The following is a 113,241-nucleotide window of genomic DNA, read 5'->3' on the forward strand; positions in this document are numbered from 1 at the left end:
GCTTCGATCACGGCGCCCAGACGCTTGGCGGTGGCGATCGCCTGCAAGCCCGCCACACCGGCGCCGAGCACGACCAGGCGCGCCGCCTTCACGGTGCCCGCGGCCGTCATGAGCATCGGCATGAAGCGTTGATAAAGGTTGGCCGCGAGCATCACGGCCTTGTAGCCGGCGATGTTGGCCTGCGAGGACAAGACATCCATGCTTTGCGCACGCGTGGTGCGCGGGGCGGCTTCCAGGGCGAAGGCGGTCACGCCGGCCGCCGCCATGCGCGCGTTGTTCTCGGCATCGAACGGATTGAGCATGCCGACCACGACGCTGCCGCGCGGAATCTGAGCGAGTTCTTCCGGCGACGGCGCACGTACCTTGAGTACGAGCTCGGCGCCAAGGGCGTCGGCTGCGCTGCCCAGTGTGGCGCCGGCAGCCTCGAAGGCGGCATCGGGTACGCTGGCGGCGTTGCCGGCGCCATGCCCGATCACGACCTGGTGTCCCGACGCGACCAGTTTCTTCACCGTCTCGGGCGTGGCCGCGACACGGGATTCTCCGGCAAGCGTCTCGGCGGGAATGCCGATTTTCATTGTGTCTCTCCTTGGGTTTGTGAACTGATCTCATCAACGGCCAAGGAGCCGCAGCGCGTGCGCTGCCGGGGCAGGCGCGTTACCTGTTTCGCCGCTGATGACATTAGTCCTGCACAAACCACTGCAAACGAACTACTGCAAAAACCGGTGATGCGGTACTGCCACTGCACACTGCTGGTGCTCGAAGCTTACCCGAAGATTACAGATGCGCCTATTGCACCAAACGGCATATCAATATGCCGCGAACGCGGGATAATCGCGGCTAACGCCAACCGACCGGTCGGTCGTTCGACTGGCGCGTCGCCTGCGGCAAACCCCGCCAGACGGTAAAATGACGTTTTTATCGGGGATCACGTCCGCGAGGTAACTTCCGGGCGGTGTCCCGGGTGAGCCGGGCGACCCGTCTCTCGCGAGGAAGTCCCATGGATGCACGCTGGAAGCCCAACGTGACGGTGGCGGCGGTCGTCGAACGCGACGGCCGTTTTCTGTTTGTCGAAGAGCAAAAGCGTGCCGGGCTGCTGCTCAATCAACCCGCCGGCCATCTGGAGCCGGGCGAGTCGATCGTCGACGCCGTGCGCCGCGAGGTGCTGGAAGAGACGGCATACCGGTTCGAGCCGAGGCATCTGGTGGGGATTTATCTTGCGCCCGGGCCGGACGACATCGCGTACCTGCGCTTCACCTTCACCGGCACGCTCGGCGAGTTCGACGCCTCGCGCACGCTCGACGACGGCATCGTCGGCACGCTGTGGCTCACACCGGACGAAGTGCGCGCCCAGCGCGCACGCCACCGGTCACCGATTCTGGAGCGCTGCATGGACGATTACCTGCGTGGGGTACGTTACGACCTCGCCATACTTCAGTCCCATCCGGTCACGACCGGTGGGCAAGGCAATACATGAGTCAAAAACGCGTAGTGGTGGGCATGTCGGGCGGCGTCGATTCGTCGGTCACGGCATGGCTGCTCAAGCAGCAAGGTTACGACGTCGTCGGCCTGTTCATGAAGAACTGGGAAGACGATGACGACAGCGAGTACTGTTCGACCCGGCAGGACTGGATCGACGTGGTGTCGGTCGCCGATCTGATCGGCATCGACGTCGAGGCCGTGAATTTCGCCGCCGAATACAAGGACCGCGTGTTCGCGGAGTTCCTGCGGGAGTATTCGGCGGGACGCACGCCCAATCCGGACGTGCTATGCAATGCCGAGATCAAGTTCAAGGCATTTCTCGACCATGCGGTGGCGCTCGGCGGCGAGACCATCGCGACGGGGCACTACGCGCGCGTGCGTGAGCACGACGGACGCTTCGAGTTGCTCAAGGCCTTCGACCACACGAAGGACCAGAGCTATTTCCTGCATCGGCTCAATCAGGCGCAGCTCTCGCGCACGATGTTCCCGCTCGGCGAAATGCCCAAGACGAAGGTTCGCGAGATCGCCGCGCAGATCGGCTTGCCCAACGCGAAGAAGAAGGATTCGACCGGCATTTGCTTCATCGGCGAGCGTCCGTTTCGCGACTTCCTCAATCGCTACCTCCCCACGACGCCGGGGCCGATGAAGACGCCCGACGGCGCTGTCGTGGGCGAGCACGTGGGCCTGGCGTTCTACACGCTCGGTCAGCGCAAGGGCATCGGCCTGGGCGGTAGCCGCGACGGTTCCGGCGAGCCGTGGTTCGTCGCCCGCAAGGACATGGCGAGCAACACGCTGTACGTGGTGCAGGGGCACGACCATCCGTGGCTGCTCTCGGCCACGCTCGACGCCGAGGACCTGTCCTGGGTCGCGGGCGAGCCGCCCGCCGAGGGCACCCGCTGCGGCGCCAAGACTCGCTACCGCCAGGCGGATGCCGCCTGCGAGGTCGTGCGCGCCGATGGCTCGCAGGCGCTTACGCTGTCGTTCCCGGAGGCCCAATGGGCCGTCACGCCCGGACAGTCGGCCGTGCTGTACGACGGCGAGATCTGCCTCGGCGGCGGCATCATCGCCGCGACCACCCCCGCCACGCCGGACACCTCGGCGTCCGTGTCGCAGGCGTCGCCTGCGTCGGTCCGCACCGAACCGCCGACGCGCGACGCGAAGCGCAAGCACACCATCCTCAACTCGCACTGACGCCGTCGGCGCTCGCCGGGGGAACACCCGGCCGTGCGCCGGTGCCGGTCCCCCCAAAAGCAAGGAGGTTTCATGTTTTCGCGCCGATTCCTGGCTCTCTGGCTGGCGGTCGCGTTGCTGGTGGCAACGCTCGCCCTGGTGCTCGTCGACGGCTGGCATCCGCTGTGGCCGCTTCCGTTTGCCGCACTCGTCGCGCTCGGCGTGTGGGATGTCGTGCAGCAGCGTCACGCCGTGCTGCGCAACTACCCGCTCTGGGGACATTTCCGATTTCTGTTCGAATTCATCCGGCCGGAGATCCGTCAGTATTTCGTTGAGGACGACACCTCCGAGACGCCGTTCTCGCGCGCGCAGCGCAGCATCGTCTATCAACGCGCGAAGGGGGACGTCGACAGTCGACCCTTCGGCACCGAACTCGACGTCAAGGCAACGGGGTACGAGTGGATCGCCCATTCGCTCGCGCCCACGGTCCTTGACGGTCACGACTTTCGCATCACCATCGGCCCGGATCGCGCGCAACCTTATTCCGCTTCGATCTTCAACATTTCCGCGATGAGTTTCGGCGCGCTGTCGGCCAACGCGATTCGCGCGCTCAACCGGGGCGCAAAGCTCGGCAACTTCGTGCACGATACCGGCGAGGGGTCCATCTCGCCGCACCATCGCGAGCAGGGCGGCGACCTGATCTGGGAAGTGGCGTCGGGGTACTTCGGCTGTCGCAACGACGACGGCACGTTCAATGCCGAGAAGTTCGCGGCGCAGGCCACCACGCCTCAGGTGAAGATGATCGAGGTGAAGCTCTCGCAAGGCGCCAAGCCGGGGCACGGCGGTGTGTTGCCGGCCGCGAAGATCACCCCCGAGATTTCGGCCACGCGCGGCGTGCCGATGGGCCAGGACTGCATCTCGCCGTCGCGTCACAGCGAATTCTCGACACCGCTCGGCCTGCTTCAGTTCATTGACCGCTTGCGCACGCTCTCGGGCGGCAAGCCGACCGGCTTCAAGCTCTGCATCGGCCATCCGTGGGAATTCTTCGGCATCGTCAAGGCGATGCTCGAGAGCGGCATCCTGCCCGACTTCATCGTCGTGGACGGCTCGGAAGGCGGCACGGGCGCCGCGCCGCTGGAGTTCACCGATCACGTGGGCGCGCCGCTGCAGGAAGGTCTGCTGCTTGTGCACAACACGCTCGTGGGCGCCGGGCTGCGCGACAGGATCCGTATCGGCGCGTCCGGCAAGATCGTGACGGCGTTCGACATCGCCCGCACGCTGGCCATTGGCGCCGACTGGTGCAATTCCGCGCGTGGCTTCATGTTCGCGATCGGTTGCATTCAGTCGCAGAAGTGCCATACCGACCGGTGTCCGACCGGTGTCGCGACGCAAGACCCGTTGCGTCAGCGCGCGCTCGTGGTGCCCGACAAGGCGCAGCGCGTGCACCAGTTCCACTCGCAGACGCTGCATGCGCTTCAGGAATTGATTCAGGCCGCGGGACTCTCGCATCCGTCGGAGTTGCGCGCGCATCACATCGTGCGGCGGGTGTCGTCCAACGAGATTCGCCTGATGTCGGAGTCGCTGAAGTATCTCGCGCCCGGCGATCTGCTGCGCGGCCAGTTCCGCTATCAGCTCTACGAGACGTACTGGCCCATGGCGCGCGCCGACAGCTTTTCGCCGGCGGCGATCGCCTGACGCGTTGGCCGCACGTCACGCACGACGGCGTGGCGTCCGCTTCCGGAACCCGATGCGATGGGGCATCGGGTTTTTTGTTTTTCCGACAGTTTTCTTCCCAAAAACCAAAACGGCAGGGCGCCGCGCGCGACATTAAGGTGTCCACCGGATGATGCCCGTGCGCGGACTCGCCTATCGTTGGGCCTTCGATTTTGTCATCCCGCAGACGGAATGCCGTCAGAGGAGGAGCCAATGAGTACGGTGCGATTTCTGATCAGCCGCCACGACGTGAAACTGATCGTGAACGGTCTCGTGCATACCCTTCCCGCCGGCAGCATGACGGCGACCAGTTCGGACGCCACGATGGACGCCCAGGGGCCCGTGGTGTCGCATGACTTTCATGCCTGCGATCTGCAGGCGCTTTACCCGGATGTCGTCGACCTGCTCGACCGTCGACCGCTTGGCGTCTTCCATCGGCAGGCGGCGCGCACGCTGATCCTCGAACCGAGCATGGTCGACGTGGCGATGGCGTTGCAGGACGTCGACCGCATGGCGATGCTGCGCTTCTTCTACGTCTATTGCCTGTGCCGCGATCAACGCTACTTTTCCGCGATGTTGCGCCAGACCATCGCCGGCAGCCACTCGTTGTTCGATTTTGTCGAGGCCAACTTTCACCGACCGTGGCCGGTGGGGCGTTTGGCGGAAGAGTTTGGCATGCCGCTGCGCAAGTTCCGCTACCTCTTTCAGCAGACGTACGGCATGCCTGCCAAGCAGTGGTTGCTGGAGCGGCGGCTGAGACTCGCCCGCGACCTGCTGCTTTCCACGCGTCACAAGGTGCTCGACATCGCGCTCGAGTGCGGCTTCACCAATCACGCGCATTTCACCGACACCTTCCGCAAGCGGTTCGACTGCGCACCCACCGAGATCCGGCTCGGTGCCCCGCCGATGCGCGGCGCCCGCCGGGTGGCGACGCCGCGCGCCGAGGCCTACGCCGCGCTGCGTGCCGATCTGGTGGCCGGGCAGGGGGCGGTCGCCGAGGGAGGTGTGCAATGAACGTCGAGGAAGTGCACCGCGGCATGTCGGAAGGCGTGCGCCGAATGTCGAACGAAGCCACGCAGGCCGTGCGCACGCAGGAGGTCAACGATCCGCGACATATGCTCGACGTGCAGTTCCGCCTGCAGCAGTACTCGACGATGGTCGGGTTGCACAGTGCGGCCATCAAGCTCATCAAGGACACGCTGATGGGCATCATTGCCAAGATCGCATGACAGACATGACGCACGCCACGCCGGCCGACGGCGATGCGGGTCGTCAGTGGCTCGACGCTTCCGTACGGCAATGCCTCGTGGAGCTCGCGCTGGCGGGCGCGCATCACGGCATGGCGCACGAGGCTCGCACGATTCTGACCGCATTGCCGTCGCTGGTGCCGGATCCCGATACGTGTCGCTGGTTGCAGGCGGCGCTGTCGATCGCGCTTGGCGACACCGTGGCGGCCAGCGGCTTGCTGGCCGAAGCGCGCAACGGCGCGCCGGCCGCGGACGCGACGGCCGATGCCCTCGCGTGCTGGGCGGCTTCACGTCCTTCGGCGGGCGGGCGGGTCGCACCGGATGCACCGATCGCACCGATCGCCCCGACGCCGGTTGCCGCATCCCGAACTTCCGACATCTTCCACACTTCCCGATCATGACGCTTTCCCGACTCTTCGAAGTCGCTGCCCAGGCGGTGGACACGGCGTCGCCCACCAACGCGGCGCTCGCAACGACCCATGCCGGCGAAGCCGACGCCGTCGGCTTCGCGCAAGCCATGGCAAACGCGCCCGGATTGCCGGAACACCATCTGCTGAATGCGGCAGGCAGGCTCGCGGGCGATACGGAACGCCTGGCGGAGCGAATCACGGCGCAGGCGGGCACGCGCAACGACCCGGTGCGTCTGCTCGCCGCGCAGCGCGATCTGACGGAACGCGTACTCTCGCTGGAGTTCGTGGCCAAGGTGGCGGGCGCGGCCACGCAAGGGGTCAACAAGCTGGTGCACATGCAATGACGCACGGTGTTGGCATCGCCCGTCCCGTTCGCCCGGGTGCGATGTCGGTGGCCGGGTGCGAACGTATACGTCGGCGCGTGTGCCGCTGTGCGCATTGGTGCGTTGGCGGCGCGCTGGTCCTTGCGCTCGCAGGCTGCAAGGTCGAACTGCATCGTGCATTGAGCGAGACCGAGGCGAATCAGATGCTCGCATTGCTGCTCGTATCGGGGCTCCAGGCGGACAAGCGCGCCGATACGTCGGGCATGACCGTTCGCATCGAGCGCAGCGACTTCGTCCGCGGGGTGGAGGTGCTGCGCCAGCATGGGCTGCCGCGCCAGAAGCGTGCATCGGTGGAGGACGTCTTCCCGCCAGGACAACTCGTCAGCTCGCCGGTGCAGGAGCAGGCGAAGCTCAATTTTCTCAAGGAGCAACGGCTCGAACGCATGCTCGCGGCGCTCGATGGTGTCATGGTGGCCGAGGTCTCCATCGCGCAGGTGCCCGTGGATTCGGCCGGGCGCGCGACCTTGCCGCCGGGCGTTGCCGTCTTCGTGAAATACAGCCCGGAGATCAACATGACGCAACGCATAACCGACATCCGCAGCCTCGTGCATGACAGTGTGCCCGGCGTGACGCCGGAGCGCATCAGCGTCGTGCTCCAGCCGGCCGACTATCGCCTGCCGCGTGCGGCAATCGAGACACGTTCGGGAGCGGTCCCACCGTCGGTCGGCGGCGCTGCGCGCTGGCGTCCGGTGCTGCAATGGACCAGCCTGGCGCTCGCGGGCACCGTGCTGTCCGTGGGCGGCGCGATGGCATGGCGCAGGCGTGCGGTGTGGGGACGATGGCTGCGTCGGCGCGCGGGCAAGCCCGCATGACGGCGCGCGGCGACACGGCTGCGGTCCGACTCGCAAGGCTGATCTGGCAGCCGGGAGGACAGATGGACGAAGGGTGGTGGCATGCCTTCGAGATGACGCCATGGCGAGACGCCTACCGTCGACATCCTGCATGTCGCGCATCCATCGACGCGCAACTGATCGTGCGCCGCGGTTGGCCTGCCGTTCGTGAGGCACGGGGGCCGCACGCGGTACCCCCATGCAGCGAAGCCGCAAAAGCGCGATTGCGGCGTCTGCCGACGCTGCGCCGCGTGGCGGTGGCGTATGGATTGCGAACGATGGGGTGCCCCGACTATCTGTTGCTCGGCGCGTATCGTCGCGCGCTGTCGCCATGGCTCGACGCCTGGCAATGCGACCGCCTGCTGCTCGCATGTGCCGAATGGCCCGCGCGGGCGACCTGTCCGCCCGATCGGATCGTGGCGGCGGCAATGCGCCGCACCGGGCGATGCCTCGATGCCGTCGCGATGCCGGATGCGGCCGACCTGGCAACGATCGTCACCGCGGCCCGCATTTTGCTGCCACCGGCGCACGATGCCGCCGAGGCGGGTGGGGGCATCGCCGATGGCGTGGCCGACGACGACATGTGGGCGCGCCTCGCGGCGCTCGAGAGGATGCTATGTATGTCATCGAAATCGCATTGACGGCGATCACGACGATCGAGGGCCCCGCGCCGGCGGGGCCCGTGGTTTGCGCTGACGCACTCGCACGTCTGCGCGGCCAGTCGGACCAGCGGGTGCAGTGGATGGCGCAGGCGCGGGCCGAGCGCGACGCCGCGCTGGCGGAGCGCGAGCAGGCGCGGCGCGATGCGCAGGCCTTGCGCGAGACGTGGCTGGCGCAGGCGCGCGAGCAGGCCGGGCAGGAGGCGGCGGCGATGGCGGAGGCGGCGCGTCACGACGCCGTGACGCAAGCCGTCGAATGGCTGGCCGGAGAAGCCGCGCTGGAGCGCGACATCGTTCGTTCGCTGGAGCGGCGCGTGGCCGATGCGATGGGTGTCGCGCTGTCGAGTTTCGTCGATGCGATGGAAGTGGGCGAGCGCTACGCACTGCGTGTTGCGCGTGCATTGCCCGATCTCGTAAGGGAGGGCGCGCTCACGCTGCGGGTTCCACCCGCGCATCGCGATGTCGTGGCGCACGCGCTGCGAGCGGCGGACATCGTGCTGGCGTGCGTGCCAGACCCGGCGCTGAGCGGGCGCCAGGCGCGCATCGAAAGCGAGTGGGTCACTGTTTGCCTGGACCTCGACGCCGATCTGGCGGCGATCCTGGCGCGCCTGCATCCCGGCCCCGGACTGGAGGTCGCCTATGGTTGAGCGCGTGCGTTCGTCGATGCCTACGGAGGCCGGGTCCGCGCAGGCGGGCAGTACCGCCGAGCCCCCCGATGCGCAGGCGTGGCTGGCGTTGGAGGGGCATGCGCGTCTGTCGCACGACCCGACGACCGACGTGCCCGGGCATGTCGCGTTGATCGAAGCGGCGATCGCGCAGAACGACAAAGCCGCTGTCGCCGAGTCTCAGGAGAACCTCAGTTTCGCGCTTGGTGTGCGCTTTCGACGCACAGGCCTGCGCGACATTCGCGACGACAAGCAGCGTGCGCGGGCGCTCTTCGAGCAACAGATGATTCGCTACGCGCGCGTGCACGGTGCGCAGTTCGAAACGATTCGCGAGCAACTGCGCGATCTGCCGTTCGTTCCCGATCCGCTCCAACGGATTCGACAGGCGCAGTTGTCGGGCGGCCACGCGGCGTTGGTCGTTGCGGCCTGGCTGGCCGAGAGCGGCCTTGACCACCCGACGCGCTCCCGATTGCGAAAGACGCTGGAAGTGCTGACGGATACGCAGACCTGGGCGATCGAGGCGTTTGCCGCGCTGGAGTGCGGCGGCGGCCGCCGTCCGGGCGCCGCGTTGCTGCAACAACTCAAGTCGCTCTATCGTCAGTCGCAGGGACCGCAGCAGTCGCTGACGCAATGGTTCGATACATGTCGACGATTTCCGCAGCGACGCGCACGCTTGCGCGCGCTGATGCAAGCCCTCGGCATGGAGCTCGGCGCGACGCACGCGGATGCCGACGTGCGGCGCCTGGCGGCGGTCGTCGACGATTTGCGCCGCGTTGTGCTGTTCCTCTCATTGGAGGCTTCGTGCGAGGCGTCGGCAACGACGATGCGCGCGGCGGGCTGCCGTACGTTCGAGACCGACACCATGATCTCCGAGACGCTCACGTTGCTCGATCAGTCGTGGGCGGGCGTCGAATGGCTGTCGCAGCGGGCGCACTATCTGGGCATGGCGACGCCGCGAATGCGATATGCGTTCGCGCGCGAACTCACCGGCCTGGTGAAGTCGGCACATGACGGGTGCTTCCGCGACGAAACGCAACGCGAGGCACTCGACGAGGCGCTCGATGCATGGAGGACGGAGCTCGCCCGCGAGGGCGACGAGACGCGATAGCGGTGGTGTGGGTGGCTGGGCGGCAGCGAGGGGCGGGGGCGCCCATTGGGTGCGCTACGGCGCGCGGGGGGCGAGCGCAGGATGTACAGGGGGGCGAGGCGGGGGGCCGGAAAGCGGAATGGAGAAGATCGCGAGGATCACGCGCGCAGATGTTCGCGGCAGAGCTTGATCCGGTCATAGAAGTCGGTTAGCGCTTGCGCGAAGGGTTCCGGTTCTGCCGCGGCGTCTTCCCTGACCTGTGCGTGAAGAATCAAGCGGTTGTCGCGCTCGCGCAATTGCACGTGTCCGGTGACGGCCCATTCGGCGGGCTCGATCAGGAATTGCAGCAGCCGCTCGCTGTTGGCCCGGTGCAATCGCGCCGCTTCGTCGGTGGCCACGACCGCGTGAATGCTGCACACCTGATTCTCGAGGGTTTCGACGATGATGCTGGGCGAAGCGTTGAACGTCAGCTCGATGGGCGAATGATTGTCGACGGCGTCGATCTTGCTGGGATCGCAGCCGATCAACTTCAGGGCTTCGACGAGCGTTTGCGCGAGGTCGTAACTGGGCATGATGTGCGTGAAGTGATGAGGAAATCGAAGGCGCATCGGCGTGGCGTGAGACCGGTCGCCGCGCGCGCCGCGCGATGCCGAAGGTTCCCATGCGCCGTCGATCTCGACTTTGGTCGTCGGTGCAGGGTTGTCGCTTCTGCGCACGCCTGGCGCGCCGCCGTCTTCATCGCGGTCGCCGTGATCGCCTCAGTCGCGGCTGTCGCAACTATCCGGACCGTCACGCCGAAGCTCCGTACGATGTGCCGTAGCGGCGTGCCAGGCTTTCGAGAATCGCTCCGGCGGCGTCGACGGCACGTTGCTGAAGTCGCACCTGTGCGTGCTCGGCGGGCGTGAGCGGTGTTCGTGCCGCTCGTGCCAGCGTCGCGCGTGCGGCGTCGAGCGTCGACGAAACCTCGCGGGCAACCGCAGCGGGCGCGACGGCCAGACGATCCTCAAGCTGCGTCAGGTGCGTCGCCAAGATGGGTCTCCGGAGTCAGGGGAAGGTAGTAGAGCCGGTCCGGTGCACCGATTGACACGCCGTCGGCGTAAATGGCGACGATGCGCGTGCCGCCGGGCAGGCGTACCCCCTGGGCGAGACGTGTGCCGTCGGCGAGCGTGAGCGAGGGCGCTTCGGGCGAGCCGCCGATGCTCACGAGCGGCGCGGAGAATCCCGTCTCGGCCAGTGTCGGGATCGTGGGCGGCAACGGTTCGATGCGCGCGGGCGATGCGTCTGCAGAGCGGTTCCATGTGTCGACGATGCCCTTGAGCGCCGCTTGCCGGCCGGGCGGCAGGGCGCCGGTGAGGCGCCAACCGCGGCGATCGCGCGAAATGTCGAGGCCCCGCAGTTGACCGGCGTTGCGCAGCGTTCTCACCAGCCTGTCCAACGCGTCGGCCGACCCCTCGGCCACGCGCCAGCCGTATGGCAACGCGAGCGCGTCGAGGGCGTCGGAGGCGGCTCGCCAGCGGGCATCCGCCACGAACGGGCCGCTGACGACGATCTCGCCGTCCGGTGCGGCTTCCACGTGCGCCGTCGCAAAGCCATGCAATCGCAACACCGTCCTCGTGGTCTCGATGGCGTTCGCCGGGCACCAGGTCTCGTCGCTCACCGTCTTGCCCAGCCACCGGGCTTCGGCGCGCAGCCGGGCGCGCGCATCGTCGTCGATGCAGCCGCCTGTGAGACGGACGGCGCCATCGCGGTTGGCGAGCACGACGTTGGGTGCGATGCGCGCCGCGAGCGCCGATAACGCGTCCGGTTCCGGCGCGCCCGGGGCCTGACCGGTAAAGCCGGTGCGCCACATCGCGGCGCCTGCGGCGACGATCAGCGAAGATATGCCCGCGACGGCGATCCACGGAAGTGACCCGCGGTGACGGCGATGGCGACGAGCGGCGCGGGCGTCGGGCGAGGCGAGGGACCGCCGCGCGACCTGGGGCTTTGGGGACGACGCAAGCGAGCGCGGCGCCGCCGGTCGACGTGCCGGACGCGGCGGCATCGGGCAGGGTGTTGGATCGCTGCCATCGTCGAGCCGAAAGGCCATGCCGGCCAGGTCGATGACGGCATGCAGCGGCAGGCAGGACGTGTCGGGTGCCGAGGGTGGCCGGGCTGCGGCGCCGTCGTCGCCGCAGTTGTCGTCGGGGGACGCGACAGGTACACCGTCCACCCAGAGCGGCGCGGCCGTCAGCAAGCGCACGCCGTCGTCGTCCACGCTCAGCGTGACACGCGCGCCGTGCTCGAGCGTCACGGCGATATCCGAATCGGCGTCGCCGATGGTGAGCATGCCTGCGGGCAGCGGCATCGGACGTCCGGCGAGTGGACCATCGAGCAAGGTCATCGTCAGCATGGTCACGGACTGGGCATGCCTTGGGCCGGCTCGGCCTTGATCAGGAACAGGCGCATGACGCTGTCGCTCCGGTTGCTCGTGGAACTGAAGAGGCGGCCGATGAGCGGCAGGTCGCCCAGCAGCGGGATCTTGCGCTCGTGCTCGCGCTGCGCGTCCTGGACGAACCCCCCGAGAAGCAGGCTTTGCCCCGCCTGCAACGTGGCATGGGTGGAGATCGACGAGTTGCGGATCGTCGGCACTTCGTCGCGCGTATTGCGTTCGCTGCGCACCTCGCCGCCATCTTCGATGTTGAGCGTGAGCATCACCTGCTCGGGCGCGGGGGCGTCTCGTGCGCTCCCCTGGTTCCCGGTACCTCCAACGCCCGGAACGAGGCGCGGTGTCACGCGCAGCAGCGAGCCTGACGTCACGCTCTCGAGCCTGGCCACCTTCTCGCCGGAGACCTTCGTGTAGAACGTCACGCTGCGATCGAGCACTGCCTGCATGTTGTCCAGGGTGACGATCGACGGCCGGGACAACACGCGCGCCTTGGAGTTTCTTTCGAGCGCACTCAGGTTGATCATGAACTTGTTGGTATCCCCGACGACGGTCGTGAACGTGCCGCCGTCGCCCTCGTGCATCTGACCGTTCAGCGCAACCGCACCGAACCCGCCAATTCGCGCGCTTCCCGAGAAATCGACGCCGAGCTCGGCAATGTCGCTGGCGTTGACGTCGATGATGGCGACGGAAATATCGACCAGGCGCGGCGGGATATCGAGTTGCGAGATGAGATCGCCGTAGATCGGCAGGTTGCGTCTTCGCTCCCGCACGATCACCGCATTGCGGCGTGGGTCGGCCGAGAAGCGTGGCGTGCTGCTGCGCGCGGCGGCCGACAGCGACGCGCCCGCGCCGGCCGTCATCGCATTGCCGATGCCCTCGGTGGACGCGTCGCCGGTCGCCGTCGCGGTCAGCGGGCCGGCGCCGAGAATAAGCTCCTTGAGTACGCTGACGACGCCCGGGATGACGACTTCCTGCCCGCGATAAGAGTACCTGGTGTCGTCCGCCGTCGCGAATTTCAGGGGAAATATCTTGATGGTCTCTTCGCTTTCCTGCTGGTCGCGGGCGTCGCGCTCGACGTAATCGGCGAGCATGGACACCGTCTCCAGACAGGCCGGCACGCCCGTGATCTCGAGCGCGTGCGTTGCCGGAATCGCCCGCGCCACGCAGTGCCGCGGGTGCAGCACGCCCGCCTCCCGAAGGTGCCCGAGCAAGTCGCCGGTCGACGCGAAACGCAGCGGCACCACGCGTCGCGCCGCCTCGCTGGACTTATAGATGTTCAGCGTCTGGCCGTTGAAGTACCACGAAAGCCGATAACGTTCCGAAAGTGCATCGAGCGTCGCCTGTGCAGACCCCGCAGGTAACGTTCCGATGAAACGATCGTCGACTTGCTCGCTCACGACAGTGGGCATGCCGTGATGCGCCCCGAAGTCGCGCAGCAGTTCGACCAGTGGGGTTCCGGTGCTCTGGAAGACGAACGGCCCGCCGCGCCAGACGGGCGTGATCGTCGCTCCAACGGCGGGGGCGAGCGCCAACACGATGGCAAGCAGCGCATGCCACGGGAGGGAGGGCGCCAGACGGCGCGAGAACTCGACACGCATGGTCAGCGGTGTCGCGGCGGCCGGCGCCGGAAGTCGGCCGCGGCGATGCCGTCTCGTGGCGTGCTCGTCGACGGACGCCCGGGGCGTGGCGTGGTGTCCGCGTCCCATGCGACAGCCATCGCGCAGGCGAGCAACTGTCTGCGCAGATGGGCCTCGACCTGTGCGGCCGGGGCCGAGTTATCGAAGCGGTGAACCCACCAGAGTGCGTCGGTCGCGAGGCACAGACTGTCATCGCGCAACGCCGGCTCGGCGGCGAGCGCGAGCGTGAGGCGAGCGAGCCAGTGGGCGAGCGCGGCGTCGTCGCGGAACGCGCTCGCCAGCGGCGGCCGGCCCGGGGTCTCGACGGCAGCCGCCGGCGTGACGTTCGTGGCCACGCAGTAGCCGTCGCCGGCCGCGCAGGTCCAGCCGCGCTGGCCGTCGAGTTCGAGGACGATGCGCGAGCCCTGAATGTCGCAGGGAGCGATCCAGTCGAGCGAGGCAAGGGCGAACGGCAGGCGCATGGACGGAAGTGGAGTCGGGAATGCGGTGGAACGGGAGAGCCGAAGTCGGGGAGGCGCCGCAACACCGATCTCCGGCGAGGATACGGTCCACGTTCGTGAATGGGCGTCGGCCGTCGATCGGCGAGCGAGGACGGTCATTATCGGGCGCCGCGTGCGCGACGCCATACGGCGCAGACCTGAAGTTGTCGCGAGGGCGTCGGGTTTGCGGCGTTTTCCCATGTCAAGGATCAGGCGAAGGCGCAAGATTCGCGCCGCGGGACCGAAGTCGAAAGAGAGTGAACAAAAATCCGCATGAATGCTAATGATCAACTGTCGAGGAGCCGCGAATGACGGGGGGTATCGGTGTCATCGTTGTCGAGGATCATGAATTGCTGGCCGACGGGCTTTGCCGTCTGCTCGAAGAGCGTCTTGGATGGTGCGTGCTGGCCAGAGTCGCCAACGGGCTGGACGTATACCGTGCCTGCGTGATTCACGCACCGACGCTGATGATGCTGGACCTCGGGCTGCCGGGCATGGACGGTGTCGACGTGATCCGGCAATGCGCGCAACGCTGGCCCGAGTTGCGCATCGTGGTCAATTCGGCCAGCGACGACAGCGAACGCGCGCGTCTGTCGCTCGAAGCCGGCGCCTCGGCGTTCGTCCTCAAAAGCAGTCCGCGCGAGACACTGGTTCAGGCGGCAATTCAGGCAATGCGGGGGGATCGCTACGTCGATCCGGCGGTTTGCGGCGGCGCGCTCGATCCGGCGAACGCACCGCGTCCGCCGGCGCTGGGCACTGTCGAGAAGCCCGAGCGGCTGCTCACGCTACGCGAACGCCAGGTGCTCAAGCTCGTGGCGGAGGGGCAGCGCAATCGCGACATCGCGCAGTTGTTGTCGATCAGCGTGAAGACCGTGGAGACGCATCGGCTGAACATGATGCGAAAGCTTGGCGCGCACAACGTGGCCGACATCGTGAATTGGGCCTATCGCCTGAGAATGATGCTGTGAGCGAAAGCCGGCGCCGGGGGCCAAGTTCAGGTCTGCACCGGATAGCCGCGTGCGCGCGGAGTGCGCGACCATGCCCGCTTCCCGAACCCTGCACATATCAACGTATCGGCATGCCGGCATGCCGCCGTGACGGTCCATCGGCACTTCGGTGGGTCGACACGCCGACATGCCGGCACGGTGGCGACGCGTCGCCATCGAACCTCGCCCAACCACGCCGAACGTCAACGTCTGCCGACGATGGACACCCAGACCCAACGCAAGCTCGAACAGCTCTTCGAATTGTTGTCGCTGCCGCCGCGGCGGATCGCATGGCGCATGCGGGTGCCGCTTGCGCCATGTTGGCTGATGACCGACGTCGATGCTTACGGCATTACGTTGACGCTCGCGCTGCCGCAGCCGGACGGGCACGCGGTGCGGTGCCTGCCGTTGCTGTTGCAAGCGTGTGCGCCGGAGTGGACGCCCGGCATTCCGGTGCGTGCCTGCGTGGCGCAGGGGGGCGCAATGCTCGTTGCGACACCGCCGGCCCGATTGCAGGCCCTTGCATGGTTCGGATGCCTTTCTCGTATGCGCCGGCTGCTCGAGCGCATCGATGCCCGTCGGCACCGTGCGGGGCACGCATGAGCCGCATGGGCCGAATGAACCGCACGCGTCGGGTGAGCGACTGGCTTCGCGCCGCCGCGGGCCGACAGGATATCGTCCTGGCCGCGCTGCTGCTCGTGACCGTACTGATGATCATCATCCCGATGCCGCCGTCGGTGATGGATCTGCTCATCGCGCTCAATCTCGGCGTATCGCTGTTGCTGCTGATGGTGGCGCTCTACATCAACGAGCCCCTGGACTTCTCCGCATTCCCGTCCGTGCTGCTGATGACCACGTTGTTCCGCCTCGGCCTCACGATCAGCACGAGTCGCCTGATCCTGCTGCACGCCGACGCGGGCGATATCGTCTACACCTTCGGCGACTTCGCGGCGGGCGGTAACATCGTCGTGGGCATGATCGTGTTTCTCATCATCACCATCGTGAACTTCATCGTGATCACGAAAGGCTCGGAGCGGGTGGCCGAAGTCGGTGCCCGTTTCTCGCTCGACGGCATGCCCGGCAAGCAGATGAGCATCGACGGCGATCTGCGCGCGGGCACCATCGACGCCGGCGAAGCCAAGCGCCTGCGACGCGTCGTGCAAAAGGAGAGCCAGTTCTACGGTGCGATGGACGGGGCGATGAAGTTCGTCAAGGGCGACGCCATCGCGGGGCTCGTCATCATCGTGGTCAATCTCCTCGGCGGCATCGGCGTGGGCGTTTTCATGCGCGGCATGAGCGCCGGAGACGCGGCCGCGATCTACGCCATTCTTTCCATCGGCGACGGGCTTGTCTCGCAGATTCCGGCGCTGCTGATCTCGGTGACGGCCGGCATCATCGTGACGCGCGTGCCGGGCGAGCACCGCCGCAACCTCGCGCGCGAGTTGACCGATCAACTGGCGGCCCAGCCGCGTTCGCTGACACTCGCCGCGGTGGTCATGCTGCTCTTCGGCCTGATCCCGGGCTTTCCGATGCATTACTTCCTGCTGCTCGCCGCGCTCGCCGGTAGCGGCGCCTGGTGGGTCGGGCGCGGTCAGCGCGCGGCCGCGGCGGCGCATGCCGACCCGGGAAGCACGCCGAACGCCAACGGCGGACGTCCTGGAGCGCAACCGCTGCTGGCGCGTGTCGGCGCGGGACTGGCGGACCCGGAGGGCGGTGTCGCGACACTGGCCGCGCGCATCGACGCCTTGCGTCACGAGAAGTTCGAGCAGTTCGGCGTGCCGATGCCGGAGGTGGCGGTCGTCGTCGATGCCGCGCTCGCCGACGGCACGTTGGACATCCAGCTGTATCACGAGAGTGTGATGACGCTCGAGGTGATGCCCGGCGAGGCGCTGGCGCGCCACGATGTTTCGCATCCGATCCCGGCACTGCGCAATCTTGCCGCGGGCGCGCCGCGCGAGACGCCGCTGCCGTTCGGCGGCCAGGTGTTGTTCTGGCTCGACGACGCGCAGCGCGACGCGTGGCGGGGACAGGGGGGCGCGGTGCTCGAGGGCGCCGATCGCGTGGCGCACTGCGTCTCGCTGGTGATCGACGCGCACGCGGCGGACTTTCTGGGCGTGCAGGAGGCGCGCTATCTGATGGACGGCATGGAAGATCGCTACGGCGAGCTGGTCAAGGAGCTGCAACGGCAACTGCCGATCAGCCGGACGGCGGAAGTGCTGCAGCGCCTGGTGGCCGAAGGCGTCTCGATCCGCGATCTTCGGCGGGTGTTCGAAGCGCTGATCGAATGGGCGCCGCGCGAGCGCGATCAGATCATGCTGACGGAGTATGTGCGGCTGAGTCTGCGCCGCCACATCACGCGGCGTTTTCGCCGGGGCGCCGAACACATTACCGGATGGAACGTGGGCCGCGGCATCGAGGACACGGTGCGGGCGGCGGTGAGGCAAACGTCGTCGGGTTCGTACGCCGACCTGAGCCACGAGCAGACCGACGCGATTCTGGAAGCGCTCGACGGTGCGATGCAGGCGCATGACGGCACGCCCGCGGTGCTCCTCACCGCGATGGATGTGCGGCGCTTCGTGCGCAAGCTGATCGAGCGCGAGCGCGCCGACCTGCCGGTGCTGTCGTTCCAGGAAGTGGCGGACGAGCCGCATGTGCGCGTGCTCGGCACGATCGACCTGCAGGGGGCGCACTAACATGCGCCGCCCCGATGCGTCCCGCATTGCCAACGGATTGCGCCGAGTGCTCGACGGACAGCGCAAGGCGTGTGACGACTGGCGCCGCACGTCGTCGGCCGAAGTCCGCTATGGGCGCATCGACAAGGTCACCTCGAACGCGATGCGCGCGCGGCTGCCCGGTGCGGCGCTGGGCGAGCAATGCCGCGTCATGTCGCCGTTGCTCGATGCGGAAGTCATCGCGGTCGAAGGGCGACATGTCTGGCTCGCGCCGTACGCGCAGCCGAACGGCGTTGCCAACGGCGCGCTCGTACGGGCGTTGGGCACGGATTCACGCGTGGCGGTCGGAGACCGGTTGATCGGACAGGTGCTGGACGGACTCGGTCGTTCGCTGTCGGCGGGGGCACCGATTCCGCACGACGTGCCGACCGATGTGATCTGGCGCTCGCTCGACGCCGAACCACCCGGCGCGCTCACGCGGTGCCTCGTCTCGACGCCGTTGCCCATCGGCATTCGCGCCATCGATGGCCTGCTCACGTGTGGTCGTGGGCAACGGCTGGGCATTTTCGCCGCGGCCGGCGGCGGAAAAAGCACGTTGCTTGCCATGATGTGCGCCGGCGCGCAGGCCGACGTGATCGTGCTCGCGCTCATCGGCGAGCGCGGTCGCGAAGTGCGTGAGTTCCTCGAGCAGGCCCTTACCGCCGAGGCGCGTGCGCGCACGGTGTGCGTGGTCGCAACGTCGGATCGTCCCGCACTCGAACGCATGAAGGCGGCCTATACCGCCACCGCGATTGCCGAAGTGTTTCGCGACGAAGGCAAGCACGTGCTGCTGCTCATGGATTCGCTGACCCGCTTCGGCAGGGCGGTTCGCGATATCGGCGTGGCGGCCGGGGAACCACTCGGCGCCGCGAGCGGCTTGCCGCCCAGCTTCTATGCCCGTTTGCCCCGTTTGCTCGAACGCGCCGGCAATGGCGAGCGAGGGAGTATCACGGCGTTCTATACGGTACTCGTCGAGGGCGACAACCTCGATGAACCGCTGGCCGACGAGGTCCGGTCCATCGTCGACGGCCACATCGTGCTTTCGCGCCGTCTGGCGCAGGAAAACCACTACCCCGCCATTGATATACCGGCAAGCCTCTCGCGCGTGATGACGCAGGTCGCCCAGGCGCGGCATGTGGACAACGCGACACGCGTGAGGCGCGCGATGGCGCTCGCGGCGGAGGTCGAGCTGCTGGTGCGCGTTGGCGAGTACCAGGCGGGCAACGATCCGGACACGGACGACGCGTTGGCGCGCGCGCCTGACATCCGCCAGTTCCTGTGTCAGGCGCAACACGACGTGGCGCCTTTCGACGATACCTGCGCATGGCTCGAACATCTCGCGAACTGAAGACCACGGGCGGCCGGGTGCAGGTCGAATCGACGGCGCTCGCCGAACTGGTCGCGCTGGCGAGGCACCGCGACGTTGGCCTGCGTGCCGCGATGCGCCGCGCGCAGGCCGATGCCCACGATGCCGAGGCAGCGGTGAGGACGTGCGAGCAGGCCTGCGAGACGCAGCGTCGCCGTTGGCGTGAGTGCCTGTCGCGAGGCGGCGTCTATGCGCGCCGCGAGGCGGTCGAAGCCTTGCGCCGCGTGGAGGCGGCGCGCGTCGCGCTCGGCGATGCCGCGTCGCGGCACGCGGCGGCCCTCGCGCATGCGCAGCAGGCGCAGACGGATGTGATTCGACTGCGCGAGCAACTGCAAGCGAACGCCCGCAAGCAGGAAAAATTCCGCGAGCTGTCGAAGTTATACCGCCGTTGACCGAGAGACACGGCGATTGCACGAATGGTTTTCTTCACCACGCCATGATGAGGACTTCACGATGAACATCACCCACCGCAGCGGCCTGTGTGCCGATCCCGTCGTCAGTCCGCAGGACAGATCGTCACCGCGGCGGCGCGAAGGCGCGACGAGTCGCTTTGAACGCCGCTGTGACGGCAGCCACGGCAGCAACGACAACACTGGCAGCGAAGGCAGCGAGCGCACGTTCTCGCTGACCGGCGAGCATGTCGCGCGCGTGAGCGGCCCGGCCGACGTGCTGCGCTGGCTGCGCGTGTGGCATGCACGGCAGGAGGTCAATTGGGACGGCGCCAGCGCATTGCGCGTGGTCGTGCATGGCGGAGTGCTCGACACGCTGGTCGTCGAAGCCCGTCGGGGGCGGCTGGGGATCACCGTCAGTCTGCTCTGCGTGCGGCTCACGATGTTCCGGCGCTTGCTGGCGCGTCGCGGGCAATTCTCCCGGGCGCTGACCGCGCGCATTAAGCTGCCTGTCACGGTCGAAGTCGAGGCGCGTTATGTCCCGTGACCTTTGCGCGGCGTATTCGGGCGACGACCGTCAAACGTTGGACGACCTGCTCGCCGGCGGCGGCAGTCTGATGTTTCAGGAAGGCGACACGCAGGTTCGGGTCGGTTGGCTTCTCATCGGCGGCGAAGGACTGATCGTCACCGCGCGCGTCAACGAGGCGGGGCCGGGCCGGACGCGCTTCTGGTGCGACGCGCGTCAGTGGGCCGACTGGCTCGCGGCGGAGCTGCCGGTGCCCTCGTGGGAAGCGCTACCGCAAGCGTGGCGTGCGAGTGCGGCGGCGCTTACGCTTTCGCCTGGCGGCGACGCAGTCGATGCGACCTGGCCGCAGGCCGTCGATCTGACACCCGGGAGCGTGACGACGGACTGGCGTATCGGCATCGTCCTGCAGCGCGGTGCGCACCGATTGGCGCTGACGTATCTCGACGGCGCGACATCGTGGCTACGCGAGCGTTGTCGGCAGGCCACGCCGTGCGACGAACCGCTCGATCCCGCAGGGCTGCCGGCGCGCCCGTGCGCGTTGGCGGTGGGGTGGGCCACGCTCGGCGTTGCGCAATGCGACGCGCTGTGCAAGGGCGACACCGTCCTGCTCGACGTGACGGCGGACATCGCGAGCGGTGAGTACTGGCTGATCGACGGCGACTACGCCATCCCGATGCGCGACGGTCAACCGTCCGGCCGGGGCGCGGTGGAGCGCATGCGAACCGATGCCGTGACCTGCCTCGACGTGGTGATCGCGAAAAGGCCGATTCCCATTCCGGCGCTCATGGCGTGGCTTGCCGGCGAGCCGGCCGTGTCGCCGCCCGCCGGCGCATCGAATGTGCACGCCGCTGCCTGCCTGACGATGTGGCGCGACGGCGCACCCTGGTCCAGCGGGCAACTCCTGCGTTTCGGCGACGGGCGCCTCGGCGTGCAGATCGACGCGATCGGACCGGCTGCCGGTCCGATACCGGATTCGGACGACGAGGGCGGCACCGACGCCTCAGGCGACGAGGCCATCCCGATTTCGGGTGGTGACCCGATGGGCGTATATCCGACGTCCACCTAACATCGCCTCGGCCTTTGCCGCGCCTTGCTTTCGCGCCACGTCATTCCTGGAGTTCGCATGTCCCTGCTCGATCATCCGGTGCAGCTCGTCGTACTGCTTTCGCTGCTCTCGATCTTGCCGTTGCTGGTGGTGCTGGGGACTGCGTTCCTGAAACTGGCCGTCGTCTTCGCACTGCTTCGCAATGCCCTGGGCACGCAGCAGATTCCGCCGAATATCGCCATCTATGGACTGTCGCTCGTTCTCACCTGTTTCATCATGGCGCCCGTCGCGTTCGATATTGAAGCGAATCTGGCGGCGCGCCCGGTGTCGCTGTCATCGAAGCATTTCGTTGCCGACGTCGATGCCGGCGTACTGGCGCCATATCGCGCTTTCCTCACCCGACACACCGATCCGCGCCAGCGCGACTTCTTCGCAGGGATCGGCGGCCGGACGTGGCCCGAGGCGTATCGCGACCGGCTGGGCGCCGATTCGCTGCTCGTGCTGATGCCGGCGTTCGCGTTGAGCCAGCTTGCCGAGGCGTTCAAGATCGGGCTGCTGCTTTACCTGCCGTTCGTCGTGATCGATCTGGTGATCTCGAACATCCTGCTCGCCATGGGCATGATGATGGTCTCGCCGATGACCATCGCATTGCCCTTCAAGCTGCTGATCTTCGTGATGATGAACGGCTGGGAACAACTGGTGCGCCAGTTGATGCTCTCCTACGCATGACGGCCGGGGGGGCAACATCATGAGCGAAGCGATCGTCGTCAATCTCACGAGCGAAATGCTCTGGCTCACGCTGCTGATGTCGTTGCCGACCGTGGTGGTCGCGTCGGTCGTCGGGGTGCTGGTCTCGCTGATTCAGGCGCTCACGCAGGTGCAGGACCAGACGGTGCAGTTCCTCATCAAGCTGGTCGCGGTGTCGGTCACGCTCGCGGCCACGTACGCGTGGATGGGCCATGTGCTGCTCAACTACGCGGGCAGCACGTTCGAACAGATCAGCCGGATGGCATGAGCGCATGGACACTTCCTTCCTTGGCGGCGCCGACGCCACACTCGGCGGCCTGCTCTCTTCGGCCGGGTCAGCCTTGTTCGAATGGTGCCTGGCGTGGGGCGTGGCCATGTTGCGCCCGCTGGGCCTTGCCATGCTGTTGCCGGTGCTCTCGGTGGGGATGCTCGGTGCCGGCCTGTTGCGCAACGCTCTCGTGCTCGCCCTTGCGTTGCCGGTGGTGCCGCTCGTTCACGCGGCTCCTGAGATCCCGGCACATTGGGGGGCCTGGAGCATGGTGATCGTGCGTGAACTCTGCGTTGGCGGCCTGCTGGGTTTCGCCGCCGCGCTGCCGTTCTGGGCGGTCGATATGACGGGCTACGTGATCGACACGATGCGCGGGGCGTCCATGGCGAGCGTGCTCAATCCGTTGATGGGCGCACAGTCGTCAATCTTCGGCACGGCCTTCACGCAGATGCTCTGCGTCCTGTTCTTCATCACGCCCGCGGCACACATGCTGCTCGCCACGCTCTACGACTCTTACCTCGCCCTGCCGGTAGGTCTGCCCTGGCAGTGGCACGGCGGCGGCCAGGCGTGGGTGTTGTCGTTGTGGCAGGCGATGCAGGTCATGTGCCTGGCCGTGGCGCTGCCCGCGATGGTCGTGATGGTACTGGTCGACATGTCGATGGGCTTCGTCAATCGCGCGGCGCAGCAGCTCAATGTGTTCTTCCTGGCCATGCCCGTCAAGAGTGCCATGGCGCTGCTCGTGACCGTGGCGAGCCTGCCGTTCGCCGTTGCCGTGCCGCTCGCCGGCTGGTATCGCCTGCCCGACGTGTTTCACGCATGGGTGGCGCTGGCGCAGCCGGCTTCGTGAGGCCGGGATGAGCGAAAAGACCCTGCCGCCCACGCCCAAGAAGGTCGCGGATGAGCGAAGGAAGGGGCGTGTGGCCAAGAGCGCCGATCTGGCCGTATGCATGCAACTCGGCACGACGCTGGCGTGGCTGACCTTCGAAGGCCCCGCGCTGCACGACGCGCTCGTCGCGCTGGTCTCGCGCATGTTGCAAGTGCTGCGCGATCCGGTCGATGTGGCCGTGCAGGGCATGCTGGGCCCGTCGATGCTGCTGCTCGCGCGTTTCGCGGGCGGGCTCGCCGCGTTGCTGGTGGTCACGACCTGGCTCGCGATGGTGTTGCAGGTCGGCGTACTCGTGGCGCCGGAGGCGATACGACCGAAATACGAACGTATCGATCCCGTGGCGAAGGCCAGACAGCTGTTTTCGATGCAGTCGCTGTTCGAGTTCGGCAAGTCGCTCGTCAAGGTGGGTGTGCTTGGCGTGGTGTTCTTTTATCTGATCCGGCAATACACACCCTCGCTCGCGTCGTTGCCCATGTGCGGGCCGTCATGCGGACTCGCGCTCACGGCGCGATTGCTGTTTTGGCTGATGGCTGTGCTGGTCGTGGCGTACGTGGTGTTCGGCGCGCTGGACTTCGCGTACCAGAAGTACCAGTTGCGCAAGCAGTTGATGATGTCGTTCGACGAGGTCAGGCGCGAGTCGAAGGAGGTGGAGGGCAATCGGGAAATCAAGACCCGGCGGCGCGACATTCACCGCGAGACGATCGAGAGCGGGAGCCTTTCCGACAACGTGAACCGTTCCACCGCGGTGGTGCGCAATCCTACGCGCCTCGCCGTGTGCCTGCGTTACGTGCCGGGCGAGACGGCCGTGCCGCTGGTCATCGAGAAGGGGCGCAACGCACGCGCGCGCACCATCGTGCGGCTGGCCGAGCGGGCGGGCGTGCCCGTTGTCGAACACGTGCCTGTCGCGCGGCGCCTGATGGACGAAGTGGAGATCGACGCCCCGATTCCGCCGGACCTGTTCGACGCCGTGGCCGCGATTCTGCGCCTGGCGCTCGATCTGCCATACGAGGTGAGGGCGCAGGAGACTGGCGAGAAGGTCGATGAGGACGGCGAGGGCAACGAAGGCGGACAGGTCGGAAGCGACGGAGAGGGCATGGGGGCCGTAGAGGGCGGCAGCGGGCGCGATGACGACGGTGACGCCGGCGAGTCGATTGAAGACGCTGGACGCGACGAACCGGGAGGTGGCGCATGAAGCGGGGTGTCGCGCTCGTGCTCGCGGCACTTGCCGCACCGGTCGCGCTGGCGGCCTTGTTGCCCCACCATCCTCGCGTGGAGGACGCTCAACTGGCGGTGCCCACCCCACCGACCGCCGTGGCGGAACCGTGGCGTGCGGCGACACCGTTGGCGCAGGCGCAGGCGCGCGCTGAACGCTCGCCAGGTCCGGCGTCGGCCGCGCCGCCGTTCGATGCGCTGGTGCGCCGCACGGCGCTTGTCACCGACGTCGACGCGGCGCTGCTGCATGCGATCATCGACACGGAGTCGGGATACGATCCGACCGCCGTGTCCGAGCGAGGTGCGATCGGGCTGATGCAGATTCTGCCGCGCACGGGGCAGCGCTTCGGCGTCCGACGTCTGGAGGACCCTGCGGAAAATCTTCGGGCGGGCGCGGCGTACGTGCGCTGGCTGCTCTCCCGATTCGATGGCGACCTGCGTCTCGTGCTCGCCGCCTACAATGCCGGCGAAGGCGCGGTGCTGCGCCATGGGCGACAGGTGCCGCCGTTCGCCGAGACGCGGCGCTTCGTCCAGCGCGTGATGGACGCCTATTCGCGCCTGCAAGACGCCGGAGCGTCGGGCGAGGCGGTGGCTCCTTCCTCGCAGAAGCGGGTCGATGCCGTCGGCTCGGCCGCCCCCTTCGTCGCGGTCGTGCCCAGGGATTCCATGGAGTCCTCCGATCCCTACGATTCGGTTGCCACTGTCGGTGCCGCAGGCAAGGACGTGGCAGGTAAATCGTCTGGCGCCGCGCGTCCTTTGCCCGCAGGCGTACAGACGGCCTCGCCGGTGCCCGCCGCGCGCACGGACGGCGCCGACGCGTCTGGCGCGTGGCGCTTGCTGCGGGATCTGGGCGTGCTGGTGACGCGCAGTCCGTCGGCCGAGGCCGAGCGAAAGCGGCGGCGCGACCGTCCCGCGGTCATGTACGAGCGCCCGGTCGGCGCCACGGCACAGTCCGCCGGGCGGGGCGGGTGAGGCGAGCCTAGAGCGTGGGAACGGTGTCGGTCACCGAGGCGCGCGTGCTCATGCGCTCGAAGTGGCGGGCAAGATTGGGATGGGCGTCACGCCACTGGATATCGGGAAAGCGGAAATCGAGATAGCCAAGCGAGCATACGAGCGCCACGTCGGCCAGCGTCAGGCGATTGCCCGCGCACCACTGGCGATCGCCGAGACCGCTTGCCATGGCCTGAAGTCCGGCATCGATCTTGCCGAGCTGACGGTCGACGAGCCGCTGCGAGCGCGATGCCTCGTCGTGAAACATCATTTCGACGCGGATCTGCACGGCGGCGTCGGTCAGGCCGTCGGCCAGGGCCTCCCAGCAACGCACTTCGGCGCGCTCGCGCCCCGACGGCGGAATCAGCTTGCCCACGGGCGACAGGGTGTCGAGGTATTCGCAGATCACCCGCGAGTCGAACACCGCCTCGCCGTCTTCCATGACGAGGCAGGGTACCTTGCCCAGCGGGTTGGACTGCTGGATGCGGGTGTCGTCGCCCCACACGTTCTCGAGCTCGAGCTTGTAGTCGAGCTTTTTCTCGGCCAGCACGATGCGGACTTTGCGAACATACGGACTGGCGAGGGCACCGATCAACTTCATGTGAATCCTTGATATATCGCGATAGCGCGGGGGAGAGTATAACGTGCGGGATGGCCGTCCCCGGGGAATGGTAAAATACTGGCCTTTTCCGAGTTGGCACATCGCCGGCTCCCCGGTTTTCTTTTTCGGTGCCCAGTGCCATGTCCGACGAATTCTCCCCCCTGACCGCGCTTTCCCCGCTCGACGGCCGTTATGCCGGCAAGACCGACGCCCTGCGTCCGTGGTTGTCCGAGGCGGCTTTCATGCGCCACCGCGTGACGGTCGAAATCCATTGGCTGATCGCCCTGTCCAAGGCCGGCTTTGCCGAGATCGCGCCATTTTCGGCCGATGCCGAGGCGTTCCTGCTCAACCTCGCCGCCAATTTCTCGAACGCCGATGCCCAGCGCATCAAGGACATCGAGAAGGTCACGAACCACGACGTGAAGGCGGTCGAGTACTGGCTCAAGGAGAAGGTGCAGGGCCAGGCGGAGCTCGAGAAGGCCAGCGAGTTCATTCACTTCGCCTGCACATCGGAAGACATCAACAACACGTCGCACGGCATGATGATCAAGGGCGCGCGCGACGAAGTGATCGTGCCCGCGCTCGAATCGCTCGTGACCAAGCTCAGCGAGCTCGCCCGCGAGCACGCCGCGCAGCCGATGCTCTCGCGCACGCACGGTCAACCGGCCTCGCCGACCACGCTGGGCAAGGAGCTGGCCAACGTGGCCGTGCGCCTGGCTCGCGCGCTCGAGCGCGTGCGTCGCGTCGAGCTGCTTGCCAAGATGAACGGCGCGGTCGGCAATTACAACGCCCACCTGTCGGCCTACCCGGAATACGACTGGGAGTCGTTCTCCAGGGCGGTGATCGAAAAGCGCCTGGGCCTCACGTTCAACCCGTACACGATCCAGATCGAACCGCACGACTACATGGCCGAGCTGTTCGACGCCGTGGCTCGCGCCAACACGATCCTGCTCGATCTGAACCGCGACATCTGGGGTTACATCTCCGTCGGCTACTTCAAGCAGAAGACGAAGGCCGGTGAAATCGGCTCGTCGACCATGCCGCACAAGGTCAACCCGATCGATTTCGAGAACTCGGAAGGCAATCTGGGCCTGGCCAACGCGGTGCTGCGTCACCTGGCCGACAAGCTGCCGGTTTCGCGCTGGCAGCGCGATCTCACGGACTCGACCGTGCTGCGCAACATTGGCGTGGCGTTCGGCTACAGCCTGCTGGCCTACGACTCGTGCCTGCGCGGTCTGGGCAAGCTCGAAGTCAACCCGCAGCGTCTGGACGAAGACCTCGACAACACGTGGGAAGTGCTGGCCGAGCCGGTGCAGACCGTGATGCGCCGCTTCGGTGTGCCGAACCCGTACGAGCAACTCAAGGAGCTCACGCGCGGCAAGGGCATCACCCGCGAAGCACTGCAGGCGTTCATCAAGCAACTGGCGATTCCCGAAGACGCCAAGGCGCGTCTGCTGGAGATGACCCCGGCAAACTATGTCGGTATCGCCGAGGCGCTCGCCAAGCGCGTGTAAGCCTCCGAACCACCGAAGACCCCTCGACTCGCGGCATCTGGCGCCCGCGTCGACCCGACGGGCCGCTTTTGCGGCCCGTTTCGTTTTTTACGGTGCCGGGTTGCTGTGTATCATAGCCGCACAACCCATAAGGAGAACCCCACCGATGAAGCTTACCCTCGCAGTTGCAGCGCTTGCCGCCGCCGTCGTGCCGGCATTCGCACAGGCTCAGTTCGCCAAGGCCGACGACGCCGTGGAATACCGTCAATCGGCCCTCTTCCTGCTCGGCAACCATTTCGGTCGTATCGGTGCCGTGGTCAAGGGTGACGCACCGTTCAACAAGGACGACGTGATCAAGAACGCCGAACTCGTCGCCACGCTTTCCAAGCTGCCGTGGCCCGCGTTCGAGGGCGGTCAGACCACGGCAAGGAGCAAGGCGAAGCCGGAGGTGTTCTCCGACAAGGCGAAGTTCCAGCAAGCTGCCGAGAAGATGGAAACCGCGGTGGCCAAGCTCAACACCGTGGCCAAGGGCGGGGACCTCGCCTCGATCAAGACGGCCTTCGGCGAGGCGGCGCAAACCTGCAAGAGCTGCCACGACAGCTTCCGCGCCAAGTAAGCGCGTCTCGCACGCTGGCCACGCCTGCGAAAAAGCCGGTCATCCGACCGGCTTTTTTCATGGACGTCGAGATCGCGCCGTCAATACGACGGCAAGGCTGCCACGGCCGGGGTCAGGTTGACGACCCGATACACGAGCGCCGAGGCCAGCACGATCAGCACCAGTGCGCCCACGCGCACCCGCCAATCGTCGCGCGCCGGATGCACGGGCGCGGCGGTGCGCTTGTCGCCCACGATCATCGGCTTGATCAGATCCTTCCTGCGGATCACGCGGTAATAGAGAATCGCCAGCACGTGCAGCGCGACGAGTGCGACCAGTACCCATTGGTTGCGCAGATGCCAGCCAGTGAGCATGTCGCTGGTGTCCTTGTCGATGAACTTGACGAGCGGGCCGTCGTTGAAGATGTCGTCGTTCGAGAACAGGCCCAGACCGGCCTGGATCGCGAAGAACAACAGCATCGCCATCACCGACAGACCGCCGAGGGGCGTGTGACCGGCGAAGCGGGCGTCGGTGTCCGATGTATCGCGCAGCGAGCGCAGGAACGTTGCCGGGCGGGCGATGAACGCCCCGAAGCGGGCATAGCGCGGCCCGGCGATGCCCCACACCAGCCGGAACAGCAGCAGCGCGAGCACGGCGTAGCCGCACCAGAAGTGGTAGATCATCGCGTTGCCGCCTGTTTTGGCCGTGACGTAGGCCGCCACCGCCAGCACGACGAACGACCAGTGAAACAGACGAGTGGGCAGATCCCAGATGCGGACGGACTTCATTGGCGTGAAATGTCGAAATTGGCGAACTTCGCGAGATTACCGCAAGCCCGCCGCGCCTGCACGCGTCACACCGTACCGCACCGCGTGACGGCGACACACGAAAAAAAACCGCCGGGCGAGCCGGCGGTTTCTTCACATCATGTCGCGCGTGTCAGACACGGGCGCCGAAGTTCGGGTCGTTGCGATCGACCCCTGGTTCGTCGTCCTTGCCACCATGCTTGATGAGGTCCTCGCGCTTCACACCGAACCACATCGCGAGCGCGGCCGCCACGAACACCGACGAGTAGATACCGAACAGAATACCCACGGTCAGCGCCAGTGCGAAGTAGTGCAGCGTCTGACCGCCGAAGAAGAACATCGACAGCACCATCATTTCCGTACTCGCGTGCGTGATGATCGTACGCGACATGGTCGTCGTGATGGCGTGGTCGATCACTTCCTGCACCGTTGCCTTGCGCATCTTTCGGAAGGTCTCGCGAATCCGGTCGAAGATCACGACCGATTCGTTCACCGAGTAGCCGAGCACGGCCAGCACCCCCGCGAGCACCGCCAGCGAGAACTCCCACTGGAAGAATGCGAAGAAGCCGAGAATGATCACCACGTCGTGCAGGTTGGCGATCACGCCGGCCACGGCGAATTTCCATTCGAAGCGGAACGACAGATAGATGATGATGCCCACGACCACGAAGGTCAGCGCCAGCAGGCCGTCGGTGAACAGCTCGTGACCGATCTGCGGGCCGACGAATTCCACGCGACGCAGCTGCACGTCGGGGGCGTCGGCCTTGAGCGCGGTCATCACGGCGTCGCTCTGTTGCGCGCTGGTCACCTGCTTGCCGTCGGCGCCGCTCTGGATCGGCAGGCGGATCATCACGTCGCGCGAGGTGCCGAAGCTCTGCACCTGCACGTCGCGATAGCCGAGCTTGCCCACTTCGCCCCGGATCTTCTCGAGATCGGCCGCCTGCGAGTAGGCCACTTCCATGACCGTGCCGCCGGTGAACTCGATCGACAGGTGCAGGCCCCGCGTGAGCAGGAAGAACACCGCCGCCACGAACGTGAGCGCCGAGATGATGTTGAAGATCAGGGCGTGCCGCATGAACGGCACGTCTTTCTTGATGCGGAAAAATTCCATGACTGTTTCCTCTCGCGCCTGCGGTTATTGCTCGCCTGCGTCGGGTGCGTTCTTCGCACCGTCCGGGCGCCAGACCTGGCCGATCGCCAGCGTCTTGAGCTTGCGGCGGCCGCCGTACCACAGGTTGACCAGACCGCGCGAGAAGAACACGGCCGAGAACATCGAGGTCAGGATACCCAGGCAGTGCACCACGGCAAACGCGCGCACCGGGCCCGACCCGAAGGCCAGCAGTGCCAGGCCGGCGATCAGCGTGGTCACGTTCGAGTCGAGAATCGTGGCCCACGCATGCTCGAAGCCCAGCGAAATCGCCTTCTGTGCCGACGCACCCGCACGCAGTTCCTCGCGGATACGTTCGTTGATCAGCACGTTGGCATCGATGGCCATGCCGAGCGTGAGCGCGATGGCGGCGATACCCGGCAGCGTGAGCGTGGCCTGCATCATCGAGAGCACGGCCACGAGCAGCAGCAGGTTGAACAGCAGGGCGATGACCGAGAACACGCCGAAGAGCATGTAATACAGCATCATGAATACGGCGATGGCGATCAGGCCGTACATCACCGAGTCGACACCCTTTTGCACGTTATCCGCGCCGAGGCTCGGGCCGATCGTGCGCTCTTCGATGATTTCCATCGGCGCGGCGAGCGAACCGGCGCGCAGCAGCAGCGCCAGATCGTTGGCGGCCTGCGCCGAGCCCATGCCGGTGATCTGGAAGCTCTGACCGAGTTCGCTGCGGATGTTCGCCACCGTCAGCACTTCGCCCTTGCCCTTTTCGAACAGTACGATCGCCATCGGCTTGCCGATGTTGTCGCGTGACACGTCGCGCAGGACGCGACCGCCGGCGGCATCGAGCTTGATGTTGACCGAGGGCTGCTGGTGGTCGTCGAAGCCGGCCGAGGCGCTCGTGATGCGATCGCCGCTGAAGATCACCTGACGCTTGAGCATGACCGGTGCGCCGTTGCCGTGCAGGAACAGCTCGTCCTGCGGCGGGACCGGCGTATCGGCCGTGACGAAGCGGGGCGCGTCCGGATCGGCCAGGCGCGCTTCGAGCGTCGCGGTGCGGCCGATGATGTCCTTCGCCTTGGCGGTGTCCTGCACGCCGGGCAACTGCACGACGATGCGGTCCGGGCCTTCCTGCTGGATCACGGGCTCGGACACGCCAAGCTCGTTCACCCGGTTATGCAGCGTCACGATGTTCTGCTTGACGGCGTTGTCCTGCACGGAGCGCCGGGCGGCCTCCGTGAACGTGCCCACCACCTTGAACGTCCCGTTCGGGCCGGGCTGCGTCGTGTAGGACAGATCGGGCAGGCCGTCGGTGAGCGCGCCACGGGCGCGATCGGCGTCTTCCTGCGTGCTGAAGGCCGCTTCGATGCCATTGTCCGTGCGCGTCACGCCGTTGTGACGGATGTTCTTGTCGCGCAGCAGCGTACGGGCGTCGGCGGCCGATGCATCCAGACGCTTGGTGATGGCACCGGCCATGTCGACTTGCAGCAGGAAGTGGACACCGCCGCGCAGGTCGAGGCCGAGGTACATCGGCAGCGCATGAATCCTGGTGAGCCAGTCCGGCGAGGCCGAGAGCAGGTTGAGCGCCACGACGTAGGTCGGGTCGGTCGGATCGGTGTTCAGCGCGGTCTGGAGCAGATCCTTGGCGCGCAGCTGCGTGTCGGTGTCGGAGAAGCGAATGCGCACGCTCGGGTTGTTGCCCGTGCTGTCGAACACGGCACCGTTGTAGGCAATGTTCTGTGCCTTGAGCGCGTCTTCGGCGCGCGCGAGCGTCGAGGGGTCGACCTTGACGGTCGCCTTGACGCTGGAAATCTGTACCGCCGGCGTTTCACCGAACAGGTTTGGCAGCGTGTAAAGCACCCCGATGGCGAGCGCCACCAGAATGATGATGTATTTCCAGAGAGGATAGCGATTCATAGCGGCGGGCTAGGGTGATGCCTCGTGGCAAACCGTGCTTCAGACCGGCTGGCAAGGCAACGCAGGTCGCCAGACCCGCGCCGCCATGCATTGCGGCCGCCTGGGAGGGCGGCCGCATGCGGTTGCGCGAAGGATCAGAGCGCCTTGATGGTGCCCTTCGGCAGCAGGGTCGTGATCGCACCCTTTTGCACGTTGATTTCGACGTTCTCCGCGATCTCGATGGTCACGAAGGTCTCACCGACCTTCGAGATGCGACCGGCCAGACCACCCGAGGTCACGACTTCGTCGCCCTTGGCGAGGGCCGCGAGCATGTTGCGGGTTTCCTTCTGACGCTTCATCTGCGGACGGATCATGATGAAGTACAGCACCACGAACATCAGAACGAGCGGCAGGAAGCTCATCAGGTTGCTGGTCGGGCTGGCGGCGCCAGCCGTCTGAGCGAAAGCATCGGAAATCAGCACGTTCGGTTCTCCTTATGTAAGACGTGTAAAAGCCGCGTGTGGCCGGTGACCCGGACACGCGCGGCGTGTGTTTCGGTGCGAGGATTCAGGATCCAAGCCCGGCATTTTACCACTGCCCGAGCGCCTTCCACGGGGATTCGGTGCCCGTTGCGGAGCCCCGGGCCGTCACTGCACGCCGCGCGCGCGATCGGCCCGAAACTGGGTGACGAACGCGTCGAATCGGTGGGCTTCGATGGCATCCCGCATTTCCTGCATCAGCGTGAGATAGTAATGCAGGTTATGGATGGTGTTGAGCCGCGCGCCCAGAATCTCCCCGGCTCGCTGCAAATGGTGCAGATAGGCGCGCGAGAAGTTTCGACAGGTGTAACACCCGCAAGTTTCGTCCAGCGGGCGTGTGTCGCTCTTGTGCGAGGCGTTGCGGATCTTCAAGTCGCCGAAACGCGTGAACAGCCAGCCGTTGCGCGCGTTTCGCGTGGGCATCACGCAATCGAACATGTCGACGCCCGCGGACACACCCGCCACGAGGTCTTCCGGCGTGCCCACACCCATCAGGTAGTGCGGCTTGTTCGCGGGCAGGCGCGGCGCCACGTGCTCGAGCACGCGCATCATGTCCTCCTTGGGCTCGCCGACCGACAACCCGCCGATGGCATAACCGTGGAAGTCGAGCTCGGAGAGCCCGGCGAGCGACTCGTCTCGCAGATGTTCGTACATGCCGCCCTGCACGATGCCGAACAGGGCGTTGGGGTTTTCGAGGCGGTTGAATTCGTCGATCGAACGCTTGGCCCAGCGCAGCGACATGCGCATCGACTGGCCGGCTTCCGATTCCGTGGCGGGGCGGCCGTCGATCTCGTAAGGCGTGCATTCGTCGAACTGCATCACGATGTCCGAATTGAGCACGCGCTGAATCTGCATCGAGATTTCCGGCGAGAGGAACAACCGGTCGCCATTGACTGGCGAAGCGAATTTCACGCCTTCTTCGCTGATTTTGCGCAATTCGCCGAGGCTGAAGACCTGGAAGCCGCCGGAGTCGGTCAGGATCGGACGATCCCAGCCCATGAAACGGTGCAGGCCACCGTGCGCGGCAATCGTCTCGAGGCCCGGGCGCAGCCAGAGGTGGAACGTGTTGCCGAGAATGATCTGGGCGTTGTTTTCGACGAGTTCGGCGGGCGACATCGCCTTGACCGAGCCGTAGGTGCCCACGGGCATGAAGATGGGCGTCTCGACCACGCCGTGGTTGAGCGTGACGCGTCCCCGGCGGGCCTGCCCGTCGGTGGTGATGAGTTCGAACTTGAGCATGTGTCGTGCGCCCCGGCACCACCGGCAAAACAAGCCGGCGCACGCGCGGGGGCGTCAAAAAACGGCCAGCGCCCCATGCGCGGCCAAGGCGCCATTGTACCGGGTCGAATGACGCTCGATGAGAACGCCCCGCCGGCCGGCGGGGCCGGGTGCGACGGCCCACGCATGCGATGGGCCCCGATCGGCGGCCGGCGCGCCCGCCCGCGCGCGGCGGCCCGCCGCGTATATCGCGTCGCTCAGGCCGCGGCCAGGGGGGCGTCGTGCATTTCCACGCGCGAGAGGATCATCGCGTCGCCATAGCTGAAGAAGCGGTAGCGCTGCTCGATTGCGTGCCGATAGGCCGCGCGGATCGTCTCCATGCCCGAGAAAGCCGACACCAGCATGAGCAGTGTCGACTTGGGCAGGTGGAAGTTGGTGATCAGGCGATCGACCACCTGGAACCGGTAGCCGGGCGTGATGAAGATGTCCGTCTCGGCGCTGCCCGGGCGAAGCGTTCCCGGTGCGTCTCCGGCGACGAGCGCGGCCTGCGCGGCCGATTCGAGCGCCCGCATCGACGTCGTGCCCACGGCGATCACTCGCCCGCCGCGGGCGCGGGTGGCGGCGATGGCCTGCACGAGCTCCGGCGTGATTTCGTACCACTCCGCGTGCATCTTGTGCTCGTCGATGTTCTCCACGCGCACCGGCTGGAAGGTGCCGGCGCCCACGTGCAGGGTGAGCGTGGCGCGTTGCACGCCGAGTGCGTCGAGACGGGCGAACAAGCTGTCGTCGAAGTGCAGGCCGGCCGTGGGGGCCGCCACGGCGCCCGGATTGCGGGCGTAGACCGTTTGGTAGCGTGTCTCGTCGGCGGCGTCGGCGTCGTGCTCGATATAAGGTGGCAGCGGCAGGCGGCCATACGTCTCGAGCAGCGTGTAGCAGTCGTCCGGGAAATGAAGTGTGTAGAACGGCTCGACGCGCTCGCCGACCGTCACGTCGAAGGCATCCGCCAGGCGAAGCACGGTGCCCGGGCCGGGACGCTTGCTGGCGCGGATCTGGGCCAGCGCGGTGCGGCTGTCGATCACGCGCTCGACGAGCACCTCGATCTTGCCGCCGCTTGCCTTCTGGCCGAACAGGCGCGCCTTGATGACGCGCGTGTCGTTGAAGACGAGCAGGTCGCCGGGGGCGAGCAGACCGGGCAGGTCGGCGAAGCGGCGGTCGTACAGATGCGGTGGCGTGACACTGCCGTCGACCTCCAGCAAGCGGCTGGCGGTGCGCTCGGCGAGAGCGGTCTGCGCGATGAGCTCGGGCGGCAGGTCGAAATCGAAATCGGAGAGGGTATACATCAGCGTTTACAATGCGTAGCAACCGCCATTTTACTTGGAACGCCAGATTCGCGACTGCATGACCGAACGCAGAATGTCCGCCACCGCGCCCGACGACGCCCCTGCCGACCTCGTGGACCTTGCCGATGCCGCAGGCGCGCAGGCCGACGCCTCGCCGCGCGTGGCCGCCAGGCGCGGCGCGCGTCGCTCCGGGGCCGCCGCTGCCGATAGCGCCGCGCCGGCATCGGCGAAGTCCGCCAACACCCCGACGGACGCGGGGACAAGCCATTCCGACAAGTCCGGCCAATCCTCCGTCGCATCAGGGCCCGCCAAGGCCACCAAGGCCACCAAGGCCACCAAGGCCACCAGGCCCGCAGCCAGCAAGGCCGGGGCCGGCAGCGCCGACAAGCTCGCCAAACTCGGCCTGAAGCGCGACATCGACCTCATCCTGCACTTGCCCATGCGCTACGAGGACGAAACCACGCTGCGCAAGATCGGCGAGGTGCTTCCGAGCGAGCTGGCGCAGGTCGAAGGCGTGGTGACGTCCAGCGAAGTCGCCTATCGGCCGCGCCGCCAGTGGGTCGTACGCATTGCGGACGATGGGCACGAACTCGTGCTGCGTTTTCTGAATTTCTACGGCAGCCAGCAGAAGCAGCTCGCCATTGGCACGCGTGTGCGTGTGCGCGGCGAAGTGCGGGGCGGATTCTTCGGGCTGGAGATGGTGCACCCCGCATATCGCGTGGTGCAGGACGCCGCCGCGCCGTTGCCCGAGTCGCTCACGCCGGTGTATCCGAGTGCGGCGGGCCTGTCGCAGGCGTATCTTCGCAAGGCCATCCACAACGCGATGGCGCGCACGCCGCTCCCGGAACTGCTGCCGCCGGGTCTGCTCCAGGACGCCATCGGCCCCGATCATCCGCTGCCTGCGTTGTCCGACGCCGTGCACCTGCTGCACGCACCGCCGCCGAACGTGTCGGAGACGGCGCTCATCGAGCGTTCGCATCCCGCGTGGTTGCGCATCAAGTGCGAGGAGCTTCTGGCGCAGCAGTTGTCGCTCAAGCGTGCGCAGGCCGCGCGCCGGCGACTCGCCGCACCGGCCTTGGGCGCGCGCGTGCCCGGTGGCCTGCTGGAACGCTTCGAGGCGGCGCTGCCGTTTCGTCTGACAGGCGCGCAGCAACGCGTCTGGGCGGAGATTCGCGCCGACCTGGCCGAGCCGCATCCGATGCAGCGGCTGCTGCAGGGCGACGTGGGCAGCGGCAAGACGATCATCGCGGCGCTTGCCGCCGCGCAGGCCATCGACGCCGGCTACCAGGCCGCAATCATGGCGCCGACCGAAATTCTGGCCGAACAGCATCTGCGCAAGCTCTCCGCATGGCTCGCGCCGTTGGGCGTGACGCTCGCGTGGCTTGCCGGCAGCATGAAGGCGAAGGAAAAGCGCGAGGCGCTGGCCCGCGTGGCCAGCGGCGAGGCGCAACTCGTCATTGGCACGCACGCCATCATTCAGGACACGGTCGTGTTCGCGCGGCTGGGGATGGCCGTCGTCGACGAACAGCATCGATTCGGCGTCGCCCAGCGTCTGGCGCTGCGCAGCAAGATGCAGACCGCCGGCATGGGCGACGACGCCATGCCGCACCAACTGATGATGAGCGCCACGCCGATTCCGCGCACGCTTGCCATGACCTACTACGCCGATCTCGACGTCTCCGTCATCGACGAGCTGCCGCCCGGGCGCAGTCCGGTCGTGACGAAGCTCGTCAGCGACACGCGGCGTCCCGAGGTCATCGACCGGGTTCGCGCGGCCGCGCTGGCCGGCCGTCAGGTGTACTGGGTGTGCCCGCTGATCGAGGAGAGCGAGGCCCTGCAATTGCAGACGGCCGTCGACACGCATGCGCAACTGGTGGCGGCGCTGCCCGAATTGCGCGTGGGCCTCGTTCACGGTCGGCTCTCGCCGGCGGAGAAGGCCGCCGTGATGGACGACTTCTCGCGCGGCGACACGCATCTGCTCGTGGCGACCACGGTCATCGAAGTGGGCGTGGACGTGCCCAATGCGTCGCTGATGGTCATCGAGCATGCCGAGCGCTTCGGTCTCGCGCAGCTCCATCAATTGCGAGGACGCGTCGGGCGCGGCTCGGCCGAATCGGTGTGCCTGCTGATGTATGCCTCACCGCTGTCGATGGGCGCCAAGGCGCGATTGCAGACGATGCGCGAGACCACCGACGGCTTCGTCATCGCGCGGCGAGATCTGGAGATTCGCGGCCCGGGAGAATTCCTCGGTGCACGGCAGTCGGGCGCCGCCATGCTGCGCTTCGTCGACCTCAACGAGGACGCTTGGATGATTCCGGGCGCGCAGGAGGCGGCCGACCGGTTGCTCAAATCGCATCCAGGCGCGGTGGCGGCGCATCTGGAGCGATGGCTCGGCGCGCGCGAAGACTATCTGAAGGCATGACCCCGGGTGCCGGGCCGGCGGGACGGTACTCGACGCCGGTGCGGCGGTCGGTGGCAGGGGGAGCGCGGTGCCGATGGGAGCGTCGCCTGAAAACGGGCAATTGCCGCCCGATTGTGCTATAAAAAAGAAAATCTATCGACTGCCGTTGTTCGATTAATTTACACAGGTTAGGACGACATGACCCTCACGGAACTCAAGTACATCGTGGCGGTGGCGCGAGAACGCCATTTCGGTCGCGCGGCGGAAGCCTGTTTCGTCAGCCAGCCGACGCTCTCGGTGGCCATCAAGAAGCTCGAAGACGAGCTGAACGTACAGATTTTCGAGCGTGGCGCCGCGGAAGTGAGCGTGACGCCGCTCGGCGAGCAGATCGTCGCGCAGGCGCAGCGCGTGCTCGAGCAGACCATCGCCATCAAGGAAATTGCCAAGCAGGGCCGCGATCCGCTCGCGGGACCGTTGCGCCTGGGCGTGATTTACACCATCGGCCCGTATCTGTTGCCGGCACTCGTCAAGCAGATGATCGAGACGACGCCGCAGATGCCGCTCATGCTGCAGGAGAATTACACCCTCAAGCTCATTGAACTGCTCAAGCAGGGCGAGATCGATGCGGCCATCATGGCGCTGCCGTTCCCGGAGAGCGGCCTGATGGTGCGTCCGCTCTACGATGAGCCGTTCGTGGTGGCACTGCCGCGCTCGCACCCGTGGGCCACGCGCGAGCAGATCGACGCGGGCGATCTCAAGCAGGAAACCATGCTGCTGCTCGGCAGCGGTCACTGCTTCCGCGATCACGTGCTGGGCGTATGCCCCGAACTGATGCGCTTCTCGCAGAACGCCGACGGCATCCAGAAGACGTTCGAAGGCTCGTCGCTGGAGACGATTCGCCACATGGTCGCGAGTGGCGTGGGCATCACCGTGCTGCCGAAGACGTCCGTGCCCGACACGCAGGCACCCGACAGCCTGTTGCGCTACGTGCCGTTCTCGGCCCCCGTGCCCGACCGCCGCGTGGTGCTCGCCTGGCGCAAGAGCTTCACGCGCCTGCCGGCCATCGACGCCGTGGCGCAAGCCATTGCCAAATGCCACCTGCCGGGTGTGATTCCGCTGGATCTTCCGGCCACGTCGAACTGAGCGGCCGGGGCGGGCGCGGCCAACAGGTCACCGCATTCCGCCCCCGCCGCTTGTCGACGCTTCCCCGTCTTCCCCCCGCGCTTTTCCCTTCCGCTTTTTCCTCCAGGTCCTTCCGACTGTCATGCCGCCGCCGCTGCGCCGAGCCGCGGCGTATTGCTTTTGTCTATTGAATATATAAAAACGATCAATTTCACGATTTCGATAAAAATATTTAATCTGACGGCACGCGTTGGCAACGGGCACTGCCAGCAGGCCACCGCCCACCGACGCGACGATTGCCCGAGCCACCCCATGCCCGGAGAGGCGCCGACGATGACCCCATTCAAAGCCTATTGGCACGACATCGAAACCACGCTGGAACACGTGCTCGCCGACTTTGCGCAGATGGGCGCATGAGTCCGGCGAGATTGCCCGATCAGGAAACAGGAGAGCGTCACATGTCAGATACGAAAAAACTCACGACCGCCGCCGGAGCCCCGGTGCCCGACAACCAGAACACGCTCACCGCCGGCCCGCGCGGCCCGGCCTTGCTTCAGGACGTGTGGTTCCTCGAAAAGCTCGCGCACTTCGACCGGGAAGTGATTCCGGAGCGTCGCGTGCACGCGAAGGGCTCCGGTGCGTTCGGCAAGCTCACCGTCACGCACGACATCACGAAGTACAGCCGGGCGCGCGTGTTCGAGGCCATCGGCAAGGAAACGCCGGTGTTCCTGCGCTTCTCGACGGTGGCCGGCGAGCGCGGTGCGGCCGATGCGGAGCGCGACGTGCGCGGCTTCGCGCTGAAGTTCTACACCGACGAAGGCAACTGGGATCTCGTGGGCAACAACACGCCGGTATTCTTCGTGCGCGATCCGCTCAAGTTCCCCGACTTCATCCACACGCAAAAGCGTGACCCGAAGACAAACCTGCGCAATCCGACGGCTGCGTGGGACTTCTGGTCGCATCACCCCGAATCGCTGCATCAGGTCACGATTCTCATGAGCGATCGCGGCCTGCCGGCGAACTACCGCCAGCAACACGGCTTCGGCTCGCACACGTTCAGCTTCATCAACGCGGCCAACGAACGTTTCTGGGTGAAGTTCCACTTCAAGTCGATGCAGGGCATCGAGAACCTGACGAACGCGCAGGCGGCACAGGTGGTCGCCGGCGATCGGGAAAGCGCGCAACGCGACCTGTTCGAGGCGATCGAGGCCGGCAACTTCCCGCGCTGGCGCATGCAGGTGCAGGTGATGCCGGAGGCCGACGCGGCAACCTATCGCATCAACCCGTTCGATCTGACGAAGGTGTGGCCGCACGCGGACTACCCGCTCATCGACGTGGGCGTGCTCGAACTCAATCGCAATCCGGAGAATTACTTCGCCGACGTCGAGCAGGCGGCGTTCAATCCGGCCAACGTGGTGCCGGGCATCGGCTTCTCGCCCGACCGCATGTTGCAAGGGCGCCTGTTCTCGTACGGCGACACGCAGCGTTACCGTCTTGGCGTGAATCACAGTGCCATTCCGGTCAATGCGCCGAAGTGCCCGTTCCATCACAGCTTCCACCGCGATGGCGCGATGCGCGTGGACGGCAATCTGGGTGGCACGACGAATTACGAGCCGAATCGCTACGGCATATTCGCGGAGCAGCCGGAATTCCGCGAGCCGCCGCAAGCGGTGGGCGCCCTGGCCGATCGCTATGACCATCGCGAAGACGACGATCATTACTCGCAGCCACGCGCGCTGTTCCAGTTGTTCGACGACGGGCAGAAGGGCCGACTGTTCGGCAACATCGCCGCCTCGATGCAGGGCGTGCCGGACGACGTATCGGCGCGTCAGATCGCGCACTTCGAGAAGATCGACCCGACTTACGCGCAGGGCGTGATCGCGGCTCGCAAGGCGCTCGCCGGGTAAGCGACGCCGGCGATCAGGGAGTCAGCGGTACTGCGACGCCATCGGCGGCGCGCACCCGGGGGGCGGATTGAATCCGCCCCTTTGTCGTTTTGAGGGGGCCTCAGGCCGTAGGCCAGAACGCGCGGATCGCGGCGATGCCGTAGGCGCCGGCGTGGCGCGCGTTCGAGAGCATGTCGGCACGCATGCCGCCGAGCGCGAACACCGGCAGCGTGGCCTGTGCCGCAAGGGCCGTGAATGCGGGCCAGCCGAGCGGCGTGGCCTCCGGATGCGTGGCGGTGGCGAGTACGGGGGACAGCGTCACGAAGTCGAGTTCGAGTCGGCCGGCCTGCGCGAGCTGGGCTGCGTCATGACACGCGGCACTCACCCGTCGCCAGCCCGCTGGACGCGTCTGGCTCGCCATGAGCCGCTCGCTCGTCAGGTGCCAGCCGTCGGCTTGCGGGACCGTGCCGGCATGCTTGCCGCTGGCAATGTCGAGCCAAAGGTCCGCCACGTCGCGCGGTGGATTGAGGATGAGTTGCGCCCCGGCCGCATGCGTCAGGGCCAGCGCGCTCTCCGCAAGGGCGCGATAACCGTCGGCGTCGAGCGACCGGTTGCGAAGTTGTACTAGCCGAATGCCGCGAGCCAGCGCTTGCGCGAGCTGCGACGCGAAGGTGGCGATCTGGGTGCGTGAGGTGACGTCGGGCGTCACCAGCAATTGACGGGGAAGCGTGGCCAAGTCGGCGGTGAGGTCGTCGGGCATGCGCGAAGTGTAACCGGAATGCCGGCGCGAACGTCCTGAGGAAAGTACGGAGAGGCGTCGCTTCGCGTTGCGGCGTGGAGTCGTGCCGTGACGCCGGCCCCGGCAAGCTTGCGCGCAACGGTGCGCGGCGCGCCGGTGGGCGCCCTGGCGTAGAGAATGGATGCACTCGCGTGTGCAGTCCAGTAGACTGGCGGGATGCCCTTCGATTGGCTCGCCCGGAACCTCCTCGTCAGCTTGTTTCTGCCGCCAGCCAATGTGCTTGTGCTCGCGGTGCTCTCGCTCGTGAGCTGGCGGCGCTGGCCGCGCACCGGGAGGACGCTGGCCGTGCTCGCGGCCGGGGTGCTCTGGCTGCAGGCCATGCCGTGGTTCGCCCGGCAGATCGCGTATGGGCTCGAGGTGGGAAAGCCGGTCGATCTCAAGGCGTACGACGCTGCGCGACAGCATCCGGCCACGGCGGCGGCGCTGCCACAGGCCGTGGTGATCCTCGGCGGCGGCACCAGCGTCAACGCTACCGAATACGCCAGCAAGGGCTGGCGCAAGGATGCCGACCTGAGCACGGAGACGCTTGCACGGGTGCGGTACGGCGCGTTTCTCGCCCGCGAGACGCACCTCCCGGTGCTCATGTCCGGCGGCAGCCCGAGCGGACAGGCGGTCGAGGGGCGTCTGATGGCGCAGGTCGCCACCGAGGAATTTGGCGTGCCGGTGCGCTGGACCGAAGGACAATCACTGAACACGGCGCAAAACGCCATCTTCAGCGCGCGCATGCTGACCAACGCCGGCGTGTCGCGCGTCTATCTGGTCACGAGTGCCTGGCATATGCGCCGCGCCCGCGATCAGTTCGAGCGCGCTGGACTCACGGTGGTACCCGCGCCGTGCTGCAATGCGAGCAACCTCGACCCGGATGCCGTGCCCGGCATGTGGCCGACACTCGACGGTTTGCGCAGGACGCGACAGGCGCTGCGCGAGTGGATGGCGCTGGCCGTAGGGCACTGAGCGGTCCGTTGCCTGCGCGATGTCACGTGCCGGAGGCATCGTCGCAGGCGGATTTCCGCGGAAGCCGCGCCCGGCGCGGCTTCCTGAATTGCCAACCCTGAATGAGAGAGACGTATGAAGACGAAAGCAGTCCTGACTGTTGAAGACGTGCAGAAGATCAACGCCGCCGCCGTGGCCGAAGCCAGCGCGAACGGCTGGAACGTATGCATCACGATCGTCGACGACGGCGGTCACGCGCTGTCGCTGCACCGCATGGACGGCGCGGCGCCCAGCACCGCCATGATGTCGCTTGGCAAGGCGCAGACCTCGGCCGTCGGCCGTCGCGAGAGCGGTGCGTTCGAAGAGATGATCAATGGCGGCCGCTTCGCGTTCCTGAGCGCGCCGAACACCGCCATGCTCGAAGGCGGCGTGCCCATCGTTGTCAACGGCGATGTGATCGGCGCGGTCGGCGTCTCGGGTGTGAAGTCGGCGCAAGACGCGCAGATCGCCCGGGCGGGCATTGCCGCCGTCACCGCGAAGTGATGTAAAGAAAAACCCATCCTCGCGGATGGGTCAAGGGCTTGTCAGGCCGGACGGCGTGCCTGAGGCTTGCAGGCGGCGCCGCGAGGAGAACATCAATGAAACCCGTGTGGGTGGACAAAAAAAGCGGCTTGGCTGGCGCGCAACGCAGGTAGAGAGGGGCTTGCCGTAACTACATGGGATCGCGTTGCGTTCGCTGGCTACTGCCAAACACCTCTTAGGCGAGGTGGTCCCCACAAAACTCGGTGAAGGTGGCGGCGAGGTCGTGGTCTCGCCACCGCCAAAATGCTTGCAGATTCAATCGCTTACTTCGTCAGGATCAACTTGCCGTAGCGCGTGGCGCGCAACTGGTACGTCTGTCCGTTGTGCAGGATGTTCACGCACTGTGTGCCCTGCAACAGGTGATCGCTCGTGAGCACGCGTCCCGTGGCGTGGCTGGCCGGCTTTTCCGCCGCCGGACTGGCCGCCTGCGTGCGCGTCGTCGACACCGACAGGGTGCGGCGCGGCGCCGTTGCGGGCGTGGTCTGGCGGGCAGTGGTGTGGCTTGCGGTCATCTCGCTCATCCGTGTGGCTGACTGTGAGATGAATATTAAATGAGAATCATTCCCATTTGTATTTGAATTTGGCTATTGTCGTATTTTCTGGAATAGATTTTTGCTAATTGGTCCGATGCCGAGGGATGGCCGGCATCGGACCGGTGCCGTACGGTGGTGTCCGGCAATGCCCTGTGGGGCGGGCGTTCAGCCCAGTGCGCCCTGCTCCGCGAGGGCGCGAATCTGGGCCACCGTGTCGATGTCCGCTTCGCGATAGGCGGATTTCACAAATTCGCTGTAGCGGGTATCGGCCGTCGCGGCGTCTTCCGGCAGCGTGGTGCTGTAGGTGAAGCGCACGAAATAATGCGTGGGCGTGGGCTCTTCGATTCGCATCGTGAGCGAGCCGCCGGCGTGCTGGTCGGTGGCGGCCGTCTCGTAGCGGACCGATTGCTGGGCTTCGAAGATCACGCGATCGCGCACTACCGCCTCGCCGAAGCGCAGCTCGCGGGTGAGCGTGTCGTCGGTGCGTTCGTGCACGATGCACTTGTCCAGCCCCAGCACAAAGGATTCCGGCTGCTCGGCGCGCAGTACCAGGCCTCGCCACAATTGGTCGCGGGACAGCGCGAAGGCCAGCGGATTCAGAAGGTCGTTGACCTCGATGAGATGTTCGTACTGCAAGACTATTTCCCCTTCAATCGATGACGGCCGGCCTCGCGTCGCCATGGAGCGAGAGGCCGTGCGCGCGCCGGATCTTACTCGACCAGCGAACTGTCGATGGCGATGGTGCCCGACAACACCTTGTGAATTGGGCACGCATTGGCGATTTCCAAGAGACGCTGACGCTGCTCCTCGGACAGATCCCCGCCCAGCTCGATCTTGCGCGTGATCTGCGTGGTCCCCATCGGCGGTTTGCCATCCGGATTCATCGCGAGCGTCACCTTCACATCCTTGAGCGGCCACTCCTTGCGGCGCGCATACATCTGCAACGTGATCGATGTGCATGCGCCCAGGCTCGAGAGCAGCAGCGCCGTCGGGGCCGGACCGAGGTCCGCACCGCCGAGCGTTTCGGGCTCGTCGGCGATCCATTCGTGTTTGCCGTCCGAGAGACGCGTGGTGTAACCGGCGGCGCCCAGATGGGCGGTGACAATCGCTTCTGCAGCCATGGCGGCTCCTGTGGGGGCTGGATGAAAACGGCCCGGCGAACGTATGGGCCACGATGCACTCAATGAGTGTCATTGTGACCCAAATTCGCCGGGCCGGTGCGAACGATGGGGCGGCTTGCGCCGCGCCGGATGCTGCTGTCGTGCGGCCGGGGACGCTGCCCTTAGGCAGTCGCGCCCGCGCCCGAGGCCGGGATGCGGCCCATGCGACCCGCCTGGAAGTCGAGGATCGCCTGGCGGATCTCGCTCTCGGTGTTCATCACGAACGGGCCGTAGCGTGCCACCGGCTCACCCAGCGGCTTGCCGCCGATCAGCAGGAACGACACTGGCCGATCGCCATCGTTGCGCACGGTAATGCTCTCGCCGTCGTTGCCGAACACGACCATCTGATGCGCCTTGGCGGCAACGGGCTCGGCACCGAAATTGCCTTCGCCGTCGATCACGTAGGCGAACACGTTGAAGTCGGCGGGCACGGGATGATCGAGCAGCGCCTGCGGTTGCAGCGTGAAGTGCTGGTACAGGATCGGCGTGCGCGTCTCGATGGCGGCGCGTGTGCCCAACGCCTCGCCGGCGATCACGCGCACCGACACCTTGCCGTCTTCGCTCGTTGCGCTCGGGATGCCGGCAGCCGGCAGCTCCTGATAGCGTGGCGTCATCATCTTGTCCGTGCGCGGCAGGTTCACCCAGAGCTGAAAGCCGTGCATTTCGCCGCCGCGTTGCTGGAAGGCCTGCGACGGCATTTCGGAGTGAATCACGCCCGCACCGGCCGTCATCCATTGCACGTCGCCGGGCGTGAGCTTGCCGGCGTGCCCTTGCGAGTCGCGGTGCTCCATTTCTCCGGCGAGCAGGTACGTGACGGTCTCGAAACCGCGGTGCGGATGGTCAGGCGCGCCCTTGGCGTCGCCGGGGGCCACCTGCATCGGACCCATCTCGTCGAGCAGCAGGAACGGATCGAAGTCCATCATCATGCGCGTGGGGAAGGGGCGGTTGACGTGAAAACCGGCGCCTTCCTGCGTTTGCGCTGCCGTGAAGACACGGGCGACCGGACGGGCGAAGGTGGTGCTCATGGGGCAATCTCCTGTGGGGACGCGGGCCGGGGCGGCGTGACGCGTCCAATGTCATGTCCCCACTATATCGGGGTGGCCGGTACCGGGAGTAGCCCGTAACGCTGGAAGCATTGTTACCCGATTGGAACAATGCGTGAACTTCATCGGGAAATGGCGGAAAAGTGATGGGAGAGAGGCGGGAAAGTCGAGCGAGTCTGCGCGGGCGGTGACGGCGCCGGGGCAAGGGCGGGGATGGAAAAAGCGCGGTGACCGGCACCGCGCTTTGTGTACTGCGACGGCTTCGACTTGCGCGAAGCGTCGGATCGGTGGAACGCGTGCGGACTACTTCGTCGCGGGCTCGGTCACGAAACCGAGCTTGGTCACGCCTGCCGTCTGGGCGTCGGAGAGCACCTTCGCAACGCTCTCGTAACGCACATTCTTGTCGGCGAACAGGTGCAGCTCCGGCTGCGGCTGCGCCTCGGCCGCCTGGGCCAGGCGTGCCTTGAGCGTGGCCTCGTCGATGGCCTGCTTGTCCCAGTAGACTGTGCCGTCCGCCTGGATCGAGACGTCGATCTTGGCGGGCTTGGTGTCTTCCGGCTGGTTGCTTGCCTGCGGCAGATCGAGCTTGACCGCGTGATTGAGCACCGGCAGCGTCACGATGAAGATGATCAGCAGCACCAACATGACGTCGACGAGCGGCGTCATGTTGATCTCGCTCATCATTGCGTCGTCGGCGCCGTCGTCGCTGCTGTATGAACCCATGGCCATGGCGAACTCCTTGTTTCGTGCGCCGGCTTAGCTGGCGCTGGCCGGCGTGGACGGCTTGCGCACCGGCGTGACGTTGCTGGCGAACTGCGTCGAGTGCAGGCTCGCGCCGGTCAGGAAATAGGCGTGCAGGCTGTGGGCGAAGCGGTTGAGCTTCGAGACGATGCCCTTGTTGGCGCGCGTGAGCGCGTTGAACCCGAGCACGGCCGGGATGGCGACGAACAGACCGAACGCGGTCATGATGAGGGCTTCGCCCACCGGGCCTGCCACCTTGTCGATGGTCGTCTGACCCGAGGCGCCGATCGCCAGCAGCGCGTGGTAGATGCCCCACACCGTACCGAACAATCCCACGAACGGCGACGTCGAGCCGATCGAGGCGAGCATGGCCAGGCCGCTTTGCAGGCGCGAGACCGTGTCGTCCACCGAATTCTTGAGCGCGCGCGTGATCCAGTCGCTCACGTCCATCTTGTCGTGCAGATGCGGCTGGCTCTGGCGATGATGCTCGGCGGCGTCCTGACCGGCGAGGGCCAGCGCGAGGAACGGATTGTTCTGGCCCGATTCGCCGAGCTTCTGCAAACCGGCGGAGAAGTTCTCCGAATGCCAGAAATCGGGTTCGGCGGAGCGCGTGAGGCGGCTCAGGCGGAAGACTTGCGTGCCCTTGATGATGATGACCGTCCAGGACAGCACCGACATCACCAGCAGCACGATCGCGATGGCTCGGGTGACGAAATCGCCCTGTGCCCAGACGTGGCTCAAACCATACTCTTGCATTTTGCGTTCCTCGGGAGATCCAGTTCGTTAATCGTTCAGATTGAAGTTAAACGGCTTGGTCGCGGCGGCTTCCACCGCGCGACCGTTTTGCATCGGGGGCGCGCAGCGCATTGCCAGCGCGGCGGTGCGGGCGGCCTGATCCAGCCGCGAGAAGCCGCTCGACTTGATGACGTTCGCGCTCGCGACCACACCGCGCGTGTCGATCACCAGCCGCAGCGTGACCGTGCCTTCCTCGCCCACGCGTCGCGACTGTGTGGGATAGACCACGCGCGGCTCTTCGCATTTCACGGCCAGACCTTCGATCGGACCGGACGGTGCGGGTGCCGGTGTCGGCGCGGGCGGCGCCGGCGGGGTGGGTGCGGCGTTCTGCACCGGGGCGGCCGGCGTGGGCTGGGGCGCGGGCGCGACCGGCTCGGCCTTCTGCGTGATGGCATTCCTGGGCTGCACGCGTGGCTTGGGCGGCGGCGGGGTCACGCGCGGCTTCGGCGGCTCCGGCTGCGGCTTGGGCGGCGCGGGTTGCGGCGGCGTGGGCGCGGGCGTGAGCGGAATGATCGTGGCAGTGAAGGTGGTCGGTTCGATGGTCGCTTTTTCCGGGGCGTTGCGCAGCTGCGACAAACCGACCAGGGCGGCGATATGGAGAACGACGATCGCGCCCGCGATCACAATGGCGCGCGGCGACGTCAGCGGGTCACGAATCGAGGTGGGCGCACGACCGGAAGTCGTCACGGCAGGGGGCACGGCGGTCGACATGTTAACGGCTAGGGTACGCTAGTTTGCGGCAGATGAACGTCGAGTGGTGCGCGATGCGCGAAGCCTCGGGGTTCGGGATGGCCGGACGTGCGATCAAAGGAAAACCGCGCCAGGGGGCGCGGTCGGCGAATGCAGCGAGTCAGGCACCGTGCACCGACTCACCTTCGAAACAGGAAGAACGATAAACATAACGTCGAAACGAAGCCGATCAGGAGTTCCATCTGACACCTCCGAGGGTGACGGGTCGCTGGCTGGCGCATGACGCCGCGAGACGCCTGGCTGGCTTCGTAGCGTCGCGCTGCGGTGAAGACCGCATCGGGACGGGGAAATCGAAACGGATGACGTCAGGGCTTGCCGGATGCCTCAGGCCGCCAGCGCGAGGTCGCGCTGCGTGAACACGACCTCGGTCGTGGCGTCGGCCTGCGCCGATTGACAGCAGCCACCGCACGACCGACCGCAGCACGGCGTGACACCCGACACCATCTCCTGAACGTACGGGCCGCACTTGCCGCAGCACAGCGCAACGCCCAGGTCGATCTGAAGATCTTCCAGGGTGGTGGCTCCGGCATCGAGGCATGCCTTGATCTGGCGCTCGGAAACGGACTTGCAGACGCAGACGATCATGATGAAAACGTCAAAATGTAACACTAATGAGAATAATTATTATTTAAGTTGCCGAGATTTGCAAGCGCCATCCACCTATCCCATGTTGCATTCAGGGATACAGGGAAACGGTGTCAGGCTGACGCGATGGGAAGGTTGGGCGGCAAGTCCAGGCGGGCCGCGTCGTTTGGGACGCATTCGGTGACTTCGTTGGCTTCGCCGGTCCCGGGGATCCGGACCGCCTGAACGCCCGGGGCGTGCGGCAGCAGGCGGTCGGCCATCTTCTGCAAGGCGTGCGGGCTTGCGGTGGTGAACAGTTGGAGCGTGCCGGCGAGGCCAGGCGGCGACTCGCACTGCGTCGGCGCGCTCAGTTCGGCCGTCTCGAGGCGGCGTTGCAACTGACGCGCGATGGCGGCGCCGGTATCGATGAGCGTGAGAGCATTGCCGAAGCGCCGCTCGATGGCCGGAATGAGGAACGGGTAATGGGTGCAACCGAGCACCAGCGTGTCGACGCCTTGCGCGAGCATCGGCTCGATAAAACGTTCGAGCAGTGCCACGACATCGGCCGAGCCCACATCCCCGGCTTCGATGCGCTCGACCAGTCCATGCCCGGGTTGGCAGAGGAAGCGCTGGCCTTGCGCCGTATGCCGCGCAAGCAGGTCCGCGAATCGCGCGCTGCGCAGCGTTGCTGCCGTGGCCAGCACGCCGATCACGCCCGTCTTCGATGCTGCGGCCGCCGGCTTGATGCCGGGCTCGACCCCGACGACCGGCCAGGCGGCGTCGGCGCGCAGGGCCGCCACGCCGTGCGCGGTGGCGGTATTGCACGCCACGACGAGCGCCTTCGCGCCATGTGCGCGCAGCCATCGACCAATGGCGAGGCTGCGCTGTTCGATGAACGTGTCGGGGCGCTCCCCATAGGGTGCGTAGCGGGAGTCGGCGACGTAGAGCAGCGACTCTTGGGGCAGCAGGGCGCGAACGGCCTGAAGGACTGACAGGCCGCCGAGGCCGGAATCGAAGACGCCAATCGGCGCGTTGGAGGACATGGTGAATAAAAAAGGGCCGGCAAGTGGCCGGCCCCGAAATTCTAGCGCAAAGCCGGCAAACCGATATCGGCGCGGCGATGCGTCTTGTTGTCCAGGTTTTGTGGGTGACGGGCTTATTCTTCGAACGACGCCATGCCCGACTGCTGGTAATTCTGGAGACCGACTTTGTCGATCAGTTCGATCTGCGTCTCGAGCCAATCGATGTGCTCTTCGGTGTCGTGCAGAATTTCGTTGAAGAGTTCGCGCGATACGAAGTCCTTCACCTTTTCGCAATGCTCGATACCGTCCTTGCAGGTCTTCTGCGAGATGTATTCAAGCTTCAGATCGCACTTCAGGATTTCGTCGGTCGTCTCGCCGATGAGCAGCTTGTGCAGGTCCTGAAGGTTCGGCAGGCCGTCGAGCATGAAGATGCGTTCGATCAGCTTGTCGGCGTGCTTCATCTCGCCGATGGACTCATCGTACTCGTGCTTGCCGAGTTTCTCGAGGCCCCAGTGGTTATACATGCGGGCGTGCAGAAAGTACTGGTTGATCGCCGTCAGCTCGTTGGTGAGCTGTGCGTTGAGGAGTTCGAGGACTTTCTTGTCGCCTTTCATTTCGGATCCCTTGTTATGCAGTTTGCGAGCCGTTGAAGAGTAGCCGGAAACGGCTGGAAAGCCAAGCTCTGCAAGGCTTTTCGTGAACCGAGGTGCGAATGGTAATGCGAGCCATTCTCGCACGGTGGTGAACAAAAAAACCCGGCCGGAGCCGGGTTTTTCGTGGTGGGAAGCGACGCGATTACTCGGCAGCGACCGGAATCTTGCCGATCTTCGCCTGCCATTCCTTCGGGCCGGTGTTGTGCACCGACACGCCGGTCGCGTCCACGGCCACCGTTACGGGCATGTCCTTGACGTCGAACTCATAGATAGCTTCCATGCCGAGGTCTTCGAAGGCCAGCACGCGCGCGGCGCGAATCGCCTTGGACACGAGGTAGGCGGCGCCGCCCACAGCCATCAGGTAGGCCGCCTTGTGCTTCTTGATGGCTTCGATGGCGGCCGGACCGCGCTCGGACTTGCCGATCATGACCGCCAGACCCGTCTTCGACAGCATCATGTCGGTGAACTTGTCCATGCGGGTCGAGGTGGTCGGGCCTGCCGGGCCGACGACTTCGTCGCGCACCGGATCGACGGGGCCCACGTAATAGATCGCGCGGCCCTTGAAGTCGACCGGCAGCGGCTCGCCCTTGGCGATCATGTCGGCGATGCGCTTGTGCGCGGCGTCGCGGCCGGTGAGCATCTTGCCCGAGAGCAGCAGCGTCTGGCCCGGCGTCCAGCTGGCGACTTCTTCCGGCGTGAGCATGTCGAGATCGACGCGCTTGCTCGTTTCGGTGTTCGGCGCCCAGTGCACATTCGGCCAGGCGTCGAGCGACGGGGCGGCGAGGAACGACGGGCCCGAGCCGTCCAGCGTGAAGTGCGCGTGACGCGTGGCCGCGCAGTTCGGGATCATGGCGACCGGCTTCGACGCGGCGTGCGTCGGGTAGTCGAGAATCTTCACGTCGAGCACGGTGGCCAGACCGCCCAGACCCTGTGCGCCGATACCGAGCGCGTTCACCTTCTCGAACAGCTCGATACGCAGTTCTTCGTTCCAGTTCTGCGGACCGCGCTTGATCACGTCATGGATGTCGATCGGGTCCATGAGCGATTCCTTGGCGAGCACCATCGCCTTTTCCGCCGTGCCGCCGATACCGATGCCGAGCATGCCGGGCGGGCACCAGCCGGCGCCCATCGTCGGCACGGTCTTCACGACCCAGTCGACGATCGAGTCCGACGGGTTGAGCATCACGAACTTCGACTTGTTCTCCGAGCCGCCGCCCTTGGCCGCGACTGTGATGTCGACCTTGTCGCCTTCCACGATTTCGTAGTGAATGACGGCCGGCGTGTTGTCCTTCGTGTTCTTGCGTCCGGCTTCGGGCGGCGCCACGATCGAGGCGCGCAGCACGTTGTCCGGGTGCATGTAGGCCTGGCGCACGCCTTCGTTGATCATGTCGGTGAGGCTGCGCTTGGCGTCCCAGCGCACGTTCATGCCGACCTTCACGAAGACGGTCACGATGCCGGTGTCCTGGCACAGCGGACGGCGGCCTTCGGCGCACATGCGGCTGTTGGTCAGGATCTGCGCGATGGCGTCCTTGGCGGCGGGGCTTTGCTCGGCCTCGTAGGCACGGCCCAGCGCCTGGATGTAATCGTCCGGATGGTAGTAGCTGATGTACTGCAGGGCACCGGCGACGCTCTGGATGACGTCGTCTTCTTTAATGACGGTAGACATGAAACGACTCTCGACTTAGTGGGAACTGGTAGAGGTAAGGACTTGGGGGGAGGCGTAGGCCGGGGCGTGGCTCTCGTTCGTCATCTTGTTGACGACGGCCATGACCACGGCGGAAAGCAGGAATGCGCAGTGAATGATCACCTGCCACATGATCGTGTGCGGCGTTTGCTGCGAGGCGTCGATGAACGTCTTGAGCAGGTGAATCGACGAGATGCTGATGAGCGCCATCGACAACTTCACCTTGAGCACGCCGGCGTTCACGTGATCGAGCCATTCCGGCTCGTCCGGATGGCCCTCGACGCCCAGACGCGAGACAAACGTCTCGTAGCCGCCGATGATCACCATGATCAGCAGGTTCGAGATCATCACCACGTCGATCAGGCCGAGCACGACAAGCATGATCTGCGTTTCGTCGAAGGTCGCTGCGTGCGAGATGAGATGCCAGAGTTCGGCAAGGAATTTGTAGACGTAGACGCCTTGCGCGGCGATCAGCCCCAGGTACAGCGGCAGTTGCAGCCAGCGGCTGAAGAAGATGATGCGGGGCAGGGGGCGCATCGGCGCGTCGGACGGGCGGCCGGGAGTCGACATGGCTGTTTTGAGTGGGGGCGTTCGCCTGCGCGGACGGCCGCAGACGAGGGTTATCAAATACGCGAATCAAATAGACGCGGCGCGCGGGACGGTGCCTGATGGCAGGTCACGGATTTCGCGTCGCGAAATTCGGCATGGCGGGCATTTTACAACGTCTTGCCCGCCGCGCCGCGGCCGATTCAATCGCGGGCCGGCAATAGCGTCTTGCGTGAGCCGGGCGAAGGGAGCGCGGCCAGGACGATCCCCGCGACGGTGAGCGCCAGCGCGGCGCCCTGAGCGACGGACAGGCGCTCGCCGAGGAAAATCACGCCGTACGCAGTGGCCGAGACGGGCACCATCGCTGTGAAAACGCCGGCAAGCTGCGCGCTGACGTGCCGAATGCCGCGCATCCACAGGAAAAACGAGAAAACGCTCGCCGCCAGGCCATACCAGACGATGAGGGCCCAGTGGCCGGGCGTGAGTGCCGCGTAGTCCACGGCCATCAGGCCTGCCGCGCCCAGGGGCAGCATCAGCGCGCCGCCAATCAGGTGCGTATAGGCGCAGATGTCGATGGCGGGCAGCTCGGCGGCCAGGCGTTTCGAGACGATCACGTAGATGCTCTCGCAGAGCACCGCGCCGAGCACGAGCGCGTTGCCCAGCCAGGCGCTCGGGGCACCGCCCGTGCCGCTGGCGCCGTGGGCGTCGCCGCGCGAGACATTGAGCAGCGCCACGCCGGCAATCGCCAGTCCGATGCTTACGAGCGTGCGGCGCGACGGGTGCTCGCGCAGCACCGCCCAGGAGAGCAGTGCGACGCAGGCGGGCAGCGTGGCGGTGATCACGCCCGCGGCGGTGGCCGTGGTCAGGCGCACGCCGTGGAGCATGAGCAGTGTAAACAGGAACGTGCCGAAGAACGTCTGCACGAAGAGGTGCTTCCACTGGTTTCGCGTCACGCGTCGCATGACGGAAGGCCGGTAACGGGGCGACAGGGCGGCAATGGCGATGAGAAAGCGCCACAGCGCGAAGGCCGCGACGGGCATCACGGCCACCATCGTCTTGCCGATGCCCACGTTGGTGCCCACGAACGTCATGGCCAGCGCAAGCGCGAAGCTCGGAAACCGGGCGAACAGCCGGTCGGCGGTCGGCGTCCCGGGCTGGGTATGAGGGGGCGTCGGAGGCTGAGATGTCGAATTCACGGGCGCTCCGGGCGAGTCCGGGGTGGCGGGATAGGGTTGATACGGGTAGGATTGTAGCGAATACGCCACAGTCTGCGGCACAGCGTCGACGCGTTCGCGCGAGTCCCGCGCGCAGGAGGCGCGAAGCGTGTGCACCAGTGTAAGGCGTTAGTAAGTCGCTCGTCTTAATGTGACGTTAGCGATTGGTTTTGGCTTGATTGCAATCGTATTTGCATATCCATAAGAGGGGACAACTCATGGCAGCAATCGAATCGGTTTTGCAGGAGCAGCGCGTTTTCGCGCCGCCGCAGGCGCTGGTCGCCAAAGCGAACATCTCCGGCATGCCCGCCTATGAGGCGCTGTGCGCCGAGGCCGAGAAGGATTACGAGGGTTTCTGGGCGCGTCAGGCGCGCGAGAACCTGGCCTGGCACAAGCCGTTCACCAAAGTCCTCGACGAGACCAACGCCCCGTTCTACACGTGGTTCGAAGACGGTCAGATCAACGCTTCCTACAATTGCCTGGACCGTCAGATCGAGGCGGGCCTGGGCGACAAGAACGCCATCCTGTTCGAGTCCGATGACGGCACCGTGACGCCGGTGACTTACCGGGACTTGCTCGCACGCGTGAGTCGTTTCGCCAATGCGCTCAAGGCCAAGGGCGTGAAAAAGGGCGACCGCGTGGTCATTTACATGCCGATGTCGATCGAAGGTGTGGTGGCCATGCAGGCATGCGCCCGTATTGGCGCGACGCACTCGGTGGTGTTCGGCGGTTTCTCGGCGAAGTCGCTCAACGAGCGCGTGATCGATGCCGGCGCGGTGGCCATCGTCACGGCCGATGAGCAGATGCGTGGCGGCAAGGCGCTGCCCCTGAAGGCCATCGTCGACGAGGCGCTTGCCATGGGGGGGTGCGACCATGTGAAGTCGGTGATCGTCTACCGTCGCACGGGCGGGAATGTGGCGATGCAGGCCGGTCGCGACGAAGTCATGCAGGATCTCGTTGCGGGTCAATCGGATCAGTGCGCGCCGGAGTGGGTCGGTGCGGAGCATCCGCTGTTCATCCTTTACACGTCGGGATCGACGGGCAAGCCCAAGGGCGTGCAGCACAGCACCGGTGGTTACCTGCTGTGGGCGTCGCTCACCATGCAGTGGACCTTCGACATCAAGCCTGACGATGTCTTCTGGTGCACGGCCGACATAGGCTGGATTACCGGGCATACGTACATTGCCTACGGTCCGCTCGCTGTGGGCGCGACCCAGGTCGTGTTCGAGGGGGTGCCGACGTATCCGAACGCCGGTCGTTTCTGGGAGATGATCGGCCGTCACAAGGTCAGCGTCTTTTACACGGCGCCGACTGCGATCCGATCGCTGATCAAGGCGGCCGAGCAGACGCCGGACGTGCATCCGAAGCAGTACGACCTGTCGTCGTTGCGCATTCTCGGATCGGTCGGCGAGCCGATCAATCCGGAAGCGTGGATGTGGTACTACGAGAACGTTGGCGGCGGGCGTTGTCCGATCGTCGACACGTGGTGGCAGACGGAGACGGGCGGACATGTGATCACGCCGCTGCCGGGCGCGACGCCGCTGGTGCCGGGGTCGTGCACGTTGGGGTTGCCGGGCGTCGCCGTGGCCATCGTCGACGAGACGGGGCAGGACGTGCCGAACGGTCAGGGCGGCATGCTGGTGATCAAGCGTCCGTGGCCGTCGATGATCCGCACCATCTGGGGCGACCCGGAGCGTTACAAGTCGAGCTATTTTCCGTCGGAGCTGGGTGGCCGAATCTATCTGGCCGGCGACGGATCGATTCGCGACGCCAAGACCGGTTACTTCACGATCATGGGGCGAATCGACGACGTGCTGAACGTTTCCGGTCACCGCATGGGCACGATGGAGATCGAGTCGGCGCTGGTGGCGAATCCAATTGTGGCGGAAGCGGCGGTGGTGGGGCGTCCGGACGACACCACGGGCGAGGCGATCGTGGCGTTCGTGGTGCTCAAGCGTTCGCGTCCGACGGGGGACGAAGCCAAGCAGATCGCGCTCGAGCTGCGCAACTGGGTCGGCAAGGAAATCGGGCCGATCGCCAAGCCGAAGGACATCCGCTTCGGGGACAATCTGCCGAAGACCCGCTCCGGCAAGATCATGCGTCGCTTGTTGCGAGTGATTGCCAAGGGCGAGGAGATCACGCAGGACACGTCCACGCTCGAGAATCCGGCCATTCTGGAGCAGCTCAAGCAGGCGCAGTAAGCGCGGGGTTCCCGGCCGGTCATGGCTAAGCGTTCGCAGACGGGGGCGGCGGGCACACCTGCCGCATCCGCGACCTTCGGCGTTGGTGGCGTGCGTTCGGACATGCGTTCCGGCGGCACGCCGCCCGACGTCGACTGGCATGGCGAGGCGGCGAGCATCGCGACACGTCACTGGCGCCGGACGCTACGGCTCGTGGCGGTGCTGATGGCCATCGGATTCGTGGTGACTTTCGTGCCACAGTTCTGGGCGCGGGAATGGGCCGCGATGCGATTCGCGGGCTGGCCGCTGCCGTTCTACATGGGTGCGCAGGGGGCGATCCTGATCGACATTGTGCTGATCATGATCTACGTCGCGATGCAACGTCGCAACGATACCCAGTATCGCCGGGCGCTCTCGGCGTTGCGCGATGCGCATCGGGACAGCCTCGGAATGCGCGATGCCGGCGCTGAATTCGGCGCAATGCCTGCCCCCCTCTCTCGCGCCACGTCGGCGCGCGCTCCCCGATGAGTTTCACGCGCAGGCTGCTGCGTTACTACCTGTATTACACAGCGGGGTTTCTCGCGTTCGTGCTGATGATCGGATTGCTTGAGCGTGTGAACGGTCCGGGCGTCTGGATCGGGTATGCGTTCCTGTTCGTGACGATTGCCGTGTATGCGGTGATCGGGCTGATATCCCGCACGTCCGACGCGGCCGAGTACTACGTGGCGGGGCGTCGTGTGCCGCCGATGTTCAATGGCATGGCGTGCGCGGCGGACTGGATGAGCGCGGCGTCGTTCATGGGGTTGGCGGGGTCGCTGTACGTTTCCGGTTACGACGGCCTGGCTTACGTCATGGGATGGACGGGCGGATATTGTCTGGTGGCGTTTCTGTTGGCGCCGTACTTGCGCAAGATGGGACGGTACACGGTGCCGGACTTTCTGGGCACGCGTTACGACAGCAATCTGGTGCGTGCGCTGGGGGTGTTTTCGACGATTCTGTGTTCGTTCGTGTATCTGGTGGCGCAGATTCAGGGCGTGGGGATGATCGCGTCGCGTTTCATCGGCGTCGAGTTCACGATCGGGATCTTCTTCGGGCTGGCGGGCATTCTGGTGTGTTCGTTCCTGGGCGGCATGCGTGCGGTGACGTGGACCCAGGTGGCGCAGTACATCATCATGATCACGGCGTTTCTGGTGCCGACGGCCATGATTGGGCATCAGACGGGCAATGGCTGGTTTCCGCAGTTCACCTACGGCAAGGCGCTGGCGAAGGTCGAGGCGCTGGAGCGAGACATTCAGCAGTCGGTGCCTGAGCGAGAGGTGCGGGACTATTACCGCGAGCAGGCCGAGCAGATGCAGCGACGGCTGGACGGGTTGCCGGACAGTTTTTACAGCGAGCGGGCCGAGCTGGAGCGGCAGTTGCTGGACACGAAGCGTCGCAATGGCCCGTTGCGTGACGTGAAGGTGCTGGAGACGAAGTTGGAGGCGTTTCCGCGCGACGTGGGCGAGGCGCAGAATCGGTGGCTGGAGATGCGCAATCAGTATGCGGAGCGCAGCGAACCGCCGCATGCGATGACGGAGCCGTTCCCGGCGAGGGACGACACCACGCGCAGTTCGCAGCGGTTGAATTTCCTGTTGCTGATGGTGTGCCTGATGATCGGGACGGCGAGTCTGCCACACATTCTGACGCGATATGGCACGACGGCGACGGTGCAGGGTGCGCGGAGTTCTGTGGGGTGGACGTTGTTCTTCGTGGCGCTGCTGTATGTGAGTGCGCCGGCGCTCGCGGTGATGTTGAAGTATGACGTGTTGCTGCATCTGGTCGGTGCCCGATACGAGAACTTGCCGGGGTGGGTGACGCAATGGCGGCACGCGACGCCGGTGCAGTTGGACATCTCCGACGTGTACCGGGACGGGGTGGTGCAGTGGGGCGAGATCTGGATGCAGCCGGACATGCTGGTGCTGGCGGGCCCGGAGATTGCGGGATTGCCGTATGTGATATCCGGACTGGTTGCGGCGGGGGCGTTGGCGGCGGTGCTGTCGACGGCGGACGGATTGTTGCTGACGATTGCGAATGCGTTGTCGCACGACGTGTACTTTCACATGGTGGATCGGAATGCGTCGAGTCAGAAGCGGGTGACGACGTCGAAGATACTGTTGTTATGCGTGGCGATGTTTGCGTCGTACGTGACGTCGCTGAAGTTGGGGAACATTTTGTTTCTGGTGGGGGCGGCGTTTTCGCTGGCGGCATCCTGCCTGTTTCCGGCGCTGGTGCTGGGGGTGTTTTGGAAGCGCACGACGCGTCTGGGGGCGACGGCGGGCATGGTGAGCGGGTTGTTGGTGTGCGTGTACTACATCATGACGACGTACCCGTTCTTCACGCGGTTGACGGGATTTGCGGGAGCACGGTGGTGGGGCGTGGACCCGATTTCGGCGGGGGCGTTCGGGGTGCCGGTGGGGTTTGCGGTGGCGATCGCGTTCAGCCTGCTGGGCGGGCGCCCGAGCGAGCGCGACAGACACCTGGTGGACCATCTGCGACGCCCGTGACCGCAGGGGAGGTGCCATATTTGATCCCCCGCCCTACAAAAGGGGGTGAGATGTTGCCGCCAACCTGCTATAATGCGCGACCATTCAGGAGAGATGGATGAGTGGTTTAAGTCGCACGCCTGGAAAGCGTGTATAGGTTAATAGCCTATCGGGGGTTCGAATCCCCCTCTCTCCGCCAAAGATGTGAAAAAGCCCTTGATTTCAAGGGATTTTTTTATTGGTGCTTCGATCGACTATCAATTCGACTATCAAGTCAGATGAGCCCTCTGGGAATTGATCAGCCGAAAATAGCCCGCACGTCCAGGTCAAGGGCGCCGACGAATTTTTCCAGAGTATCAAGCGTAGGAAGTTCTTCGGAGCGCTCTATCGTGCTCACGTAGTTCCGATCCATCCCGATCATATCTCCCACCGCCTTTTGCGACAGGCCGCGAATCACGCGTGCATCTCTAACCGCGTGACCGAATACTTCAGGCGGCACCGATTTCATCGACTGCTCGGCGTATTCGCCGACGAGCAACGCGCTCGGTTTCGTTTGAAGTGCTTGGGCGATCCGAAAGACCGTTCTGATTGAAACGTTTGGAGCGGTGCGCTCGATGCGGCTAATCGACGTTCTGTCCATGTCCACTTTGTCCGCGAATGCCTCTTGCGACAACTTCAAGTGTTTGCGGCGGGCTCTGACCGTTTCGGCAAAGCACTCCCTCAAGCTTCTCATCAAGACCTTCCCGAAGAACGAAGTCCCCAGGATTCTTGGTTGAAACATGACGCGTAACCACGGCACTTATCTTGTAGACATTTTTATTTACAAGACAAATGCTACAATTTGTCCTGAGTGAAGCAATGGGAAAACGTCCGACGAACTTTCGGGAAACTGAAGAATGAAAAAGATGTTGTATTCGGGGCTCATCGTCCTGCTGGCTGGTGCCGCAGAAAGTGTCACGGCACAGTCGATTCCTCCGGCCTGCCAGCAATACGTCACGGCAATCAATGTGTGTGGCGCGGATTTGGTCAAGCTCATCGAGTTGCGCAAACCTGCCGACCTTGAAAACACCAAGCGGTACGTCGACACGCGCGGATTGGTGGCGGATATTCGGGCGCACATCAAGAGCGATGGTTATGACCAAGTGGCTCAGGCCTGTGCAACGACCGCACGCGATGAACTGCAAAAGGGAATTATCAATGTCACGACGCTGCTCACGTTCGGCGGCGGCATGACTTCACGATGCCAGCAAGCTGCGGGAGCAATCCGATGAGTTTGGGGATTAACAGTTCGAGGCGTGCACGAAGCGTGCTGGTGGTCACGTTCATCGTGATCGGATCTGCTTTCGCCGGGTGGGCGCGGGCCGAGACGTCGCAGCCCTCGTTCGACTGCCGCAAAGCGACGAGTTCGGTTGAGCGTTCGATCTGCATTAGCCCTGAGCTTTCAGCGCTGGATAGTCAACTCGCACAGGCGTTTGCTTCGGCGTCGGCCCGGGCAACTGACAAGGTAGGGCTTCGAAGAGACCAGAACAAGTGGCGGACGACTATTCGCGACAAGTGTCGTAGCAGCGAGTGCATTGCTGACGCCTACGGCGCTAGAACGCGCGCACTTAGCGTGACGGCAGAAAGCGGTCGAGTGCTTGTTCTTCCCGGCACTGGACCAGCCCCGCTGCCACCGAAGACGTCCGTAATCGCAGGGGTGACCCTTTATGGAACGCTCGTATTTGACCACGACGCCGCCGGCGGCTTCACCGCACTTCAGGTTGGTGACCGTCAGTACAAGCTTCGTTACGTCGGGAGTGTGCCTGAAAGTGCCGCCGAGCAAATTAACCGGCTCGAAGACGCCTCTCAAACGGTCAGCGTTATCGGGGATCTCCTCGTTTGGCCCGACGGCACGAAGGAATTCGATGATCGTTCTAGGGCAATCGTACTCATTCCGAAGAAGTAAGCCGCTGCGGCATTCCTTGCCGATCGAAGTCGCACGTACAACGGGGAAGAATCATGAATGTTCTGATGAAAAAAGATGAAACCGTCGTCTCAGTGAAGGTCGGCGTGGCCTGGTCGTTTTGGTTCGGGCTCGCGTTTCCAATCGTAGCGATTGTTGCGTATGCAAGGCGCCGTCTGTACCTCCCGGCGTTGATCGTCATCGGCTACATCGTCGCGCAAACGTTGCTTCGCACAGGCAGTTCGGTATGGATTGGGCTCATCGACGTGATACCGGAGGAGCTCGCATATGCGAACAGGGACTTCTACATGGTGTCGCTGTTGCTGTGGTGCGCGTACGGGCTCTACGTGGGACGTTACGCGCTATGGGGCAACGAGATCACTGCACGAACGCTCGCTCGACGCGGCTACGTTTGCCCGATGGCCGATCACGCTGAGCTTGCCCGGGCTGCTTGGTCGATAACTGGTAGCCCGAGCACCGATGTGGGTACTCAGAAAACATGATTCTGGTGCGGGCGCAATTTCGATAAACGCGCACCGGGTTTGAGTCCGCGCGCATTCAATGGACAGGGCTAATGAGTAATCCGGGAGATTTGCTCGGCGCGATCCAGTTCGCGGCCGAGCGACACAGGAATCAGCGTCGGAAGGACGCCGATGCGTCACCCTATATCAATCATCCGATCGCGGTCGCTCATTTGCTTGCGACGGTGGGTGAGGTTAGCGATATTTCAGTACTGATGGCTGCAATTCTCCACGACACCATCGAGGACACGGGGACAACAGTTGACGAACTGAGATCGCTGTTTGGTGCAGAGGTCGCGCAGATCGTTTCGGAAGTGACGGACGACAAGACGCTGCCAAAGCAGAAGCGAAAGGATTTGCAAGTGCAATTCGCGCCAGAAAAGTCACACAACGCTGCCCTCATAAAAATCGCTGACGCCACTTGCAACTTGCGTGACTTGGTGGATGCGCCGCCTTCGGGGTGGTCTCTTGATCAGAGGCGGGAATACTTCAACTGGGCGGCTCAAGTGGTCGAGAGGCTTTGCTGTGACAATGCGTCACTTTTGCTCGCGTTCGGAATTGCGCATGGTCGGGGCGATCGAGAATTTTCCCCAATGAGAGCATGAAGTGCGCCGCAAGTAGAACGGCAGAGAATCATGTCCGCTCATTCCTACCGACCTAGGTGATTTAGCGTGCTCTTCCCGACATGGGGGCGTTAACTCGCCAATGGAGTTGAAGACGGAATGGGCGCGGAACACAGGTAATAGTGGTCATCAGGCACCTATTCATGGCGAACATAGGCCACTACAGTTTGAGATTCAAATCGGTCGGAATCTGGATCGCTACCGCCGGTGGCATATGAATCAGTCATCGTCCTTCGATATAGGTAGATTTACTGCTTTGCCCGCCAACTTTTTCCGCAGGTCGTTGAGTGTCTTTAGACTTGCGACCGTCTCTGTGGGCCGCTGAGTTGCGATGCCCACCAGCAAGGCTTCGATGAGGCCGAGCGTTGCAGTGTGCATGCTCAGCATGTCCGCACGTCCCCGTGCCACGGGAAGAATTTGATCGACCTGCTGCCGAAGCTTGGCGGCAAGCGTGTCCGTCAGAAGCAGTGACCCCAGCTTCTGCCGTTTGATTTCACGCAGCAGCAAGGCCAGTTCTTCATACACTCGTCCATAAGCAAGAATGACAACGAGATCCCCCTTGCGCAACGACCGCAGATCATCAGCGAAAAGAAGGCCGCTGTTAGTCAGACCCGCGGCATCCAACCCGAAGCGTTTGAGTTGCAGGACGAGATAGGTTGCTATGGCGCTTGATGGCCCCAAGCCGAAAACGAGGATTCGTTGAGCCTGGATCAGGCTGCGAACGGCATTTTCAAAGTCCTCGGGCTTGATCGAACGACAGACGCCTTCAAGCGACTGCCGGTGTATTTCCATCGTCACGTCGAAAGCTACTGCTAGGCTGGAGCCAACTTCGCCTAGTGTTCGAGTGAGCCGGTCGGCCGGCGAGATTGAATCACGCAATTCGCGGGCAAGTGCGCGCCGAAGATCGTCAAGACCGGCAAAGCCCAAGGCCTTAGCTGTACGCACGATCGTGGCATCACTGGTGCTTGCTTTCGCCGCCAGTGCGGCGGCAGAGGCGATGAGAACCTGCTCGCGGTTCTCCTGAAAGAACGCTGCGACGCGTTGCTCTGCCGGACTCATGCGCTCGATGCTGTTCGCGATTCGCTCATCAAAAGTTGACGGTGTTGGCGGCACGTGTAGATGCTCCTTGACTTATGTTGTAAATGCTACGAGAATTTTAGCAAGTATGTAGCAAACACTACAATCCAATTGGTGCCCAATGAACTCTATTGCCTGGAATATCGCTGCGCCCGCTATTGGAGCTGCCTTCCTTGCGTCGCTTGTCGAGGTTGTGGAAGCGTTCACGATCGTTCTAGCGGTCGGCATTTTGCGCGGATGGAAACCTGCGGCACTTGGCACCGCTGCGGCGCTCATTGTGCTCGCCCTGATGATTGTGGTGCTAGGCCCATTGCTCAACCAGGTACCCCTTCACTTACTCCAGTTCGTCATTGGGGTGTTGCTTCTTCTGTTTGGAATGGGATGGCTTCGCAAAGCCATTCTCCGAGCGGCAGGTGTTATCCCGTTACATGACGAGGTGGCCATTTTCGCATCTGAGTCCGCGCAACTCGTTGACGCGGGCATTCGTGAACGCGCCTCGCTTAACTGGATAGCCGGCATGACTGCGTTCAAAGCGGTATTGCTGGAAGGATTGGAGGTTGTATTCATCGTCATTGCCGTAGGTGCCGGTCGAGGACTGCTTTGGCCGGCTGCCTTGGGAGCACTGGCAGCCTGCATCGTCGTCCTCACCATCGGAATCATTGTCCATAGGCCTCTGGCGCGGGTGCCGGAGAACACTTTGAAGTTCGGTGTCGGTGTCATGCTGTCTGCCTTTGGCGTCTTCTGGACGGGCGAAGGTCTCGGCGTCGATTGGCCAGGCCAGGATCTAGCATTGGTGGTATTTGCAGGTGTGTTCCTTGCCGTCGGTCTTGCAACCGCATACCGGCTTCGACGAGTGCGTATGGAGATGGTGCAATGAGTATTCTTCGTGAAGTTGCCCAGGAACTTCTCGGAATGTTCCTCGCGGATGCGCGGCTCACTACGGCAACGCTAGTGCTTGTCGCACTCGTGACTGCCCTTGTCCTCGCCGTGAAAGTCGAGCCGCTGTGGGGCGGAAGCCTGCTTTTTTTGGGCTGTCTTGCAATCCTTGTTCGTGCAGCCCTTCGTGAAGTGAAACAACGGGACGTCCGGTGATGCGTGTGCAATGTGTGAACTAGCAGGATTGGATAGCCGTAGCCATCGCCCAAAGGTTCACGCCTTCCGCGTTCAATGGCATAAAGAAGCAGACGCGCCGGCCAATCTCAATCTATCCACTTTTCTCCCCGTATAGCATGGCAGGGGCATCGCAATGGGACTACGCCACCTTCGATGCTTCTTGGCTGTCGCCGAAGAACTCCGCTTCGCCCGCGCCGCCGAACGGCTGCACATAGCCAATCGCCGCTATCCCGCTCCATCAAGGAACCGGAGGAAGAGCTCGGTACCCGTTTTTTCGTTCGCATCGCCCGCCGCACCCAACTGACCCGCATGGGGCGCCTGTTCCTGGAGCACGTCCGGCGTGTCTTCGCCACATTGGATCAAGTCCGCGATAGCGTAAAGTTCGCTCCGACGGTACCAGCCGAGGTTCTTCCGGCGGGGGGGGGGGCAATGCAATGAGCACGACCAAGAAGCTGCGGGGCGGACCGCTGCTCAAAACCGAGAACGTCAAGCTGGCCTCGACCACTACCCCGCGCTGCACGCGCACGGTTGACGCGCAACCAGAATATTGACCGGTGGTGTTGCCACCACTACATCTCTTTTCCGTGCCTCAACGGCAAGTTCGCTGGCCTATACGACTGGATTGTGAGGATTTCGGGCCGATATGCGGGCCTTCTTCTCGGCCGTTTGCCGACTTCTCCCCGGTCTGGTAGACTCCACAGTCGAACTACGGAGATGGCATTCCTCCCGTAACCGCCCTCGCAGGGCTGATGATGCCTGCTCAATCCTGGTACAGGAGGATGCAGGCTGCCCTCGCGCCTCTTTGCCCAGGTTTTTCGCGTCTGACTAACCTGGAAATCTCATGAAAATACATAAATTATCAGCTGCGCGAGAGCAGTTGATGATGCTGCCATACATCGGGCGCTGGGTTGCTTTGGCAACCGTAGTCGGTGGCCTATCTGGCAGCGCTTCCGCACTCTTTTTGTGGTCGCTCGAATTGGCGACCGACACACGTCTGGCGCACCCATGGCTGCTGTGGCTCCTTCCCGTCGGCGGGTTCATAGTTGGCTGGCTTTACCTGATTTTCGGGCAAAGTGTGGAAGGTGGAAACAACCTGCTTATCGATGAAATTCATGACCCGAAGAAGGTTGTCCCTCTTCGCATGGCGCCGCTCGTATTCTTAGGCACAGTCGCTACCCATTTATTTGGCGGGTCGGCGGGGCGCGAAGGGACATCGGTTCAAATGGGTGGCGCGCTTGCCGACCAACTAACCCATTTCGTCAGACTCGATAGTGAGGAACGGCGCGTTATCCTGATGACGGGGATCAGCGCGGGTTTCGCCGCGGTGTTCGGTACCCCGCTGGCGGGCGCAATTTTCGGACTTGAGGTGCTGGCCGTCGGGCGTCTGAGATATGACGCCCTTTTACCGTGCTTCATCGGTGCGATTGTCGGGGACCTGACAACTCGTGCTTGGGGGATTCACCACACAGAGTACGTGATTGCTTCCATACCATCAGTTAATGCTGTGCACACTCTGCTCGTGATCGCGGCAGGTGCAATTTTTGGTGTTGCTGGAATGCTCTTCGCTGAGGGCGTACATGCGACGTCGGCGCTGTTCAAAAAAGTCTTCAAGTTCGCGCCATTGCGGCCCCTCGTTGGGGGGGGCGTAGTCGCGATAGCCGCCACGTTGATTGGTACGCCTCAGTACCTTGGGCTTGGTATTCCGACCATTGTCGACGCGTTCCACCACCAGTTGCCTTGGTACGACTTTCTGGGCAAAGCGGGTTTCACGATTCTCACTCTGGGCTCAGGATTCAAGGGGGGCGAGGTCACGCCGCTCTTCTACATTGGTGCGACATTGGGTAACGCCCTATCGCATATTTTGCCGCTTGCAGCACCAGTACTCGCAGGGCTCGGCTTTGTAGCGGTGTTTGCCGGTGCCGCCAACACGCCTATCGCTTCAACCGTAATGGCAATCGAGATTTTTGGCCCACAAATCGGCGCCTACGCTGCCGTCGCTTGTGTAGTGAGCTATCTGTTTTCGGGGCACACAGGTATATATCGTGCACAACGTATCGGGCATGCCAAACGAATCTCCATTCCAGAAGGTCTCAGGCTCTCGGAGATTCATGCCTTTCGGCGGGGTAACGTTCCACGCACTGATAGCACAGTCGAACGCCCGTAGTCGTGTCAAAACTCCCCATTGCATTCAGGATTACATCATCATGAGCAAACACTTTGCGCTCAGACTTTATTTTCATCACTCGGCTCGTGTGCGCCCCTCGCGCTTTTGGCATAAGGTGGCACGTCCGTCGCTCGCATCCCATTTGCTTAAGAAGGCCAGTGAAGCAGGCATTCACCAAGTCGTTATGCATCACGTCAAGGCAGGGTATCTGCCTGGAGACAAGTTAAGCAGAGACCACTCGGACATTCGTCCGCACAAGTTGCCTCATTGCATCGAACTGATTGACCTCGAGCATCGACTTCGGGAGTTTCTCGCTCACCACGGTGAACACCTGGAAAACGTGCGAGCAGTGTTTTTTCCTTGTGAGATTAACCCACAGGGAACTTGAGTAGTTTCGGCACGCGCGTATTAGTCAACCGTAAATACGCGCGTGTCGACGTTGTCACTCGTAGGATTGACGCTCTGGGATTACGCCTCGGACGCCTCCTTGGGGCCAGGGTGTATCTCCCACATAACGCGGAATCACGTGGATGTGTACATGCGGAATCGTCTGGCCGGAGGCATTTCCGACGTTCACGCCGACGTTATAGCCGTCTGGCTCGAACTGTCTATCGAGAAACGCCTTTACCTCGTCGACCAGAACCCACATCGCTAGTTTCTCTTCCTGCGACAGATCGAAGTAGGACGATACATGCCTGTTGCTCACGACAAGCATGTGTCCAGTGGTTACCGGATTGATGTCGTATATGACTCGCGCGTGTGCCCGACGAAATACCGCTTTCCCATCGTCGAAGCAGAAGGGGCACTTGGTGCCGTCCGCTTGCATTTCATCGGCTATGTGTCGCGAAGCGCGAACCCGTTCGTCCCTACGGAAGCTGTCGAGCACCATATTAACGATGTACATCACGCATAGCGCCAGGCCAACCATCGAAACTGTTTGTACGGTGGTCATGGAGTTCCTTGACGAGACAAAATTACCGAACGACCAGAACGGGGCAATGAGCGTATGCGACTGCAAGGCGCGACACCGAGCCCAATAGCCATCTCTCGAATAGTCCTCGACCTCTGTGTCCGGTCACAATCAGATCCGCGTCCAGTTCTTCAGCCAGGATGACGATCTGTTCTGCAGGATGGCCGACCCGAACAGTGCATTCGATGAGCAACCCTGCCTCTTCCGCTCGTTGCCGCAAATGTTTGAATGCTTCGTCAAAATAAGTCTCTGCTTGCTCGAGAAGTGCTTCCGTTTCAACGTCCTCGGCGATCTCTGGAGGTCTCGAGACCGCGAGGACATGTAAAACTGCTCGGTACTTTGATGCGATATCCAGTGCGTAATCAAACGCTTTTAGTGCTGCAGGAGAGCCGTCAAACGCAAGGATGATGATCTTGAACATAATCGCTACCTCCCCAATTACTCGCCCGTCCGTGTCGATTCTGGAGACGGGAGATCTATCGACGATTCGGTTGGTTCGTCACCTACAGTGGATGACTTTCTGAGAAGATGCTTCGGGAGAAATGCGGCATTTGCGATAAGCGTTGGGACAATTGCGCTGCCGATCACCGTCGCAATCATGAACGAGTATTGCGCCTGGCTAATGATGCCGTGAGAGAGACCAAATAATGCCGAAATGCTCCCGAAAGTCAGGCCCGTAGACATTAGTAGAGTTGTGTACATTGACTCGCGTTTTGGGGACCCGTAGCTGCGTGCAACGGGATATACGCCGACGCATTTCGTGAGGATCTTTGCCCCGAGTAGGACAAGAACGGGAAAAGGCGCTGCGATAATGTCCGGTACGGAAACGAACGATCCGGCGCGGATAAAGTAAAACGGTGTTAGCAGGCCGAACGTTAGTGTGCGAAGTCGCCTGATTAGGACGTGGTCCTTCCCTACTGTGCCTGCTAAGACCATTCCGACGATATACGCCGGCAGAACAGCCTCACTACCAGCCCAGGTTGCTAGTGCAGCCAAAGCAAAAAGCACCAGGAGGAGAAACTTCGCCTCGAGTTCGGACGGACGGTTGCCGTAGTGTTTAAAGAACCTTGGAGTGATCCACGGAAGAACACAAAACGCTATCGCGAGTCCGCCAAAGAAGATGAGCGTGCGAAGGGAAAATGGAGAAAAAATGAAACCTAGTGCGAGTACCGTTCCCAAGTCGTTCACAAAACACGCGGCAAGCACAGTCTTCCCATAGTTTGTCGCGTTGAGGCCAAATTCGAGCATGACGGCGTAAACGACAGCGACCGATGTTGTCGACAACGCGATGCCAACTAACCAACTCGCTCGCCAGTCCCAGTGGAGAAAAAAATATGCGACTGCGAAGCATCCTAAAAATGGAGCGAAGAAGCCGATTAGGCCCACGGCCGATGCTTCTCTCCACTTGAGCCGAAAAACTTTGGGGTCTAGCTCCGCGCCAGCGAGGAATGTGAGCACAATCGCACCGGTACCAGAGAGGAACTGAATCCACCCTGAGTCGGTTTGCAGCACACTGGCACCAATAACTGCGCCGATGAGCAATTGCGCGACCGTGCCGACGACGATCTCGGAGAGTGCCGTCGCAATACGGAGCCAAATGGAAAGTAGCGTCGCGATGAGCGCCATCGCGAGCCAGATGGAGGCGAGGAGCCAAACATCTTTCATTTGGCACCTCCACAGCCCAAACATACGCGATTGGCGCGCGGGACAGACCGAGCGGCATGCCAACCGAAACAGGAAGGGGATTTGCGGAAACTCACGTGTGCCTCCGACCGAAAATCTTTGCATCTTCGAACGGAGTTGCGCAATAAAGTCCGCGCAATCCCGTACCCGGGTGAGCGCAGACATCATCAGCCATTGCGGCGGTTGAGGAGGATGTCATCTCCTTATTGTTATTTGCGAGTATAGAAGGTGAGAATTCCTTATTCAAGCGCTCACGGAGGAACGCGCGCGGGTGTACTCAACCAGACGATATAAACACTCGGCCAGGGTTCGGCCCGTGGCTCGTTTGCCGTTCTGATCAATCACCAGAAACGCTTCGTCCGACGGGCGCTCGTTAAACCCGAACACGGAGACATGCCCGAGTTCTCGCATCGCCCAATGTATGAACGCTGTTTGTTCGTGCTCAAGCGAACAAACACCTAAATAGTCTGGCCATCGAACCTCCTTGATGGCGCGAAATTCGTTCTCCGGTCGACCGGTTTTTTCGCAAATTGCGGAAATCATCGCGAGTGCAGATCGCTCATCTTCTGCATCATTGGTGAACGCGACGTCGGCGGTATCCTGGACAACCCAACGCGATATAGGGGCAACGCCCATCATCCGCCCGATCCGGGCGTTAATATCGGCAACCTGCACATCCATTCTTTATCTCCCGTGCACATCCCACTTCGTTCTTGTTGAGGCGTTTTGCGACGTCTATTCGTGCGGTTCGAATGCAGCTTTCGCATCAATAAGTTCTTTACGTGCAGCGTCGATGTCACCCCATCCCTCGAATCGAACCCACTTGCCAGGCTCAAGGGACTTGTAATTGGTGAAGAAGTGTTCAATCCTGCGCAGAAGGGCGTCACCCAAATCCGTAAGCGAGTCGATGCCAACGCTGGTTGCACAAATTTTGTCGATGGGCACCGCAACAACTTTTGCGTCTTCGCCGGCCTCGTCAGTCATTTTCATTAGCCCAATGGGACGACATCGGACCAATGCTCCTGTCGTAATTGGATATGGTGCGACGACCAGAACATCAACAGGATCCCCATCCTTGGATAACGTGCTTGGCACGAAGCCGTAGTTCGCTGGATAGCGCATGCTGGTCGACAGAAAGCGGTCCACACGAAATAGGTTTAACGCTTTGTCGGCCTCGTACTTAACCGGCAAACCATCTGCGGGGATTTCGATGATTGCGTTGAAATCGTCCGGAACGTTTGCGCCAGCAGAGATGTTATTAAAGTCCATGGGTATTGAGCCTTATGACAGCGAAAATCGTCTACCGCACAGTGAGATTTGCCGCATAGGCTAATTGTCACCGAGCATCTCGAAATCAATGGGGAAACGGGTATAGAAAACATGAACGCGTTCGGCGCGGACGACATCAAGTAGCCGCTCGGCTTCTTCGTCCGTTATGGCCAGTACGACTTCTATCGGCTGCTCGGCAAGCTCAAAAAATCTGGCTGCGTGGAGCTTGCCGACATGATCGATTCCTTCTGTACCGGCAATCATCGTCGCGCCGCGAATGCCCAACCGGCGCACTTCGAACATGAGCCATTCGGCCACCGTTTGATGGCCATGCCGGTGATTTTGCTGGGTATAGAAAGTGAGCTGACATCCTTGCATGATGACCTCCACAGGATCCACGCGAGCGAAGTCCGGGCGCAGATCCAGCTAGCCCAAATACAGATTTTCAGGATGGTTATCGCGCACAGGTCCCTCCGTCAGCTTATATTTTTCGTGATCGACGGGGACAAAAGCCTACGCCCCGCGTCAGCGGTCCGTAGGCATCATCAGCCAAAGGTGGCGGTTACAGGAGGAATGCCATCTCCTATTGGTATCTAATTTAGCACATCACAGTCCTTCGGTGACAACGAAACAGCTGTTCCCAAGGTCGCGACGGTCCGATCTGGGTACAAAAACAGCTTTAGGGCCGAATGGATTAGACACGTGACTATGTCAGCGGCGGCGATCGCTTCCGAAGCCGCCCCCTCGTGTCCTATCACCGCAATGGAAAGTCGTGAGGCATTGAACATGCCAACATCATTTCGCCCGTTTCCAATGGCAGCGACCCGAGACGCGCCCAGATGTCGGACGTAGTCGGCCTTCATGTCGGATTGTTCCTCACCATGCAAGGACACGAGTTGCACAGGCAAGTCCTTCGCCCGTACTGCTAGGTCACCATATACGTCGCCGGCGATCACATGAAGCAAGACGTCACGTGCAATGACCTGTAGCAATGGCGTTACTCCCGGGAGGACCACACCATTGCGTGCTAGTGTGCCATTGAAGTCGAGAACAATATGCTCGAAGGACAGTTCGCCAAATCCCGGAATATCGATGAATAGCATGGTCGGCCTCCTCTATTAGCGCGCATCGATCTCTGTGGTGGGTCGGAACGCGCTCGAGCCCGCATATTTCGCAGTTTCCCCGAGCTCGTGTTCAATTTCCAATAGTCTGTTGTACTTGGCGACGCGTTCACCGCGAATCGGAGATCCGGCCTTGATTTGTCCGCAATTCAGTGCGACTGCCAGATCCGCGATACCCGTGTCGAGGGTCTCTCCTGAACGATGAGAAACCATGCACGCGTAGCCAGCGTGTAATGCGATAGCTGCGGCATCAAGTGTTTCCGTCATCGTTCCAATTTGATTCGGTTTGATTAACGCACAGTTGCAACATTTTTCCTCGATTCCTCTGCGGATAAAGGCCGGATTAGTCACAAACAGATCATCGCCCACAATCTGCACACGATCGCCGAGGCTCTTCGTCATTGAGGCAAATCCCGCCCAGTCATCATCCGCGAGGGGATCTTCAAGCGAGATGATGGGATATCTATCAAGCCAACCGGTCCAATACGAAATAAGTTCCTCGGAACTGAGCGTCTGCGAATCGAGCCGGAGCAGGTACTCCTCTCCGTGACGAAATGCATTGGCGGCGGGGTCGACGCCAATGGCAACGTCAGTTCCGGCAGCGTATCCGGCCAGTTCAATGGCTTCCATCAGAAGCGTCAATACCTCTTCGTTTGAAGTAACCCCGGGCACATATCCGCCTTCGTCCCCGATGCTCGACCCGTACCCCCTTGAGATCAGTACATCGCCAAGCACGTGATAGATCTCTGACCCGTAGCGTAATGCTTCAGAAAATGTCGGAGCCCCGATCGGAATGATCTTGTACTCCTGGACGTCAGTGCCGCCCTTGGCGTGGGCGCCGCCATTGACAACGTTGAACATAGGCACCGGAAGTACGTGAGCATTGGAGCCACCCAGATATAAGTACAGCGGAATGTGATGGTATTGGGCTGCCGCTCTTGCACACGCCAAGGAAACGGCCAGGGTTGCGTTTGCACCAAGATGCGCTTTCGTAGGCGTGCCATCGAGAAAATTTAGTAGCGCGTCAAGCTCGCGTTGATTATCGACGCGCTGTCCGTGTAGCGAAGCAGCCAAGCGGCCATTTACATTCGCCACCGCATGAAGCACACCTTTGCCTCGATATCTGGATGCATCGTCGTCGCGCAACTCTCTGGCTTCAAAGGTTCCTGTGGAGGCCCCTGAGGGGCAGGAAGCGATGCCGGTCACGCCGCCACTCAATGTGACCTTGACCTCAAGCGTAGGATTGCCGCGAGAGTCAAGAATCTCTCTTGCGTGAAGCGATTCTATGAGGGGAATCTGATACATGGCGCTCTCCCGAGATGCGGCGCCCGCAGGGGCGCGCGGTAACCAACGTCCGACAAAAAAATATGTCGGTTCGGTAGGCATCATCAGCCGGGAGGCGGTTAGAGGAGAATGCCATCTCCTTAGTTTCTAGAAGTCTACTCGAAATGCAGAGCGTGAACGTTGCGAAGCTAGCGTCTCTCGACACCGCCGTATCGAACTTGATAGACTAATTGAATAGGGAGATGGCATTCCTCCGAAACCGCCGAATGATCGGCTGATGATGCCTACGAGGTTTGGCGTGCAGAACGCTTTTTTCCTACCCCGGGGCTCACTTATGTACTCAGCGGTCTTAGCTGTCGGAATTGGCGGCGCACTTGGCTCCCTTCTACGTTGGATCTTGGGTGTTAGGCTCAACTCGCTATTCATCGACCTTCCTCTTGGAACGCTCGCCGCAAACATCATTGCGGGTTACATCATTGGCGTAGCAATCGCGTTCTTCGCTAGATATCCAGAAATTCCCTCTGAATGGCGATTATTTGTCATTACCGGCCTGATGGGAGGGCTTTCGACATTCTCGACGTTCTCCGCAGAGGTTTTCAATCATCTTCAGGCGGGGCACTTCGCTTGGGCACTGGGTGAGATAGCGATACATGTCACATGTTCGGTGCTTATGACTGCGCTCGGATACGCAACAATCGCTGTTTTCCAATGATGAATCTTTGGCAACGGATTGATATCGCGCGTCGAGCTTGGGGCAATTCACGGAAAAAAGGCCATAAAGACAAAGGCGCTGCAGATTGTCATATGTAGGGAGCCTCGAAGTACCGATGCACGTCCTGAAACGACGGTTAGAATTCCGACCACTGTGGTGAGGACGAGGAAGACCATTTCCTTGGGGCCAAGCCCAAGGGTTAGGCGCACACGCATGAAGCTTGCAGCGACCGCCACCACGGGGATGGTTAATCCTAGGCTCGCCATGGCGGAACCTAGGGCTAAGTTGAAGCTCACTTGCACCTCGCCTGCGTGCGCTGCGCGCATGGCAGTCAATGTTTCGGGAAGCGCAACAACGATTGCAATCATCACACCTACTGACGATATCGGGAGACTTGCACGTTGCACCATCGACTCGATACCGGGCGCCAAGATTTGAGCCGCCAGCGTTATCGCCATTAGCGCTGCGAGCAGCATCAGCACGGAAGACATGGCACTTGGGCGCTTCGCGAGTTGAACCGGTACGGAATTAGATGCCGCACGGCGCTCTGCATTGACATATTCGTGTAGCCATCCGGTTGACTTGACCGCATGTAGAACATAAAGCGCTACCGAGGCACATGAAGCAAATGTTAGTTGTGCCGAGTTGAACTGTGGGCCGGACGTACTGCTTGTAAACGTGGGCAATACCATTGAAAGGGTCGCGACCGTAGCTACGGTTGCAAACGCTGCCCCCGCGATGAACGCATCGAACTTCACGATCTGCTCGCGGCGCGTACTCACTAAGAGCGAAAGACCGATCATTCCGTTGCAACAGAGCATCAACGAGGAGAATACAGTGTCACGGGCGAGCGTCTGGGTCGCCCGCGTATCTGCGGCCATGACTGAGATGATGAAGCCGGCCTCGATAACGGTGACAGCTAACGCAAGTATGAGCGTGCCTAATATTGGACCAAACCTTGAAGCCAAGCGCTGCGCATAGTGCACGGAGCATAGTGCCAGTGCCGCAATCGTTAAGAACAATAGCCACATGTCAAAATAACTGGGAACTGTGCGCAGCTCGGCAAAAATCACGCCCAATCCGATGATGGTCACCCCGTGCGGCCAGCCTAGTACTCTTATTTGGAACCACCTTCTTTCGAGGCCGTTTGTCATGGACATTGACTGTTGCTCCGCACTTGTCGATAAGGCGGAAAATTGGGTTCCCTCGATGAGGGATAAGAGGTATTGACGCAGCGCAGGTGAGCCATCATCTGCGCCGCTGTCGTCAAGCCCCGTGAGGCCGGTGGTATCCGCCAGCTACACCTCGTTTAGAGAACACCCATTGCCAAAGCTGCGCCTCGCGAGCTCTAAACAAACCGGCACACGACAACAAGTAATACTTCCACATGCGATGAAAGCGTTCACCCATCTGCTCTTCGAATCGCGGCCACTCACGCTCGAAATTTGCGTACCAAGCCATTAGTGTCCGGTCGTAATCTGCGCCGAAATTGTGCACATCTTCGGTTATGAATAAGCCACTCGCTGCGCTCGCGATCTGATCCAAAGCTGGGAGTTCCCCGTTTGGGAAGATGTATCGATCTATCCAGGGATCAGGACGGGTATGGGCGCGGTTCTTGCCAATGGTGTGGAGAAGAAATAGTCCGCTTTCGGTCAGGCAGCGAGATGCGACTCGCATATAGGTCCGATAGTTCTTTGCCCCAACGTGTTCGAACATACCGACGCTCGCGATGCGGTCGAACTTTTCGTCCAGGCTCCGATAGTCCTGCAATCGGAACTCAAGGGGTAGTCCTGCATAGCGCGACTTTGCCCATTCGGCCTGCTCCGCAGAGATAGTGACGCCTACGCAAGTAACACCGTAGTACTCCGCTGCGAAGGCCATCAGGCTCCCCCAGCCGCAACCGATGTCCAGTAAGCGCATACCAGGCTTCAATTGCAGTTTTCTGCATATGAGGTCCAGCTTGTCTTCTTGGGCGCTATTCAACGATTGGGCGCCTGCCGACCAATACCCGCACGTGTAAGTCATTCGCCGATCCAACATCGCACTATAGAAATCATTGCCAAGATCATAGTGGCGACGCCCCACCTCCCACGCCCGACGCACCGATTGTCGATTCAAGAGCTTCTCGCGCAACATGACATAGAGTATCTTGCTCGGGCGCACTTGCTCATCTAGTCGTGCTCGGAGTACTTTGGTGAAGAATTCATCGAGCGCTTCACATTCCCACCGGCCATCCATAAATGCTTCACCGAGTGCGAGTGACCCTCCGGAAATGACCTCTCTGGGCACGTCTTTGTCGAGCAGTTTGATATCCCACGGACGAGTACCGTTGATCTGTATATCGGCAGTAAGTAGGAGCTCCTCAAGGAACTGATCTGCTGAAGCGTGCGCGCTAGCAGCGGATGTCTGTTTCGTGAGCGTCGTCGATGTCATACACGCTCTCCCGACGATGCAACCCGTTCAGGCGTCAGGGCCAAACCAATGGACTTCAGTGGCTGGTAGGGAGCGGGTACGAGATGGTCTAGTGCAGTTGAAGATGTGTTGAGAGATGCGTCCGTGGCCGCGACCTTGCGACCAAGAGCGGATGTAGCGAGAGCCGGGCGAAACACGGTACGCCGGATGGTGGGAGAGAGGCGCATATATTCCACGTTTGTTGATAACAAACCTGGGATGCTGCCAAATGACGGCCTACGATCTCCCATCCCAGGGATTCGTAGGCATCATCAGCCGGTACACTGGCGGTTTCGGAGGAATGCCATCTCCGTCGCGAGCTATTCTAGACCATCAATTCGGAGGAGCGCAATGCGTCACCAACGGATGACCTTCCCACTACCCTTGATGTGCATTCGGCAGGGCCGGAGTTCGATACTCAATCGGAGCGGGTCGACTCTAGGGCCGGAACCGTCGATAATCCGCGGCAAACAACGATACCTAACGACCTGTTGACCATGAGTCTGGATGCACTTCTTTCGAAGATGGCGCGCGAATCAGAGTGGTTTTGGCCAGTCCTGGTGGCGGCTCGAGAGCTGAACTTGCCATCTTGGTGCATCGGCGCAGGGGCAGTCCGGAACCTTGTTTGGGACGCATTGCACGGGTTTGACACTATGTCGGAGTTACCGGATGTTGATCTTGTACATTTCGATCCGTCTGACCTCTCGGGGGCAGACGATGTGGCGATGCAGTGCCGTCTGAGTCAGTCATATCCTTTCATACCATGGGAAGTAACGAACCAGGCTGCCGTTCATACCTGGTATGAGACGGCCTTTGGTTACCCTGTCTCTCCACTGACTTCTTTGGAAGATGCAATCTCATCGTGGCCGGAGTTCTCGACTTGTGTTGGACTGACACTGAGATGCGACGACACGATAGACGTGATTGCACCACATGGACTCGACGACTTGTTTGGCATGGTGATTCGCCGAAACCCTGCGCGCGTTAGCGTCGCCGCATACAAGGCCAGACTCGAGCAGAAGCGATATCTGGAACGGTGGCCAAAGGTGTCAATCGTATTGACCGACTGACTCACCGGAGGTTGACAATCGTATTTCCCGCCATCATCAAGTCACCGGCAGAGTTCATACATGGCTATCGCCCTGGCGACTGCGGATTGCTCCCACCCGGAGAAAGAACGGCAGCGCCAGCAATTGCGAGCCAACGCAAAAGACGACTGCGTAAGTCTTTGATGCGTCGTAGAGAAGCCCAATCACGGCACTCCCTGCAAACCAAGCGATTCCGTAACCGGCGGTGAAAATCCCAAATGCAGATGCGCGACCGGAAGGCGGTGCCATTGGGGACACCGCAGCTGGAATGATCGACTCGTGGAAGCCCATTCCTATTCCCCACACCAGACCACCCACCCACCAGACGTAGTTGCTCCCCAGAAAGAGCAGGGGAGCAAACATCGTGCTGAGTAGCGTCAGCGACACAATGATCCTAAATCCGTATCTGTCGAAAAGGCGTCCGAAAACCAGGGCCCCTGCGCCACTTACCGCCATTGCTGACGCGTAGAGGGCCGCTATTACGTCGCTGGAGACGTGCGAACTGGTCGAGAGGTGATATGCGATCAATGGATAGTCGGCAAATCCCGCTGCGACCAAAGATGCCCCGCCCAGATATACCCAGTATTCCCGAGGCAACACTTTCCGGCTCTCGTCGTCGGGAGGCGGTTGCATGGCAAGTGGCACCGGATAAAGGGAACGTGCAACCAATACGAGAGCGATGTTGACCATTGCCGGCGCAAGAAGAACGGCAAAGGCGATTTGATAGGAACCCTTCAATGCAAGTATCAACGCTACCAGCAGCGGCCCGACCATCGCGCCAAATTGATCGAGTGCTTCATGAATGCCGAAGGCCCAGCCGTATCCGCCAATGTCGTTCGCCGCGTATGAGAGCATTACGTCTCTGGGAGGGTTGCGTATCGCCTTACCGACTCTCTCCAACACGATCAGGACAGCGGCCCAGCGCCATGAGTGAACGAGCGCGAGTGCCGGCACGGCAGACATCTGTACCGTGTAGCCCACGATCGTAATGGGCCACGGTTTCCCGGACATATCTGCCCAACGACCGGAGACGACACGCAGTCCGTATCCGAGAAGCTCGCCGAATCCTGTGACGATTCCAACTACAGTCGCGGTCGCGCCAAGGCTCGCCAAAAACGGCCCTAGAATGCTGCGCGAACCCTCGTAGGTAAAATCGGCGAAGAAGCTGAGAACGCCGATCAGGATGACGAATTTCAGCGCGGCTCTGGACTTTGTTGGGTTTTGCCGATCTGCCTGCTGTGCAAGTGAGCTTTCCACTTTTGCCTCGCTGAGATGAAGTGCTTCAAACCGGATGAATCGACGACTTTTCGTATTATGAGAACGTTCCGAATGCACCAACTGGGTCGCGCTCGACCAACCGACGTAGTCTGCGCACTTGTGATGCGACAAGATTCCTACGCGCAACGTGGTCGGGCTCGAGGATGAAAATCTCTGCAAAGTGCTTCAGGCAAACCTCGCCCGGAGATACGCCTTGGTGGAGTTGACGCGAGGTTCGGAGAAGCATCTTCATTTGAGCGATGGCTTCGACATCGCAGGCAGGACATCCGGCATCCGGGGATGGGGCGGAGTCCAATTCGATGTCCTCCTCGTCTATTGCTTCCAGCGCCCGCTCGTTATCTAGTACCTCATTGATGGGAGGGAGATTCCAGCTCGCGCTACGGCGAAGACGTCTCGCAGATTGTGGTGTTTTGTGTAGTCTTTGCTTGATGCTTTTCACGAGCATGTTTTTGTGGCTGCTCCACGCCGCGTACTGACAATCCTCACCGGGAGACATCAGGACCTCCGCGACGTGTCTTGCACACGTCGGGCTCACAAGCCACAGTGGCTGTTGCTGCTCGACGGCGTGGACGAGACGCTTGTGCCACAACTTGTGTGCCGAAATGACTGCGTCGCAAACTACACAGCCGGTAGTTGTGCTCGAAATCGCGTCAAGCGGATAGTGAGGTGCGGGATTGCGACTTCCAGTTGGGACGTCTCTGAGGTCAGCTCGAACCAGTTCCTCCAGAAGCGAGGTGTGCTCCAGGGAAAAAAGGCTGGGTACGCGTGTGAGCGGCTGGCCGCTCAAGCTCCAGGCGCCATATCTCTCGTCCAGCGATCTGATTCGCGACCGTGCGATGCGAAGCGCCTGCGCCACGGGTTCTACCGATGCAGATGTTAAGGCGGCTCGCAGGTGTTGGAGGCACAGTTGTGTTGCGACCAACCGATCAGATGCCTTTCGATCTTCCGGTAAGGATCTGAAGAATCTCGACAGGCTTTGTCCTTCTCGCTGATTTCGATACGAGCAGGCGGGGCATCTGTGTCTTGCGCCGAAAACCATTGCTCGGACTTTGTCGGTGGTCTGTGGCAGTGCAGCGAAGATCTGCTCGAACCAGTCGATCGCCGTAGTCGCGCGCGTTCGGAAAACAGTACTCCCCGCGAGCTCGATGGACAGGTCGGAAGTGTGCTGTTGGCAAAAACCGAGCGTGCGTATCAGGGCTTCGCTGACAGAGTCGCCTCGGTTCTTTCCCAGAAGTGTTCGCGGCACATACTTCAATTGAGCCGTCTGAACGTCCGCACAAACTTGGCAGGCGCAGAACCTTGGCGAAATGCTGTGCGACTTGAGCGGCTTTGCCTTGTTCGGCGGGGCGTCTTCCCGCGCGGCAGGCAAGAGACGCGATGTGGAAGGAGGGCGGCTATCGATGTTCGGTTGTGGCGTGCTCACGAACGACTCCCGTCGGCAATGCTACAAATTCGCACCTCACGGTGCGACCTGTAGGCATCATCAGCCCGGCGGGCGGTTACGGGAGAATGCCATCTCCGTGGTCGAGTATATCGCAGCGCGTAGGAAGTAGCGCGTTGTCAGATTTTGCCCAAAGAACCATCGCGTGCTAGACTGGCCTCGTGGAGATGGCATTCTCCCTCAAGCGCCGAAGCTTCGGCTAATGATGCCTACGTTTTCCCGGTGACGGGTGCGTAGGCTTTTTTATGCCCTGTTGCCATGAACGCGTTCAGCGAAATGGAAGGCAACATGGCACATTCCACAAACAGATCTGCGACCGCACCGATGTCCCGGGAAATCCGGGACGCGCTTGAGAGTGCGCATTACGTGGGTCCCTCCTCAGATGAGTTGGTGGCCACATCGGCTCGAGACAGCGGCCAGCACGTGGCGCTCTCACCCAGTCTCCTATATGAAGGGCCAGAGCCTGCAGCGCTTAGGTCCACGGCTCCTGAGACGTTTGTCGACCTCCACCTCGGGTCGGTGATGCTACATGTCAATACGAACCAGGCTGAGTTTGATCTGGATCCTATTCTCAACACGCCGCTTGAACGTTTGACCGATATCGCATATCGGCAGGAGGTCGCAGCGGAGCTAGAGCAACTGGCAGTCAGTACGGCGGTCAAGGAATTTGCGGAGCTCATGCGTCACTCGAGAAAAAGCGAGGAGCGGTCGCTCAAGGCCTATTTTGGGTACGAGAAGAAGTTCTGGTTTCTCGACGCGGCCCGTCAATATTGCGCTGCAGTAGATCGGGTGACGGAGGCGTTCAATGATCTCGACCTGAGATCAGCCGGCCTTCGGCGTATGCGCGAGTACGTGACCGAATACGCCCATGGTCCACAGTATGTTGCACTCAAAAACGAGATCCTTGGGCTTATCGAGATGCTCACTAATGTTCGGTATTGCGTATGGATCGATGGCGGCGAAGTGACGGTCTACCCATTCGGCGAAGAGCAAGATTACAGCGAAACCATCCACGCTACATTCGCCAAGTTTCGCAAGAACACTGTTCGTGACTACCGAGTGGCCTATCGAAACTCGGACAGCATGAATCATGTTGAATCGTGGATTGTCGACCTGGTGGCCCGACGATATCCGGATACGTTCTCCCAGCTTGACGCTTTCGCGCTGCGGCCATCGTTTAGGGACGGTGGCTTAGTCAAATTTGACAACGAGGTGGCCTTCTATCTCGGCTACTTTAACTACATCGCTCGCTTTCGAGAAGTTGGGTTGCCGTTTTGTTACCCCGAGGTTACTGCTGAGAAAGGGGAAATCGCGGGTACGGATATATTTGACATTGCGCTTGCCGAAAAACTGGTGCAAAACCATTCATCCGTGGTGTTGAACGATTTTCGGCTTGATGGCCCGGAGCGGATCGTCGTCGTGTCGGGGCCAAATCAAGGTGGGAAAACGACTTTCGCGCGGATGTTTGGTCAACTGCATTACTTGGCTGCATTGGGCCTCCCTGTGCCGGCGCGCGCAGCCAAACTCTATCTTTTCGATCAAATATTCACCCATTTTGAGAGGTCAGAGGACATCACGACGCTTAGAGGAAAACTGGACGACGACTTGTTTCGCATGCATTTGATCCTGGAGCAGGCGACCTCTAGAAGCGTCATCATCATGAACGAGATTTTCTCGTCGACGTCGTTGAAGGATGCGATGAAGCTTGGAGCCCGTCTGGTTGAGAAGCTCTCAGCCCTAGATGCCTACTGCGTTTGCGTCACGTTCATCGACGAGCTCTCCACGATCAATGAAAAGACGGTCAGCATGGTCAGCATGATCGACCCGAAGAACCCGGCCGTGCGAACGTTCCGAGTTGAGCGGCAGGTCGCAGATGGCCTTGCGTATGCTCATGCCATTGCCGAGAAGTACGAAATCACCTATGACTGGTTGATGAGGAGAGTGCCGTCATGAACGTGTTCCTGATGCACCCGGACTGCGACTTCTCGCCACCGGCCGAAGGCGCATGGGATCGGGACGAACTAGCCAAAGATCTTGCGCTGCCAACGCTCTGGGATGCCATGGCGGCAGATGATGAGTTCCTGTACGAGGTCGCTAAGCGAGCGACGTTTGGTGCGCTGACCAATGATGGGCAGACCATTCGCTATCGACATGCGGTCCTTCGCGACTGCCAGGAGAATACGGAAGTCATCGATGCTGTCTATCTGTTGGCGTTGAGCGCGATAGAGGAGAAGGGGAAGTCGTACTTTGGAATTCTCTCCACGTACCCAAGTGCAGTGCTGCACGGTTCACGTGAAGTCATGGAGATATTCGTCAGGAAGCTCAGGGAGCTTAGGCAAATCGCAGAGAAGAACGAGCATTCATTTTCCTCTGATGGTTTTCGACGCCTTTTCGCAATGCTCAAGGAAGAACTCTCCGAGGAGTACCTCGGCGAAGTTGAGCGTCATCTGTCAATTCTGCGCTTCCGGCAAGGGGTGTTGTTGAGCGCCTCGCTGGGGAAGGACGGGCGGGGCATCGATTACGTGGTTCGGCTACCCAATGAGGACGTGCGGCCTTGGTGGCGTAGGCTTATCCTGCGGCGCAAATCTGCATTCACGTTCGAAATCCCTGAGCGGGATGATGCCGGTGCGCAAGCCCTCAATGACATTCAAGGCCGGGGGATCAATTCCGTTGCCAACGCGCTGGCTCAGTCCATGGAGCACATTCTTGGATTCTTCGTGCTTTTGCGTACTGAGCTAGCGTTCTATCGGGCCCAGTTGAATCTGCAGCGCCAACTTGGTTCGATTGGCGCGAGACTCTGCGTTCCTAGTGTTGCGCCAGCCGGCTCGCGGGGACTACGCTTCGACGAGATGTACGACGTGTGTCTCGCGCTCCAGATGGGGAAGGCAATCGTAGGAAATCGCGTCAATGCAACGGGCAGGTCGCTAGTCATGATCACAGGGGCGAATCAAGGCGGAAAATCGAGCTTTCTGCGGAGTGTGGGAATCTCGCAGCTCATGTTCCAGGCGGGGATGCTGGTCGGAGCTGACCAATACGAGAGCGAGGTCTTCCAAGGCCTGTTCACGCACTACAAACGTGAGGAGGATGCTGGGCTTGACAGTGGGAAGTTCGACGAGGAAGTGTCGAGAATGAGTCGAATAGCGAAGAAGATCGTTCCGAACTCCATGCTGCTATGCAACGAATCGTTTGCCGCCACCAATGAAAGAGAAGGATCGGCAATCGCTCACGATGTCATTCGGGCCATGTTGGATAAAGGGATTCGGGTGCTGTTCGTTACCCATTTTTACCATTTGGCCCGATCTGTCATCGCATCGGAGTCTGGCAAGACGTTGTTCCTTCGTGCACCTCGCAACGAGGATGGAACGCGGAGTTTCCGGCTTATCGAGGGCGCGCCACTTGAGACGAGCTTCGGCGACGACCTCTACCGCCAGATTTTTGGCGAGGCCCTGGATCGCGATGATGAACCGACTCCGGCGGGGTTGCCGGTTACCGAAGGGACGAGAGCCGAGTGACTTGGCATTTCGGTGGTTGCGACGCATGCAAGACTACAGAATCAGCGACGTTCGGCCGTCAGCGCCTGTCGGTAATTCAAGAACGTTCCTGATACGTAGTTTCGAATCGAGGCGGTAGACCAAGGGCGTCGCATTGGGGACATCCATCGAGCAAAATGCAGCAGGATCCGTGCCGTGGATAGCCGCGATAAGCATGCGAAGACTGTTCCCATGCGCGGAGACAAGCACGCAACCTCCGACTCGCAGCAACGGGGTAATCGTGTCTCGCCAGCATGGCGCTACCCTATGGAACGTGTCCTGTAGCGATTCCGTGCGCGGGATGAACGGAACTTCATTCCTCGAAGATGCCGATAGCTTGCCGACCAGCCTCCGCGCCTGCGCAGCATTCATCGGCGGGGGGCGGGACGTGTAGTCTCGGCGCCAACGGTGTACTGTGGCGGTACCGTAGATTATCTCGGCTTCCGCGCGACCCATTCCGGTCAAGCCACCGTAGTGACGCTCGTTCAATCGCCAATCGACGATGCAACGAAGCCGTTCAGCCGTCGGCATCATAGCGAGGATATGTTCCTGTGAGTCAGAGGCTCGCCGAAGGCTGGAAGTGACAACAGCATCGAATCCTAGTCCTGCATCCACAATCGCTTTGCCTGCGTGTTTCGCTTGCTTCACCCCGAGCGGTGTCAATTCGATGTCGGTCCACCCTGTGAAGCGCTGTTCACGATTCCAGAGTGATTCTCCGTGACGCACTAATACGATGGTCCCCAACTGGCTCTCCGTGTCCTCAGTTGCCGCGACTAGTGACTAAATGTTGTTGCCGATAGCACCGGCAGTATTTTCAGGGCCATTCGCAGTGCCACTCACGCAATTGCTCGTCAACTGGGTTAGCGCCTCCTGCATCGCTGAGAGCCGCATTGCAACGGAGTTGCGCGGGTCGGTCAGACGGCTTCGCTCGCTGTCCAACCAGGTGCGCCTCGCATGAGCCCACCCCTGGGCTGTTTCGTTCAGCAACCCATCGATCCCGCACGCCCAAACCTCCAGAGTTTCAAATACACGCAGATTCGCCAATGCACGCATGGCACGTGAATGCAATGTCCGCCAGTGCGACTGACGTCTCAGTTCGTCGAAGAATCTGCCGGCTGTGAGAGGTCCGAAGTCTATTTCAGGAAGTACAGGAAGACGTGGGTAGTGTCCATCGAAGTCGGTGCGAGAATCGGATATCGCTTGCCTGGCGTGTGTTACGAATTCGCGGAACGCGGCCTCTCTCTGCCTGAGTTGTTGAATCAAGGATTCCGCGTCGGAACTCACACGACTTCGAAGCGATGACAGGATCAGTGGTGCCGGATCTACCAGGTCGTCGGGACTCTGTCGTATGAGCTCGACGATATTCTCACACGCTTCCGAGACAGCTTCAGATATGGTCGCCGCGTACCTCGTCTCAATCATGCTGACGGTAGGTGGGTTTTCCAGGCAATGCTCCGCGCGACAAAGTGCCTGATGGCACCGGGTCGAGCGATTCTCCAGGTCTTGGGGGGACGATTTCGACTCGAGGGCATGGATCTTTGCGCTTAGTGTACTTACTGTGTCTCGCTGCAGCTTGCCGATCCGCCTAGTCCTCACGCCTTCTCTGAGTTGTGCGCGCCTCGCGATGCTTTCCTTGCATAGACCTTCCAGCCACGGAGCGTTCAATGCCTGATGATCCTCTTTCGCGCTTGAAAGGTATATCGGGATATGCTTGCCGAACGAGCGCTTCATGACTTTGTCGGCGTGTTCGAGGACTTGCCACTGTTCACGCAACGACAGTTGATCTGCCTTATTGATAAATACTGCGAGTTCGCCGCCCAGATCCAGTGCACGGCTCGCAATTCGCAAGTCCAGATTGCAGAGACCCTGCGCATCCACGATGAGAACTGCTAAGTCGAAGTACTGCGAGGATCGCCACCACCAGCCGCTGGTTTCTACGCTATCAATACCAGGCGAGTCTATGATCACCAGACCATCTCCGATATTCGTTGCGGGCAAATCCACTTTCACCAGAGATACGTGTCTCGCATTGTTCCTGTTCCATTGGGCGTTCAGGTATTCGTCCAGTTGTGTCGCAGATACCTCAGTGCGGCTTCCATTGGAAAACAGGATATGGATGCCGGTGCGTTTGGCGGACTCGATCAACGTAGTTGCCACAGTGGTTGGCACGGGCCCTGTCGGTAAGTTGGCAGTTGGAGCAACGAGGTTAATCAGAGATGTTTTCCCGGAGTTGACCTGTCCAACGAATAGAAGGTGCAGGGAGTCGGTGGTGCGTTGCTTCACCAACACTTCGGCGCGTTCTTGCAATGAGCTCAATCCGAACTGGGAGCAGGTCTGCAGAAGCCAATCGAGTTGAATCTCGTTATGGGAATTCGAATCTGCCGAGGTAGAGGCGCCATCATGTGTGTATGCGGCGTCCACCGAACAGCGCACAATTTCGGCTGCTTCTTCAACGCGCTCAATGAACATCCTGATATGCCGCGAGCTGTCCGGGAAATCGGGTGTTAGCGTTTGCCGAAGATACGCGTCGAGCTGTGAAATCGAGGCGGAGATTTCGTCGAGGCAAGCGCGCATGGTTTGAAGCGTGTCCCTTGAGTCGAGATAGGTGACAGCGCCCGCCGTACTTATCAGATCGAATATCGCGAGGCGGACTCGGTGAACGGCGTCAAGGGCTGTGTCCCTAACCAGCGCCGGCTCTTCGTCACAATGTTGAGAAATGCGAAAGTCCGCCGGTGACGTATCGAGAATTCCGCGCAGTTTGTCAAATTTCTCAAGAAGCCCGTAGAGCTTGCCTGTAATCTCGGACGACACGGCGTGCTGGGAGGTTGTCATTTCGTTATGCTCCGCATCAGCGAACACTCTGCACCTTGGCCGGTGGCCATTGCAGTCGCGCAGGCATCATCATCCGATGGCGGAGGTTGTTAGGGGAATGCCATCCCCGTATTCACGAGCCGTGTTGGACTAATCCCCTCCGAGGTACCCATACTCGATGGGAATTCGAGTGTAAAAAAGTTTGACTCCACCGGCTGAAAGGGCCGCGATCAGGGCGTCGATCTTCTCTTCCTCCGCAACAACGGTGATGGCAACCGGCTCATCGGCTAACTCAAAGAACCGAGCTGCGTGCAGCCTGCCATCTGCTCCCACCCCAGTCGATGCTTGCACCGTTGTCTGACCATGGATGCCCGACTGTTCAATCAGAGATGCGATCCATGTATCGGCATCTTGTCCCCCCTTTTTCTGGTTTTTTGTGAAGTAGACCGTTAATTGGCTGCCTTTGGCCATGTGGAAATTCTCCCAATGCGTTAGTCGGCCGTGAGCACGCGAGGAACGTGCGATAGCCAAGAGCTATTCGGTCCGAAACGTTGGGGGGAAATTCATAAGCCTACATCCCGCATGTCTCGGGGTACGTAGGCATCATCAGTCGCGAGCGCGACGGTTGAAGGAGGAATGCCATCTCCTGTGTGATTACGATTCTAGCACCAACGGATGCGCATGTTTTGCCTCCTTAGACCTCCTCAAGGTGAGCGGTATCGTTCACTCGAAGGATTTGGATACCCGCCGGCCCGACGTCAAATTCATTGATGGCGCAGGGAGACTGCTTGATGCGCCAATAGGCCGACAGAGGCTGGTCAAGCAGCTGGCTCAATAGCGCCCGGTTGACACTGTCATGTCCGACCAGAACCACGGGTCGCTGCTCGTCGGTGTGCTTGGCCAGAACGTATCGCAATGCATCGGCGGTGCGGCACACCAGATCCTGAAGCGAATCTCCGCCGGGGAAACGCGTGAGGTGCGGTCTAGTTCGCCACGCCTCGAATTCTTCAGGCCATTTTTGTTTGACCTCCGCATGCATCAGCCATTGCCAATCACCGTAGTCTAGGTCATTCAAATATTCCAGCGTTGCACGTGCTGCGCCGCACGCGTTTGCGATGTACTCCCCAGTGTCGACACAGCGAGACATGGGGCTGGTGTAGACGAATGCGGGAGGCGAGTGTCTTTGCAGCCTGGTAGCAAGCCTAGACGCCTGCGCTCTCCCGATGGGAGTGAGCTGTGTGTCGGCGCGGCCTCGAAATCGCACTGGCTCGATACCGTCAACATGTCCATGCCGGACCAAGAGAATTCGTGTCATTTGAGTCCTCCTTGACTGCCGCAGTTGAAACTGGTGGATGGTGTGAGGGTATGCCAAAAAGATGCGCATTTTGCCCAGCATAACGCCGCTTCGAGTCATTGTGAACGCAGCGGCCCTGACGCTAGGTCGCCGGTTGAGCTTCGGCGACGATAGTTCACCGCATATTTAGAAATAACAAATAGTGATTTGACTGAAAATGTTCAGAAAATTATCATAAAAAGTAACGGTTGCTACATTTTGGTGGATACGAGATATGCAGAATTGGTTGCTGCTTACATACAAGGTGCCAGCGGAGCCCGCCCGGAAACGGGTCGCTCTCTGGAGAAAACTCAAAGGGATGGGTGCTGTGTATCTGCAGAGTGGTGTGTGTTTGTTGCCCAAAAACGACGACCACAACCGGCGGCTGAAGATCCTGGAGAACGAGATCGACGAAATGCAGGGTGAGTCGGTACTTCTGGAAACTGTCGCGCTTGATCGCCTGCAGGAAGACAAGGTCGTTGCGCGCTTCAAGGCAGACCGCGACGAGGAATACGTCGAGTTCCTCGCTAAATGCAAGGATTTCGAGGAAGAGATCGCAAAGGAAACAGCGGCGGGCCATTTCACTTACGCGGAGCTGGAAGAAAACGACGTCGACGTGAAGAAGCTGCAGACGTGGCTGGAGAAGATCATCAAATTGGATTTCTATGGTGCGAGCCTTGCTGCGGAAGCCAAGGCGGGCCTTGAGACATGTGAGGCGCTCCTGGACGTTTACGCGCAACGTGTATTTGATGCACACGACGAAAATCATCTATAGCCTGCCCACGCAAGGATAAAAACAGGAGATTCGCGATGTTCTCTCTAAGGGTGCTCACGTATAACACGCTGTTTGCCGGGCGTGACGGACAAAAGGACCAACGCTTCGTAGACCAGATTGAGACGATCAATCTACTCAAGCCGGACGTGTATTTCATGCAGGAAGCCAGAGGCTTCGGCGCCAATGGAGCAGCGGGGTTGTTTGCGATGGAAAAGCTCATTGGCATGCGGGGCTTTTTGTCTTCGGCTCCGCGTACAGGTCAGAACGTCGCGATTTTTCTACGGTCGCCCCTCGCACCGATTAGCTTTGACGTTGATTCGGCGAATTTTCATCACACTTGCGCTGTGTTGAGAGTCGCTATTCCCGGAGTCGACAGGCATCTCACTTTGGTAGGGGTGCATCTGTGTCCCAATGGTCCGGAAACTCGACTTCGGGAGGCGGCGGTTTTGGCTATTCAGGCGCGGGCAGACCAACTCGCCTTGGTCGCTGGTGACTTCAACTCCGCATCGCCGCATGACGCGTTGCCTACAGATTGGGCGAGATTGGAGCCTCACCATCAGGCGCGATACGCATCGGCTGATTGGACCCGAGTCGATCATGCCGTGTTGAACAGGCTGGAGTCGGCAGGGTGGGTCGATATCGGTCATGTACTTGGCGAAAATGGGGAGCCCACGGTTCCGACATTGGCCTATCGGCAAGCGGAGTTTCCCACCATGCGTTGCGATTACGTGTTGGCGTCGAAGTCTATGGCGGTCTTTGCCACGGGCTACCAGGTGATTCGAAGTGAATTAACGGATAGGGCGTCTGATCACTATCCTGTACTGACCACGTTCGAGGTGGTTTGATGAAAAGCCCCCCTTCACACACACCGTATTTGGCGCCGTTGTCATCTCGCGTCGTTCCCAACGTTCCTGCAGAATCGCGAGGGTTGCTGGAGCACCCGCATGGCGACGGCGACGATATTGCCCCCGGGCATGCAGAGCCATGGATGAACCGGACCATCGTCGGTGCCGGTGTGACCAGCGCACTCGGTGACTTTTGCTACGAGACGACTACGGTCATTTTGCCTGGCTTTCTCGCGGTGCTCGGTGTTCCGGCGTTTATGCTTGGCGTCATTGAGGGGGTAGCTGACGCGGTCGCGGCATTCACCAAAATGGCATCCGGATATATTGCTGATCGTATCGGTGCGCGCAAGTCGCTGGTGCTTATCGGTTACGGTCTGACGCCTCTAGGGCAGGTGCTCATTGCCCTAGCTGCCGGATGGCCGCTTTTGCTAGCCGGGCGGTTGATTTCCTGGTTTGGGAAGGGGCTGCGGGGGCCTTTGCGCGATGCAATTGTCATTCAAGCCGTATCTGCGAAAACGCGCGGGCGAGCATTCGGGTTTTACCGCGCCGCCGATAGCGTGGGCGCCATCGCAGGCCCATTGCTCGGCGTGGCACTCCTAGGCTGGGCTCAAGGAATGAGTTGGGCAAATATGGCCAGCCCATTTCGGCTCGTCTTGTGGGTATCTACGATTCCCGGTGTGCTGGCGGTCGTGGCTTTCTTGTTGTTGGTCAAGGATCCCGAGCAAAGCGCAAACCCGAGGTTGCGGTTCGTCAGTTCAATGCGAAGCCTTCCCCTGAAGTTCAAGCGTTATCGTTGGGCCGTCGGCATATTTGGTCTTGGAGATTTCTCTCACAGTTTGCTCATTCTCGCCGCGACCACGTTACTTTCGCCATCGTTAGGGATTGTTCATGCGGCACAGATGGCCGGCATGCTGTACGTATGGCGCAACGTGGTCCAAGTAATCGCGTCCTATCCGATTGGGATTCTGGCGGATCGTACAGGCCACGTTCGAGTGCTCGTTGGCGGTTATGGACTTGGTGCAGTGCTTGGGGCATTTCTTGCAGGAGCGTTCTTAATGAGATTGCATGATCTTGCTCTGTTGACCATCCTGTTCACCGTCGCCGGACTGTATACCGCAGTACAAGAAGCGATGGAGTCTACCGTGACTGCGGAAATGGTGCCGCGCGATACTCTTGTAATCAACTATGGAGCCCTTGGCATCGTAAACGGTGCGACGAAGTTTGTGTCTAGTGCAATGGTCGGCTGGTTGTGGACGGTAATATCGCCGGCTGCAAGCTTTGCGTTGGCGGCCTTCTTGATGGCTGTCGGTGCAATGGTATTGATTCGCGCTACGCGGTGATAACTTAACGGCGGTGTACGTTTACCCGCGAACTCCCAGAATCGAGAAACGAGCCGAAACTGACTGTGACACCGCCTGCTTTTAACTCGGACAGCGACCCAGCTTTACCTCCGAGCGCCAGCGCAACACACGCCGTGTCGAAAAAGGCGCGAACGGTAGAAAAGATGGTGGACGATATACGCTAGGCTTGAGCGTTGACCCGTAGAATCTTCGCGTTTCGGTTGTTTCAATAATCGATACAAACGTCACCGTGTGTCGTGGGAACTCCATAAGGGGTGACGCTATCGCGTGATCTAGTCTTAAGAGTGCGGGGGGCAATATGCCCCCGCCTTTCGATTTTTGGGCCTACGGCCGTCCCCTTGGGCTTTCTGTCTTGACTGGTGTCAAACCCATTTGTCCCATGCCATGGTGTGCACGGGATCAATGGGCGTGTTGGTGCTTGACGAGTAGTATGAACACAGCGTTGCCGCTCCATATACGGCGGCGTGAGCGAAATCGCACGTCGTGTCATCGCGTACTTCGGAGGCGAGAATGGAAAGAACGATTGCGTATCGCGGCTTCGATATTTGCGTTAAGTTGGAGCCGGCTGCAGGGGATATGTTTGAGGCATGGTTTAGTGTCGAGGGTGCAATAGTGCCTGCGGGTGTCATCGCACTCGGCACGCCAATCAAGGTTCGCAACGGACCGTTTTCGCGCTAATGGGCCTATCTGGTCGCTGAAATAGCGGGCTAGGCGGCGATCGACGTGATACTAGGCACTTCGCACAGGGCTGCTCATTAGAGCGCGTGGTGAGCTCGCTGAACCGAGCACGCACATGCAGACGTCCAAAATGTCCCCTGTGTGGTGTGCTATTGGACTTCGGCGCGCGTGTCCGTGACGCTTGCACGATGATCCGCAGAATTTCGGTCGTACTATCATTTGTATTCGGACACTCTCTGAAGCCGTTAAATCCATGGCGTCCATCAACTTCGTGTATCGCGGGTGCACCGTCGAGATTCAAATCGGCGAGCGTGCGACCCTGTGGGACATCACCATCGAAGTGACCGCTTTCGATGGCGTCGAGCTCATCGAGCCGTTCGGCCCCAGAAAGCTCAAACTGCCGAAGACCGACGAACTCGACGCAATTCAGCAGACCCTCATCGAAGAGGTTCGCTTCGCGATTGACTGTCGGCTTGTCGGCTGCTGAGCAGCCTTCACCTCGGCCACAGCGCGCCGCGGTGCTACTCTTAGCCGAACGTTTGGTTGTTCCGGGTATTCCTCACTTTTGGGGTTAATTTAGCGGCGTAGACTTTCCTGACCGTGTGGTGCTGAATTTGCCCCGGGCACCGCGGATTTATGGCCCATCTCAACTGATGGGTCTTTTTCGTTGTGACCACATGGGTTGTCGTCATGGCTTGTCCCTTACGTTTCGTTCGACTTCGGCCCGGAGTCCCTGTTGCTTGCGATCGCGCTGATGCTGCTGGTCGTACCTCGCCGGAATATCTCTATTTCGCCTGTCGCGCTCGGCTCTCGCGAGCCGGACGATCTCGTTTTGTCTCATGCTAGGATTCCTCGAAACAACGGGAGGCGCGAATGGACGATGCCGCGTGGCTTGGGAACATCCTGTACAGCGTATTCCCGACGAACACAGTGTTCTCGGTGAGCGACATCATGGGCCGCGTTCAGGTTGAATGGACAGTGCCTGATATCGACCGACGGAATGTTCCGTTGGTGATCGATCTTGATTCGATAGTCCGGCAGCGCTGGGAGGACGAGCCGATAGGGGAGCGCATTGCCCTTGAAGGGAGAATTCGCCGCCTTGTTGCGAATCAACTCGTTGATTACGACCCAGCGGGAAGCACTGCTATTCCCGATGCGGTGGTAATTCTCGTGCACGACATCGACCTGTAAATCACGCCCTCCTTAGTATCGGTGGCGCTCCATGTAGACCACGGCCCATTTGAAGCCCCCCTTTTTGTTACGACGGTGCTCGCCGCACGACCGGATGGAGCAGTCGGTTACATCGGCCGAGTTCGGATAACTCGGAAAGATGGGGGCCGTCTTGGGCGAACTCCCTCACGTTTCAGATCACGGACGCACTGCTCAAAGTGATCGGTGTGCGAGCGCCCGGGCAACTGGTAGCCGCAACAGGGTGCAGTGGCCATCATACTTTTGGTGGATGTGCGTACGCGGTGCTTTCTTCAGCTTCACAGAGCCCCCGCAGGAATGGAGAACACCCGCATCGGTTCGTCGCCGAAGTGAGATGGGTGATGGTCTGCACATCGTAGCCGCGCCACGGCAGTTCCACACGGCGCTTGATGTCACTGACCTTCGGTTAGGCCGTCGAGCGCGCCCAGCGGGGCGGCTGCAGAATTAAGATAATGGGTGTAGGGAACGTAATGGATTGGACCGTGGGAATCTCGTTCTGCTATCGTGTGACGTCTTGACGTAAGCAATGAACCGACATGAAACGGAATGAATTGAACGATCGATTCAAGGTGTTCCCGTATCGCGCGGAGAGACGGGATGACGATACGAATAACGGCGGCCTAGACCTAATAAACAACCCGGCTGATATTGAGAAAATCCACGAGGCAGCGAGTTTTCCTGCTTTGAAGGCGTTCATCTCGATGATGAACTCGCCAACATCAGCGCTGATGACACTGGGCTGCGCGCATGGGGAGATTGATGGCCTGATTTATGGATACGTCGACATCTCATTTCGAGACGTCGAGGTGGGGCAGAACGAAGGGTTCGTGTCGTGCGTCGACGAACTGCTCAAGACTTGGGTGAAGCAGGCTTATCCGCACGGGAAGGAATTGGCCGAATGGCTACGACCAACGCTTCACTGGGACTATTCGGAATTTCGATATTTCGGAACGGAGCCAAGGCTGATGATTTCCATGACTTATCGGACCAGAGCTCTGGCGGATGCAAATCATCTATTCGGCGTTCTTCACTGTTTTTTTGAGGAAGGTCTAACATTGCCCGGTGCCTCTGACTTGTAAGGCTAACGTTAAGAGAGAAGCCCGCAATCAGAATGCGGGGTCCTGATGCGGGCTATTTCGCGTCGCCGCCCCGACGTTAGGTATGCTCACTTGAAGATCCTTTCGATACGAATTCGCTCGTATTCGGGGGTATGCTTTGTCCCAGTGGATCTTCTTCGATGAACGCTGACGGCAGCCCACCATGTCGACCATTCCGCGCACTGATCTTCGCAGCCTCATCCTGGGGCTGACGCTCACTGCATGTATTGCGACCCTTGCCAATTGTTTGTACTCAGCGTATCGAGTTCAAAAACAGGCATTGATAGAGAATTCGTTGCAAGCAAATCGGGCGTACAGCGCTAGGGTGGCGTCGTCGATCGACGTATTCCTGCGCGACACTCAACTTCGGCTAGGGTATTCGGCGAGCCGCCTGTCTGATCGGATGGACGATCCCATTGCGCTGGCGGAAGAATTGCATCGTGTCCAGGCGCAGGACAACACGTTTGACAACGTAGCAATTATTGGACCCAATCGGAACGTTGTCGCCGCTACCCCCATATCTTCAAGACTTCGTGATCACGTAGTCGAGTCGTCAGACACAGTTGATGCGCTCCGGGAGCAAAAGCCGTTTGTCAGCGACGTTCATACATCGGCCGATGGCAAGCCGGTGGTGGTGGTCTCAATGCCCATTTTTGCTCGGAGTGGGACCTACCTCGGATTTCTGGGCGGCGCGATTAATCTACAATCCGATGGAGTTCTAGGGAGGCTCGTAAGCAGCCATGTGTTTTGGGGAGACTCCCAAGTCTACATAGTAGATTCTCGCCGAACGCTTCTCTATCACTCTACGAAATCGAGGGTGGGATCAACGATTGGAGAAAATGCTGCGGTTGACCGATCCCTTGAAGGGGGGGATGGAAGCGATCGAATCACCGATTCGCTGGGGGTAGACGTTCTTGCCGGCTATGCACCTATCCCTACCGGCCACTGGGGTGTTGCCAGCCAGCAGCCCGTTATAAGTGTGCTCCGTCCACTGGGAAGCATGGTCTACCGTACCCTAATTGAGACAGTGCCTCTCGCCATTTTGGGTATGGCAGTGATTTGGGGGCTATCGGTATTGATTTCGAAGCCGCTTAGGCGACTTGCCGAGAGCGCTTCAAATACTGGCATTGTCGAAAGTGCAACCGCAATCGCCGGAGTCAACGCTTGGTATTTTGAAGCGAGCAACATCAAACGAGCCCTTCTGAGAAGCATAAGCACGACCAAGGCTAGGGTGACCCGTCTTGAGCTCGCATCCCACACGGATCCACTAACGGGCCTACTGAATCGACGCGCAATGGACGAGGCGCTTGATGAAATGTCGCGCGAGGAGCGAACGTTTTCTGCGATAGCGTTGGATATCGATCATTTCAAGCGCGTGAACGACACCTTTGGACATGACATTGGGGACGTGGTCCTGCAACGTCTTGCAGCACTAATGCGCGAATACAGCCGCGACATCGATCTCGCATGTCGAGTGGGCGGCGAGGAGTTCACATTGCTTCTGCCGGATGCGTCCACATCCACAGCTGCTGCCATCGGAGAGCGTCTACGCCAAGTTGTGATGAACACTCGGATCGACCCTGTCGGCCATATTACGATTTCACTCGGTGTCGCTACCTGGCCACAGGATGGAGCGGCTATCACAGAGGTCCTGAAAGAGGCTGACGAACGAATGTATGCCGCCAAACGTGCAGGAAGAAATCGCCTCGTTTCTGCGTCAAGTAACGTAGCGTGAGCGGTCTATGGAGGTCGCTTCGGCATGCGTCTACGGATTCTAGAGATTAGTCTGATGCTGGCGATCCGACGGGAATGTTATGCGGGCTATTTGACGTCGCCTCGCCGACATGTCGGCATACTCACTGGCGGGTTTGATTAATTTTCAATCGATCGTTTGAAATTTATTGTCGGCGAATTTCCCCCTCTCGCAATACTGACAGGATGGAGAATCAACTGCATTGCAGTACCGGGGGAGGCTGATCATGATTGTGACTATTCGATCCATTGTAGGAGCGTTGGTCCCGATAAGTGTGGTAGTCGGAGCTACCGGCTATTTCATGGGACCGAGGGGCGGCAACACGGCCACTGACCACTATGACTTCGAATTGCGAAGCACGGTCGTCGCCGGTGCCACGTGTATCGGAACGCTTGCTACCATTCTCGTGCTTGGCGGCTATATTCGTTGAAAGCGCCGCACGCTGATGGCATTCACGCTTACGTTATTGGGGCGGTCCCTCGCCGAGGATGTGTCCGGTTATCTACAGGCAGGCTCAATAAACTCACGATCATGCCGAGTAGTCGAGCCGGATGATTCCGGCCTTGCAAAACACATGATGTCGCCGGTCCGGAATAGGTTCAACGGCTGAACGTTGCCACTCGGGGCCAGCATACTGGTTGTTCAGATTGATCCACTCTTCACGAACTGGGCTGCTGCCGGTTTACCGATTGTTTGATCGACGAGCTCAGAGCTTCGACGTCGCGTTTTCGCGGACAGTGAATCATAGAGGTCACGAACAGAGCGTTCCCCATCTCGTCGCTCCAGCGACCACACGCAGAAATTTTCCCGCGCAATGTCCTGGTAATGTTCGGCGAGCGCTGAGTTAATAGCCGAACCGCCGATGGTGCCCGCGTGCCAAAAGATGAATTGCTGTTATTTGGGGAACAATAGGCGCCGCTGGGTTGGACGGCGCTCAACAGTCTTGGGAGGGACAATATCGACTTCGATAACGCTTGGATTCGAGTTGGTTTGTGTTTCGGTGATCAGCCACTGTGGGTAAGAAACAATATTTTGTCTCACTAAATCGATAATCGATGCGTAGCCCCGTTCGTAGGATTCTGATGGCACCATAATGATTTCTACCCCCAAAGATCGGAACAAGGAGAATTTCGCTGCTTCGCTTCTTTCGAGACTGCCATCGACGTCAATGCAGTAGAAGAAAGTCTTCCCGGTTCTCGTGTCTCGTCTTCGTTTGTAGAGAAGAAGCCACCAGAGATCGATTTCCGTAAAGTCGAAACCGAAGCCGACAATATGCAGGTGGTCTCTCAGAAAGATGTCCACCCAAGAGACGACGAAGATTTCCGCTTCCCACGTCGCATTCTCTTTCATCCGCCTCTCTTGCACACTGAGACGTACGGACTTTCTTTCACTTGCCGTGAGCCCTTTTGTTACGTAGTTCCTTATCTTTTGCAGATAGCCCGCATACTGGTCATATCCCAAGAGAATGGTGGCGGGACGCATCGCGTCTCCGTGGATGTGCCACACATGCCGGGTGCCGACTTCGTTCTTCCGGAATAGGCTATACCTGCTCTCAGAAACCGTAGGTCGATACGAGTAGAGATGATCGGCCAGAGCGACCTCGACAGCGACGTCGTAGTTTGTCGTAAGTATGTTGCTGAACTGACTTACCAGCGTGCCGAGCTGTGCATGCGGGGGGAGCGAGCTCACCAGTTCTGCGATTCGCTTCTTGACGTGGAGCTCGGCTGATCTGACGTTCTTAAACTCCGGAAGCCTGACGCAAAGCTCTTCAAAGAACAAGGAAAGCGGCTTCTTTTCGCTGGGGATGATTTGACCGTCAAGCCCCAGCTCATTAGTGAGCTGAGCTAGCAATTGAGGCCAACTGAGTTGCATCGACAGACGATTGAATCCATTTCCGATCAATAGGCAGTGCATCTCCCCTCCCGTTGGTCTATTAGACGCTACTCTTAGTTGTGTACAATCGATACGGCGTCCGTACGCCGTATTGCATGGCCGGGTCACAGTTTCTCATGCATGTAAAGCGCTGCTACGTGCAGTCCAATGTCCTCCGCTGGGCTCGTCAACACGTACTAGAGTTTGCGGCCAGTAGGTGCACGACTCGAAAATCAGGATCGACACTGGTTCACAATGCCCAGAGTGTAGTGGTCTAATCGATCCGGACACCAATTTAGGCGGAAATTCTTGCCATGAAGAGGTGTCTGATGATCAAACAACGTCGTTCGTTTTCCCCCGAGTTCAAACGTAATGCTGCGGCGCTGGTCCTTGACAGGAAAATTCATCGCAGCTGAAGCGCTACATCGTCAGGGAGTTGTACCTTCTCATCTTGGCGGATTTGGCCGATTCAATACGACGCTGTTGACATAGGAGCGTCAACTCGCCAATGGAGCGTTTGTTCCGGAGTTTGAAAACGGAACTGGTGCCGAACACTGGATATATGACTGCACCCCAAGCTCATCGGGACATCGGCCATTACCCGGTGCAACGATACAACTGGCTACTTCCCCATCAACTTAACGACGGGGTGGCTCCCGCGGTAGCAGAAAAAAATTAACGCAGTGTCCGGGATGGGTTGACCACTACACGGACAACACGAAGCGGATTTTTCGCGACTCTTTGCTTCGAGGGTGACTCAAGATGTGACGACGATCACCGATATGAGGATATTGGTTCAATCGGAGATTTCATGATCGTCCTAAGAATTTTGACCGGTGCCTTCTTGACGCTAGCGATCCCGTTCGCCGTATTTGCTGCGACGTGCCATTTTATGAAGGCGTGGGCCTTCGTACTCCATCCCCTAGTCAGGATCATCCGAAACATAAGTGAGCGTCATCATCTACCCGGCAAAGTCAATCGCATAGCGATAGGCGTTGCTATTTTTCTGTCGACACCTCGAATGGTTGTTGGGCAGACGGTACTGGCGTTGCTCAGCATGTGGGTTATGGCGCATTACCTTTCGGAAACTGACGTCTTCAACGTACTGTTGCAATTGACCGTGTTGGGGCTCATGCCGCTTGCTTGGCTTGCAATCGTGCTTTGTGGGAACAGAAAGGTACTTCGAGCTTTGGAGTGCCCGTTCTGCGTCGTTATCCGGTGGACGCTATTGCTAATCTTGGTGTGGGTCGCGCATGCTCATACGGCCGAGGATCTTGCGCTACTCTTTGGTCCGGCCGCGTCCCGTTTGCCAGTAGCGGCTGCGCTTGGCGCGTTTCTTCGAGCGGTCGGATACTTGGCGTTTCCAACGGCAATTTTGATCGCTTTATGTCAAGGTTTATCACTGCTTGCTTTCATAGCTGTTTCCATCAAGAAAATAGAAGTTCTCGGTCCGCGTAGATTCCTCGCGCCAGCGGTTTCTACCGTATCACTGTTCTTGCTAACGATATGGAACAGCGCAGAGTTCGTATTGATTTCGTCTCCTGTAGAGCGGCTACTCGTCGCCCATGTTGCATTCGAGAATGACATGCTCAGTGAGGAAGCCTGCAACGGGGAGAAAAGCGCTCGACGGGTGATCCAACTTGACGGAGATCAGTTGCACGCGTTCGCTTTTTTGCCTCAATGGGCAGACGGAGAGGTGCGCGAATCGATTACAGCCATAAGGAAGCTGAGAAACAACGAAGTTAAGGCGCTGATTCCGTTGTATGACGGCATTGTTAGTTGCAACTGGCCCGTAAAAGGCGTTTGACATTCGAGATATCGATGCCGCAGCGCACCACCGTGGCCGTGATCTCGTCATCATACTTCGCGGATGATGGTCGACGTGGGTTCTCACGTCGACCAGGTGCATCGATATTAGAAATTGATTAAGCGGACTCCAACGTATTGGTTGCCTCGATTGATACGCTTTTGCTTGAACCCGAGGCTTACCATGCGCAGTTTAAATTTCTGGATTGTCACAGGTTCGACACCATGCCTGCCAGTAAATCTCGAGTATGCGTCGAACGCGTCCTGCGCCGCGATTTTGCCATTCGCGGAACGTTTGCACTCTGCGTCGATCCACATCCGTACCGAATCGGCACGCGTCCGCGCGTCGGATGTTGCGGCTTCAACTTGGGCGCATCTGGGTAAGCGACCGGCTTGTAGGTAATCAGATGCACCTGCGATAAGCCAGTTAAGAATTCCTGACGCCTCGGTTGCGAGCTTGTCATCCAGATCATTGTCACGTGAGGCCCCCGAGAATTTTTGCGTGAACGGGATGACCATGACACGACGCCACAATGCGTCGTTCTCTCGATCCCAATCTGGCATTTCGTTTGTACTCAGAAGCAGTTTTCCGCGTGGTCGGAACGATTCTGTTTCCCCGTAATTGTGGCGGCCGCTCACCTGATCGCCTCCGGTCAGTTGTTTGAAGAACGGTTCATCAATGCCACCTCGTCGCTCGGATTCGGTGCAGAACAGTATGCGAGGCCGTTGTAACGCCATTAGCGCTGGTGTCGGCCCATTGGCATTTCCTTTGTTCGCGCCCTTCAGGAACGATGGCGACATCTGCCCCGAGTAAAATGGCCCAACGACGTTTTCGATCGCCCGCGTCAGCGTTCCTTTGCCGTTGCTTCCACGTCCTAGCATGAAGAACGCCTTCTGCTCTTTGATCAATCCTGTCATCGAATAACCAAGAACGGAGCGAAGAAACCTGCGGAGAACCCGGTCAGGAGCAACACTCTGTAGAAATGCGGCGAACTGTGGGCATCGCGCGGTAGGATCAAACTTCGCATCGGTCGTACACGTGATCATGTCTTGCGGTCGGCCCGCACGGAACTCCTTTGTACGAAGGTCCACGACCCCATTCGGAACCCCCAGTAGATACGGATCAGTATCAAAGTCTGAAGCCTTTGCATCGAGTTCCGGAAACGCCTGCATACCTGTGAGGATCCGCTGCGCGCTCTGATAGGACGCCATACGTTTGAGGATCGATGCGGCTGTCGAGTTGCCGGTTTCTTCTGCGCAGACTACGAGTTCGGAAATCTCGCTTAAAACGGATCGGATTGCCGCTCGTTTATCTTTGCTCCAGTGATGGTCGATGAAGACTCGGCACGATTCATTCTCAACGATCTTCAAATTTTCACCGAGTTTTACTGCGACGAATTTCGCAACGTCGGCATCGCTTGTCGGAAACGAGGATCGTCCTGAAGCATCACCTGACGTGCCGTATTGATTCGCGTAGTAGTAGATCGTCCTGATTGTTCGAGTGCCGTTCAGATCGAAGTTGGCCCAAGTTGATTTTTGTCTAGCCTCGTCGTATTTCTCGGGGGCCGATCTTGACCATTGATCCCAGATCTCGAATCCGGCGTTGTCGTCCCACGAGTGCACGGCCATGCCAATGTGTAGCCACACTGTCCGATCTTGGGCTGGAATCCTAGCCAGAAGTTCTCGTACTTCATCAGCACTAGGTTTCTGATCGGCTATTTTGTGACCCCGTTTTCGAATGGGGCGCGCAGTCACGGGCGTCTCAGTTGCTGGAATCTGCCCGCCCAGTGCCTCGATGAGTTCGGCGGCGGTTCCTGCATTAGATCCTGTCCCGCATTTTCGGAGTTTGGTTCTCTGACCGCGTTTCCAGTTAATGGTGCCCGCTAGTCGAAATGCGTGGGCAGCGTCCGTCGAATTGGGATCGGACTTGAGGGCATTCGCGAGCGCCAGCGATAACTCCCGGAATTTGGATCGTTCGCATTTCACTCGGAAGTATGCGTGGAATCGACCTGCGGACGTCTCGACCAAAATGTCGGGTTGCACGGGGAGCACAGCCAGAGATTCGCGCGTCTGACCGGAATCACAGTCAGCAACGAGATAGCGAATGCGCGTAATGTTCTCGGACCTGCGACCTTGACCGTCCGTTCGTTGAGGAACGACTGCGATTGCGGCACCACGTTCGTTGAGCGCCGCTAGTTCGATCGCGGTTTCACGAGTTGCCTCAAGATACAGTGATTGGGACTTCACGTTCGATCCGTCGCGTTCGGGGAATACCTGAATGGCGGCGCACCGGGTGCCGTCGGTCGATGGGCTGGCAACGGCCTTGAGGTGTTGGGTCATGGCCTTGATGTTGCAGTTGGTTGTTTTTGTCGGTTTCATGTAGTTCGCTGATTCTAGAATTTCGGAGCGAGCGATGTAGGTGATGCAGGACAAATCGTGATGTTGGTGCCCGGCCCCTTTTTCTTTCCCTGTCATCAAGGTCAAAAAAAGACGCAGCGTTCTCCGACATCCACAGATCTCCTACATCTCCTACACCCCGCTGCTTGTCGAAGGAAGGGGGCGAAGAAGAGAAAAACTGATTGGGTGCTAGGCCACACTCTGATCGCTGACGGTGATCGTCCGACCTACGGCGATCTTTTCCCGTGCCCAAGCAAGGACCTCAGATTCGATCCAGCGGACCATCCGGGAAGATAGGTGAACCGGTTTGGGAAACTGACCGTCTTTCATCTTCGCGTAGATAGATGATCGTGAAAGGCCGGCAATTCGTTCGACGTCAGATCGTCGGAGAAATACAATCGACGTCTGTTCTTCATTGACCAGTGTTTGGTGCATCGGGTGCTCCAGCAGGCAGTCGTTGCCTGAGTCCGGCATCGGGCAGAGAACCCGAAGCACACCTTATTTACTGATCCACCAAAACTTGAAAATCTGGTTAGCCGATTGGCCGGAAACCGAATCGAGAATGCACGCGAATCCTCGGCTATCCCAAGAATTCGCAACGACGCAATGTGCGAGTTCTCAAGAATCTGGAGCGTTGCGCGTAAAGCACCGGACCACGAAAGACCGGCGTGTGGACCAAATACAGATTCTCTCGTGCTCGTGTCGTGGCCACATAGAGCAGACGGCGTTCTTCCTCGACGTTCCGCTTCTGAATTTCTCTCACGTGGGGGATCACGCCGTCGGTCACATTGATCACCATCACGTGCTCCCATTCTTTACCTTTTGCCGAGTGAATAGTGGAGAGCGTGACGCCGAGTTGATCGTATTGCCGTTCGACGAATGCCGTGAAAGAACGCACGGTACTGAACTTGCGGATAAGTGGTTGCCAGAGATTCAGTTCGTGCTCGACCGAGGTTCGCGATTCGCCAAGACCAGATTTCGTCAGCATCGAAAGGTATGCACGTTTAACCGCGCTGAATCGACCCTCTAGACTGCCGGCCTTGGCCGCGGCAACTACTGCGCGTCTTAGCGATGCTTGATGTTGTGGCGGAACCTCGCTGACGATTTTCGAAATGCCGGCCTCAAGGTCACGGTTTCGGGATCTCGATAGGTGGGCCCGAAGTTCTTCTCGATTCGCGTTCACTAGGCGCAGCAGTTCAAGCATCCCCAAAAGATGATGGCCTTGCGTTTCGCGGTGCATCGGGGTCACGGCAATATCTTGGGCACGTAACACGCGCTCGATGATGCGCAACTCGATTCTGGTTCTAGACAGAATGGCGATGCGGTCGGGCGGAATACCATTTGAGTTCAGGTAACGGATCGTATCTATTAGGTACTGTTCCTGACCTCGTTGGGTTTTGCATTGTTTGAGCACGGGGCGGGCGCCATCACGAGATCCCGTAATGGAGATCGAGTTCAATATCGAGGATGCGAATTCGGCGGTTTGATGGCTGAGCCGATGCGATTCGCTCAGGGTCGCGGTGCGGGCGCTCAACAACGTTGCTAAGTCATCGACCTGGGTGCCCATGAACGAATAGATGGCCTGCCCAGGATCACCGAAGATCCGCAGCGTCTCCACGTTCTTGCAGATCTCGACCAACAGTTTGGCCTGTGCCAAGTCCATATCCTGATATTCGTCGACCAGCACATGCTTGATCTCGGATCGATGCTGATCGGCTTGGGCTTGCCCTAGGTCGAGCATTTGAGCATAGGTGGTTAAGCCATGATCACGAAGACGGCGGTTAAATCTGCGCGCAAGTTGCCGTAGTTCGATCAGGGCTGGCGCGTAGTGCGAGACCGACGATTCAGGATCGGATAGTAGACGCTGTTCGAGATCGAGATCTCCATGCGAAGAGATCAAGAAGTGCAGGAGGCGGCGCTGTTCAGCTTTGTCCGCGAGATCGATTCCGTGTTTTCGAAGGCGGCGTACTAGGTGGCGGTTGCGGGCCACGGTTTGGCGCAGAGCGACTGCCAATTGACCGGAGTTTGCTACCGTGCTTCGATGATCCGATGATTCACGAACGATTCGATTTGCATAGCCGTGGAAGGTGCTGACAAGAACCTGCGGATTGTTGACGCGGATCCGTAGTTCGTCGCGCGTTCGATTGCTGAAGGTCAGGATAAGAATCGAGGTCGGGCTGGCTCCATGGTTCAGCAGGTGCTCGACACAGGCTTGCAGCGTTGAAGATTTACCAGCACCAGGCGCAGCGTTGATCAACAGGCGTGGAGCTCGAGATTCAACGACCTGGATCTGCTCAGGCGTTAGTGGGAAGTTCATGTTGAAGCTGTGGTTAAGACCAGATGTTTGAGGGAGAGGGAAGGGGCTTGGGTTGCGAATTTGTAGCGGGGGTGTGGATCAAAAGGGGCAGGATTCGCAGTGTTTCCGTCGAGAAAATGCGTATAAACGTGATTTCGATGAGTGTGCGAAGGGGAAATATTCTTTGTATTTATCATTCCTTCGTTTAACGACTGCACGAACGGCACAATTGGTATTGAGTCTCGATGTCAGTGGCGAGGACGCGGTTCCAGTAGATGTCTGTTGTCGATAGCTCTTAGTGCTCGGCGAATGACTGGCTTGGCCCTCACACAGTTATGAAGAACGTACGGCGATTCGTTGAGGGCCTCGACGCGATGCTCCTGCAAGAAGTTCGCGGCGCGATTTCGAAGGGCCGATGCCGTTAGGTCCGAACGGTTCGAAAGGGCAGCACCCAGATCCATCTTCGACGAGAATTCGCACAACCGAAGAGTCGACCGCCAGAAGGCGTGATGATCGAACGCGATGCAATCTGCGAGGGTGTTCAATCCGATCGACGAGCATGCTGCGTGACCGTTGAAACGATGCTCGAAGTGACAGCAAGGCTCCGGATAACGCCTTGCGAGAAGTTTGCTCGGTCGGTCAGCGTAGAGGACGGGGACGTGCGGACTAAGATTGCCGTTCTTGTTGGTTCGCCGATTGAAGTAGACGGTCTCTTCCTCGATGTTTGCCCGTTCGCGTGCGCGGGGGACCACCATATGTTCAAGCAGATATTCGGCCATGACAGCCGCGTTCTCGTTGTCCGAGGTTAGCCAATCGATGGCGACCTCGGCATAGCTCACCCTAGTTAGGTACCGCGTGCCGAGCATATTGGATAGCTCGATAAATGCTTCCGGCGTCGGCTGTCGAAGTTCGATCTTCGTCGCCCAGATTCGCTGAAATCTATTGATCGGATGAACGATCGTAATGTCGGTACAGAGATTGAGGAGCCTTTGCTCGATCTTCTTCGCCGGCAGTCGATTGTCAACGTAGATCTTGATTCGGTCGAAAGCGCGGACGATCTCCGTGATCGAATTCGCCACGTGTTTCGTTTTCGTCGATGGTCGTCGTTCCGTGTGTTGTAGTCTCATATGTCGTTGGTGATCATGAAACGGTGAATCGCCGCGAGCGACGATGTGGGTGTGCTCGATGGACGTATTTACTAGGGATGCCAGATTTGTCGACGCGGGCGGTGCCGCCGTCATTGCGTGCACTTCGATTTGGCGCGCTGGCCACGTGCGGACCCGCGGGTCGTCCGTGTCGTGGACCAGGCTAAGTTCAACTCATGGATTCGAATGCAACTCGAGTCATGTCGAATCTATCGCCGAACCGACCATCACTGATGGAGAGCTCGTCGACGATCGTGATCGACGGGCTTACAAAATCGGCGTCTCGAAGGCTACGAGACCTACGAACCGGGATTTCTGGTCTTCAAGGTCCCTGGTACGCAGCCTGGATTTACCAATGTCGCTAGGTCTCAGGGCGCCGAAATATTCCGGTTGTGGCGACTACGGACGATTCCGCTAGTAGGTGGAACTGATTTGGGGAATTCGCTGGCTTTCATCTTCGCGTAGGTCGACGATCGGGAGAGGCCGGTGAATCATCGATACGCAAGCGTGATTCCGGCTTGCGAAAAATCATCGTTCGCGACGTTCGGGAGATTCGTCGGGTAATCGGCAGATTCTTGAGGGGAGGCGGCGTTGATATCTGTGGATGTATCGCTGGCGGACGCGAAATCTTTGCATTTGTCCGTCGAGATTGCGGCCGGGGCCTCGCGACGTTCACCACGATTTCGGTTGTCGTGAAAGTCTGTCTGCGACGCGTTACGAATTCGATTCGAATGGCATCGCGATTTCGTCTGACCCGAGCTTGAGTCGCAGGCCTCGATCCTCGATTGGACCCGGCCAAGGTTCGTCTCGCGGACATCGATTCTTGACTGAACCCAACCAATAATCTCGGACTCGATCCATGCAACGATTCTGCTGGTAAGTGGAACTGGTCTGGGGAATTCACCGTTTTTCATCTTCGCGTAGATTGATGATCGCGAAAGGCCAGTAATGCGTTCGACGTCGGGACGGCGTAGTAACGCAACCGTCGTTGGGTTTTCTTGGTCTGATCGTTGGCTGTCCATGGTGTGTTCCAGCAGGCAATCGTTGCCTAAGTCCGGCATCGGGCAGAGATCCCGTGCACACTGTATTTACTGCTCCTCAAAAGTTTGGAGATCGGCGTGACCGACTAGCCCGAATATGAATCTACGATGGGTGCGAATCCTCGGTGACCCGGGCCAGCAGAACTCGGTTGAACGCTGGTTGATTAGGGATCACTCGAACCGGCGGGCGCACGAATGTTCCAGCAATTCGATTCTTAACCGCGAAGGTTCTGGGCGTGGGAGCTTCGTTGTGCGGTGGTTCGCCAATACGTTGACGGCCGCCAGTGTCCGCCTTCGTTAGGGGAGCACGTTGGTACTAGTTGTGTTGTGGGCGTCCAATTAGCGCATCGTGTTGGACGTCAAATTCGTTCGCTAGGGATACGATTATTTACTAGAGCCGCGGGAACTTGACTTGATCTGCGATTACCCGAATTCGTGCTTGAAATCGCGGCTGTCGATTGGGAGGCGAGCGCCGATGTTCGAACGGTTAGCGGGTTGTTCCGTATGCCGAAAATGATCGATCGCGGGCCGTCGAACTCGCCAATCTTGACCGGATCTGTGTGTGACCGAGATTACCGATCTGGGCTCTGGGGACTGGCCTGGAATCGTACGGCGGCCAAGTTTGCGGTGGTCCGGATCTGGTTCTCGGATCTCAGCGGCAATACCCTGATGCCGGCGCAGTGTGCGCCCCTGCGGGCATTACGAATTCGGCTAATGGACCGCATGTGCCGTCGAATCGCGTCACGAATTCGTATACGGGCCTGACCTAGTATTGCGGTTGACAGAGAATTCGGTGGCAGAAGTTTGACCGTTTGCGGTAAAGGAATTCCGAGAACAACGACCCGCTCTACCAAAAAAGCGCGGATGATCCGGCCAATTTCTGGGGGCAGCTATTTACTAAGGACCAACAGTTCTGATTCTCGGGCGCCACCACAGGTGCCAAGTTCATGAGTTTGGTGAACAGCTTTCGTGTCTAGCGCGACGCCGCGACGAATTCGTTCGGTCGTCAATGTGTGGCTAGGGTCAGCGAAGCGGCCATTCGACCTGCCGTCTTCTACCGTATCCGAATTCGTAGATTCTGCGGCGGGTGATTGCGATTGACGGTCAGGTCGTCGAGGCTCGGTCTACCCGATCACTTGGGCGGGCTACTAGATCTTGTAGATTTCGTTCACTTGACGAATATGATTCGACCCAATGTGTGCGGCAAGATTCGTGCGGTCGAGTTGTCTGGGTTCGATAGTGATCGGTCTCTATATTCGTCATTCGTTTCGCAACAGGCGCACCAACTTGACGACGAGACGCTGGCGAGGCGCCGAACATTGTTGGCCAGCGCTTCTTGCCGGGATACCGGGCGTCCAGACTGCTTCGTGAGAGTGGGGCACCAGAATTTGAATCTTTCTCCGTGCATAATCTGAGGAGAACGGCTAGCCCACAGTTGCATGAGGCCGGGTTTAATACTGACTGGATAGAAAAATGTTTGGCACACGAGCAGCGTGGGATGCGCGCGGTGTACAACAAGGCAGAATATGCCGAGCAGCGGCGCCACATCCAGCAGGAATGGGCTCACATGGTCGATGCCTGGGTCAGTGTGCGGACCTACGTTCCAAAGTTGATGCCAGAAAACGTCGTGGTGCCGACGTTGAGTGTGTGGACCTGAATGGATGAGAGATAGTACCTAGTTCATTCGTTGCGTGATCTCGTCCGTATGGCGCTTGCCCTTTCGAAGCGAACGTCTGCTTCGTGGTTTCACCGCCCAAGGTTTGCTTGCGTGTATTGATCCATGCCTTTACTTTGGTCGGTTTTCTGTTCGAACAGGAGGTCGAGTGCGGCCTCGCGGCGCTGACCGGCACAAACGCCGTATTTGCGCTGCCTGCCGCGCGATCCCTTTATCTCGTGGACGACGAGGTTTTGCAGCAGACCCTTGGCCAGGATATTGGCGGCGAGGCCGGGAATGCCCGACAGCGGTTTCGTGCGCGCATTGAGTGGAGAGGGGCGTAGGGTGGAATACGGAACGGTCACAACGGTCACGATGGACTGCTCGTTGCCGAAGTGAGATTCGAGCACGGTAGCCGGTTCAGCGGCATTTACCGCGGTTGTGGTTTCGGATTGGGGTTGCATGACTGCCTCCGGAAAGTGGAAACGAAGGTTCCGGGGCGGGCAATACGGAGTTCCGTCAGGACTCGACCCGCAGAGGAGTCCTGATAGATGATGAGAAGGGGCAGCTTTCCTGCCCCTGTCGTGGCTATGCCTTCATCTGGCGCATTGCGTCCGCGAGCATCCAGAGGGCGCGGTTGAGCTTCACGTTCTGGTCGATGCCGGTGATTGGCCGGGTGGACATCGAGCGGCCCGTGCGTGAGCGTCCATGCAGCCCGCCCTTGGTGAGGTTTTCCTGCACGCGGTTAAAGACGGTCCAGAGGTCGTCGCGGCGATCCTCGAAGCGGCGCGGGGCGGGCAACTGGCTGTCGGTGACCGGGGCCGGTGCCTTTGCGTCGGTTGGGTCGTAGCGCAGCGCAAGTGCGGAGCGGGCGAATGCGTGCTGATCGTCGCGGTCGAGCGTGACGGCGCGCATGCCTTCCTCTTGCTCGCGGATCAGGTCGAAGCCGTCGAGCACGACGAACGCACCGTTGATCACGTTCTGGACGATATTGCCCTTATGCGGGACGCGGACATCGGCAACGTTGTCACCTGCCACCATGCCGTTCTGGCAGACAAAGCGCAGCATGCCCACGAGCATCTGGTAACCGCTGGTGCCATCGTGCAAGTTCAGCAGCACGATTTAGTTGGCTTCCTTGCCGGTAATTTGATCGGCGTGACGAAGCCGCAGCATGTGTTTGGTGTATTCGCGGCGGTCGTCGTGCCGTACGCGCGTCTGGCAGACCATGAAGGGTTGGAATCCCTCGTTGCGCAGTCCGCGCAGGACGTCGATGGTCGGAATGTAGGTGTAGCGTTCGGAGCGGCTTTCGTGCTTGCCGTCCGCAAAGATGGATGGGGCAACGCGGCGAATCTGGTCATCCGACAGAGGGGAGTCGGCGCGAAGAATTGGGGAGCCGTAACGGAAAGAGGAAGCGAGTTGCATGGCAATCTCCACAGTCAAGGTTGAGGACCTGAACCGGGCGACGGGATGTGACTTGCCGTTGTGGCTGGACACATCCCGGTGGAACTTGGGGTTGGCTTTGCTGCCGTTAGGCTCCCGGGTTCCCGCCCGTGCGACTGGAGGAGCCGATAGCGGGCAGGCGTCAAGGAAAAAGGTGAGGGAGGGGGCGGGCAACACGGTCCCTCGCACCTTGATGCCTGCCCGCTATCGGCTACGGTCGCGGGCTAAGGGCGGGAACCGGGGAGCCGGAAGCATGCCGTGCCTCGGGTTGACCGGGCAGGGACACAACTGGAGGGCTGGAAGATGAGCGGGGTTGACTGCTGCGCCAGGGATTGATGCCCGATAGGGACGAGACGCGGGGCGCGGCTCGGCGCGCAGCGCGAAAGCCCGGTCCCGACGCGTTAGCGGCGGGAGGTGCCCAGTTGGCATGGAGTGCGCAAGCCCCTTGCGCACTCCATTGCCAGCGAGTGGCGGAAGGCTTGAAACGTGGCAGCTGTGCGGCCGCGAGGCTCTTCAGGCTACTGTGCTGCTCGTGCCAGAGTTGAGGCTTCCGTAAGTTGCAATCATTGATTAAAATCGAATCATTGATTATTGGGAGGGGCAATGGCTAGCATGACCATCCGGAACATCGACGAACAACTGAAAGCGAGGTTGAGAATTGCGGCTGCCCAGCACGGTAGGTCGATGGAGGATGAGGCCCGCGACATATTGCGTATTGCACTTTCGACCCAGCAGCCTGGCAGCCAGCAAGGCATTGCGGAATCGATCCGGAGCCGGATTCAGCCGCTAGGTGGCGTTGAGTTAAATTTGCCCGCGCGCGAGCTCGTTCGAGAGCCGTTGGACTTCGCATGATAATTTTGGATACCAGCGTCCTAGCTGAAACATTGCGACCATCTCCCGAGGAAAGAGTGATGACGTGGCTGGATGCCCAGCCGCGCGGCTCGCTTTTCACAACCACTGTAACCAAGGCTGAAATCCTGTACGGCCTTGGATTGCTTCCTGAAGGCGCAAGAAAGACTGATCTCACGCGGGCCGTCGGTGCGGTATTTGTGGAGGACTTTGCGCGCCGACTGCTCAGTTTTGATAGTGACGCCGCGATAGCATATTCGGGCATTGCTGTTTCGCGTCGAACCTGCGGGCGTCCGATCAGCCAGTTCGACGCAATGATTGCCTCAATTGCCCAGTCGCGAGGCGCCGTCCTGGCCACGCGCAATACCATGGATTTCGTTGACTGTGGTATCCAGACAGTCGATCCGTGGACTGCCTGAGGCTAGGGTCGTCGCAAACGAAAACCGGTTCGAACAAATCTTTGCCCACTAATGACAAAAGAAGAACACGCGACTGCCGCAGCGCAGAGCGACCCTTCGCTATGCGCGACAGTTGACGTACAAGCCCAGGGCAGTAGCCGGCGGCAGGCTAGGCGCACCAGCGCCGAGGCGTCTCGATCGGACCGGGGGGAAGTGACGACACCATATCCAGTTGACACTTCCCTGGTTCTCAAGGCAATGGTGGAGCGGTATGCGAGGAATGGACGCGCCCAGAATGTCTCGTTCCGTAAGCTCGTGAACTGGCTCAAGGTCGGTGAGCGCGCCACGCACTATCTGCATCCGTATCCGGCGAAGCTGCTACCTCAAATCGCGCATTTCTTTCTGGCGGCAGAAAACCTGACCAAGCGAGGAGACCTGGTTCTCGATCCGTTTGGGGGGTCCGGCACAGTCGCGCTGGAAGCGATGCTGGCGGGAAGGCGTGGCCTGTATGCTGATGTGAATCCGCTTGCCCAGTTGATCGCGCGCGCGAAGACGACCCCGATTGATCCCGCGAAACTGCGCGCCGCGCAGACGCGGGTTCGGCAACGCTATTCGACGATTGATGAGCGTGAGATACAAACGCCCGATGTCGTGAATCTACCGTACTGGTATTCGTCTCTCGTGATCGCGTCGCTGTCGCGAATAAGAGATGCCATCGAACAGGAAGGCTCGGGAGAGATACGGGAGTTCATGCTGGTGGTCTTTTCGGCCACGTGCAGAAAAGTCAGTCGCGCCGACCCACGTCTTTCTGTGCCTGTGAGAAAGAAGAGTGAAGTCGATACGGCTTTGACGGAGGATCAGGTTTTCGACGTCTTTGAAGAGCAATGCCAGACCAACATTCGCCGCATGGAAGCGCTGTACCGATGGGCCAATGGCGAGAAGCCGATCGGAACCGCAAAGTTTGTGGGTAATGACGCCAGGGCGCTCAGGCAACCGACGACCGGTCCCGGCTGCGGTATGGCCAAGCTTCGCAAAGACAGTGTTGCACTGATCGTGACGTCGCCACCTTACGCCGGTGCGCAAAAATACATCCGTGCATCGAGCCTTAGCCTGGGATGGCTGGGTTTGGCAGGCGCGGACGGTTTGAAACCCCTCGAAAATGCGTCCATCGGTCGCGAGCACTTGCCCAAGGCTGCATACTCGAAGCTGACTTTGACCGGGGTTGACCAGGCTGACCGCCTGATACGGCGCATTCACGCTATTAATCCGCTTCGCGCTGCCATTGTCTCGACCTACCTCATTGAGATGAAAGATGCGCTCAAGGAGATGAGCCGCGCTCTCAAACCCGGTGGTCATCTTGTGCTGGTGGTCGGCAACAACGAGGTATGCGGCTTGCCATTTAAATCTTCCGACTATCTGAAGGCGGTGTGTGAGCAGCATGGACTCGAGACCAAGCTCAGGCTAATTGACGAGATAAAGTCAAGGGGACTTATGACTAAGCGTAACAAGACCGCGAGCGTGATAACGCGCGAGTGGGTCTTGTTGTTTCAAAAATCCGCGGAAGCTCGATAAGACAGAGGTTACGGGATTGCAGATGGGCGAGACATACGAAAAGCTGATCGAAAGAATCATGGTCTTGAACGATCGTGTCTGGGAGGGGCGTGTACCCCGTGCGAAGATCGATCAATGGCTTGAAAATTTCACCGGACGGGTGGCGGATGTAGATGTCGAGCGTCTTCACGCATTGTTCTGGTTATCCCAGTTCATGTATTTTGGGAGCAGGGAAATACGCGTGCTTCTACGCTCGCTTTATCGTGACCTGTATCTGTGCCCGATGATTCAGGAGGTACGTAGCAGTCTGCCGGCAGAGGCCGACCTTGCAACGCTTCGCGCTGCCGTGAAGCGGGAGGTGGCAAATACAAGGTTTTTCGGCGTTGGTAATCCGTCGGAAAGTGGCGTGCACCTGCTCTACTATTTTCGCCAGGAGAATCGCCTCGACAAGAGCAACTTCATGGACGCAGTCCAGATCTTCGCCCGAGGCACGGGCGCTGATGGCAAGGAAAGGCGCGAACTTCGCAAGCCGGACGTTACGCGTTATGTTTTCCTCGATGACATCTGCGGCTCCGGGCAAACTGCAATCGACTATTCGGGCGAGATCTTGGCGGATCTCGTCAGCCTGAATCCGGACGCGTCCGTTGCCTACTACAGCATGTTTGCGACGGTCGACGGGTTGAAAAACGTCAGAAACGAGACCTTGTTTGGCGAGCGATGCGGGGCAGTCTATGAACTTGACGCGAGTTACAGGTGTGTGTCACCTACGTCTAGGTATTTCACGACGATGGAGTACCCGGAGATCGATCCCAGCCTCGCATGCAGGGTCGCGAAGGAGTACGGAGAATTCATCGGATTCCCTTCCCAGCACGCATGCGGGTACAGTGATAGCCAGATGCTGATGGGTTTCCCCCACAATACGCCAGACAACACGTTACCCATCATCTGGGCAGATGATACCGTCCATGGCGGGAACAAATGGTTTCCCGCTTTCAGACGGTATCCGAAATTTCTCGGAGAGGACGAATGAAGGTTACGCAACGTCAGGAGAACCCGTTCGATCTTGTGAAGGCAAGCGATTTTTCGGACGAACAGATCAGCCAGTACTGGGTGGATCTTGCGGATGGCGAGGCGCGACTGTTCAATCTGTTCAAACCGACCCTGACCATGCCGATGCTATTGCTGGGCGGGAAAGGAAGTGGCAAGACACACCTGATGCGCTACTACTCCTCGACTGTCAGGAAGATTGCCTTTGATGGTGATTTGCTGAGCGCGGCGCGTACTGACCAGTATCTCGGTATCTATGTGCGCGCAGATGGTCTGAATGTGGGCAGATTCAGTGGAAAGGGGGTCGACGAGGACACCTGGTCTGCGGTTTTCAGCTACTACTTCGAGCTTTGGCTGGCAACGCATTTCATCAAGTGCATCCAGGATTGCGATCCGCAGCGGCTTGAGGGCTTCAACGAACATCAGTTCGCAGTAGACGTCTGTGACCTCTTCAGTACAGCGCCGCAGGACCACCCTGCGTCAATGAAGGAACTCATAACCTGTCTGGCGTCGTTGAGAAAACAGATCGATCATGTGGTGAGCAATATCGCTACCGGTCGCCGAAGAATTGACGAGATCGATATTTGCGTGTCGCCAGGCGATCTGGTGTTTGGGATTCCGGAACTGCTAAACCGGCATACTTCGACGCTCGAGAAGGTCTTGTTCATCTACATGATTGACGAGATCGAGAATTTCACGAGCGCCCAGCAGCGATTCCTGAACGCACTGATCCGGTACCGACGCGGTCCGGTGTCGATCAAGGTTGGTGCGCGGCTTTATGGTATCCGAACCAAAAAAACGCTGGACGGATCTGAGGAGGAAATACGTCAGGGAGCTGAATACGAAGAGGTGAAACTCGATGAGTGGTTGCGTGACCACGACTCGGGTTACCGTACGCTGGCGGTACGGCTCATCGAGAAGCGCCTGACTGAGGCCGGCTTTGCGTCTCCCGGCGAGGATTGGGCCGGGCGTGTGGAGGCGATGTTCGAGTCGCTGCAGGCCGAGCGGAACTATCAGGCTGTATCGCTCGAACTCGTCAAGAAATTTGACGAACGCGGCGATGAGCGACCGTACTTCGCCAGACTCAGGCGGCGTATTGCTGACTGGAGTGGCTGTAGTGACGCAGCGGCTGCCGAACAGGTCGCGGATGAGGTGATTGGCAATCTGCGGATCCTGGATTTCCCGCTGCTTGAGAAGGCGAACGTCTACTTGTTGTATAAGGATTGGGATACCGCGTCGGTGCTGATTTCGAGATCCCGGGAGATATCAAAGGCGGCCTCTGACTACCTGGCCGGAGGCAAGCGGATTTCGAAGGCCTATGGAGAGACGCTGGACCATTTCAGGTCAGACTTCGTCGCGCAGCTATATAAGGACTGTGATCGTCGCGTTGTATACGCGGGACTGGACACGCTGATCCATCTCTCCCAAGGCATTCCGCGGAACTTGTTAGGTCTGTTGAAACAGATTTATCGCCGCTCGCACTTTTCTGGCGAGAAGCCATTCCAGAGCGGCAGTCAGATCAGTATTACATCACAGGCTGACGGAATCCGGGACGCGGCCGCGTGGTTTTGGGACGAC

Annotated in this window: 108 protein-coding genes, 1 tRNA gene, 7 pseudogenes and 10 riboswitches (1 of these 126 only partly in view); of the genes and pseudogenes, 63 read left to right on the forward strand and 53 right to left on the reverse strand. The window is 60.8% G+C overall.

Annotated features, from left to right (window positions below; translation table 11 throughout):
- Positions 1-575, reverse strand: a pseudogene (locus W930_RS0117805) (NAD(P)(+) transhydrogenase (Re/Si-specific) subunit alpha); the annotation flags it as partial.
- Between the two features lie 422 nt (positions 576-997).
- Here W930_RS0117805 and W930_RS0117810 point away from each other — a divergent pair.
- The 11 genes from W930_RS0117810 (at position 998) to W930_RS0117860 (ending at position 9,664) form a co-directional block, all read left to right on the forward strand.
- Positions 998-1,474 (forward strand): NUDIX hydrolase, encoded by a 477-nt coding sequence (locus W930_RS0117810; RefSeq protein ID WP_023597474.1) that lies wholly within the window; start codon positions 998-1,000, stop codon positions 1,472-1,474.
- Positions 1,471-2,670 (forward strand): tRNA 2-thiouridine(34) synthase MnmA, encoded by a 1,200-nt coding sequence (gene mnmA / locus W930_RS27940; RefSeq protein WP_023597473.1) that lies wholly within the window; start codon positions 1,471-1,473, stop codon positions 2,668-2,670. Before W930_RS0117810 ends, mnmA begins: the two co-directional genes overlap by 4 nt.
- 72 nt (positions 2,671-2,742) lie before the next feature.
- Positions 2,743-4,344 carry an FMN-binding glutamate synthase family protein gene (locus W930_RS0117820; protein ID WP_023597472.1) on the forward strand — a complete coding sequence of 534 codons (1,602 nt, stop codon included), beginning with the start codon at positions 2,743-2,745 and terminating at the stop codon, positions 4,342-4,344.
- A 231-nt stretch (positions 4,345-4,575) separates the two neighbouring features.
- Positions 4,576-5,376: a helix-turn-helix transcriptional regulator gene (locus W930_RS27945; protein WP_023597471.1), complete on the forward strand. Its 801-nt coding sequence runs from the start codon at positions 4,576-4,578 to the stop codon at positions 5,374-5,376.
- Positions 5,373-5,591 (forward strand): type III secretion system needle filament subunit SctF, encoded by a 219-nt coding sequence (gene sctF, locus W930_RS0117830; RefSeq protein ID WP_023873158.1) that lies wholly within the window; start codon positions 5,373-5,375, stop codon positions 5,589-5,591. Before W930_RS27945 ends, sctF begins: the two co-directional genes overlap by 4 nt.
- Complete coding sequence (locus tag W930_RS30185) at positions 5,588-6,010, forward strand: DUF1039 domain-containing protein (protein ID WP_051610655.1); 423 nt, start codon at positions 5,588-5,590, stop codon at positions 6,008-6,010. Before sctF ends, W930_RS30185 begins: the two co-directional genes overlap by 4 nt.
- Positions 6,007-6,363 carry a type III secretion system inner rod subunit SctI gene (gene sctI / locus W930_RS30190; RefSeq protein WP_023597468.1) on the forward strand — a complete coding sequence of 119 codons (357 nt, stop codon included), beginning with the start codon at positions 6,007-6,009 and terminating at the stop codon, positions 6,361-6,363. Before W930_RS30185 ends, sctI begins: the two co-directional genes overlap by 4 nt.
- Positions 6,360-7,214 carry a type III secretion system inner membrane ring lipoprotein SctJ gene (gene sctJ, locus W930_RS29265; RefSeq protein ID WP_023597467.1) on the forward strand — a complete coding sequence of 285 codons (855 nt, stop codon included), beginning with the start codon at positions 6,360-6,362 and terminating at the stop codon, positions 7,212-7,214. The genes sctI and sctJ overlap by 4 nt, the downstream gene beginning before the upstream one ends.
- Positions 7,211-7,873 carry a type III secretion system domain-containing protein gene (locus W930_RS0117850; protein WP_158443213.1) on the forward strand — a complete coding sequence of 221 codons (663 nt, stop codon included), beginning with the start codon at positions 7,211-7,213 and terminating at the stop codon, positions 7,871-7,873. Before sctJ ends, W930_RS0117850 begins: the two co-directional genes overlap by 4 nt.
- Positions 7,849-8,538: a hypothetical protein gene (locus tag W930_RS0117855; RefSeq protein WP_036656083.1), complete on the forward strand. Its 690-nt coding sequence runs from the start codon at positions 7,849-7,851 to the stop codon at positions 8,536-8,538. The genes W930_RS0117850 and W930_RS0117855 overlap by 25 nt, the downstream gene beginning before the upstream one ends.
- Positions 8,531-9,664, forward strand: coding sequence for a TyeA family type III secretion system gatekeeper subunit (locus tag W930_RS0117860; protein ID WP_023873162.1), 1,134 nt, complete (start codon positions 8,531-8,533; stop codon positions 9,662-9,664). Before W930_RS0117855 ends, W930_RS0117860 begins: the two co-directional genes overlap by 8 nt.
- A 137-nt stretch (positions 9,665-9,801) precedes the next feature.
- On the opposite strand, the gene W930_RS0117865 is transcribed toward W930_RS0117860, so the two are convergent.
- From W930_RS0117865 to W930_RS0117885, 5 genes are all read right to left on the reverse strand, one after another.
- Positions 9,802-10,215, reverse strand: coding sequence for a hypothetical protein (locus W930_RS0117865; RefSeq protein WP_150565604.1), 414 nt, complete (start codon positions 10,213-10,215; stop codon positions 9,802-9,804).
- A 217-nt stretch (positions 10,216-10,432) separates the two neighbouring features.
- Positions 10,433-10,672: an EscE/YscE/SsaE family type III secretion system needle protein co-chaperone gene (locus W930_RS0117870; protein ID WP_023873164.1), complete on the reverse strand. Its 240-nt coding sequence runs from the start codon at positions 10,670-10,672 to the stop codon at positions 10,433-10,435.
- On the reverse strand, positions 10,647-12,032 hold the full coding sequence (sctD, locus tag W930_RS0117875; RefSeq protein WP_024788856.1) for a type III secretion system inner membrane ring subunit SctD: 1,386 nt from the start codon (positions 12,030-12,032) through the stop codon (positions 10,647-10,649). The genes W930_RS0117870 and sctD overlap by 26 nt, the downstream gene beginning before the upstream one ends.
- 2 nt (positions 12,033-12,034) lie before the next feature.
- On the reverse strand, positions 12,035-13,666 hold the full coding sequence (locus W930_RS0117880) for an EscC/YscC/HrcC family type III secretion system outer membrane ring protein (protein WP_023873166.1): 1,632 nt from the start codon (positions 13,664-13,666) through the stop codon (positions 12,035-12,037).
- A 2-nt stretch (positions 13,667-13,668) separates the two neighbouring features.
- Positions 13,669-14,166, reverse strand: a complete 498-nt coding sequence (locus W930_RS0117885; RefSeq protein WP_023873167.1) for a hypothetical protein — start codon at positions 14,164-14,166, stop codon at positions 13,669-13,671.
- A gap of 326 nt (positions 14,167-14,492) precedes the next feature.
- Between W930_RS0117885 and W930_RS0117890 the strand changes: the two genes are divergently transcribed.
- The 12 genes from W930_RS0117890 (at position 14,493) to W930_RS29270 (ending at position 25,292) form a co-directional block, all read left to right on the forward strand.
- Positions 14,493-15,152, forward strand: coding sequence for a two component system response regulator (locus W930_RS0117890; RefSeq protein ID WP_023597459.1), 660 nt, complete (start codon positions 14,493-14,495; stop codon positions 15,150-15,152).
- A gap of 237 nt (positions 15,153-15,389) precedes the next feature.
- Positions 15,390-15,773: a hypothetical protein gene (locus W930_RS27965; protein WP_023873168.1), complete on the forward strand. Its 384-nt coding sequence runs from the start codon at positions 15,390-15,392 to the stop codon at positions 15,771-15,773.
- A gap of 14 nt (positions 15,774-15,787) precedes the next feature.
- On the forward strand, positions 15,788-17,863 hold the full coding sequence (sctV, locus tag W930_RS0117900) for a type III secretion system export apparatus subunit SctV (RefSeq protein ID WP_031627404.1): 2,076 nt from the start codon (positions 15,788-15,790) through the stop codon (positions 17,861-17,863).
- Position 17,864: 1 nt separating this feature from the next.
- Complete coding sequence (locus W930_RS0117905; RefSeq protein WP_023873170.1) at positions 17,865-19,229, forward strand: FliI/YscN family ATPase; 1,365 nt, start codon at positions 17,865-17,867, stop codon at positions 19,227-19,229.
- On the forward strand, positions 19,205-19,639 hold the full coding sequence (locus W930_RS0117910; protein WP_023597455.1) for a hypothetical protein: 435 nt from the start codon (positions 19,205-19,207) through the stop codon (positions 19,637-19,639). Before W930_RS0117905 ends, W930_RS0117910 begins: the two co-directional genes overlap by 25 nt.
- A gap of 61 nt (positions 19,640-19,700) precedes the next feature.
- Positions 19,701-20,183 (forward strand): hypothetical protein, encoded by a 483-nt coding sequence (locus W930_RS0117915; protein ID WP_023873172.1) that lies wholly within the window; start codon positions 19,701-19,703, stop codon positions 20,181-20,183.
- Complete coding sequence (locus tag W930_RS0117920) at positions 20,173-21,228, forward strand: hypothetical protein (protein WP_023873173.1); 1,056 nt, start codon at positions 20,173-20,175, stop codon at positions 21,226-21,228. Before W930_RS0117915 ends, W930_RS0117920 begins: the two co-directional genes overlap by 11 nt.
- A gap of 57 nt (positions 21,229-21,285) precedes the next feature.
- The gene (gene sctR, locus W930_RS0117925) at positions 21,286-21,936 is read left to right on the forward strand and encodes a type III secretion system export apparatus subunit SctR (protein WP_023873174.1); all 651 of its coding nucleotides are present in this window, start codon (positions 21,286-21,288) and stop codon (positions 21,934-21,936) included.
- Positions 21,937-21,955: 19 nt separating this feature from the next.
- A complete protein-coding gene (gene sctS / locus W930_RS0117930) occupies positions 21,956-22,222 on the forward strand; it encodes a type III secretion system export apparatus subunit SctS (RefSeq protein WP_023597451.1) in 267 nt (88 codons plus the stop codon).
- A 4-nt stretch (positions 22,223-22,226) separates the two neighbouring features.
- Positions 22,227-23,069 (forward strand): type III secretion system export apparatus subunit SctT, encoded by an 843-nt coding sequence (gene sctT / locus W930_RS0117935; protein WP_024788660.1) that lies wholly within the window; start codon positions 22,227-22,229, stop codon positions 23,067-23,069.
- Between the two features lie 7 nt (positions 23,070-23,076).
- Positions 23,077-24,300, forward strand: coding sequence for an EscU/YscU/HrcU family type III secretion system export apparatus switch protein (locus W930_RS27970; RefSeq protein ID WP_023873176.1), 1,224 nt, complete (start codon positions 23,077-23,079; stop codon positions 24,298-24,300).
- Positions 24,297-25,292: a lytic transglycosylase domain-containing protein gene (locus W930_RS29270; RefSeq protein WP_024788661.1), complete on the forward strand. Its 996-nt coding sequence runs from the start codon at positions 24,297-24,299 to the stop codon at positions 25,290-25,292. The genes W930_RS27970 and W930_RS29270 overlap by 4 nt, the downstream gene beginning before the upstream one ends.
- Before the next feature lie 7 nt (positions 25,293-25,299).
- Here W930_RS29270 and W930_RS0117950 read toward each other — a convergent pair whose 3' ends face one another.
- The gene (locus tag W930_RS0117950; RefSeq protein ID WP_023873178.1) at positions 25,300-25,911 is read right to left on the reverse strand and encodes a glutathione S-transferase family protein; all 612 of its coding nucleotides are present in this window, start codon (positions 25,909-25,911) and stop codon (positions 25,300-25,302) included.
- 140 nt (positions 25,912-26,051) lie between these two features.
- On the opposite strand from W930_RS0117950, the gene purB reads away from it, so the two are divergent.
- Both purB and W930_RS0117960 read left to right on the forward strand, forming a co-directional pair.
- A complete protein-coding gene (gene purB / locus W930_RS0117955) occupies positions 26,052-27,425 on the forward strand; it encodes an adenylosuccinate lyase (RefSeq protein ID WP_023597446.1) in 1,374 nt (457 codons plus the stop codon).
- A 145-nt stretch (positions 27,426-27,570) separates the two neighbouring features.
- Positions 27,571-28,020, forward strand: a complete 450-nt coding sequence (locus W930_RS0117960) for a cytochrome c (protein WP_023597445.1) — start codon at positions 27,571-27,573, stop codon at positions 28,018-28,020.
- An 80-nt stretch (positions 28,021-28,100) separates the two neighbouring features.
- Here W930_RS0117960 and W930_RS0117965 read toward each other — a convergent pair whose 3' ends face one another.
- The 6 genes from W930_RS0117965 to queA all read right to left on the reverse strand — a co-directional run bounded on the left by W930_RS0117965 (position 28,101) and on the right by queA (position 34,909).
- Positions 28,101-28,787 (reverse strand): cytochrome b/b6 domain-containing protein, encoded by a 687-nt coding sequence (locus tag W930_RS0117965; RefSeq protein WP_023597444.1) that lies wholly within the window; start codon positions 28,785-28,787, stop codon positions 28,101-28,103.
- A gap of 151 nt (positions 28,788-28,938) precedes the next feature.
- Positions 28,939-29,916 carry a protein translocase subunit SecF gene (gene secF / locus W930_RS0117970; protein WP_023873180.1) on the reverse strand — a complete coding sequence of 326 codons (978 nt, stop codon included), beginning with the start codon at positions 29,914-29,916 and terminating at the stop codon, positions 28,939-28,941.
- Between the two features lie 24 nt (positions 29,917-29,940).
- The gene (gene secD / locus W930_RS0117975) at positions 29,941-31,833 is read right to left on the reverse strand and encodes a protein translocase subunit SecD (protein WP_023873181.1); all 1,893 of its coding nucleotides are present in this window, start codon (positions 31,831-31,833) and stop codon (positions 29,941-29,943) included.
- Between the two features lie 134 nt (positions 31,834-31,967).
- Entirely contained in the window at positions 31,968-32,234 is a 267-nt protein-coding gene (gene yajC, locus W930_RS0117980) for a preprotein translocase subunit YajC (RefSeq protein WP_231107075.1), read from the reverse strand.
- A gap of 225 nt (positions 32,235-32,459) precedes the next feature.
- Positions 32,460-33,590, reverse strand: a complete 1,131-nt coding sequence (tgt, locus tag W930_RS0117985; protein ID WP_023873182.1) for a tRNA guanosine(34) transglycosylase Tgt — start codon at positions 33,588-33,590, stop codon at positions 32,460-32,462.
- Between the two features lie 236 nt (positions 33,591-33,826).
- The gene (queA, locus tag W930_RS0117990; protein ID WP_023873183.1) at positions 33,827-34,909 is read right to left on the reverse strand and encodes a tRNA preQ1(34) S-adenosylmethionine ribosyltransferase-isomerase QueA; all 1,083 of its coding nucleotides are present in this window, start codon (positions 34,907-34,909) and stop codon (positions 33,827-33,829) included.
- Between the two features lie 58 nt (positions 34,910-34,967).
- Here queA and recG point away from each other — a divergent pair, with 58 nt between their 5' ends.
- The 4 genes from recG (at position 34,968) to W930_RS0118010 (ending at position 40,339) form a co-directional block, all read left to right on the forward strand.
- A complete protein-coding gene (gene recG / locus W930_RS0117995) occupies positions 34,968-37,331 on the forward strand; it encodes an ATP-dependent DNA helicase RecG (RefSeq protein WP_024788662.1) in 2,364 nt (787 codons plus the stop codon).
- A 177-nt stretch (positions 37,332-37,508) separates the two neighbouring features.
- Entirely contained in the window at positions 37,509-38,453 is a 945-nt protein-coding gene (locus tag W930_RS0118000) for a LysR substrate-binding domain-containing protein (protein ID WP_023597437.1), read from the forward strand.
- Positions 38,454-38,612: 159 nt separating this feature from the next.
- Positions 38,613-38,849: a hypothetical protein gene (locus W930_RS30195; RefSeq protein WP_152552663.1), complete on the forward strand. Its 237-nt coding sequence runs from the start codon at positions 38,613-38,615 to the stop codon at positions 38,847-38,849.
- A 41-nt stretch (positions 38,850-38,890) separates the two neighbouring features.
- Positions 38,891-40,339 carry a catalase gene (locus W930_RS0118010; RefSeq protein WP_023873187.1) on the forward strand — a complete coding sequence of 483 codons (1,449 nt, stop codon included), beginning with the start codon at positions 38,891-38,893 and terminating at the stop codon, positions 40,337-40,339.
- 100 nt (positions 40,340-40,439) lie between these two features.
- Here the strand turns inward: W930_RS0118010 and W930_RS0118015 are convergent, their stop codons facing one another.
- Complete coding sequence (locus W930_RS0118015; RefSeq protein WP_023873188.1) at positions 40,440-41,078, reverse strand: thiamine phosphate synthase; 639 nt, start codon at positions 41,076-41,078, stop codon at positions 40,440-40,442.
- A gap of 195 nt (positions 41,079-41,273) precedes the next feature.
- On the opposite strand from W930_RS0118015, the gene W930_RS0118020 reads away from it, so the two are divergent.
- Together W930_RS0118020 and W930_RS0118025 are read left to right on the forward strand one after the other, a co-directional pair.
- The gene (locus W930_RS0118020) at positions 41,274-42,071 is read left to right on the forward strand and encodes a YdcF family protein (RefSeq protein ID WP_023597435.1); all 798 of its coding nucleotides are present in this window, start codon (positions 41,274-41,276) and stop codon (positions 42,069-42,071) included.
- Between the two features lie 114 nt (positions 42,072-42,185).
- Positions 42,186-42,593, forward strand: a complete 408-nt coding sequence (locus tag W930_RS0118025) for a heme-binding protein (RefSeq protein WP_023597434.1) — start codon at positions 42,186-42,188, stop codon at positions 42,591-42,593.
- A 302-nt stretch (positions 42,594-42,895) separates the two neighbouring features.
- Here W930_RS0118025 and hemP read toward each other — a convergent pair whose 3' ends face one another.
- From hemP to W930_RS0118090, 13 genes are all read right to left on the reverse strand, one after another.
- Positions 42,896-43,153, reverse strand: a complete 258-nt coding sequence (gene hemP, locus W930_RS0118030; RefSeq protein ID WP_023873189.1) for a hemin uptake protein HemP — start codon at positions 43,151-43,153, stop codon at positions 42,896-42,898.
- A gap of 177 nt (positions 43,154-43,330) precedes the next feature.
- Positions 43,331-43,801, reverse strand: a complete 471-nt coding sequence (locus W930_RS0118035) for an SRPBCC family protein (protein ID WP_023597432.1) — start codon at positions 43,799-43,801, stop codon at positions 43,331-43,333.
- Between the two features lie 74 nt (positions 43,802-43,875).
- Positions 43,876-44,286 (reverse strand): OsmC family protein, encoded by a 411-nt coding sequence (locus tag W930_RS0118040; protein WP_023873190.1) that lies wholly within the window; start codon positions 44,284-44,286, stop codon positions 43,876-43,878.
- 161 nt (positions 44,287-44,447) lie between these two features.
- The gene (locus tag W930_RS0118045) at positions 44,448-45,350 is read right to left on the reverse strand and encodes a pirin family protein (protein ID WP_023873191.1); all 903 of its coding nucleotides are present in this window, start codon (positions 45,348-45,350) and stop codon (positions 44,448-44,450) included.
- A gap of 321 nt (positions 45,351-45,671) precedes the next feature.
- Entirely contained in the window at positions 45,672-46,097 is a 426-nt protein-coding gene (locus W930_RS0118050; RefSeq protein ID WP_023873192.1) for a biopolymer transporter ExbD, read from the reverse strand.
- Positions 46,098-46,124: 27 nt separating this feature from the next.
- Positions 46,125-46,865: a MotA/TolQ/ExbB proton channel family protein gene (locus W930_RS0118055; protein WP_023873193.1), complete on the reverse strand. Its 741-nt coding sequence runs from the start codon at positions 46,863-46,865 to the stop codon at positions 46,125-46,127.
- Between the two features lie 27 nt (positions 46,866-46,892).
- Complete coding sequence (locus W930_RS0118060; RefSeq protein ID WP_023873194.1) at positions 46,893-47,615, reverse strand: energy transducer TonB; 723 nt, start codon at positions 47,613-47,615, stop codon at positions 46,893-46,895.
- A gap of 363 nt (positions 47,616-47,978) precedes the next feature.
- Complete coding sequence (locus W930_RS27980; RefSeq protein WP_023597426.1) at positions 47,979-48,239, reverse strand: bacterioferritin-associated ferredoxin; 261 nt, start codon at positions 48,237-48,239, stop codon at positions 47,979-47,981.
- A gap of 113 nt (positions 48,240-48,352) precedes the next feature.
- Positions 48,353-49,261, reverse strand: a complete 909-nt coding sequence (gene murI / locus W930_RS0118070) for a glutamate racemase (RefSeq protein ID WP_023597425.1) — start codon at positions 49,259-49,261, stop codon at positions 48,353-48,355.
- 113 nt (positions 49,262-49,374) lie between these two features.
- Complete coding sequence (gene bfr / locus W930_RS0118075) at positions 49,375-49,854, reverse strand: bacterioferritin (protein ID WP_023873196.1); 480 nt, start codon at positions 49,852-49,854, stop codon at positions 49,375-49,377.
- A gap of 181 nt (positions 49,855-50,035) precedes the next feature.
- Positions 50,036-51,559 (reverse strand): fumarate hydratase, encoded by a 1,524-nt coding sequence (locus tag W930_RS0118080; RefSeq protein WP_023873197.1) that lies wholly within the window; start codon positions 51,557-51,559, stop codon positions 50,036-50,038.
- 15 nt (positions 51,560-51,574) lie between these two features.
- Complete coding sequence (locus W930_RS0118085; protein ID WP_023597422.1) at positions 51,575-52,147, reverse strand: TIGR00645 family protein; 573 nt, start codon at positions 52,145-52,147, stop codon at positions 51,575-51,577.
- A gap of 179 nt (positions 52,148-52,326) precedes the next feature.
- A complete protein-coding gene (locus tag W930_RS0118090; RefSeq protein WP_255343985.1) occupies positions 52,327-53,253 on the reverse strand; it encodes a DMT family transporter in 927 nt (308 codons plus the stop codon).
- Between the two features lie 302 nt (positions 53,254-53,555).
- Between W930_RS0118090 and acs the strand changes: the two genes are divergently transcribed.
- From acs to W930_RS0118110, 4 genes are all read left to right on the forward strand, one after another.
- Positions 53,556-55,538, forward strand: coding sequence for an acetate--CoA ligase (gene acs / locus W930_RS0118095; RefSeq protein WP_023597420.1), 1,983 nt, complete (start codon positions 53,556-53,558; stop codon positions 55,536-55,538).
- Positions 55,539-55,559: 21 nt separating this feature from the next.
- A complete protein-coding gene (locus W930_RS29715; protein ID WP_235195557.1) occupies positions 55,560-56,045 on the forward strand; it encodes a DUF4212 domain-containing protein in 486 nt (161 codons plus the stop codon).
- Positions 56,042-58,060: a sodium:solute symporter family protein gene (locus W930_RS0118105; protein ID WP_023597419.1), complete on the forward strand. Its 2,019-nt coding sequence runs from the start codon at positions 56,042-56,044 to the stop codon at positions 58,058-58,060. The genes W930_RS29715 and W930_RS0118105 overlap by 4 nt, the downstream gene beginning before the upstream one ends.
- 87 nt (positions 58,061-58,147) lie before the next feature.
- Positions 58,148-58,238, forward strand: a tRNA-Ser gene (locus tag W930_RS0118110).
- Positions 58,239-58,337: 99 nt separating this feature from the next.
- Here the strand turns inward: W930_RS0118110 and W930_RS31165 are convergent.
- A complete protein-coding gene (locus W930_RS31165) occupies positions 58,338-58,820 on the reverse strand; it encodes a helix-turn-helix domain-containing protein (protein ID WP_023873201.1) in 483 nt (160 codons plus the stop codon).
- Positions 58,821-58,935: 115 nt separating this feature from the next.
- On the opposite strand from W930_RS31165, the gene W930_RS0118120 reads away from it, so the two are divergent.
- The 4 genes from W930_RS0118120 (at position 58,936) to W930_RS28000 (ending at position 61,107) form a co-directional block, all read left to right on the forward strand.
- Positions 58,936-59,310, forward strand: coding sequence for a hypothetical protein (locus W930_RS0118120; RefSeq protein WP_023873202.1), 375 nt, complete (start codon positions 58,936-58,938; stop codon positions 59,308-59,310).
- A gap of 35 nt (positions 59,311-59,345) precedes the next feature.
- Positions 59,346-59,984, forward strand: coding sequence for a lysozyme inhibitor LprI family protein (locus W930_RS27995; protein WP_036656090.1), 639 nt, complete (start codon positions 59,346-59,348; stop codon positions 59,982-59,984).
- A gap of 53 nt (positions 59,985-60,037) precedes the next feature.
- Positions 60,038-60,484 (forward strand): hypothetical protein, encoded by a 447-nt coding sequence (locus tag W930_RS0118130; protein ID WP_023873204.1) that lies wholly within the window; start codon positions 60,038-60,040, stop codon positions 60,482-60,484.
- 71 nt (positions 60,485-60,555) lie between these two features.
- On the forward strand, positions 60,556-61,107 hold the full coding sequence (locus W930_RS28000; RefSeq protein WP_024788664.1) for an HD domain-containing protein: 552 nt from the start codon (positions 60,556-60,558) through the stop codon (positions 61,105-61,107).
- A gap of 237 nt (positions 61,108-61,344) precedes the next feature.
- On the opposite strand, the gene W930_RS0118140 is transcribed toward W930_RS28000, so the two are convergent.
- The gene (locus W930_RS0118140; RefSeq protein WP_036656100.1) at positions 61,345-62,238 is read right to left on the reverse strand and encodes a MurR/RpiR family transcriptional regulator; all 894 of its coding nucleotides are present in this window, start codon (positions 62,236-62,238) and stop codon (positions 61,345-61,347) included.
- 85 nt (positions 62,239-62,323) lie between these two features.
- Here W930_RS0118140 and W930_RS0118145 point away from each other — a divergent pair, with 85 nt between their 5' ends.
- The 5 genes and pseudogenes from W930_RS0118145 (at position 62,324) to W930_RS29730 (ending at position 65,867) form a co-directional block, all read left to right on the forward strand.
- Positions 62,324-63,079, forward strand: a complete 756-nt coding sequence (locus W930_RS0118145; RefSeq protein WP_017233130.1) for a COG4280 domain-containing protein — start codon at positions 62,324-62,326, stop codon at positions 63,077-63,079.
- Positions 63,076-63,294, forward strand: coding sequence for a hypothetical protein (locus W930_RS0118150; protein ID WP_028731196.1), 219 nt, complete (start codon positions 63,076-63,078; stop codon positions 63,292-63,294). The genes W930_RS0118145 and W930_RS0118150 overlap by 4 nt, the downstream gene beginning before the upstream one ends.
- A gap of 154 nt (positions 63,295-63,448) precedes the next feature.
- Positions 63,449-63,702, forward strand: a pseudogene (locus W930_RS31015) (LysR family transcriptional regulator); the annotation flags it as partial.
- A gap of 314 nt (positions 63,703-64,016) precedes the next feature.
- Positions 64,017-64,081, forward strand: a riboswitch (Fluoride riboswitch).
- 75 nt (positions 64,082-64,156) lie between these two features.
- The gene (locus W930_RS0118160; RefSeq protein ID WP_200873099.1) at positions 64,157-65,479 is read left to right on the forward strand and encodes a voltage-gated chloride channel family protein; all 1,323 of its coding nucleotides are present in this window, start codon (positions 64,157-64,159) and stop codon (positions 65,477-65,479) included.
- Positions 65,480-65,519: 40 nt separating this feature from the next.
- Positions 65,520-65,867 (forward strand): DUF190 domain-containing protein, encoded by a 348-nt coding sequence (locus W930_RS29730; protein WP_157211402.1) that lies wholly within the window; start codon positions 65,520-65,522, stop codon positions 65,865-65,867.
- A 54-nt stretch (positions 65,868-65,921) separates the two neighbouring features.
- Here the strand turns inward: W930_RS29730 and W930_RS0118165 are convergent, their stop codons facing one another.
- The 8 genes from W930_RS0118165 to eno all read right to left on the reverse strand — a co-directional run bounded on the left by W930_RS0118165 (position 65,922) and on the right by eno (position 71,818).
- The gene (locus W930_RS0118165) at positions 65,922-66,431 is read right to left on the reverse strand and encodes an HIT family protein (protein WP_200873100.1); all 510 of its coding nucleotides are present in this window, start codon (positions 66,429-66,431) and stop codon (positions 65,922-65,924) included.
- A 22-nt stretch (positions 66,432-66,453) separates the two neighbouring features.
- Positions 66,454-66,870 (reverse strand): universal stress protein, encoded by a 417-nt coding sequence (locus tag W930_RS29735; RefSeq protein ID WP_081814407.1) that lies wholly within the window; start codon positions 66,868-66,870, stop codon positions 66,454-66,456.
- A gap of 17 nt (positions 66,871-66,887) precedes the next feature.
- A complete protein-coding gene (locus W930_RS28005) occupies positions 66,888-68,114 on the reverse strand; it encodes a cation:proton antiporter (protein WP_051060112.1) in 1,227 nt (408 codons plus the stop codon).
- Between the two features lie 169 nt (positions 68,115-68,283).
- A riboswitch (Fluoride riboswitch) is annotated at positions 68,284-68,344 on the reverse strand.
- Positions 68,345-68,375: 31 nt separating this feature from the next.
- Entirely contained in the window at positions 68,376-68,813 is a 438-nt protein-coding gene (locus tag W930_RS0118180; protein ID WP_017233138.1) for a hypothetical protein, read from the reverse strand.
- 54 nt (positions 68,814-68,867) lie between these two features.
- Positions 68,868-69,401 carry an inorganic diphosphatase gene (gene ppa, locus W930_RS0118185; RefSeq protein WP_017233139.1) on the reverse strand — a complete coding sequence of 178 codons (534 nt, stop codon included), beginning with the start codon at positions 69,399-69,401 and terminating at the stop codon, positions 68,868-68,870.
- Between the two features lie 60 nt (positions 69,402-69,461).
- Positions 69,462-69,800 (reverse strand): DUF190 domain-containing protein, encoded by a 339-nt coding sequence (locus W930_RS0118190; RefSeq protein WP_369798667.1) that lies wholly within the window; start codon positions 69,798-69,800, stop codon positions 69,462-69,464.
- 130 nt (positions 69,801-69,930) lie between these two features.
- Positions 69,931-69,994, reverse strand: a riboswitch (Fluoride riboswitch).
- On the reverse strand, positions 69,995-70,504 hold the full coding sequence (locus W930_RS28010; RefSeq protein ID WP_017233141.1) for an HAD hydrolase family protein: 510 nt from the start codon (positions 70,502-70,504) through the stop codon (positions 69,995-69,997).
- A gap of 15 nt (positions 70,505-70,519) precedes the next feature.
- Positions 70,520-71,818 carry a phosphopyruvate hydratase gene (eno, locus tag W930_RS0118205; RefSeq protein WP_028731202.1) on the reverse strand — a complete coding sequence of 433 codons (1,299 nt, stop codon included), beginning with the start codon at positions 71,816-71,818 and terminating at the stop codon, positions 70,520-70,522.
- A 76-nt stretch (positions 71,819-71,894) separates the two neighbouring features.
- Positions 71,895-71,955: riboswitch (Fluoride riboswitch) on the reverse strand.
- Positions 71,956-72,035: 80 nt separating this feature from the next.
- Positions 72,036-72,100, forward strand: a riboswitch (Fluoride riboswitch).
- 40 nt (positions 72,101-72,140) lie between these two features.
- On the opposite strand from eno, the gene crcB reads away from it, so the two are divergent.
- The gene (crcB, locus tag W930_RS0118210; protein WP_026131797.1) at positions 72,141-72,518 is read left to right on the forward strand and encodes a fluoride efflux transporter CrcB; all 378 of its coding nucleotides are present in this window, start codon (positions 72,141-72,143) and stop codon (positions 72,516-72,518) included.
- Between the two features lie 47 nt (positions 72,519-72,565).
- Here the strand turns inward: crcB and W930_RS28015 are convergent, their stop codons facing one another.
- Both W930_RS28015 and cfa read right to left on the reverse strand, forming a co-directional pair.
- Positions 72,566-73,678 (reverse strand): calcium:proton antiporter, encoded by a 1,113-nt coding sequence (locus W930_RS28015; RefSeq protein WP_051610656.1) that lies wholly within the window; start codon positions 73,676-73,678, stop codon positions 72,566-72,568.
- A 106-nt stretch (positions 73,679-73,784) separates the two neighbouring features.
- Complete coding sequence (cfa, locus tag W930_RS0118220; RefSeq protein ID WP_028731203.1) at positions 73,785-74,951, reverse strand: cyclopropane fatty acyl phospholipid synthase; 1,167 nt, start codon at positions 74,949-74,951, stop codon at positions 73,785-73,787.
- Between the two features lie 274 nt (positions 74,952-75,225).
- Positions 75,226-75,290: riboswitch (Fluoride riboswitch) on the reverse strand.
- A gap of 203 nt (positions 75,291-75,493) precedes the next feature.
- On the opposite strand from cfa, the gene W930_RS29740 reads away from it, so the two are divergent.
- Positions 75,494-76,039 carry a nucleotidyltransferase family protein gene (locus tag W930_RS29740; RefSeq protein ID WP_232424575.1) on the forward strand — a complete coding sequence of 182 codons (546 nt, stop codon included), beginning with the start codon at positions 75,494-75,496 and terminating at the stop codon, positions 76,037-76,039.
- A gap of 54 nt (positions 76,040-76,093) precedes the next feature.
- On the opposite strand, the gene W930_RS0118225 is transcribed toward W930_RS29740, so the two are convergent.
- Positions 76,094-77,314: an MFS transporter gene (locus W930_RS0118225; RefSeq protein ID WP_028731204.1), complete on the reverse strand. Its 1,221-nt coding sequence runs from the start codon at positions 77,312-77,314 to the stop codon at positions 76,094-76,096.
- Between the two features lie 1,488 nt (positions 77,315-78,802).
- A riboswitch (Fluoride riboswitch) is annotated at positions 78,803-78,864 on the reverse strand.
- Between the two features lie 66 nt (positions 78,865-78,930).
- Positions 78,931-78,995: riboswitch (Fluoride riboswitch) on the forward strand.
- A 39-nt stretch (positions 78,996-79,034) separates the two neighbouring features.
- Between W930_RS0118225 and W930_RS0118235 the strand changes: the two genes are divergently transcribed.
- Positions 79,035-80,729: a hypothetical protein gene (locus tag W930_RS0118235; RefSeq protein WP_081814408.1), complete on the forward strand. Its 1,695-nt coding sequence runs from the start codon at positions 79,035-79,037 to the stop codon at positions 80,727-80,729.
- A complete protein-coding gene (locus W930_RS0118240; protein WP_028731207.1) occupies positions 80,726-82,288 on the forward strand; it encodes a DNA mismatch repair protein MutS in 1,563 nt (520 codons plus the stop codon). The genes W930_RS0118235 and W930_RS0118240 overlap by 4 nt, the downstream gene beginning before the upstream one ends.
- A gap of 33 nt (positions 82,289-82,321) precedes the next feature.
- On the opposite strand, the gene W930_RS31170 is transcribed toward W930_RS0118240, so the two are convergent.
- The 4 genes from W930_RS31170 to W930_RS0118255 all read right to left on the reverse strand — a co-directional run bounded on the left by W930_RS31170 (position 82,322) and on the right by W930_RS0118255 (position 86,432).
- Complete coding sequence (locus W930_RS31170) at positions 82,322-83,032, reverse strand: 2,3-bisphosphoglycerate-dependent phosphoglycerate mutase (protein WP_369751562.1); 711 nt, start codon at positions 83,030-83,032, stop codon at positions 82,322-82,324.
- Positions 83,033-83,086: 54 nt separating this feature from the next.
- Positions 83,087-85,138, reverse strand: a complete 2,052-nt coding sequence (locus W930_RS0118245) for a dynamin family protein (RefSeq protein WP_036656106.1) — start codon at positions 85,136-85,138, stop codon at positions 83,087-83,089.
- Positions 85,139-85,191: 53 nt separating this feature from the next.
- Positions 85,192-85,255, reverse strand: a riboswitch (Fluoride riboswitch).
- A gap of 12 nt (positions 85,256-85,267) precedes the next feature.
- Complete coding sequence (locus W930_RS0118250; RefSeq protein ID WP_017233152.1) at positions 85,268-85,588, reverse strand: DUF190 domain-containing protein; 321 nt, start codon at positions 85,586-85,588, stop codon at positions 85,268-85,270.
- 119 nt (positions 85,589-85,707) lie between these two features.
- Positions 85,708-85,773: riboswitch (Fluoride riboswitch) on the reverse strand.
- Positions 85,774-85,811: 38 nt separating this feature from the next.
- The gene (locus W930_RS0118255; protein ID WP_028731209.1) at positions 85,812-86,432 is read right to left on the reverse strand and encodes a histidine phosphatase family protein; all 621 of its coding nucleotides are present in this window, start codon (positions 86,430-86,432) and stop codon (positions 85,812-85,814) included.
- A 253-nt stretch (positions 86,433-86,685) separates the two neighbouring features.
- Between W930_RS0118255 and W930_RS0118260 the strand changes: the two genes are divergently transcribed.
- The 7 genes from W930_RS0118260 (at position 86,686) to W930_RS29750 (ending at position 94,150) form a co-directional block, all read left to right on the forward strand.
- The gene (locus W930_RS0118260; RefSeq protein ID WP_036656109.1) at positions 86,686-87,225 is read left to right on the forward strand and encodes a Chromate resistance protein ChrB; all 540 of its coding nucleotides are present in this window, start codon (positions 86,686-86,688) and stop codon (positions 87,223-87,225) included.
- A gap of 35 nt (positions 87,226-87,260) precedes the next feature.
- Positions 87,261-88,070 carry an endonuclease/exonuclease/phosphatase family protein gene (locus W930_RS0118265; RefSeq protein WP_028731210.1) on the forward strand — a complete coding sequence of 270 codons (810 nt, stop codon included), beginning with the start codon at positions 87,261-87,263 and terminating at the stop codon, positions 88,068-88,070.
- Positions 88,071-88,213: 143 nt separating this feature from the next.
- Positions 88,214-89,410 (forward strand): MFS transporter, encoded by a 1,197-nt coding sequence (locus W930_RS0118270; RefSeq protein WP_051610659.1) that lies wholly within the window; start codon positions 88,214-88,216, stop codon positions 89,408-89,410.
- A gap of 952 nt (positions 89,411-90,362) precedes the next feature.
- Positions 90,363-90,596 (forward strand): hypothetical protein, encoded by a 234-nt coding sequence (locus W930_RS0118275; RefSeq protein ID WP_017233157.1) that lies wholly within the window; start codon positions 90,363-90,365, stop codon positions 90,594-90,596.
- Between the two features lie 386 nt (positions 90,597-90,982).
- The gene (locus W930_RS0118280) at positions 90,983-91,300 is read left to right on the forward strand and encodes a hypothetical protein (RefSeq protein WP_028731212.1); all 318 of its coding nucleotides are present in this window, start codon (positions 90,983-90,985) and stop codon (positions 91,298-91,300) included.
- Between the two features lie 554 nt (positions 91,301-91,854).
- Positions 91,855-92,397 (forward strand): hypothetical protein, encoded by a 543-nt coding sequence (locus W930_RS0118285; RefSeq protein WP_017233160.1) that lies wholly within the window; start codon positions 91,855-91,857, stop codon positions 92,395-92,397.
- A 181-nt stretch (positions 92,398-92,578) separates the two neighbouring features.
- Entirely contained in the window at positions 92,579-94,150 is a 1,572-nt protein-coding gene (locus tag W930_RS29750) for a sensor domain-containing diguanylate cyclase (RefSeq protein ID WP_036656112.1), read from the forward strand.
- Positions 94,151-95,062: 912 nt separating this feature from the next.
- On the opposite strand, the gene W930_RS0118300 is transcribed toward W930_RS29750, so the two are convergent.
- Positions 95,063-96,040 carry an SIR2 family protein gene (locus tag W930_RS0118300; RefSeq protein ID WP_051610660.1) on the reverse strand — a complete coding sequence of 326 codons (978 nt, stop codon included), beginning with the start codon at positions 96,038-96,040 and terminating at the stop codon, positions 95,063-95,065.
- A gap of 499 nt (positions 96,041-96,539) precedes the next feature.
- Between W930_RS0118300 and W930_RS30625 the strand changes: the two are divergent.
- Positions 96,540-96,741, forward strand: a pseudogene (locus W930_RS30625) (IS3 family transposase); the annotation flags it as partial.
- 110 nt (positions 96,742-96,851) lie between these two features.
- A complete protein-coding gene (locus W930_RS0118305; protein WP_028731216.1) occupies positions 96,852-97,847 on the forward strand; it encodes a hypothetical protein in 996 nt (331 codons plus the stop codon).
- Positions 97,848-97,954: 107 nt separating this feature from the next.
- Here the strand turns inward: W930_RS0118305 and W930_RS29755 are convergent, their stop codons facing one another.
- From W930_RS29755 to W930_RS29770, 6 genes and pseudogenes are all read right to left on the reverse strand, one after another.
- A complete protein-coding gene (locus W930_RS29755; protein ID WP_081814411.1) occupies positions 97,955-100,321 on the reverse strand; it encodes a phage/plasmid primase, P4 family in 2,367 nt (788 codons plus the stop codon).
- A gap of 111 nt (positions 100,322-100,432) precedes the next feature.
- Complete coding sequence (locus tag W930_RS29760; RefSeq protein ID WP_369751563.1) at positions 100,433-100,717, reverse strand: helix-turn-helix transcriptional regulator; 285 nt, start codon at positions 100,715-100,717, stop codon at positions 100,433-100,435.
- A gap of 106 nt (positions 100,718-100,823) precedes the next feature.
- Positions 100,824-102,560: a UvrD-helicase domain-containing protein gene (locus W930_RS0118330; RefSeq protein WP_081814412.1), complete on the reverse strand. Its 1,737-nt coding sequence runs from the start codon at positions 102,558-102,560 to the stop codon at positions 100,824-100,826.
- A 227-nt stretch (positions 102,561-102,787) separates the two neighbouring features.
- Complete coding sequence (locus W930_RS0118340) at positions 102,788-103,618, reverse strand: hypothetical protein (protein ID WP_028731219.1); 831 nt, start codon at positions 103,616-103,618, stop codon at positions 102,788-102,790.
- Between the two features lie 434 nt (positions 103,619-104,052).
- Positions 104,053-104,169: pseudogene (locus W930_RS31175) on the reverse strand (AlpA family phage regulatory protein); the annotation flags it as partial.
- Between the two features lie 6 nt (positions 104,170-104,175).
- The gene (locus W930_RS29770) at positions 104,176-104,706 is read right to left on the reverse strand and encodes an AlpA family transcriptional regulator (protein ID WP_081814416.1); all 531 of its coding nucleotides are present in this window, start codon (positions 104,704-104,706) and stop codon (positions 104,176-104,178) included.
- A gap of 1,384 nt (positions 104,707-106,090) precedes the next feature.
- On the opposite strand from W930_RS29770, the pseudogene W930_RS29775 reads away from it, so the two are divergent.
- Positions 106,091-106,381, forward strand: a pseudogene (locus W930_RS29775) (tyrosine-type recombinase/integrase); the annotation flags it as partial.
- Between the two features lie 143 nt (positions 106,382-106,524).
- Here the strand turns inward: W930_RS29775 and W930_RS0118350 are convergent.
- Positions 106,525-106,842 (reverse strand): annotated as a pseudogene (locus W930_RS0118350) (ParB/Srx family N-terminal domain-containing protein); the annotation flags it as partial.
- A 124-nt stretch (positions 106,843-106,966) separates the two neighbouring features.
- Positions 106,967-107,800: pseudogene (locus W930_RS28035) on the reverse strand (DUF932 domain-containing protein).
- A gap of 621 nt (positions 107,801-108,421) precedes the next feature.
- Between W930_RS28035 and W930_RS0118360 the strand changes: the two are divergent.
- The 5 genes from W930_RS0118360 to W930_RS0118380 form a co-directional block, all read left to right on the forward strand.
- Positions 108,422-108,670 (forward strand): plasmid stabilization protein, encoded by a 249-nt coding sequence (locus tag W930_RS0118360; protein WP_028731221.1) that lies wholly within the window; start codon positions 108,422-108,424, stop codon positions 108,668-108,670.
- Positions 108,667-109,086, forward strand: coding sequence for a type II toxin-antitoxin system VapC family toxin (locus W930_RS0118365; RefSeq protein ID WP_028731222.1), 420 nt, complete (start codon positions 108,667-108,669; stop codon positions 109,084-109,086). The genes W930_RS0118360 and W930_RS0118365 overlap by 4 nt, the downstream gene beginning before the upstream one ends.
- A 294-nt stretch (positions 109,087-109,380) precedes the next feature.
- The gene (locus W930_RS28040; RefSeq protein ID WP_161782800.1) at positions 109,381-110,637 is read left to right on the forward strand and encodes a DNA methyltransferase; all 1,257 of its coding nucleotides are present in this window, start codon (positions 109,381-109,383) and stop codon (positions 110,635-110,637) included.
- 22 nt (positions 110,638-110,659) lie between these two features.
- Positions 110,660-111,646: a hypothetical protein gene (locus W930_RS28045; RefSeq protein ID WP_051610663.1), complete on the forward strand. Its 987-nt coding sequence runs from the start codon at positions 110,660-110,662 to the stop codon at positions 111,644-111,646.
- A protein-coding gene (locus W930_RS0118380; RefSeq protein ID WP_028731223.1) for a hypothetical protein crosses the window boundary here: on the forward strand, positions 111,643-113,241 show its 5' portion. The gene runs 459 nt beyond the window's last position; the window shows 1,599 of its 2,058 coding nt (coding positions 1-1,599); it begins with the start codon at positions 111,643-111,645; its stop codon lies beyond the right edge, outside the window. Before W930_RS28045 ends, W930_RS0118380 begins: the two co-directional genes overlap by 4 nt.

The sequence above is a fragment of the Pandoraea sp. E26 genome, assembly GCF_000681415.1.
GTDB lineage: Bacteria > Pseudomonadota > Gammaproteobacteria > Burkholderiales > Burkholderiaceae > Pandoraea > Pandoraea pnomenusa.

Excerpts from the sequence above, each read along its gene's own strand:
- W930_RS29755 (WP_081814411.1), bottom strand. The coding sequence starts at position 100,321 with ATGACAGGGAAAGAAAAAGGGGCCGGGCACCAACATCACGATTTGTCC.
- W930_RS0118270 (WP_051610659.1), top strand. The coding sequence starts at position 88,214 with ATGAACCGGACCATCGTCGGTGCCGGTGTGACCAGCGCACTCGGTGAC.
- W930_RS0117950 (WP_023873178.1), bottom strand. The coding sequence starts at position 25,911 with ATGAAGTTGATCGGTGCCCTCGCCAGTCCGTATGTTCGCAAAGTCCGC.
- W930_RS0118120 (WP_023873202.1), top strand. The coding sequence starts at position 58,936 with ATGAAAAAGATGTTGTATTCGGGGCTCATCGTCCTGCTGGCTGGTGCC.
- sctV (WP_031627404.1), top strand. The coding sequence starts at position 15,788 with ATGAACCGCACGCGTCGGGTGAGCGACTGGCTTCGCGCCGCCGCGGGC.
- W930_RS0118245 (WP_036656106.1), bottom strand. The coding sequence starts at position 85,138 with ATGACAACCTCCCAGCACGCCGTGTCGTCCGAGATTACAGGCAAGCTC.
- sctD (WP_024788856.1), bottom strand. The coding sequence starts at position 12,032 with ATGCTGACGATGACCTTGCTCGATGGTCCACTCGCCGGACGTCCGATG.
- W930_RS0118180 (WP_017233138.1), bottom strand. The coding sequence starts at position 68,813 with ATGGATGTGCAGGTTGCCGATATTAACGCCCGGATCGGGCGGATGATG.
- W930_RS28005 (WP_051060112.1), bottom strand. The coding sequence starts at position 68,114 with ATGAAAGATGTTTGGCTCCTCGCCTCCATCTGGCTCGCGATGGCGCTC.
- W930_RS28010 (WP_017233141.1), bottom strand. The coding sequence starts at position 70,504 with ATGCTATTCATCGATATTCCGGGATTTGGCGAACTGTCCTTCGAGCAT.
- W930_RS27970 (WP_023873176.1), top strand. The coding sequence starts at position 23,077 with ATGAGCGAAAAGACCCTGCCGCCCACGCCCAAGAAGGTCGCGGATGAG.
- W930_RS0117855 (WP_036656083.1), top strand. The coding sequence starts at position 7,849 with ATGTATGTCATCGAAATCGCATTGACGGCGATCACGACGATCGAGGGC.
- W930_RS29735 (WP_081814407.1), bottom strand. The coding sequence starts at position 66,870 with ATGTTCAAGATCATCATCCTTGCGTTTGACGGCTCTCCTGCAGCACTA.
- W930_RS0118235 (WP_081814408.1), top strand. The coding sequence starts at position 79,035 with ATGAACGCGTTCAGCGAAATGGAAGGCAACATGGCACATTCCACAAAC.
- W930_RS0118360 (WP_028731221.1), top strand. The coding sequence starts at position 108,422 with ATGGCTAGCATGACCATCCGGAACATCGACGAACAACTGAAAGCGAGG.
- sctI (WP_023597468.1), top strand. The coding sequence starts at position 6,007 with ATGACGCTTTCCCGACTCTTCGAAGTCGCTGCCCAGGCGGTGGACACG.
- W930_RS0118150 (WP_028731196.1), top strand. The coding sequence starts at position 63,076 with ATGAGTATTCTTCGTGAAGTTGCCCAGGAACTTCTCGGAATGTTCCTC.
- W930_RS0117915 (WP_023873172.1), top strand. The coding sequence starts at position 19,701 with ATGAACATCACCCACCGCAGCGGCCTGTGTGCCGATCCCGTCGTCAGT.
- W930_RS0117860 (WP_023873162.1), top strand. The coding sequence starts at position 8,531 with ATGGTTGAGCGCGTGCGTTCGTCGATGCCTACGGAGGCCGGGTCCGCG.
- W930_RS0118055 (WP_023873193.1), bottom strand. The coding sequence starts at position 46,865 with ATGCAAGAGTATGGTTTGAGCCACGTCTGGGCACAGGGCGATTTCGTC.
- W930_RS0117810 (WP_023597474.1), top strand. The coding sequence starts at position 998 with ATGGATGCACGCTGGAAGCCCAACGTGACGGTGGCGGCGGTCGTCGAA.
- cfa (WP_028731203.1), bottom strand. The coding sequence starts at position 74,951 with ATGACATCGACGACGCTCACGAAACAGACATCCGCTGCTAGCGCGCAC.
- W930_RS0118130 (WP_023873204.1), top strand. The coding sequence starts at position 60,038 with ATGAATGTTCTGATGAAAAAAGATGAAACCGTCGTCTCAGTGAAGGTC.
- W930_RS0117910 (WP_023597455.1), top strand. The coding sequence starts at position 19,205 with ATGGCTCGAACATCTCGCGAACTGAAGACCACGGGCGGCCGGGTGCAG.
- W930_RS0117885 (WP_023873167.1), bottom strand. The coding sequence starts at position 14,166 with ATGCGCCTGCCGTTCGCCCTTGCCTCGCTCGACTGGATCGCTCCCTGC.
- W930_RS0117960 (WP_023597445.1), top strand. The coding sequence starts at position 27,571 with ATGAAGCTTACCCTCGCAGTTGCAGCGCTTGCCGCCGCCGTCGTGCCG.
- W930_RS0118025 (WP_023597434.1), top strand. The coding sequence starts at position 42,186 with ATGAAGACGAAAGCAGTCCTGACTGTTGAAGACGTGCAGAAGATCAAC.
- secF (WP_023873180.1), bottom strand. The coding sequence starts at position 29,916 with ATGGAATTTTTCCGCATCAAGAAAGACGTGCCGTTCATGCGGCACGCC.
- sctR (WP_023873174.1), top strand. The coding sequence starts at position 21,286 with ATGTCCCTGCTCGATCATCCGGTGCAGCTCGTCGTACTGCTTTCGCTG.
- W930_RS0118255 (WP_028731209.1), bottom strand. The coding sequence starts at position 86,432 with ATGACACGAATTCTCTTGGTCCGGCATGGACATGTTGACGGTATCGAG.
- W930_RS0118280 (WP_028731212.1), top strand. The coding sequence starts at position 90,983 with ATGGACGATGCCGCGTGGCTTGGGAACATCCTGTACAGCGTATTCCCG.
- yajC (WP_231107075.1), bottom strand. The coding sequence starts at position 32,234 with ATGAGCTTCCTGCCGCTCGTTCTGATGTTCGTGGTGCTGTACTTCATC.
- W930_RS0118275 (WP_017233157.1), top strand. The coding sequence starts at position 90,363 with ATGGCGTCCATCAACTTCGTGTATCGCGGGTGCACCGTCGAGATTCAA.
- W930_RS0118000 (WP_023597437.1), top strand. The coding sequence starts at position 37,509 with ATGACCCTCACGGAACTCAAGTACATCGTGGCGGTGGCGCGAGAACGC.
- W930_RS0117920 (WP_023873173.1), top strand. The coding sequence starts at position 20,173 with ATGTCCCGTGACCTTTGCGCGGCGTATTCGGGCGACGACCGTCAAACG.
- W930_RS29770 (WP_081814416.1), bottom strand. The coding sequence starts at position 104,706 with ATGGACAGCCAACGATCAGACCAAGAAAACCCAACGACGGTTGCGTTA.
- W930_RS28045 (WP_051610663.1), top strand. The coding sequence starts at position 110,660 with ATGGGCGAGACATACGAAAAGCTGATCGAAAGAATCATGGTCTTGAAC.
- W930_RS0118020 (WP_023597435.1), top strand. The coding sequence starts at position 41,274 with ATGCCCTTCGATTGGCTCGCCCGGAACCTCCTCGTCAGCTTGTTTCTG.
- W930_RS29715 (WP_235195557.1), top strand. The coding sequence starts at position 55,560 with ATGGCTAAGCGTTCGCAGACGGGGGCGGCGGGCACACCTGCCGCATCC.
- W930_RS0118300 (WP_051610660.1), bottom strand. The coding sequence starts at position 96,040 with ATGCAACTCAGTTGGCCTCAATTGCTAGCTCAGCTCACTAATGAGCTG.
- W930_RS0118365 (WP_028731222.1), top strand. The coding sequence starts at position 108,667 with ATGATAATTTTGGATACCAGCGTCCTAGCTGAAACATTGCGACCATCT.
- W930_RS0118085 (WP_023597422.1), bottom strand. The coding sequence starts at position 52,147 with ATGTCGACTCCCGGCCGCCCGTCCGACGCGCCGATGCGCCCCCTGCCC.
- sctT (WP_024788660.1), top strand. The coding sequence starts at position 22,227 with ATGGACACTTCCTTCCTTGGCGGCGCCGACGCCACACTCGGCGGCCTG.
- W930_RS28015 (WP_051610656.1), bottom strand. The coding sequence starts at position 73,678 with ATGTCCATGACAAACGGCCTCGAAAGAAGGTGGTTCCAAATAAGAGTA.
- W930_RS0118160 (WP_200873099.1), top strand. The coding sequence starts at position 64,157 with ATGAAAATACATAAATTATCAGCTGCGCGAGAGCAGTTGATGATGCTG.
- recG (WP_024788662.1), top strand. The coding sequence starts at position 34,968 with ATGACCGAACGCAGAATGTCCGCCACCGCGCCCGACGACGCCCCTGCC.
- W930_RS0118330 (WP_081814412.1), bottom strand. The coding sequence starts at position 102,560 with ATGAACTTCCCACTAACGCCTGAGCAGATCCAGGTCGTTGAATCTCGA.
- W930_RS29740 (WP_232424575.1), top strand. The coding sequence starts at position 75,494 with ATGGCGCGCGAATCAGAGTGGTTTTGGCCAGTCCTGGTGGCGGCTCGA.
- W930_RS0118080 (WP_023873197.1), bottom strand. The coding sequence starts at position 51,559 with ATGTCTACCGTCATTAAAGAAGACGACGTCATCCAGAGCGTCGCCGGT.
- queA (WP_023873183.1), bottom strand. The coding sequence starts at position 34,909 with ATGTATACCCTCTCCGATTTCGATTTCGACCTGCCGCCCGAGCTCATC.
- W930_RS0118265 (WP_028731210.1), top strand. The coding sequence starts at position 87,261 with ATGTTCTCTCTAAGGGTGCTCACGTATAACACGCTGTTTGCCGGGCGT.
- sctF (WP_023873158.1), top strand. The coding sequence starts at position 5,373 with ATGAACGTCGAGGAAGTGCACCGCGGCATGTCGGAAGGCGTGCGCCGA.
- W930_RS0118165 (WP_200873100.1), bottom strand. The coding sequence starts at position 66,431 with ATGACCACCGTACAAACAGTTTCGATGGTTGGCCTGGCGCTATGCGTG.
- W930_RS0117850 (WP_158443213.1), top strand. The coding sequence starts at position 7,211 with ATGACGGCGCGCGGCGACACGGCTGCGGTCCGACTCGCAAGGCTGATC.
- acs (WP_023597420.1), top strand. The coding sequence starts at position 53,556 with ATGGCAGCAATCGAATCGGTTTTGCAGGAGCAGCGCGTTTTCGCGCCG.
- W930_RS29730 (WP_157211402.1), top strand. The coding sequence starts at position 65,520 with ATGAGCAAACACTTTGCGCTCAGACTTTATTTTCATCACTCGGCTCGT.
- W930_RS28000 (WP_024788664.1), top strand. The coding sequence starts at position 60,556 with ATGAGTAATCCGGGAGATTTGCTCGGCGCGATCCAGTTCGCGGCCGAG.
- tgt (WP_023873182.1), bottom strand. The coding sequence starts at position 33,590 with ATGCTCAAGTTCGAACTCATCACCACCGACGGGCAGGCCCGCCGGGGA.
- W930_RS0117820 (WP_023597472.1), top strand. The coding sequence starts at position 2,743 with ATGTTTTCGCGCCGATTCCTGGCTCTCTGGCTGGCGGTCGCGTTGCTG.
- W930_RS0118060 (WP_023873194.1), bottom strand. The coding sequence starts at position 47,615 with ATGTCGACCGCCGTGCCCCCTGCCGTGACGACTTCCGGTCGTGCGCCC.
- W930_RS0118015 (WP_023873188.1), bottom strand. The coding sequence starts at position 41,078 with ATGCCCGACGACCTCACCGCCGACTTGGCCACGCTTCCCCGTCAATTG.
- W930_RS0118040 (WP_023873190.1), bottom strand. The coding sequence starts at position 44,286 with ATGGCTGCAGAAGCGATTGTCACCGCCCATCTGGGCGCCGCCGGTTAC.
- W930_RS0118260 (WP_036656109.1), top strand. The coding sequence starts at position 86,686 with ATGCAGAATTGGTTGCTGCTTACATACAAGGTGCCAGCGGAGCCCGCC.
- W930_RS27980 (WP_023597426.1), bottom strand. The coding sequence starts at position 48,239 with ATGATCGTCTGCGTCTGCAAGTCCGTTTCCGAGCGCCAGATCAAGGCA.
- W930_RS0118250 (WP_017233152.1), bottom strand. The coding sequence starts at position 85,588 with ATGGCCAAAGGCAGCCAATTAACGGTCTACTTCACAAAAAACCAGAAA.
- ppa (WP_017233139.1), bottom strand. The coding sequence starts at position 69,401 with ATGGACTTTAATAACATCTCTGCTGGCGCAAACGTTCCGGACGATTTC.
- murI (WP_023597425.1), bottom strand. The coding sequence starts at position 49,261 with ATGTCCTCCAACGCGCCGATTGGCGTCTTCGATTCCGGCCTCGGCGGC.
- W930_RS31165 (WP_023873201.1), bottom strand. The coding sequence starts at position 58,820 with ATGTTTCAACCAAGAATCCTGGGGACTTCGTTCTTCGGGAAGGTCTTG.
- W930_RS0117890 (WP_023597459.1), top strand. The coding sequence starts at position 14,493 with ATGACGGGGGGTATCGGTGTCATCGTTGTCGAGGATCATGAATTGCTG.
- W930_RS27945 (WP_023597471.1), top strand. The coding sequence starts at position 4,576 with ATGAGTACGGTGCGATTTCTGATCAGCCGCCACGACGTGAAACTGATC.
- W930_RS29270 (WP_024788661.1), top strand. The coding sequence starts at position 24,297 with ATGAAGCGGGGTGTCGCGCTCGTGCTCGCGGCACTTGCCGCACCGGTC.
- bfr (WP_023873196.1), bottom strand. The coding sequence starts at position 49,854 with ATGAAAGGCGACAAGAAAGTCCTCGAACTCCTCAACGCACAGCTCACC.
- hemP (WP_023873189.1), bottom strand. The coding sequence starts at position 43,153 with ATGAGCGAGATGACCGCAAGCCACACCACTGCCCGCCAGACCACGCCC.
- W930_RS29750 (WP_036656112.1), top strand. The coding sequence starts at position 92,579 with ATGTCGACCATTCCGCGCACTGATCTTCGCAGCCTCATCCTGGGGCTG.
- W930_RS0118285 (WP_017233160.1), top strand. The coding sequence starts at position 91,855 with ATGAAACGGAATGAATTGAACGATCGATTCAAGGTGTTCCCGTATCGC.
- W930_RS0118050 (WP_023873192.1), bottom strand. The coding sequence starts at position 46,097 with ATGGCCATGGGTTCATACAGCAGCGACGACGGCGCCGACGACGCAATG.
- W930_RS0118305 (WP_028731216.1), top strand. The coding sequence starts at position 96,852 with ATGATCGTCCTAAGAATTTTGACCGGTGCCTTCTTGACGCTAGCGATC.
- W930_RS27965 (WP_023873168.1), top strand. The coding sequence starts at position 15,390 with ATGGACACCCAGACCCAACGCAAGCTCGAACAGCTCTTCGAATTGTTG.
- W930_RS0117965 (WP_023597444.1), bottom strand. The coding sequence starts at position 28,787 with ATGAAGTCCGTCCGCATCTGGGATCTGCCCACTCGTCTGTTTCACTGG.
- sctJ (WP_023597467.1), top strand. The coding sequence starts at position 6,360 with ATGACGCACGGTGTTGGCATCGCCCGTCCCGTTCGCCCGGGTGCGATG.
- W930_RS30185 (WP_051610655.1), top strand. The coding sequence starts at position 5,588 with ATGACAGACATGACGCACGCCACGCCGGCCGACGGCGATGCGGGTCGT.
- W930_RS29760 (WP_369751563.1), bottom strand. The coding sequence starts at position 100,717 with ATGCCGGACTCAGGCAACGACTGCCTGCTGGAGCACCCGATGCACCAA.
- purB (WP_023597446.1), top strand. The coding sequence starts at position 26,052 with ATGTCCGACGAATTCTCCCCCCTGACCGCGCTTTCCCCGCTCGACGGC.
- W930_RS0117880 (WP_023873166.1), bottom strand. The coding sequence starts at position 13,666 with ATGCGTGTCGAGTTCTCGCGCCGTCTGGCGCCCTCCCTCCCGTGGCAT.
- W930_RS0118145 (WP_017233130.1), top strand. The coding sequence starts at position 62,324 with ATGAACTCTATTGCCTGGAATATCGCTGCGCCCGCTATTGGAGCTGCC.
- W930_RS0117865 (WP_150565604.1), bottom strand. The coding sequence starts at position 10,215 with ATGCCCAGTTACGACCTCGCGCAAACGCTCGTCGAAGCCCTGAAGTTG.
- W930_RS0118240 (WP_028731207.1), top strand. The coding sequence starts at position 80,726 with ATGAACGTGTTCCTGATGCACCCGGACTGCGACTTCTCGCCACCGGCC.
- W930_RS0118045 (WP_023873191.1), bottom strand. The coding sequence starts at position 45,350 with ATGAGCACCACCTTCGCCCGTCCGGTCGCCCGTGTCTTCACGGCAGCG.
- mnmA (WP_023597473.1), top strand. The coding sequence starts at position 1,471 with ATGAGTCAAAAACGCGTAGTGGTGGGCATGTCGGGCGGCGTCGATTCG.
- secD (WP_023873181.1), bottom strand. The coding sequence starts at position 31,833 with ATGAATCGCTATCCTCTCTGGAAATACATCATCATTCTGGTGGCGCTC.
- W930_RS0118010 (WP_023873187.1), top strand. The coding sequence starts at position 38,891 with ATGTCAGATACGAAAAAACTCACGACCGCCGCCGGAGCCCCGGTGCCC.
- sctS (WP_023597451.1), top strand. The coding sequence starts at position 21,956 with ATGAGCGAAGCGATCGTCGTCAATCTCACGAGCGAAATGCTCTGGCTC.
- crcB (WP_026131797.1), top strand. The coding sequence starts at position 72,141 with ATGTACTCAGCGGTCTTAGCTGTCGGAATTGGCGGCGCACTTGGCTCC.
- W930_RS0117905 (WP_023873170.1), top strand. The coding sequence starts at position 17,865 with ATGCGCCGCCCCGATGCGTCCCGCATTGCCAACGGATTGCGCCGAGTG.
- W930_RS0118105 (WP_023597419.1), top strand. The coding sequence starts at position 56,042 with ATGAGTTTCACGCGCAGGCTGCTGCGTTACTACCTGTATTACACAGCG.